The organism is Acinetobacter guillouiae CIP 63.46, from assembly GCF_000368145.1.
Lineage (GTDB): Bacteria > Pseudomonadota > Gammaproteobacteria > Pseudomonadales > Moraxellaceae > Acinetobacter > Acinetobacter guillouiae.
Genome location: NZ_KB849285.1, coordinates 1 through 81,786, shown reverse-complemented (window position 1 = coordinate 81,786; position 81,786 = coordinate 1). Strand labels below are relative to the sequence as shown.

The window sequence follows — 81,786 nt, the reverse complement described above, 5'->3', positions numbered from 1 at the left end:
CATTCAAAAATGAATGCCAACGAAATGCAAGGCATGGATCATTCAAAAATGAATGCTGACGATATGCAAGGTATGGATCATTCAAAAATGAATGCTGACGATATGCAGGGTATGGATCATTCAAAAATGAATGCTGATGCTATGCAAGGTATGGACCATTCAAAAATGAATGCGAATGATACGCAAGCTATGGATCATTCACAGCATAACAATTCATTGGCAGTTCAAAAAAATGACCAAGCGGTTTATGGGTGGGCAAATGCTTCGACCCCGCAAGGAGATAAAGCACTGCAATACAGTGATTTAAAATCACTAACCCCACAACCTGATACTCGTGATGCCACCAGTGAATTGGTGATTCGCTTAGGCGGAACCATGGAGCGTTATGTTTGGACGATTAATGGTAAAAAATTCAGTGATGCTGAACCACTCAAAGTGAAATACGGCGAACGTATTCGAATTAAATTTATCAATGACAGCATGATGGCGCATCCAATGCATTTACACGGCATGTTTATGCAACTTGAAAATGGTCAGCCTGCTGTGGATATGCCCAATAAACACACCATTGTTGTACCACCTGCAAAAACAGTTACAGCATTATTAACCGCTGATGAATTGGGTGAATGGGCAATCCATTGTCATTTGCTCTACCACATGAGTGCAGGGATGATGAATAAATTGATTGTTGCCAATGTGAGTGATGGCAAAGTATCCACTCAGCCAGTTCAAACAACAAACACCACTCAAAAGACTGAAGTGAAAGGAGACGAACATGCAAATCATTAATCTTTTTTCTAAATCAGTTTTGGCAAGTTCATTACTTATACTCAGTGGTTTGGCTTTGGCCCATGAAGGGCATCAGATGCAAAATGATGCAAGTATTGCAACTGAATCAACTGTCGTGACTGATCATTCAACCATGGATCATTCAAAAATGAATCAGTTGGATGAGCAAAGCAATGCTGTAGATCATACACAGCATCAAGCGCTTACAACCACTACGGGGGAGGAGAGCATAGCTTCGCATAGTACCCATGATCATCGTAAAGAACATGGTGCACAGGTTTATCAAAGAGTGACTATTGATAATGCTTGGATGCTGGATGAAGATGGAAAAGGTACATTAGATTCCTCTTTTGAACTAAGAGTAGGTACCGATGAAAATAAACTATTCATTAAAGGAAGCTCCAGTAAGGCCGAATCAGACAAAGTAGAATATGATTTAAGTGCCCTCTATAGCCGTAACATTGCTGATTTTTGGGATGTACAGGCGGGAGTGCGTTACAGTGATAATCCTGAACGAAGCACTGATCAGGAACGCATTGATGCTGCTTTGGGTTTACATGGTTTGGCGCAGTACTTTTTTGAAACAGATGCTTATCTGTATTTCGGACTGGACAGTCGGGTTGCATTTAGCCTAGAAACTGAACGTGATTTACTACTGACACAAAAGCTGATTTTAAAGCCTTATTTAGATTTAAATGTGGTCTTTAGCGATGATTCACGCTATGCCCAAAAAACAGGCCTAAACAGTATTAAAACAGGTTTAGAAACCCGTTATGAAATCACAAAAAAGGTGATGCCTTATGTGAGTGTGGCCTATGCATATTCTAAGGGTAATAAAGAGACAGCATGGCAAACTGCAACCGACTCCGAATCAGGTTGGTTATATGGTGCAGGTCTGCGTTTTAGATTCTAAGCTTTGGTTTTTCGTATAAAGCAAAAGGTCACTTCTTTGGGAGTGACCTTTTACGTTTCTGCAATGCCAGCAACACGTTCAAGCTGGTTATTTACAAATTTAAATTCCATTCCATGCTCTGTATCTAAATCATAGTGAATAGAGAGGGTTAAGGTATCGGGTGTACTCACACGCAAATTTAACATGGTCTGTATATAAGGATTATGAGATTCCACATCCTGAATATTCAATGCAGCCTCACCTGATTTTTCTGGATTTTCATAATAATGTGCATAAAGCTTTTGATAGCGTTCAAAAGCATGTTGCTGAATGGTCTGAATATGTTGTTCAATACTATTGATAAATAATTGGTAGGTTTTTGCAAAAGCGTTGAGTTGATCAAGATTGGGCGCTTCTTCGATTTCATCGCCATCTTCATCAAACTCTTCCCCTAAGAAAATCTCCCGATCAGCATTTTGATTAAAAAAACAATGTGAAAAAAATGTTTCTGAACTAAACCCAGCCCAGCTCGGGTGGATATCACCCCAATAATCATGTTTCATGGTTTTGATTCCTGATTTTTATATTTAGCATGCTTGATCATAAAGTAAGCCTCAGGAAAAAAATTATTCGAAATGTAAAAAAGGTCAAATTTTGTAAATTTTAATAAATTCCTCAACATGAGTTGATATAATTAGGCTTCTTCAGGAGGAACGACCTCCCTCAATTTGAGAAAAAATCGTCAGGACGGCCTGATTCTAATTTAAATTTGGAGCTGGTCATGGCTTGGGTTTTTCTTATTTTCGCAGGTATCTTTGAAATCGTTTGGGCATATAGTATGAAATTGTCCGAAGGTTTTACAAAGCTTACACCAAGTATTGTCACCTTATTTTTTATGATTTTAAGCTTTGGTCTATTGGCATATGCGATGCGTACTTTGCCATTGGGAACTGCTTATACCATTTGGACCGGGATTGGAGCGATAGGCTCATTCTTGGTTGGTATTTTTATTTTGGGTGAACCTGCAACAGCAATGCGGATGTTTGCTGCTGTACTGATTGTTTCTGGCTTAGTTTTAATGAAACTTTCTTCGTCTTAATTTATTGAAATATTTAAGTGCTATTTCTGCAGGAGATAGCACTTTTTTTATGTGTAGTTCATGGTGTAATCAATAGTCGAAACACCCAATAGAAAATGGTGAATGTGTAATGGCATGGGTTTTATTGGCAGTTGCGGGTGTGTTTGAGGTGGTTTGGGCATATTTTATGAAGGTGTCTGATGGGTTTACCAAGCTGACACCGAGTATCTTGACCATCATCTTTATGATTGCAAGTTTTGCATTACTTTCTTATGCAATGAAAACATTACCACTTGGTACCGCTTATACCGTGTGGACAGGGATTGGTGCGATTGGTTCTTTTGCCGTCGGAATTTTCTTTTTAGGTGAAGCGGCTTCAGCGATGCGGATGTTGGCTGCTGTATTGATTATTTCAGGTCTTATTTTGATGAAATTATCTTCAAGCTAAGTTAAGCTGTTGCTGAGTTGGAAAGGGAATAAGGACATGCAACTTTCATTTATGGAAATGAGCTCCCCAGTCGGGATATTAAAATTAGTCGCCCATGATCATGCCTTGGTTGCAGTACTTTGGGAAAATGAAAATCCTAAACGGGTTCGTTTGGCTGAATTAATTAAAAACAATACACATCCAGTTTTGTTGGAGACGGCGAAACAATTGAATGAGTATTTTCAAGGAAAAAGAACCCAGTTCGATTTACCGCTAGATTTTGCGGGGACTGAGTTTCAGCAGAAAGTTTGGCAAGCTTTATTGACGATTCCCTTTGGTGAAACGCGTAGCTATAAAGAGATCGCAGAACAGATTGGAAATGTCAAAGCGGTTCGGGCAGTGGGCGCAGCGAATGGTAAAAATCCCATCTCTATTATTGCGCCATGTCATCGTGTGGTCGGGGCTGATGGTAAATTAGTGGGTTTTGCGGGTGGGTTGGATAATAAGGATATTCTTTTAAAAATTGAACAAGTGCCATAGACTCAACGCTATTCATTATTACATTACAATTTAAAATGATTGCACAAATTTTTGCACCATTGTTATCAAATCTAGGTTGGATCGTTTTACTTTTGGTTGCGATTACGCTGGTTAAATTATTTAAGCCCTTTTTAAAAGGGAAAATAGGTGAATTTGCTGTCAGCACCCATGTAAAACTCTATTTAGACAAAGAAAATTATATTTTATTGAATGATTGTACGCTACCTGATGAGCAAAATCAGACCACCCAAATAGATCATATTTTATTAAGTCCTTATGGTATTTTTGTCATTGAAACAAAGAATTATAAAGGTTGGATATTTGGTGGCGAGCGTCAAAAGATTTGGACACAAAAGATTTATAAAAAGAGCTATAAGTTCCAAAATCCATTACATCAAAATTATAAGCACCAAAAAGTTTTAGAAAGTGTGCTCACAGATATTGTTGATTCCACTCAGATTCATTCAATCGTGGTTTTTATGCCTGATTGCGAATTTAAAACCCAAATGCCAAACAATGTCTTTCGTGGTGCAGGTTGGACAGATTATGTCAAACAATTTAAGCAAATCAACATTTCTCCAATGAAATTAAAACGTATTCAGTATCGTCTAGAGAAAGAAATTTTAGAAAAGTCGTGGAAAACCAATCGCCAACATATACAAAGCCTTAAAGATAAATATACTGAGAAATGAACATATTACTCATAATTAACATCGTACTGATTAAATTATATTTTGTATGATTGGATCCGTATGCTGTAACTGTGGCATTAAGATCAGCAGAGGATGAGGGGAAAAATCACTCATCCGCAGCTTTAGACTTTAACCATTTCCATTGCCCATTTTTAAATTGGTAAGTGTCGATCCACCATCTTGCGCCACCTCGACATGAGCTGGTCATTTGTTTCTTCTGGGGAATCAGTTTGAGATCCGTCAATCCAGAACATTGTGCATGGCTAAAATCAAATTTTTCTTGGTCCAACACTTGATAATCTTTACTTTTAGGTCGGTAGAGAAAAATATCAAAAATAGAATAAACCCCCATTCCCATATCAGGTGTAGACACAGCAATATCGGTATATCCATCAAAATTATAGTCTTGAAAATGAATCTGTCGTTTTCGTTCAAATGGTAATTCTGCAAGATCAAATGCTTGCTGTTTAGCCGGTGTTTGAATGATGAGTTGACCTGATTCATCATCGCCATCTTTAAAAATAAAATGGGTTTTTTGCCCATTCACTACATCGTTAATATTGTGATTTACAGTTTGTTGTTGTGGTTGAGCAAATGCGGCGAATGAGGTTAAAAGTAAACTTGATAGCATTATTGTCGTGAGTGTTTTATGCATTGTTATTCTCGTTGTCATTCCCATTGTTTGAGGGGATTTCCAAGTTTCAACTGTTTAGTGAAACTTGGATGCTATTTTCAAAAGTGCAGAGCAATGTTCAGCATTTAAAAGCGCTTTGGAATTTTTTGCCCACCTTCAATCGGTGTTTCGGCATTTTTTAATACACCAAATAACCATGTTTCAGCATGTTGTACCGCGATTTTAAGCGGATCTCCTAGTGCTAAACGTCCTGCAATAAAGCTTGCCAATGAACAACCTGAACCATGGTATTCACCTTCTAAACGGGGACATTTAGATTCAGCGATCATTTCACCATTCACATACAAGGCGTTGCGAATATAGTCTGGGGTATCTTCATGCCCACCTTTTACCAGAACAGCTTGTGCGCCCATTTCAAACAGCTTGGCTGTGGCTTTTTCTATGTCTTGTTCTGCTGTTAAGGCACGTAATTCCACAGTATTTGGGGTAATGATTGTTGCCAGAGGAATTAGTTCGATAAAGGCTTTAACCAAGGTCTCTTGATTACCCAGTGAACCACCACTATTTGCCACTAAAACAGGATCAAGTACATATAGATAATCTGGATGTTCACGTAAAAACTCAGCCAGCGCAGCAATATTATCTGTCGTCCCTAACATTCCCGATTTGATGGCTTTAATAGGTAAATCACCGACAACAGCATTGGCCTGAGCAAGCAGTAGTTCTTTGGAGCTGGCTTCAAAACCAAAAACTTGTTGAGAGTTTTGAATGGTTAATGCTGTACAAGCAATTGCCGCATGTGCGCCACTTTGACCAATCGCTTCAATATCAGCCTGTATACCAGCACCACCAGAAGGGTCTAGACCTGAAAAACAAAGTACAGTAGGGCGCACGATGATGTCCTTAATTCACAAATTTACGTTAGTATAGGCAAGTTTACGAGAACACTCGATAGTAATTTGATAATTGTTTCAAACACAGATTTAAAGGATTGGATGGTGATAAAGAATATTTTAATTGATCTCGATGGCACATTAACCGACCCAAAAGTAGGCATTACGACATCTGCACGTTATGGACTTGCAAAGGTTGGGCATCCGATTCCTGACAGTGAAAATATCGACTGGATTATTGGTCCACCGTTAAAGGCATCATTGGCAAAGCTACTTAATGTTGAAGCAAATAATATTTTAGCTGAACAAGCTTTATTGGGTTATCGTGAACGTTTTGCTGTAACAGGCTTATTTGAAAACCATGTTTTTGATGATGTTGCACAAACCTTGGAAGCCTTAAAAAGTAAGGGTTATCGACTGTTTTTAGCCACTGCAAAACCTGAAGTTTATGCACGTCAAATTTTAGATCATTTTGATTTATTAAAATATTTTGATTATCCCTATGGCAGTGAGTTAAATGGCGAGCGCACCAATAAAGGCGAGTTAATCACTTATATCCTTGAAAAAGAAAAGTTAAATCCAGAAGAGTGTTTGATGGTGGGAGACCGGGAACATGATATTTTTGGTGCACGTAAAAATGCGATTGAAACCATTGCGGTAGAGTATGGATATGGCTCAAAACAAGAATTGGACGAAGCAGAGCCGAAAACAAGAATTGCAAAGTTCTCTGAATTGTTAAACCTGCTCTAAATCTGCTTTTAGTTCAGACTTTTGAGATAATTCCAATTCACCTTAATCATCCCCAACATAGAGAAACCATACTCTGAGTTGGGGAGTACATGCAATCACATAGTTAGTAGTAATCACATATTTAAACAGGGGCTAAATCCCCAGTAATCTTTTAATGTCATTCACTCAATTGGGTAGAGATACCGCATGATGTGGAAGCATTAAACGCTTAAACCCATCACCGCTCAATTTACGATCCACTTGTAGTAAAACTTGGCTTTAATGTGGCGATATATTTAAATCTGCAATGCATCCCAAGTCAGCCCATCTAAAGGTAAAATGATGGAATTAGCGCACATCCAAATACAATGATTCCTTAATTTCCTCCATCACAATATAGCTATGTGAAGAGGCTGAAGACGGAAGTTTTTTAAGTAAATCACCAAGTAAGCGTCGATAAGCGCTCATTTCTTTTAGTCGGGCTTTGACTAAATAATCAAAATCTCCCGAAATAAGATGGCACTCTTGTACTTCTGGTATTTCCATTAAGTCCTTAGCCACTTGTTCAAACACATCGCCAGATTTTGCAGATAAACTAATTTCTAGAAAAACCAATAGGTTGCGATCAAGATGTTTCGGGTTTAGACGTGCATGATAACCCATAATGATACCATCTCGCTCCAAACGTTTGACGCGTTCAGAACAGGGTGTGGTCGATAAACTGACCCGTGAGGCCAACTCGCTGATGGCAATTCGACCCTCATTTTGAAGAATATCTAAAATCATTCGATCTATACGGTCTAATTTACGCATCAATTATTCCCTTTTTTTTAATCATTTTTCACGACAATAAATTAAAACACCTAAATTTTAGCATTAAAAATAGTGAAATAAACTATTGAACCAAAAATATACTAGTGAAGTAAACTAGTAAATGCATAAAGGATAAGAAATGCGTGTAATAGTATTAGGTAGTGGTGTGATTGGCGTAGCAAGTGCATATTACCTCGCGCAGCAAGGAGCACAAGTTACAGTTTTAGACCGTCAAGCAGGTCCAGCTGAAGAAACCAGCTTTGGTAATGCAGGTCAAATTTCTCCAGGATATTCGACACCGTGGGCTGCACCCGGTATTCCATTTAAAGCAGTTAAGTGGATGTTTCAACATCATGCACCACTTGCGATTAATATCGATGGCAGTATGTGGCAGTTACAGTGGATGGCGCAAATGCTTAAAAACTGTAACTCAGAAAGTTATGCGATCAACAAAGAACGTATGACCCGTGTTGCAGAATATAGTCGTGACTGTTTAAGAGAATTACGTAAAGATACTGGGATTGAATACGAAAACCGTTCAAAAGGCACATTGCAAGTTTTCCGTAATGAAGCTCAATTAGAAATGGTTCAGCGTGATATTGCTGTACTTAAAGAATGTGGTGTTCCACATGAGTTATTGCTTAAAGATGATCTTGCTAAAGTAGAACCAGCACTTGAACATGCCAAAGATAAATTGGTAGGTGGTTTACATCTTCCAAATGATGAAACAGGTGACTGCTATTTATTTACCAATGCTTTAGCCAATTTAGCCAAAGGTTTAGGTGTCGAGTTTAAATTCAACCAAAATGTTGAAAGATTGGTGGTTGAAGGTGATGAAATCAAAGGTGTTGTGGTCAATGGTGAAGTGTTAACTGCTGATCGCTATGTATTGGCTTTTGGTAGCTATTCACGTGATTTCTTAAAGCCGCTGGAATTGAATTTACCAGTTTACCCAGTGAAGGGTTATTCTTTAACCATTCCAATTGTTGATCCAACATTTGCACCACAATCTACAGTTTTGGATGAAACCTATAAAATCGCAATTACTCGTTTTGATCAACGTATTCGTGTTGGTGGAATGGCAGAATTAAGCGGTTTTAATCATGGTTTAAATGCGGATCGCCGTGGCACATTGGAAATGGTGACCCAAGATTTATTCCCGGGTGGTGATTTGGCACAAGCATCATTTTGGACCGGTCTTCGCCCAATGACCCCAGACAGCACACCAATTATTGGCGCAACACGTTTTAAAAACTTATTCCTCAATACTGGACATGGCACTTTAGGCTGGACGATGGCATGTGGTTCAGGAAAATTGATTAGTGATTTGGTACTTAATCATCAAACCGATATTAGTACCGAAGGTTTATCTATTCAGCGTTATCCACACGCTGCTTAAGTGCCACTTTATTAAAACAGTGATAAATAAATTGTTTAGCGATAAATAATTTACAACGCCAATCCATATTCAGGGATGAATAAAATGCCTAGACCAATTACTGCCGTCATTCATCAGGATGCTTTGCTGCATAACCTGAATGTCGCCCGTCAATTTATGCCACAAAGTAAAGTTTTTACCGTGGTCAAGGCCAATGCTTATGGACACGGTATTGAACGTGTCTATGATGCATTCAAATCCGCAGATGGTTTTGCTTTGTTGGATATCGATGAAGCAAAACGCCTAAGAACATCGGGATGGACCGGTCCAATTCTGCTCTTAGAAGGCATTTTTTCAACAGATGATTTATTGGATTGTGAAAAGTATCAATTAAGTTTTAGCTTGCATAATGAAGATCAAGTGAATTGGCTAGAACAATTTCAAAGCCAATCTCTCAAAGACAATCCAGCACAGGCGCAATTCGATGTATTTTTAAAAATGAATACAGGAATGAATCGCCTTGGGTTTAAACCTGATGTGTATCGGGCAATGTGGCAAAGATTAAAGCAATTCGATGTGGTAAAATCTATCACGCATATGATGCATTTTTCAGATGCTGATGGTGAGCGTTTGGGGCAATCTGGGATTGCCTACCAGCAAGCTATTTTTGAACAAACCATTCAAGATTTAGACGGTGAGCGCTCAGTTTCAAATAGTGCGGCCATTCTCCGACATTCACAAGATTTACGTTCAGATTATATTCGTAGCGGGATTATGCTGTACGGCAGTTCTCCAGACTATCCAACACATTCAATTCAAGATTGGAATCTTAAACCAAGCATGAGTTTACGCAGTGAAATCATTGCAATTCAAGATTTACAGCCAAGTGAAACAGTAGGGTATGGATCTAGATTTACTGCAACCCAAGCCATGAAAATCGGAATCGTGGCATGTGGTTATGCAGATGGTTACCAACGTATTTCGACGGATGCACCCGTATTGGTCAATTCTGTACGAACCCAAACTATTGGTCGTGTCAGCATGGACATGTTAGCGGTTGATTTAACCCATATCCCAGATGCGCGAGTTGGAAGCGAAGTGGTACTTTGGGGACAGTCGTCAAATGGAACTGTACTGCCGATTGATGAAGTTGCAGCAAGTTCTGGAACCGTAGGTTATGAGCTCATGTGTGGTGTAACTGCACGGGTCAATTTTAAAATTTCAAAATAAGGACATCAACATGTCAAACAACGTTCAACACGCAGACATTCAAAAGCTCAACAGCAATCAAGTGATGAGTGCAGTTACCATTTTCAATAAAGTGGTTTATTTGTCTGGTCAAGTTCCTAAAAATACCCAACAGGATATTATTGGTCAAACTCAAGAAATCTTGGCAACAATTGACCAGTTATTGCTTGAGGCAAATACTGATAAATCACGTTTATTGTCTGCTCATGTCTACATCAAAAATTTAGATGATTTTGCAACTTTTAACACCATTTGGATTGATTGGTTAGAAGGCTGTGTTGCACCATCTCGTGCAACAATTCAAGCGGATTTGGTTAATCCAGATTGGTTGATTGAGATCGCAGTTATTGCGGCGCAGGCATAAATTAATCTCTTGTCATAAAGTAGAATTGATTATTGTCAATAATTAAAGCAGTATTTGCCCCGAATTAAAGCTGGTCACATGTAAACCATGTGGCCCAGTTCGCGTTAGGTAGAACAATAGAACGGGAATGTTCTTATGCCACAAGCGGGTTTTACCTCCAAAAAATTGTCAAAAAGGATATTTTTATGACAACTTCAAGCCATTCAGATGACGTACCATCGTCGCCAAATGAGCTACAACGGAAATTATCCAATCGTCACCTACAATTGATTGCGATTGGTGGTGCAATTGGTACAGGCTTATTTATGGGTTCAGGGAAAACCATTTCCCTTGCAGGCCCTTCAATTCTGATCATTTATATGATCATTGGTGCAATGTTCTTTTTCCTGATGCGCGCATTGGGTGAAATTTTACTTTCAAATCTGCACTACAAATCCTTTATTGATATGGCACATGACTTAATTGGTCCGGGTGCTGGCTATTATATTGGCTGGTCATACTGGCTCGGTTGGATCTTAGTGGGTATTGCGGATTTGGCTGCAATTATCAATTATCTCAATTTTTGGCTTCCTGACGGAACCGCCTTTACCCCCATGGGACAAGCCTTAATTAGTGCTGGATGCGTACTCTTGGTATTGGGGATTAATCTCCTCACGGTAAAGTTGTTTGGTGAAATTGAGTTTTGGTTTGCTTTGATCAAAATTTTAGCCATTGTCGGATTGATTCTTATTGGTGGCTATATGGTGTTGAGCCATTTCCAAGCACCAACAGGTTCAGTTGCAAGCTTCAGCAATGTCTGGTCGCATGGTGGCATGTTCCCGAAAGGCGCAAGTGGCTTTTTAGCAGGTTTCCAAATTGCCTTGTTTGCTTTTGTCGGTGTCGAGCTGATCGGTACTATGGCGGCAGAAACCAAAGATCCTGAAAAGAACTTACCTAAAGCGGTCAATGCGATTCCGACCCGTATTATTTTGTTCTATGTATTGGCACTCTTTATCGTGATGTCGGTAACCCCTTGGAATGAAATTCCTGCGGATCAAAGTCCATTTGTCACATTGTTCCTACATGCTGGTATTGGTGCAGCTGCTGTGATTATGAACTTGGTGGTTTTATCCTCGGTAATGTCATCGATGAACAGTGGTGTATTTTCAACCAGTCGTATGTTGTTTGGATTGGCTAAAGAAGGGCAAGCACCGACTAAGTTGGCTGAGCTGTCTAAACGCGCCGTTCCTGCAAAAGGTTTATTGTTCTCTTGTGGCTTTATTATGGCAGGTGCAGCACTACAATATTTTGTTCCAAATACCGTTGAAGCATTTACCTTAGCCAGTTCTTTATGTGTGATTTTATTCATTAGTATCTGGAGTATTATTATGGTGTGTTATATACGCTACCGTAAATTACGCCCAGAATTGCATGAGAAATCAAACTTTAAAATGCCGGGTGGTGTATGGATGTCTTATCTTGTTTTGATCTTCCTTGCCTTTACTTTGGTGATTTTAAGTCTTGAGCCTGATACTTTAAAAGCTTTAATCATCAGCCCATTGTGGGTGATTATTTTAGCGGTGACCTATCAAATGATGTATAAACCGCGTATGAAAAAGCGTAATCAACAGCTTTAATGTTGAATATTCAATTGATCAGGAGATGATGTTAGATCATCTCCTGAATAACTATGATATGAAAGATTTTGATATAAATTAACTCTAAAAATTAAACGCTTAGATTAAAAATAACATAATCAACTTTTTGGTTTTATCCGTGATTGATTGCATAGATTCAATGTGAAATTTAACAAATTATTCAAAATAAATTACTGAAATAAAAATAAAAAACACGTTTAATAGCATCATTTACGCTAAACAACAGCATATATGCGCAATAACAAGATCGATCTCTTACGTGGAATTTCAATTTTATTGGTACTTCTCCACCATTTTAATATTCCTTATAAACTGCATGACACATTTCTCGGTATACAAATCTTTGGCGAAAGCTTAAGTACTTTAATTGCCCGCAATGGTAATTATGGTGTGACCCTATTTTTTGTGATTTCAGGTTTTTTAATCACCCAACATACTTTACAAAGAAGTGGCACACTCGCGCAGATTAAGCTCAAAGATTTCTATATCCGCCGTATTGCCCGAATTATGCCTTGTTTGGTGCTACTGGTGGTGCTGGTGACGGCACTGGGTGCAATGGGGTTAAAACCCTTTATCAATCAAGCGCCAAACGGTATTGAAGTCTCTTATGGCTTAACTGTATTTTCTGCTTTTACCTTTTGGATGAATATCCTGATCATTGAAAATGGCTGGGTGAATTATGCACTTGGTGTGCTTTGGTCCTTATCTGTTGAGGAAGTCTTTTATTTAGTATTTCCGATTTTGTGTGTTGTATTAGGCCGTGGTAAAGGCTTTATTATATTTTTATTGGCAATCATCGTTTATGCACCTTATTTCCGTTCATTACATTTTGCTGAGGAAAGTGGGGCTTATCTTTATCATTATTTCTCAAGTTTTGATGGAATTGCGATTGGTTGCTTAACTGCTTTAATGACTCAGCGTATGAGTCAAAAAATTCAGGTTTCAAGAATCGTGGTTCCAATCATTGTGGTATTGATGGTTACTGTTTATTTATATGCACCAATCAAAGAGGTCAGTACTTGGGGAATCAGCCTTTTTGCTCTATTGTCAGCAATGTTGATCTTCTGTTTTGCTCAGAACCCACATACTGAATCTCGCTCTATATTGTCAAAAGGTGTAGCGTGGATTGGACAACGTAGTTATGAAATGTACTTGTTTCATTTGATTATCTTGGGTTTATTTAAAGTTTTTTATTTTCCTAAAGAAACCTTAGCTGTTGAAAAATTAATGCTATTGCCAATTTATTTTATTGCTGTTTTTGTATTGAGTTGGGCCATTGAAAAGTATTATTCAACACCGATGAATGCAAAAATTAGAAATTGGCTAATTAAGCGCCATTGAAAAAAATCCTATATTTATTGAGTTTGCACAAGTAAATGGTTATTCGGGAACGGATCTAATCGGACTTGATGTTGAGCACAATAGCGTGATTGTGCATTGTTTAAGGTATTAACAACTACTTTTTACATTATTGAATCGTGTATGGGGTAACTATCGCATGACGACATGGACATGGATTAGTTTTATAATTTCATGTTGCTGAATTTATTAAAAAATTATTTAAGTGGACCTGTAAATTACATACAATCAATAAAAAACCTCCATTTAGGAGGTTTCTATCTACAAGTTAAAATGTTGGTTTAACGACCACTAAAATCACCACTGCAAATAAAATCAGGGTTGGCATCTCATTGAAAAACCGCCAAAACTTATGCGATTTATAATGTGCATTGCCAATCAGTTTTTTACGGTAATAGCCACAAACAAAGTGGTAAATCACCAAAAGACCAACTAAACCGACTTTTAGATAAAACCATAAAGCTTCATGGTAATGACGTGTTGCATCACCCCAGTCTACGAGAAAATGTGCAGTGATTAATGTTGCGATCATCGAAGGCCACATAATGCCCCGATATAACTTACGCTCCATGATTTCGAAACGCTGATGACTTAAATTGTCATCGCTCATGGCATGGTAGACAAACAAACGCGGGAGATAAAATAGTGCTGCAAACCAACACACGACTGCAATGATATGTAAAGCTTTTACCCAAAGGAAAGCTTCTGAAGGAGCATCCATCAATTTACCCTTTTAAGGGCAGTGTGCGAGAAGTTGATCATCCAAACTTATTTTAAATTTGAATGATCAACAATTCTTTGTTTAGCCTTCCCATTTTTTAAAAATGAGACAAGCATTGACACCGCCAAAACCGAAACTGTTACTCATCACAGTATTCAATTTTGTATCGCGTTTTTCAAGTACGATGTCATAACCTTTTGTGCCTTCATCAAGTTCAGTGACATTGATGTTTGGTGCGATAAAGTCATTTTGCATCATCAATACAGAATAAATGGCTTCTTGAACACCAGCAGCACCCAGACTATGACCTGTCATAGACTTGGTTGAACTTAATGGTGGAACATTACCTTCACCAAATGCACGACCCATCGCAAGAAGTTCAGTCACATCACCAGCAGGTGTTGAAGTACCATGAGTATTGACATAGTCAACCTTATCTACGCCATGTTGTTTAGCTTCTTCTAAAGCCATCAAAATACAACGGGTCGCACCTTCACCCGATGGTGCAACCATATCCGCACCATCTGAATTTGCAGCATAAGCAACCACTTCTGCAAGAATATTTGCGCCACGTGCTTGAGCATGTTCAAGTGATTCGAGTACAACGAAACCACCACCACCCGCAATCACAAAACCGTCACGGTCAGCTGAGTATGGGCGTGACGCTGTTTCTGGAGCATCATTATATTTAGAACATAGTGCGCCCATCGCATCAAACAATAAGCTTTGTGACCAGTGATCTTCTTCACCGCCACCGGCCAACATTAAATCTTGTTTACCCAATTGAATCAGGTTGTAAGCATAGCCAATTGCATCAGCTGAAGTTGCACAAGCACTGGTGATTGAATGAGCAACACCTTGTAATTTAAATGCAACACCGACATTGGCAGTAATGGTGTTTGACATATTACGTGGTACGAAGAACGGGCCAATTTTACGCGCACCTTTTTCTTCTAAAAGTTTAACCATCTCTGTAACAGACGCAGTTGAGTTACCACCTGAACCCCCTGCAATACCGTAACGAGGATTACCGCCCAATTGTTCTGGCGTTAAGCCTGCATGTTCAACGGCTGCAAGCGCAGAATTGTAGGCATACATTGCACATACGCCCATGAAGCGCTTGAGTTTACGGTCAATACCATCAAAATCTTGTTCTGCTGCGGCACTGACATGACTTTTAAAATTAAGTTCTTCGTAAGTTGAATTATGACGTGTCCCTGAAATACCATTTTCCAAAGAGTGCTTAACAGCTTCCAATGTATTACCGATACATGAGTTAATGCCCATACCAGTGATGACAACACGACGGTTCATGCAAAGTCCTTTATTTTAGAATACAGAATGAATGTTTACATTTAAACGCGTTTACTTTTTTAGTTCAATGGCGAAAGATATTGATTCTTGTGCATCATTTAAAACAATATATTGTATGCTTAAAAGTTAATTAAATAGCTGAAAATAAATATATTTATTATTTTTATAATAATATGAATTCATGATGGATATTTACATCAATTAGGCAAAACCATCCATAAGTAGGGCTTACCAGAGATGGTTTGAAGCACTAATTTTTGAAATAAATTTTAAATTGCTGGAATAAGCATGGTGTTTTATCCCTATTGTAGAACAAGGCTTCTCTTTACCTGCTGAGTTGAATTACCCATATAACCGATATGATGACCATCAAGACCAATCATATCGGTTGCAATACAACTGTTATAGCCTGTAGCAAGCCTAAACAAAATTTCTTTGTCTTTATGAATTACCAAGGCGTTTTCTTTTCCCATTCAGGATCAAAACCTGATGTCGATGCAGCAACTTTTAAATAATCTGCATAGCTCTCAGCCAATAAAATTGGTGGAATCTGTTTAAGTGGAAGTTCATTGTTGTTCCAAGAGCGGCTGGCTTTTTTACTAAAAGTCAGTTCATAAAGGACAGCAGGAATATTTTCTTCAGGTACATAACTTCCGCTAAATGTAATTTCTACATCAATACCCAACTGTTTATAGGGCTTAGTATAGCGGTCAAATGAACCACCATCTTCAATGCTGGCGCGTTGATAGCCTAATTTGGTTACAACACCACGTAGGGTAAAGGTGTCTGTAAGCCAGCCATTATGATCCTTAATTTCAGTGACATTATCATCTTCAAGCTTTGGTAGGTGATGAGTCATCTGTTCAAATAAGAATTTCACTTTATAGTCTTTAAAGTGTGCAATCCAATCTTTTGCTTCCTTTTCACCAACCAAAACCGCATGAGAAATTTGAATTTTACTGTCTGTGCTCAGCTCGACTTCATCATCATCTAAATTCAGTAATGCACCATCATCACTTGGTCTAAAACTGATTTTTTCACCATTGGTTTTGATCTCAAGCCAAATCAGCTTTTGGATTAAGCGTCTCATAATCGGGTGGGCAAAGATATACTCTTGCCACTCAGCAACATTCCACTGACGTTCGCTACACATTGCCTCATACAAACGACCTGTTTGCATATCAACCACTTGTTTAAACTCTTTTTTACTGGTGCTAAATAGTGCTTTGGCTTCTTTGATCAGGCTTTCATCATCATTTTGGCGGGCAGCAGGTAGTGCTTTAACTTCTTTACCTTCTTCATTTTTAAGAATGAATTTGTCTTTATCATCGACAATGGCGCTAAAGTTACGTGAGCCATATTGTAGCTGTAACACAGCATTTTCATCTAAACCTGCCGTTGGAATAGTGCGGTCAGCCAGCTCATCACTTGTCCATTGATTGCGTTCAGCAATCTCAGCAACCAATGTGTTTGCAAGTGTTTGTACCGAAGCAGTCCGATAACGACGTGAAAGTGAAAGCAACAGTTGGATGATTAATGGATCATTACTGATCGATAATGCACTAATCATGGCTTCAATTTGTGAGCGACGAGGGTAGTGTTGCTTCATATAGTTCTGCAATTGTTTTACTGCAAAACTTCCTTGTGCATTGGCTGTCAGTGAAAGCATACCTTTACTTTTGATCGCGGAACCCAGATAAAGTCCTAAACGTTCGCGTTTAATCTCTTCAATCACTTCTTCTAAGGTGATGGTGCCATATTTGGCATAATATTCAGGGTATTTTTCACCATAACGTTTGTATGAATCCCGATAAGAACTCAGACGGCCAGGCGCTTCTGTGGTTGCATATTGCGTTGCTTCATCCAATGGTGTTTGTAAGGTATCTTGATGAATAAAACTGTGTAATAAATGATTGGCAAGTTGTACCTGATCTTTTTGATCGAGTAAGCCACTGTAGCGTTGTAATAAGGCATTGGCTCTAGGCTCTTTCAGTTTTTCAGCCAATATCACCCACCATTTAATAATTCTAGGGTCAGCCTCTTTACCATTCTGCCATTTCACTTTTGGTAATGTGTCAAAATCAAACCATGTAAAACTGCTTGAAAGTTTGCCTTTTAAACCGTCTTCTGCTTCTTTTAGCAACACTTCTGGTTTGAGATAAGCACTAATATCCTGTCCAAGCTTTTCCAATGCCGTTAGAAGAGCAGCTCGAACGATTTCTTTCTTCTCTTTTTTAAGTAAAGCATTCAGCGGTTTTACTGCATCCTGATTTTGTAGACGTGCTAGCCATTCAATTGCAGTGATTCGAATGTCTTGTTTACCCGAATCTAGAGCTTCAATGGCACGTTGATGAATGTCTGGAAGGTGTTGTAAGGTTTCTTGCGCTTCATAACGCAAACGCTTATTTTCACCCAATGCAAATTCGAGTAAGCGCGGAATAAATTGTACTGGTAAGGATGGGAAACATTTAAGTACAAAGATGGCATCGGATGGGTTAAAGCTTTGATATTCATTTTTTTCTAAAGATGGAGAAAGCCCCAATGCTTCAGTTAAATATTCTTGATTTTCCGCAAAAAATGGCCAAATTTTATCTTTTTCATAAATATGATCTTGTAAACTTTGATAATAGGATGATCCCGCTAGAATCCCTTGAGCGACTCTACGTTTGGGATTGTTAAATTTAGCCGCATCTAGGGCCTGAACGATATGGCGAAGTTCATAATTGGCATATTCTTCAGGTTTAAGCATTTCAAATAAATTAGGCCAATAAATCCAATTCCGATTGCGTATCGCAATGATTCTCATGGCATGATTAATGGAAAACTCAGGATATTTTTTATATTTATTTTTATGGGTAATAATATTTTCAACTTGGTGTACATTTTTAAAAGATGCATCACCGTTCAGCTGGTCAACAATCGACGTTAAGGTTTGATGGTTGATTTTTTTAAGCTGCTTTAAATGATCTTGAGCCCAAGTTCTTTTATAACTTGCTGTTTTATTCTCTTCAATTTCATCGGCAGCATTCTGTTCAGCTTTAGCCAAAATTTCTTGATAATTTTCTAAAATAACCTCGGTAAAACTTGCTGGAATTTTTTGTTCAACAAACGGTTGAAAGGTTGGTGCTTCAAAATCTTGCTGTAATTGAGCAGTATCAACAGATCTTAAGCGCTGAATTGCCATTTGTAAGATTTGTTGTACAGATTTTTGTTTTTCTTGTGCAAAAGCTTGTTCTAGTACAGTTAGATTGTCAGCACCTAAACGTGCCAATAGATCTGCAGAAAAGCCACGTTCCTGACTTGAACCTTCCAATAGATTTTGATTTAAATATTTTTGGCTATCTTCTGGATTTAAATTCGTCAATAAACTGGTGGCTTTAGTACGAATGGTTTTAGATTTCCCTACAGAAAGTTTTACAATCAAGTCAGGGATTTGTTTGATCAATGTCGTTTGTTTGGCGATATAGTCTAAAAAGTTTTCTTGTCCAATGATGCTCAATGTTGGAATAAGTTTTCTGAGTTGATCTAATCGGGCTGAAATGAAATCTTGGGTGTCCTTGAGTAATAATATTTTATCTAATTTACTAGAATGATAACTGTCGATATTTTGGCGTTCAAATAAATAAGGCAGTAGTTCATCGCCTAAACCCTGTTGATCACTTTCAAGCAAATCAAATAGTTTCTGTTGAGTCCAATTTTGCTTTAACAATTTATTCGGATCTGCTTCGCTAAAATGATGACTATCAAAAGCAGTAATAAATGTATCTACCGTGAGATAAATAAACCAAGCGGGCACTTTTTCATAAATATTGGTAAAATTTTTCTGTTGTGTTGCCGCTTCAAGCACTTTGGCAAAACGAATAATTTGTTCAAATTCTAATTCTTCAAAAATCTCACCATAATAACGACGGCGTAGTTTTAGTGCCGCTTCAGCAAGCTTATTTTCTTTTTTATCCAGTGATTGATTGTTTTGAGGCCAATACCAGCTATAGGTACCTGGCTTTTCCAGTAAAAGCAGTGCTTTTTCATTCGGGTATTGCTGTAATTTAAGTAATATTTCTGGATTTTCTCCATCCAAAATAAACAAAACCACATTTTGATCAAGTTGGTCTTCAATGACGGCCAAAGGCCGGAAAATATGGTAGAGCTTTTCAACTTTATTTTTTAGATCTTCATTATGTTTTTGAATGTGGTCATGATCAGCGGTTGAGTCTGCTTGTTGCGTTTTCACTGCCTTATCCTCAGGCTTTAAAAACATCGACTCAATTTTTGAAAAAAGTTTATTTAACATCTGTATTCCTTTTGAGCAACTCGCTGTTGCTTTTCTATAGGCGCTAATACTTTAGGCTTTAATACTGTGCTTGGTAGTTCACTAAAATTATAGAAAAATATCATCAATTTAAATAGCAAGCTTAATTTATCACGACGTAACTTGTCCTTCTAAAGCGATTCTATGATTTAGGCGTTGTAGTTGTAATAAAACATGTCGCCATTTTAAAAGCTGACTGGCTAAATTGTGCTGTGTGGAATCTGATTTGAGTGAGTTTTGAATAAAGCTTAAACCCAAATCTGCAAACTTCTCAGCAAAATCATCCAGTTTAACCAGATCATCCATATCCAGTTTTGAACGACCTGTATTTGCATAGAATTCAAACAAGGCTTGTGATTCCAAGATCAAAAGGTCTAATGCAGATAAATGTTGCTGATGTTTCCATTGCTTTTTTTGTTCGAGCAATTTTTCAATTCGACCAGTAATCAGCTCAACCAAGCTACTTTTCTTCTGTACAGGATGGTCATAATCCAGACTGAATATTTTTAAACCTTTTGGCGTTGTTAAAAACACACTACATGGAATGAATTGAATCTGTTGCTGTGTTGCTTCGATACGCACCAACGTTGCGATAATTTTTTCATTATGAATCAGTTGGGTGAGATGTTTAATTCGTGCACGGTATTCTGGTTCTATCGGAATGACCAGCTTGAGTGCTCTATTTTCATCGTCAATAATACGGTATTCAAAATATTGCTCTAGTTCGTTGAGTTCAGGCGCTGTGATACTTTTATGGCGAAGCAGTACATAACGAGATTTAAGCTGTTCTAGGCTTGAATGCGGAACAAGCATTTTCTGTAAAGATTGCCATGTTGAAATGCCAATATTCATCTGTTCTAAGTCAGATTGGCTGAGTGCATTGAACAAGCCTTTTGGTAAAAAACGAGTATCTGTGCTGGCACTGAGTTGTGTATCTGAACTGGATTTTGCATGGGTTAGTTCAAGTTGATGTTGGAGTAAAAAGCTGAGAGAACTTCCCCAAATTCCAGTATTGGCTGCACTGTGCATATCAAAGGTACGATCTAAATGATTGGCACGTGCCTGAGTCACTTCTTTGAGTTGTTGCTCTTTTGCATCCCAGAAGCACACTGTTAGACCATGTGCACCACTCTCTGTATTCCACCATTCACAACCAAGCGGGATCAGATGCGCTATGCTTTCTTGTTGATATTCACGTTGTACAGCACCACGAAGTTGTCGTAATGCTTCGGCTTGAACATCTGGATTTAAATGCTCAATTTCTGACAGTGCAGCCAAATAGGCATATAAATGTGCCAATTGATTAAAAATCTGCTGCTCATCAACCTGTACATCTGCTTCCAAAAACTGCTTCATTGAGCCATGTAAGGCACGCAATAAGCTCCCTAAACGTGGTAAGTTTTGTGCGCGTGCTTGCATATTTAAAATATGCAGTGACATGACCATTTCTTTGGCCAGATGTGACAAACCTTGCTGAATAAAGTTTTGACAAATGATTTTAAGTTCTTGGATCAATACCTGATCTTCAGGTGAAACTTGCTGAGTAGGATGGTGTTGTTGCGCTGTTGTATCAATTGACCATTGCCATTTTTCAGGGGCATTTTTCAGAACTAAATAAGCAATACATGCCAAATGCCCAGCAACTTTTTGTTTGTCTGCAATTTCTGACAACATGCCTTCAAACCCTGTTGCGGGGTATAGAACAACTGGATTGGGACTTAAATCGGTTTGAAAAGTGATTTTATGTTCTTGAATATCAATTTGACAGGATTCAGGTTGAAGCAACCAATTTTGTACAAATTCATAGGCCAAACGAATATTGGCTTTGCCTGCTTGTTTTTGGATTTTGCTTGGATCAAATTCTAAAACAGTTTCAAGGGCTGACGTTGTTGCTTGCTCAGATATTTTACCGTGTTGAGATGTTTCCTGTTGAGTTAGTGGTACTGCATTTTCTAGATTATTGTTAGGGCTATTTTCACTTGGGCTATTTGCGGTAGCCAGTAGTGTTTCATGTTCCTGAACCCATAAAATACTGCTGAGAATGTGTTTACAACAGCCTTGTGCTGAACAATTACACAGTGCTTTGGTGATGCCTTCAAAGGGCAGTTTAACCTCACATTCTTCGACTTTAAATACCAGTTGATCGTGCTCTTGTTGTAGTAGTTCAACAGCATCTAAGGCTTTATGGGCACGACGTAGAAGACCAGCATTGCTATGCATGGTTAGGCTGTCTTCATCGTATTGGGTATAAATATGCCAACTCATTGCATCACCTCTGCAAACCATGTCGCCAAATGTTCAGGGGTCATTGCTGCGATTTGCATACCACGTTCTTGGAGTTTTTGTGCCATATTGATGTCATAAACAGGATTAGCTGCTTGATCCAGCGCCGCAAGCCCAAGCAGTTTGCAGCCTTGTTGGTTGAGTTGACTGGTGGTGTTGAGCATTTGTTGAACGGATGCACCTTCTTCAAAGTCACTGATCAAGACTAAAATACTGCGATTGGGTTGTTTAATCTTTTTTTGACAGTATTGCAAAGCTTGACCAATGTTGGTTCCGCCACCGAGTTGAATGGTCAGTAAGACTTCAACTGGGTCATGTGCCAAATGGCTTAAATCAACAATTTGGGTGTCAAACAGGACCAGACTCATATTGACCGCAGGGAGAGCTGCCAAAATACTGGCACATACTGCTGCATACATGATCGAAACCATCATCGAGCCACTTTGGTCGACACACAGTACAATTTCCCACGGCAAATGTTTTTGTACACGGGCATTAAAATAAGGGGTTTGGATAATCAGTTTTTGTAAATCAGGCTGGTAATTCTTGAGATTGGCTTGAATGGTCCGTTTCCAATCAAAGTTTTGTGCCTGTTTAAGATGTGAACGCTTAAAACGATTACGACGACCTTGTAGCGCTTTTAAAAATTGTGTGCGGATTTTTTGTAAGAGTTCTTCCACGACTTTTTGAATTAATTCTCGAATCGCATCTTTCATTTCATTGCTTAAACGACCACGCATACTCAGCAAAGCTTTAGCCACTGCAGGGTTGGGTTCAAGTTGTCTTACATGCTCTGGGTTTTTAAATAACTCAGTTAACTCATAGCGTTCTATGGCTTGTTTTTGCATACGTTCAAAGGTCGATTTTGGGAACAGTTTTCGACTTTGGTTGAGCCAGTTAATCGCGTTAAGCTGCGAGGCTTCCAAACCGCCATGGCGATTTTTCCCTTGTTGGATGCCACGACGCTTATATTCATTTTGGTAGAGATAATCAAGATTGCGCTCAAGTTTCAGTTGATCGCCTGACAATGCCGCTGCTGATAAATTCTGGTCGGCATAGCGACCGAGCATCAAGCGCCAACGGCGTGCTTGATCCATTGCATCAAGAGAAGCGGGGGTATCTGAGTTTTCATCAAGATTTGGTTCAGGAGGTAATTGACTCATTCATTCACTCCTTGTTGTTCTGGATTGAGTTGTTTTGAGCGATTGCTTGCCCAGCGATCTAAGTGATCATATTCAAATATTTTTTGCAGTTGCTGGTTAAGTTGTATGCCTTGGAATACATCCTGTTCCCCAATATGACTGAGTACCTGATCGAGAATGACATCCTCGCCAAGTCCTGTGGTTTTTGCGATAATTTTAGATACTTTAGTGCTTTGCTTTGGGGTAAGCTGACTAAAGATATAGCGTAAATCAGGTAAAATCCGAATAAAGGTATCTTCAGTCCAATGACTGACCAATTGGTGAAGTGCATCAATTGCAACCTTGGATTGCACAAAGATTTCAGGCGCAATAAAAAACATGCCATGTAGGTATTGCACAGCATCTTCAGGATCACTTCCCACTGCAAAAGCCAGTTGTAATTGTTGTTGAAGCTGATTTTGCTCAATTTCATGATCTAAAAACTGTAAAGTATGTAGCGCACCTTTGAGTGAACTAAGATGAAACTCATCAATTTTTGCCAGATCAATTTGGCTATACATCAGTTCCAGTAAATCTACATCTTGTGCATTTACGACTGCATGCTGTAGTGAAAGATTTCGTTGCTTGATATTTAAAATCAGTTCATGCAAGGTTTTTAAGTTGCTAAGATTTTGTTCAACTTTTTCTTCGTGGGTATCGTAAATTTGATCAAGTAAAAAACAGGCCTGATAGACGGCAAAACTTAAACTTTGTATCACGATATTTTCGGGTAAACTTAACAGCTTGTGACCATGCCACAAATAATACAATTGCTGTGCTGCACCAATCACCGAGGCAAGGTTTTGATCGCTTTCTAAAAAAGTATCGAGTTGTTGACGGAGCAATTCTAAATGTTGCTTTAATCCCAAGCGACACGCCAAAGCCAGCAATTTGGCAGTTTCAAAGGCAGATTGTCCCACACCTTTTGCTTCATTTTCTTGCTGTAGTTTAATAATTTTAAGCAGTGCAATTTGTTCGAGTTGATTGCCCATTTCTGCCAGTTCAATCAAACGTGCTTCAACACTGGGTGTCCATGCATAACGCCATTCCTCAAACAGCAAATCCAGACTGGCACCTTGAACAAAATCTGGACCCGAAATACGTTGAGCAAAATTACAGCCGACAAATTCCAATAAATGCAAATATTGACTAATGTTCTGATGTAAAGGTTTACGATAAATATCGAGTTTTCGATTGCGTAAAATGGTGTCATTTAAATTAAAACGATAGGTTTTAATCTGTTGATAGGTATTTTGTAATAAGGCAGGGCTGTGCTGATTTTGAGCAACCTTACCAAGCTGTTGCCCACTTAAAAACTGAAAAATCAGGGTAAATAAATGCTGTTGTCCATCATCCATTTCCCCTTTGATTAAGGCTGATTGTAAGGCATCGAGTAAATCATAACGGCTCGGTTGATAATGCCCTCGAAGGCAAGCCAATTGCCAAGCAAGTTCAGCGGTATTTTTTAGCGCGATATAAGGCGTTACATCCAGTGCATTTTCTTGGTTTAAAAAATGGCATAACTCATTTAAATATTGAAAAAATTGCAGTTGCGTTTGTTCAACCGTTGGATTGTTTGCAGATTTTAAATTTTGCCAATGTTGTTGATAATATGCAGGTGAGGGCATACCTGAAGCATAGCCATTTAAAGCATCTAAACGATCGAAACTATAGCGAATCAGCCAAGCTTGCTCTTGCCAGTTTTGCTTTTGATCTTGGACAATAAAACGTTCTGCTTGCTGTGGGGCTGCTAGATTTTCAATTAAGGCAAGACTATGAAAGCCACCCGTGATCACCAAAATTTTATGCTTGGGATCAATACTGTCTTGGATGCAATTCCACATCACATCTTCACGATGTAATGAAGCATCTTGTAAGAGTACCTCACGCTCATAATCCAGACGTGCCAATGAACACCAAGCAAAAACATCATCAAAAAAAGTTTGAGCATGTTGCAGTTGTTCAACATTTTGCAGCTCGAATAAATGATCCCAAAGTTCATCGTGATTTCGGCAATGCATGGTTTCAGCAAGTTTTTGGATATATTGGCTATGCGCAAAATAACGTTCAGACAGCAAACTTTTTTGTTGCCAGTCCAAATCGGACTGTTGTGTTTTTAAGGCACTTTGTTTTGCCCAATCCAAGTCAATAAATTTAACGTCTGCTTGAATGAGTTTTGCCTGTTGGATGGCGACCCATTCAGGTGAGTATTCACAAAAAGGGAAGTAGGCAGAAAAGATTTCTGGTTGAACCTCGTCATCACTTTCATGTTCTTCGCCAGCACTCTCTTTATTTGCAGCGCCTTTTTTGGGTGAGGTTTTATTTGAAGAGCGTTGTGCTTGTGCAAATATAGCCACAGGAGGTTGAGTGGCTTGGTTCTGTAAGCTTTCAATTAAGAATTCAAAACCTGTTGGTGCTTCGATTAAAATGTGTGTGGGCTTCAGTTCATCGATATATTGTTTTAACACGTATGCACAAGCAGGGCTATGATGGCGGATTGGCGCAAAAAAAACGTTTTGCTCTGCCATTTGCTGTTTCAGTTGAAATGCCTGTTTTAAGCGTTCAGGCATTTCACCTCTCTCTATATTTCGATCCAACAGCTGCATGATTAAAACTCTCGGCTGGCGTCATAGAAACTTTTCCAGTCGGCATCTTTACGTGCACGCTCTTTCACCACAGTATCCAGATAGTAACGTAGGCGTTTAGCGTCATCTGGATTATCTTTAAACACAACTCCAATCAATTGTTGTGCGAGGTGTTCTGCTTTTAATTTTCCATCACTGAGATAAATGGCTTGTAGACCTGCCGCATGGGCAATATTGACCGCTTCAGCAGTAGACATAACAGCATCAGGCGTTTTAAGTGTTGCGCCTTGCAGACTTTGTCCTGTTCTGAGCTCATTGAAAATGGTCACCAAGAGTTCGATAACTTCTGGGCGAACTTGGATTTCACTGTATAAATCAGCAAGCTGGTTCTTAAGTTGTAATCCCACCAGTTCGATTTCAAATTTTTGATCACGAATTGGTTTTACTGTTTCAAAGTTAAAGCGGCGCTTTAATGCTGCTGACATTTCATGTACGCCACGATCACGCAAGTTTGCTGTTGCGATGATGTTAAATCCTTGTGTAGCTTGCAAACTAAAATCTTGTCCCATTTCAGGGATCATCATTTGCTTCTCAGACAGTAAAGACACCAACACATCCTGAATTTCAGGTGGACAACGGGTGATTTCTTCAAAGCGGGCAATTTGTCCGTTTTTCATGGCATAGAAGAGCGGGGAGGGAATCAGTGATTTATCTGTTGGTCCTTCCGATAAAAGGAGTGCGTAGTTCCAAGAATATTTAATATGGTCTTCGGTTGTCCCTGCTGTCCCTTGAATTGTGAGCTGAGAATTGGCTGAAATGGCAGCACTAAATAGCTCTGAAAGCATCGATTTTGCTGTACCTGGTTCACCCACCAGCATCAAACCCTGATTGCCCAGCAACGTAACCAAGGCGCGGTCAACTAAAGCATCATCACCATAAAACTTTTTTTGAATATCCAGCTTGGCATCACCCAAGATAAATGAGCGAACAGCGTAGGCAGAAAGTTGCCAACCTGCTGGCTTTCTATGTTGATCTTGTTCTTTTAAGCGTTCTAGTTCCGCTTGATATTTTTGTTCTGAACTGTGCTTAATTTGATTTTGAAAATTTTGCTTCATAATGATTCTATATATATTTTATCCAATGAATCTATCATAACTGGCAAAGGCTGAGATGACCACTGGTACATAAGTTGTCTGCGACAAATTGTGACATCTATTTGTTATAAAAAGTATTTTTAAGTAAATTGAGTGCTGTAATTGCAAGTGAACTAGGGGTAGATTGTTTATAATTGTATAGTATGATGATCTGTATTGAAATTTTGTGAAATAGTGATTGTATTGATTCGTGAATCAGTACATTAATGTAAGCGTTGAGAAACTATTTAATACAAGCTTTAGTGTTTGAAAAACCACAGTTACGAGGGTGCACATGGCAAATTCTAATAAAAAACAATCAGGCGGATTTATTTCAAATGCTTTTGGCGTGGCCAAAAAGCTAAGCGAAACAGGCTTAAGTGTGATCAATCATGTTGCTCCTGGTACGGTGAGTAAATTGAGCCACAGTCCTAAAGATGAATCCGTTGTACAAGGTACTGCTCAAGAAAAAAGTGCTTTTGAAGGTAAACAATATGAAAATCCTCAACAAATGCTACGGGAACATTTACCCAATGTAACCGGGCAGCTTTTGGGGAAACATTATAAAAAAATCAATAATGTCGCTTCGTTTATTTCACCAGATTTAAACGATAAATTGTCTGATTTTATTTTTGATAAACTCAATGAATTTGTTTCAGAGCTGACTTCTGTAGATGCTGTTCTAAAAGAAGTGGGTGCAAAAAGCTTGGCAGAATTGGCCAAGGATCCTGAACGTTCACAACGGATCAGTACTGCGCTGGCGAATCAGAATAAAATTATTGCTGCAATTCAAGGTACGGTTACAGGCGCGTTCGGCGGCTTAGGCGCAATTCTTGATGTACCTAGTTCACTGGCTTTGGCACTTCGAAGTGTTTATCACACTGGGCGAGCGCATGGTTTTGAGTTGAATGCGAAAGATCACGCTGTTGTTGAATACATTTTTAAACAAATTGATCTAGGCACTGTTGCTGAAAAACACGCATTAATGGCGGCAATACGAACTTTTGCAGGGGTGTTGCAAACCCACAATGTGAGCCAATTGCAACAGCTTTTAGGTTCGAGCAATGATATAGAGCTGTTAAAAAAATGGGTGGCAAATGAGGATGGTACATTTAAGCTGCCATGGATGAATAATCTTCCACATTTTAGTCTGTTGACACGACTCACCCCCTTAGCCACGATGGGTATCAGTGCTGCATATAACTGGAAACTGGTCGATGATGCAACCGATAAAGCTCAAATCGTATTTTCTGGCGCAAGGCAATATCTGCTACAGCATTCTGATGAAAAAATTGATGTATTAGATGCTTATGAAAAATTTAGTCAATTGATCTCAAACGCGCATCCCTTGCTTTTAGAAGACAGCAAAGCAGAAAAGCTTGCAGAGAAAGTCGAGCCTCAGGTTGAAAATGAAGCAATTACTCATGTTGAAGTGAAGGAAAAAACCAGTGAAGCTGTTGAAGAATCCACTGCTGAGCAAAAAGTTGAGCAGGGGATTCAAAAACTGGCTGAAACTCACATTGAAGATAAACATGCGACTCAACAGCAAGACAAAGCGACACCCGTAAAACCACGACGTACCGCGCAAAAGAAAGTCGCAGCAGTGGAGACCACTACAGCGAAAGCAACTGATGTGGCGAAAACATCGACAACTGCAAAAACTGTAACAAAAAAGCGTACCCCGGTAAAAGCCAAAGCGGCTACAGAAAATACGGTAAAAGCGTCTGAAAAAACGCAAGAAGCTACTGAAACAAAATCAGAAAGTAAGCCTGAGTAAGTTGAATCATTCATTTAGCCAAAGCTTGAAATGGTCAATATTTGACACCATGTTGAATGTTGACCATTTTTACTTCTTGGCTTACAATTGCATGCCCTCAAAAAGTGGTAATTTTTTGAGGCTTTTTATTAACGGGAGAATTGCCATATGGCAACAACAAATCAGTTGATCCGTAAGGGTCGCACAACTTTGATTGAAAAATCAAAAGTTCCTGCGTTGAAGGCTTGTCCACAACGTCGTGGTGTTTGTACACGTGTTTATACAACTACACCTAAAAAACCTAACTCAGCAATGCGTAAAGTTTGCCGTGTTCGCTTAACTTCAGGTTTTGAAGTTTCTAGCTATATCGGTGGTGAAGGCCATAACCTACAAGAGCACAGTGTTGTTCTTATCCGTGGTGGTCGTGTTAAAGACTTACCAGGTGTACGTTACCATACCGTTCGTGGTTCTTTGGACTGTGCTGGTGTTAAAGATCGTAACCAGTCTCGTTCAAAATACGGTACTAAACGTCCTAAGAAATAATCTTTTAAAGATTAGCTTCTTAAGAATATAGAGCCGCAATCCTTTATCGTCTCGCTTGTCTGATTTCTGCATTAATTTTGTGAAATTCAAGCGACGTGTAGTAAGGCCAGCGAATAGCACACGACACTTTGTGCTGATGCTGGATAAACCTGAAGTGTCATATTTATAGGTAGATTAAAATGCCAAGACGTCGCGTAGTCGCTGCTCGTGAAATCCTTCCGGATCCTAAGTTCAGTAGCCAAACAATCGCTAAATTCATGAACCACGTAATGCAAGATGGTAAAAAGTCTATTGCTGAAAGTATCGTTTACGGTGCTTTAGACCGCGTTCAAGAAAAAAATAAAGTAGACCCAGTTGAATTTTTCGAGACTACTCTTGAAAAAGTTCGTCCTATGGTCGAAGTAAAAGCACGCCGTGTTGGTGGTGCTACTTATCAGGTACCTATGGAAGTACGCCCATCCCGTCGTACTGCCCTAGCTATGCGTTGGTTGGTAGATGCTGCTGCTAAGCGTTCTGAAAAAACTATGGCGTTACGTCTTGCTGGTGAGTTGCTTGATGCAGCTGAAGGTAAAGGCGCAGCGATCAAAAAACGTGAAGATGTGCACCGTATGGCTGAAGCTAACAAAGCCTTCTCTCACTACCGCTTCTAAGCGGCTAAAACAGTCCCTAATCAGGAGAATACTCATGCGTACTGCAGCACGATTTAACATCGCCCTCTACCAAAGTGGGGGATTTGCGGGTATTTAAGTTGCCCATTACGTATCGAGTATCCGTACGCATCAATGCTTCATTGATGGGTCCTGTTTTAAACAACAAAATTTAGGAATGCAAGAAATCATGGCTCGTCAAACCCCAATTTCTCGTTATCGTAACATTGGTATTTCTGCGCACATTGATGCCGGTAAAACTACAACTACTGAACGTATTTTGTTCTACACAGGTGTATCTCACAAAATTGGTGAAGTACATGACGGTGCAGCAACAATGGACTGGATGGAACAAGAGCAAGAACGTGGTATTACAATCACTTCAGCTGCTACGACTTGTTTCTGGTCTGGTATGGGCAAGCAGTTCCCTGAACACCGTATCAACGTAATTGATACACCGGGACACGTAGACTTCACAATCGAAGTTGAACGTTCTATGCGTGTTCTTGACGGTGCGTGCATGGTTTACTGTGCTGTAGGTGGTGTTCAACCTCAGTCAGAAACTGTATGGCGTCAAGCAAATAAATATAAAGTGCCTCGTTTAGCATTCGTGAACAAGATGGACCGTACTGGTGCAAACTTCTTCCGTGTTGTTGAACAAATGCGTACTCGTTTAGGTGCTCATCCTGTACCTGTAGTGATTCCAATTGGTGCTGAAGAAAATTTCCAAGGTGTTGTTGACCTGATCGAAATGAAAGCAATCATTTGGGATGAAGCTTCTCAAGGTATGCAGTTCGAATATGGTGATATTCCTGCTGATCTTCAAGCATCTGCTGAAGAATGGCGCACCAATATGGTTGAAGCTGCTGCAGAAGCATCTGAAGAGTTGATGGACAAATACCTAGAAGAAGGTGATCTTTCTAAAGAAGACATCGTTGCAGGTATTCGTACGCAAACTTTGGCTGGCGAAATCCAACCAATGCTTTGTGGTACAGCATTCAAAAACAAAGGTGTTCAACGTATGTTGGATGCTGTAATTGAATTCTTACCATCGCCTACAGAAGTTAAGCCTATCGAAGGTATTCTTGACGACAAAGCTGAAACTAAAGCGATTCGTGAAGCATCTGATGAAGCGCCGTTCTCTGCATTAGCGTTCAAAATCATGAACGATAAGTTCGTAGGTAACTTGACTTTCGTACGTGTTTATTCTGGTGTTCTTAAACAAGGCGACCCAGTATATAACCCAGTTAAGTCTAAACGTGAACGTATTGGCCGTATCGTACAAATGCACGCAAATGATCGTCAAGACGTTGAAGAAATTCGCGCTGGTGACATCGCTGCATGTGTAGGTCTTAAAGACGTAACAACTGGTGATACGCTTTGTGATGAGAAAAACATCATTACACTAGAGCGTATGGAATTCCCAGAGCCAGTAATTTCTCTTGCTGTTGAGCCTAAAACTAAGGCTGACCAAGAAAAAATGTCTATCGCTCTTGGTCGTTTGGCTAAAGAAGATCCATCGTTCCGTGTACGCACAGACGAAGAATCTGGTCAAACGATTATTGCGGGTATGGGTGAGCTTCACCTTGACATCCTTGTTGACCGTATGAAGCGTGAATTTAACGTTGAAGCGAACATTGGTAAACCAATGGTTGCTTACCGCGAAACAATCAAAAAGAGTGTTGAGCAAGAAGGTAAATTCGTACGTCAAACAGGTGGTAAAGGTAAATTCGGTCATGTATATGTTCGTTTAGAGCCTATGGATGTTGAAGAAGCTGGTAAAGAATACCAATTCGCTGAAGAAGTTGTAGGTGGTGTAGTACCTAAAGAATTCTTCGGTGCGGTTGACAAAGGTATTCAAGAACGTATGAAGAATGGTGTATTGGCTGGTTACCCTGTTGTGGGTATCAAAGCGACATTATTTGATGGTTCTTACCATGATGTCGATTCTGACGAATTATCGTTCAAAATGGCAGGTTCTTACGCATTCCGTGATGGTTTCATGAAAGCAGATCCTATCTTGCTTGAACCAATCATGAAAGTTGAAGTAGAAACTCCAGAAGACTACATGGGCGATATCATGGGTGACTTAAACCGTCGTCGTGGTATGGTTCAGGGTATGGACGACTTACCTGGCGGTACTAAAGCAATTCGTGCTGAAGTTCCACTTGCTGAGATGTTTGGTTACGCGACTCAAATGCGTTCTATGTCTCAAGGTCGTGCGACATATTCTATGGAATTTGCTAAATATGCTGAAACTCCACGTAACGTGGCTGAAGGCATCATTTCTAAATTCCAGTCTGGCGGTAAAAAAGGTGACGACGAGTAATCTTTCGATTACTATAAGCCCAAACTAATTCATAGTTAAAAACCAAGTGCTCATGCAGTGACCCTGCATGAGTAGTTTAAAAAGGAAGCTCTCATGGCTAAGGCTAAGTTTGAACGTAATAAGCCACACGTAAACGTGGGTACAATTGGTCACGTCGACCATGGTAAAACAACTTTAACTGCTGCAATTGCAACAATTTGTGCAAAAACTTACGGCGGTGAAGCTAAAGACTACGCAGCAATCGATTCTGCACCAGAAGAAAAAGCACGTGGTATTACAATTAATACTTCACACGTAGAATACGATTCTCCAATTCGTCACTACGCTCACGTAGACTGCCCAGGTCACGCCGATTATGTTAAAAACATGATCACTGGTGCTGCTCAGATGGACGGTGCGATCCTTGTATGTGCTGCGACTGATGGTCCAATGCCACAAACTCGTGAACACATCCTTCTTTCTCGCCAAGTAGGTGTACCTTATATTCTTGTATTCCTTAACAAGTGTGACCTTGTTGATGATGAAGAATTACTTGAATTAGTAGAAATGGAAGTTCGTGAACTTCTTTCTACTTATGACTTCCCAGGTGATGACACGCCTATCATCCGTGGTTCAGCACTTGCTGCACTTAATGGTGATGCTGGTCAATATGGCGAATCAGCTGTACTTTCACTTGTTGAAGCGCTTGACTCTTATATTCCAGAACCAGAACGTGCTATCGATAAAGCATTCTTGATGCCAATCGAAGATGTATTCTCTATTTCTGGTCGTGGTACAGTGGTAACAGGTCGTGTAGAGTCTGGTATCGTTAAAGTCGGCGAAGAAGTTGAAATCGTTGGTATCAAAGATACAGTTAAAACAACTGTAACTGGCGTAGAAATGTTCCGTAAACTTCTTGACGAAGGTCGTGCGGGCGAGAACTGTGGTGTTCTTTTACGTGGTACTAAGCGTGAAGACGTACAACGTGGTCAAGTACTTGCTAAACCAGGTACAATCAAGCCGCACACTAAATTCGACGCAGAAGTATATGTACTTTCTAAAGAAGAAGGTGGTCGTCATACTCCGTTCCTTAACGGTTACCGTCCACAGTTCTACTTCCGTACAACTGACGTAACTGGTGCAATCCAATTACAAGACGGCGTTGAAATGGTTATGCCAGGTGACAACGTTGAAATGTCAGTAGAACTAATTCACCCAATCGCAATGGACCCAGGTCTACGTTTTGCGATCCGTGAAGGTGGTCGTACAGTTGGTGCTGGTGTAGTTGCTAAAGTAACTGCATAATCGCTGATTGTGTAAAAAGAGCGCTCCTTTGGGGCGCTTTTTTTTATGGATAAAATAAAGCGTCTATAAATTGTTAGACAATACCCATCAAAAGCTGTCCTTAACTGATATTTGTGTGACCTAATCTGCAATTATTAAACTTTCATATAAACGTAATATAAAGAAAGAGAAAAACAAACATAAAGAATTTAAGTGAAACTCACTTAATAGGAGGAATCGCAATGAATGCAAAAGTGAATATTTCAAACCGTGCTGGTGCATCTTTCCCTGTACGTCGTATGGATTTTAATTTTGACGATGTACCTGAATATTGGGCAAGTGGTTCAGCGGGTATTACACATTTCATGACTGCATTGTCAGCATTGTTCCCAGATGGCGAAAAACTTTTTATCGATTCTGTGCGTGCGGTACGTTATCACCCTGCGATCAAGGACAATGAAGCATTACAAAAAGAGATTAGTGCTTTCATCGGTCAAGAAGCTATGCACACCAAAGAGCATGAAAACTTTAATGCTTCAGCAAAAAAGTTTGGTCATGATGTTGAGAAATACGAGCGTGAAACAGGTGTGTTAATTCAAGGCGCACGTAAATGGTTTGCACGTGTAGTCAAGCCTTTTGGTATGACTCAAGAAATGGTGGATTTAACCGCGACTACTGCATTAGAGCATTTTACTGCAACAATTGCTTCGCAACTGCTGGTCAATGGGCATATCCAAAAGTTAATGACTGATCCAACCATGTCGTATATGTGGTATTGGCATGCTGTGGAAGAAAATGAACATAAAGCAGTGGCTTATGATGTTTATGAAGCGGTGTTTGGTAAAGGTATCAAGGCTTATGGCTTACGTACCACGGCTTTAGTTTTTGCAATGGTACTCATCTTTATGGCGCAATCATCTTTTGTGGTGCGTTTATTAAAAGAGGATGGCAAGCTCAACCTAAAAGAGCTCGGTATTATTTATAAATATGCTTATAGTCCATCTAAAGGCATTATCGCAGGAATGACCAAAGAAATGTTGGCATACTTTAAGCCAGGTTTCCATCCAAATGATCTCGATACAGTGAGTTTGCTCGAGACATGGAAAGCGAAACTGGGTCTGTGACGCTTAAAGTCAGCATTTTGCTTAAGGAGCAACAATTGTTGCTCTTTTTTATTAGACTTCTTGGTTTAATTTCTTATAATTCATTTTTTATATTGAGTTGATGAACGCAGATGATTCGTTTAATGCAATCTTCAGATCTGCACGCTGTTTCTCAAATTGAAGACTTGGTACAAAGTCATCCTTGGAAAAAAAGTCAATTTGAAGAGTCCATAACAAGTTATCTAAGTACAGTGATTGAGCAAGACCATCAAGTGGTGGGCTTTTGTATTCTGCAACCTGTTTTAGATGAAGCGAATTTATTGCTTATGGCGATTCATCCGAGCCAGCAGGGTAAAGGGCTCGGCTATCAACTGTTAGATGAATCGATTGCATTATTAAAAAATAATCCAGTACAAATCTTTCTTGAAGTGCGTGAGTCAAATAAAGCTGCGATTGCGCTCTATGAAAAGGCCAACTTTCATCAAATTGATTTAAGAAAAAATTATTATCCAAATCAACAGGGTGGCCGTGAACATGCAATTATTATGGTCAAAGCCTGTAGTGATGATTTTTCAAAATTATTTAAATAAGTCTAAGTAATATCGAAAATGCGAACAGCGAAAGCCGATTATTTGATAATCGGCTCATTCCATTCTGAAGGCAGGGTGGTCATCAACATATCGCCCAATTCTTGAATTTCTTTGGCTTCCAAGTGACGATTGATCCGTCGCCATTGTCCATCTAATAATAATTCAAATGGTGCATATTGAGATTTGTAATTCATTTTCTCGGCATGTGGAACCCAATACCCGAGGTAGACAAAATCTAAATTCAACGATTTTACATATTCAATTTGTTTGAGAATCGCAAAAACCCCGAGTGAGCGTTTACTCTCATTGGGATCAAAGAAGGTATATACCGCAGAGACACCATCATCCAATTGATCACAAGTAGAGACACTAATTAAACGATCATCCTTCCACAGTTCAAGGAAAAAACTGTTGGTACAGCTATGGATCAGGAATTTTTCAAATTGGTCATAACTGGGTGGGAACATATCACCATCAGCATGTCTTTCAATAATATAACGCTCGTACAGATGATAATGCGTTTGTGTTGCCTCTTGGGTCGAAATAATTTTAACGGTTAAATCTTGATTACGTTTCCAGGCTTTTTTCTGAGCACTGCTCATTTTAAATTCAGTCACTGGCACCCGACAAGATAAACATTGGCGGCAAAGATGACATTCAGGGCGATAAACAAAGTCGCCACTGCGTCTAAAACCTACACGCGATAATTCTGAAAGTGTGACGACATCAATACGATGTACAGGATCGAGAAACACCATCCGTGCAGATTTATTTTCTAGATAACTGCAATCATGCGGTGGCGTAATATAATACTGTAAGTCGTTTAATAGGGACTTAGGATGATAAGAATTCATAAATCATGTCCCTCCTTTTATTTTCATTCCATTAAGCGCGATAAAATCGCTATTGTTTTACTTGAAAATACACGCTCTTGATAACTTTTCCAATCTATAGAGGGTTGTTTTATTACATCTTGTAACGATTTAAGGTATTCATGGCGAGAAAGTGTACAAGCACCGAGGCTGAGTAAGTGATCATTGACCAACTGACAGTCAATCCACGGTAAATTATTTTCTCGGCCTAATAACATCAGTGTGTAAAAAGCCATTTTGGAAACATCGGTTTGAGTGCTAAACATCGACTCACCAAAGCAACCATGGCCAATTGTCACACCATACAGCCCACCTACAATTTTGTCTTGATCCCAGACTTCAACACTATAGGCATAGCCAGCTTCAAATAGTTGACAATAACCGTGAATAATCTCCTCAGAAATCCACGTTTCATCCGCATAGCTACGTGGGAGCGAACAAGAACGAATGACCTGTTCAAAAGCATGATTGATGGTAATTTTATAATCAAACTTTTTCATATTTCGCAGTAGTGATTTACTTGGATGATAATCCTGAGGGCGAATGATGCACCGGGGCTCTGGACACCACCAACAAATTGGCTCACCTTCGGAAAACCATGGAAATAAGCCATGCGTATAAGCTTCATATAATGTAGAAGGTGCTAAGTCTGCACCTATACAAATCAAGCCTTGTTCATCTGGATCAGCTTCTATTGGATCTGGAAAAATAAATTGTGAAAGGGGGAGTTGATTCACGAGAATTCATCAATAAAAAAGATCAGCTTTATCTTAGCTGATCATGTAATTAAATGTCTAAACAGACCCTATGCAAAAAGTTTCAAATGTTTTGCAATTTTGAGTTTGTCACTATCTATAAAGAATTGGGCTTTCTCTTGAATGACTTCAAGGCTGGTTTTTGGATCTGAAACGGTGTTGCCTTGTTGGTCCAATACCAGCCAGCCTAATTGAGTCAGCACATCCCAAACATATTGTGCAAATTCTGCGGCAGAGTCTAAACCATCGATAAAGTGAGCGCGGTAGAAGAGTTGGGTAAACTGATCGGCTGGAATACCAATCCCTGTGAGTGGACAGGCCAATACTTGATAATTGGTATGATAGCTGGCTTGCTCAAGGAAATAACGATTTAATTTCTGAGCATGTTCAACCATATCTGGATTTGAAGCCGCCTGACAAGGTTGTGCCAAACCTAAGTGGCATAAAATCACCAAGGCATTGAGTAGCTTTGAATAGGTAATATCAGGAATGGCCTGTTCAAGCTCTGCAATCGTCTGTGGCTTATAGTCACATTGCTTAAAATAAGCACCGAGTGGTTGATAAATCTCTTGGATTAAATCGAATTCCCCTAAGTATCCTGAAATTGTTTTTGGCAATTTTTCTGGTGCTGTTAATAAGACAAAGGCTGTATTTCTCAAACGATGCTGAATTTCTAATGCAGTTAAGGTATTTTTCCCGCGGATATATAAATCTTTTCTAAATTGTGTATTGGCAAAATAATCACGGCATTGCTCTTTAAAAACAGGATGTTCAATGGTGTTTAAAAATTGCTGATGTTGTTCACTAAAATTAATGTTATCTAGATGTGAATTTAAATCTGTTGAACCCGCATAGGTCAGTTTAATTTCTTCTAAAATTCGCACCACTTGTTGAAAAGAAAAACACTGCCAATCTTGATTTAAGTATTCGTGGATCAAATAGTTTGGATTTTGTTTTTTTAAATCTTGCACTTTGTTGAGTGCATTTGGATTTCTCTGAGCAAAGAGGGGATTTTGCGCTAATAGCTCTTCACTAAAGTTAAGTGAATCATTTACTTTTTGTAGCGGGTTGGTACTGGTGCTATTAAATTTAAAATGACTGTGAAATAACTCGCGGACTGGCATATTGGCAGCCCAACCGGTCAGGCAGTTATAGCTGATATAGACAATCCCATTGGGACTTAAAAATTTTCGGATAAATTGCAAAATAATATGTTGGTTTTCGTGGCTAATCCAACTCCAGATTCCGTGTAAACTAATCGAGTCAAACATCGGTAAGTCTTTGTTGAGCAACTCTTCAAAACTTGCATCATAGAAATGATGCGGGACTTGATTTTGTTCAGCCAAGACATTGGCATGGGCAGCATGAGCAGGGTTAAAGTCTGTACCAAAAAATAAACCAAAACTGGATGCAGCATGAATATTTAGACTGACACCTTGACCAAAGCCGAGTTCACAATGTTTGTGACGTTCATTGGTGGGTGGGCAATCAACCCCATTGAGTAATAAGCAAAACTTTTGGTAGTTCGGGCTTAAGTCTCTGTAGTAACCATAGGTGTAATTTACTTCTGTCTGGTAGCCATCGGTCCACGCTGTTGTCATGTTTTTTCCTATAGTTTGTATTCGTTTAAAGTCATTTCTCTTGTTTATTTATAAATCAAAAATAAACAAACCGCCATGTAGGCGGTTTGTTTTTACACAAAATAAATCAATTATTCTAAGCCATCTAAATAGCGGTCAGCGTCAAGTGCTGCCATACAGCCTGAACCTGCAGATGTAATTGCTTGACGATAAACATCATCAGCAACATCACCTGCAGCAAATACACCCGCTACAGATGTCGCTGTGGCATTGCCCGCAGTACCACTGCGTACTTGAATATAGCCATTACGCAGTTCAAGTTGATTTTCAAACATTGCGGTATTTGGTTTGTGACCAATTGCCACAAACATACCTGATACGTCAACGTCTTGAGTTGAATCATCTTGGGTAGACTTAATACGTACAGAGGTCACACCAGAATTACTATCACCTAAAACTTCATCAACTTGATGGTTCCAGATGATCGAAATTTTACCTTCTTTAACTTTTTCGTTGAGATGGTCTTGAAGGATTTTTTCAGAACGTAATTTGTCACGACGGTGAACAAGGGTAACGTGTGAAGCGATATTGGAAAGATATAGTGCTTCTTCAACAGCAGTGTTACCACCACCCACAACCATCACTTTTTGGTTTTTATAGAAGAAACCATCACAAGTTGCGCAAGCACTTACACCTTGGCCCATATAAGCCTGTTCAGACTCAAGGCCTAAATATTGTGCTGTTGCACCTGTTGCAATAATTAACGCATCACAGGTGTACTCGTCCATATCGCCTTTAAGCACAAAAGGGCGCACCTGAAGATCAACTTCATTGATATGATCGTATAAAATCTCAGTACCAAAACGTTCAGCATGCGCTTGCATACGATCCATTAACGCTGGACCTGTTAAACCTTCAGCATCGCCAGGCCAGTTCTCAACATCAGTCGTCGTGGTTAATTGACCACCGAGTTGCATACCTGCAATTAAGGTTGGTTTTAAATTTGCACGCGCGGCATAAACAGCAGCACTATAACCAGCAGGGCCAGAACCTAAAATAATTAACCGAGAGTGACGAGCGCTCATGAGTCATCCTTTTTTATGAAAAATATAGAAATTGTTTGAATTATACGTGAAACTTTATCAAAGTTGTGTGGCTTCAATGTCGATAATATTGATCATCTAAATCGAATTGAGCTATATAGAATAATCAAATAATATTGTTTGGCATTTTTATCGAAATAAAAGCTTAAATTTCTAACAATGCTTTACAACACAAGTAAATAATAGTGCATCTTTTTTTTAAGAACAGGTGCATAATATAAAAATTTCTTCTCTCAAGAAAGCTGATCAAGCTTCAGAAAAGAGTAATTTGAACAATTGGTTACAGGATAGTATATGACTGCGGTGTCAAATGTTTATGCACAGCGCTTTTTAACAACAATATTCTTGATTTCATTTGGGATATATCTGTTCCTTGCAACAGTGACATATACCCCATTTGATCCAGGCTGGATGCATATTTCGAGTGATACACAACAGGTTTCAAATGCCAGTGGTGTAGCGGGTGCTTGGATTGCTGATTTGTTGTTTGGTTTTTTAGGTTGGGCAAGTTTACTCATTCCTGTATTTATTTTTATAGAAGCAGTCCAAGTATGGTGGCCACGAAGTTTTGTGAGTCGTCCGTTTCGTTACGCTGCTCAATTTTTTATTTTGCTTGCGACCTCAAGTCTATTGTATTTGCTTTGGAATGTACCAGCAGACACATTAGCCAATGCTTCTGGTGGAATCATTGGTTATGAACTTGGTGAAAGCCTATCTCAACTGATGAGTATTTATGGGGCAGTTGTATTTATTTTGCTCTTGCTCGTTGTTCTATTTACCTTAGCGTTTGGTATTCAATGGAATAGAACGTGGGCAACACTAAAAGCCACGCCTGCTTATTTACAAGATTTGTTTTATAAAAATGTTCCTGAAAGTGAATCTGCTTTTGATTTGACATCACCGCAGAAAAATAAAAATCATGCGCATACGCATAAAGCTGAACCAATAACAGCTCAAGCTGAATTTGTCGAAGCTGAAGATCAGGCACCAGCAAAAGAGCATTTGACTGTTAAAAATACTAAACACAATCAAACAGCAGAACGCTTATTTGATGACATGATTGAGCAAGAAAATAAAACTCAACATCATGTTCAATTTGATCAAGACGATATTGATGATTTGGAATTAGAGCGGACTTTAGAAAAAGCACATCGTCTAGAACAAGACAGTCAACGTACTGTTTCATCTGGTGAAGTATGGAAGGCCTTACATCAAGATCAAGACCATAATCGAGATATTGATGCCTTGATCAAAGCGTCAGAAGATCAAACTGAAGATAAATATGCAGATCATTTGCCACGCGCGCATCAACATGATGTTGATCCTGTGCAGATCAATAAAAAATCTTCACTTGATTGGGATGATGACCAAGTGTTTGATGAATTGTTATCAGTTGTACCAAATGGACAAACTGCCACAGATATCCATAGCCCATTTAATACCGCTACAGCGCAGACTCATATTGAAGCTGGTTATGTAGATACTGCTGTTCAGGGTGGGCAAAGCGTTGCGAGTGGTGTCGCAGTAGCGGCAACTTCAGGCGTAGCAATACAAAATTTAGCCAATGAATTAGATGAGCTGGCATCGCTTGCAGATGAAGAACTTACTGAAAGCCCAACTGCGTACCAACCAAATCAGCAATCTGTAGATGTTCGTACAACCAGTAATTATGCTCAATCTACGCCATTTACCCGTGCCAATATTCAAACCAATTTAAATGCATCAACCTTGGTCAGTGAAGAAGAAAAGTCTTTAATTGCTGCAGATAAAGATGCATTTAGAGATGCTTGGCAAGAAACTGCGGGTAAACCTCAAGACGAATTGCAAAGTGAGTTTGCAGAACTTGAAGATGATTTCGACTTAGATGCACCATTAACAGATGCATTTGGTCGTCCGATGTCACGTGCAATGCAAGTTGCAAATAAGCGTCGAGACTTACCAACATTGCCAGGCTATGAACTGTTAGATAAAGTCGATCCAAATAAAAAAGTCAACTTTACCGCAGAACAATTGTCACGTTTATCTGAACTGTTAGAAATTAAACTTCAAGAGTTTAACGTCAAAGCCAAAGTGATCGAAGCCCAACCTGGGCCAGTGGTTACACGTTTTGAGTTAGATTTGGCACCCGGTGTAAAAGCCTCGAAAGTGACCAATATTTCCCGAGATTTGGCACGTTCTATGTCAATGGCATCTGTACGTGTGGTTGAAGTGATTCCCGGAAAGCCTTATATCGGGATTGAAGTACCGAATAGCAGTCGTGAAATGGTACGTCTGATAGAATTGTTAGAAACTCCCGTTTTTAAAGATCCAAATGGTTTGCTTTCAATGGCAATGGGTAAGGACATTTCGGGTAATCCTGTGATCACTGACTTAGGTAAAGCACCACATATGTTGGTTGCGGGGACAACAGGTTCAGGTAAATCGGTTGCTGTAAACTCAATGATCCTGTCGATGTTGTTGAAATATACACCTGATCAATTGCGTTTGATTCTGATCGATCCAAAACAATTGGAATTAGCGAACTACAATGATATTCCTCATTTATTGACACCTGTTGTGACTGACATGAAAGATGCTGTTAGTGCATTGAATTGGTGTGTCAATGAAATGGAACGTCGTTATAAGCTGATGTCTTTTTTAAAGATCCGTAAATTAGCCGACTATAACCGTAAAGTGGAAGAAGCCATTGCAAATGGTGAGGATCTGATTGATCCAACTTGGAAACCAAGTGATTCTGCGACACAAGACAGAGCACCACGTTTGCAACCATTGCCTTCGATTGTGATTGTTGCCGATGAATTTGCAGATATGATCATGCAAGTGGGTAAAAAAGCAGAAGAAATGATTACCCGTCTGGCACAAAAATCTCGTGCAGCAGGAATTCATTTACTGTTAGCAACACAACGTCCATCGGTAGATGTCATTACGGGTTTGATTAAAGCCAATATTCCAACCCGTGTGGCATTACGTGTAAACAGTAAAATTGACTCGCGTACTATTTTGGATGGTGGTGGTGCAGAGGATCTCTTGGGCCATGGTGATATGTTATTCCTCGGTCCAGGTAAAATTGATCCTGAGCGTGTACATGGTGCATTTATTTCCGATGATGAAGTCAACCGTATTTGTGACGCATGGCGTGAACGCGGTGAACCGAATTATGTTGATGAAATTCTCACGCCGTTTGACGAAGAACCGACCACACGTGGTTTTGAAGATGGTGATGGCGATCCGAACCGTGATGCACTCTATGACCAATGTGTTTCATTTGTCTTAGAAACACGTAAGGTGTCTGTATCTTCACTGCAACGTAAGTTTAGCTTAGGTTATAACCGTGCTGCCCGTATTGTTGATCAAATGCAGGAGCAGGGTATTGTCAGTGAACAAGGACCGAATGGTAAGCGAGATATTTTGGTCTAATTTAAACAGCTTGCAATGAGCTTAGGCTCATTGCAAGCTGTTTAGGCTATAGAAATAGTCCGAGTAAATACAAGCACCAAAAAATAGAAAATAACACGATAAGTACCATTTGAGCTTTACTAAATTTCTTTTGTTCAATGACCACAAATTGATTGGATTGTTGTTTGGCAAAATTGAGAGCCTTAAATGCAGGTATTAGAAAAATGAAATTCAATACAGTAATCAGATCATAAGGTTCAGGCAGTTTAATCAGTACTGAAAAAACCATAAATCCTATAAACATCCAGCCTGATGAGAAATTTTCTGTATATCCTTGTTGCTTGGCATAGTTATTTATTTTTTTAAACAAAGGGTAAAGGAAAAAAATATAAAATACTGCCCGAAAAGCCGGCATGATGTCTAATTTGTCTTTTTGCATAAAAAAGCGCCACGCTTTAAACATCCACCAAATCTGATATAAACCCATTGTCAAAAAGCACAAGAGCATAAATTTATTGATGCTGATGATCTTCTGCACTTCCACAGGATGATGTGGGGGTTGCTCAATGGGTGAGGTTGAATTTTTTTCTAAATTAAGCATGATTTATTTTTTAAGCACGTTTTAATTTTTGATTATAAAGATAAAATATTATTTTCTCCAATAATTAAAATCCGTCTTTTTAAAAGATGGTTGATGTTTTATTTGTGGTATATGTTCATCGAAGTTCAGCCTAAAGAATTTTATTGATGTACCGATATCGATGGAAAAACATGAATTTTCACACTAATATAAATCTGTCTCGCTGAACGGAATCTAGTCCATGTTGATCGCATTATGTACGTTAATCTTTATTCATTTTTGTGCCCTGATTACACCAGGCCCTGATTTCTTTCTGGTCTCGCAAACTGCGATTAGCCGTTCAAGAAAGCAATCTATTTTTGTGGTTTTGGGGATTACCGCAGGGGTGATGTTTTGGGCTTTTTTAGCTTTGGCGGGTTTGAATATCATTTTTGAAAAAATGGCATGGTTAAAGCAAGTGATGTTGGTTGTTGGTGGGATTTATCTGTGCTGGTTAGGCTACCAAATGCTTAGATCTGCTTTGAGTAAGAAAGAGAATATATCACAGCATCATTTTGAGTTACCGCAAAGCAATCTGCGTTTCTTTCTCAAAGGTTTCTTAACCAATTTATCAAACCCGAAAGCGGTAATTTATTTCGGTAGTGTATTTTCAGTGTTTTTAGCCAATCCACATTTAGATGGTGTGCATTCATTATTATTTATAATTGTTTCCGTGGAAACGCTGATCTGGTTTAGCTTTGTTGCCTTTGTATTTTCATTACCTAGCTTTAAAGCCGCTTACCAAAATGCCTCAAGATGGATTGATGGTATTTCAGGTGGGATCTTTACACTCTTTGGGGCATATTTGATTGGTCATCGCTAAAAAGCATGCTCCAAAATTTAAAAAAACCTGCTTCAAGCAGGTTTTTATTATGCTGTTATTCGGAAATAATTTTTAAATTATTCCACGTCTTTGGTTAATTGATAAAGTTCAGCATTTGGACCTTCAATCTTTTCACCCGTTGCAAAACTACGTGCTTCTAAGATATTTTCGCCAACAAAGTATTTGCGCTTATCTGCATTTTTATCTAGACCGATAATCGATCCAGATTCATCAAAACTAAAATGACCTTGAGTTTTAAATTCTTTGCCTTCACCTTTAACCCCTTCATATTCTTCAGTCAGTTCATAAGTGTGATCTGATTTGAGGATGAGTTTGGTTTTGATTCCTGAGCAATCAGCACACGGAAGTAAGCCTTTGTATTCCCCAGCCCAATCCAAGCTATTTTGAGCATTGTGTTCTGAATCTATGGTTGGGGTTGCTGCTTCATGCGATGCAGCAGCCTGTGTTTGAGCTGTCGCTTTGATATCTTCTGATGCATTATGAGTCTGCTTAGAACAAGCGCTTAATGACAGCGCTAAAATAGACATGACGAAGAGTGTTTTTTTCATAACATAACCCAAATGAATAAATAATTATATGTGAATGATTTTATCCAGAATATAAATTATCTCCCTGATATGAAATGTGAATTATGTAAGAAATTGCTGAGTAATGTAGTTCGATGTTAAAAAGTTAGGCTATTATAGAAACTCTGTTATTGTCATATTTTAAGTATTCGAATCTATGTCTCATTTGGCTGAATATGTTGCTCGTATTTACAATGAAAAAAACCACAATCAAAAAAGCAATGATCAAATCAAAATTGAAAATGTTATTTTGCAATGCGAAAAAAATTATGAGCAAGATATAGAGATCACTCAGACCACCAAAATTTATACATTTTCAGATGGCACACAATTGAAACAAAGCATAGAACAAGACAATCAGTTGTTTGAAGTGGAGTCTTGTCTAGAAAGCTGGATTGAATATCAGGTCCTTCACCAGTCAAATGTGAATATTCAGCCACAAAAAATTCATTTTGATAATCATTGTCGTGAATTACATTGGATTAACTATTTTAACCAAACGAAAAATTGATATATGCAAATTCATTGCAGAATATAATCAAAATTGAATATTTACTTACAAGTTTTACATCGAATTAATTTTATACATTTATATATTAATTGCTGTTTTTCTATACGAAGTGGATTTTTATCTGATCTATTGGTTGCTACAATCCAGCGCAAATTCTTTATATTTTGGTGTGCTGGGTGTTTGAAAAATTAGCTGAACAAAGTTTAGGTTGGATGGGATGGCAAATTGATAACCATTGGGATTTAAACATCGACCAATGTGTCATGATTGCAGCACCGCATACCAGTAATTGGGATGCACTATATGCACGTTTAGCACTGAAAGCTTTGGGTGTTCATGTGCGTATTACCATTAAAGACAGCTATATGAAATTGCCTTTTGGACCTTTTGTGCGTGCTATGGGCGGAATCGGGATTGATCGCCGTCCCAAGCAGGATGGTGAGGAACGTCCAAGTATGGTTCAGCTGATGAGTGATCTGTTTAAGACCCATCCTAAATTGGTGATGCTGGTGACGCCAGAGGGTACGCGTGCAAAGCAAGAACAGTGGAAAACAGGTTTTTATCATGTTGCCACCAGTGCTGGCGTACCTATTGCACTGGCGTATATGGATTATAAAAACAAAAAAACAGGGATTGGTAAAATTGTTTATCCGACTGGGGACTATGAACAGGACATGGCTGAAATCATGGAATTTTATGCTCAGATCAATCCGAAACATCCAGATTTATTTAGTATAGATACTAGATTTATTCCATAAGCTAAGTTTGTTTTGCAAGTATCTTTGCAAACTCAAATACAATGAATTTAATTTTTATATGGGAAGGGTGATTTTGCTCATTCCCATATTTTGTCGGTCTTAAATATTTGCTGTTGTCCCGTTGATACACCATCTGCGCATTTAGATATTATTTTATAAATAACCTATTTTTTAGCTCAATTAAAACACTACTTTAATAATTCAAAAGATCTACATCGTTATTTAAAAATTACTTAATTTTTTAAAATGACGTATATAAATAAATTGTTGAAATTCACTTTAAGTTGTAAACAGCTTAAAGCAATCGCGTAAATAATTCTAAAAGTTAAATTCAACATTTATTGGGCATAGACAGGGATAACAAGATGAATAATAGCGTCTATTACAATGCAAAATTTCATACCGTGAATCAATCCCAACCTTGGGCAGAAGCCATGTGGGTAAAGGACGGTAAAATTTTAGCGATTGGTGATCAGGATGAAATTCTGAGTTTGGCGGAGGATGCTGAGAAATATGATTTAAAAGGGAAATTGGTGATGCCTGGCATTCATGATGCACATACTCACCTTTTAAAAGCGGCACTTCTGAGACTGGAATATTCTTGCCAATTAAATGATCCACAAACCTTGCAAGAATTGGCACAGCAACTCAAAACATATTGGGAAAAATATGCCTCCAAACGAACATGGATTTTTGCAGGGCTCTATAACCCATTGATTTTTACCGCTGAGCTACTGACACGAGAATGGTTGGATCAAGTCATTCCAAATGTGCCTATTGTGATTCATGATTTTTCATTTCATAACGTCATGGCGAACAGCCAAGCACTACATCTTGCAGGTATCACCCGTGATACACCGAGTACGACCCGCGCAAAAATTGAAAAAGATCCCCTAACAGGTGAACCCACTGGAATTTTGCGTGAAGGTGGATGGGTGAAATTATATATGGTCGCACCTACAGAGACCGATGAGGAAAATAAGTTCGCGCTTAAAATGGCGGCAAGTATATGTAATCAATATGGTATTACTTCGGCACAGGAAGCTTCAGCAACAAGGTCATTTCTGACAGCAGCTAAATCTTTGGATGATGACGATGAGCTTACACTGGATTTGATTTGTCATATTCCTTGGAAAGCAGAAATTATGTCATTGAGTGATCGTGAAGAAGATGAAATGGTAATCGCAGAACGAACGCAATATGCGTCAAAACGTGTCATGGTGAATGGAGTCAAAGTGATGCTAGATGGCACATCTATGGCACCCACCTTTAGCCATGTCCCCTTAGATCCGATTTCAGATGAACCTATTACTTACAATTTACTTCTCGATTCTAATGAACTCACTGAAAAAATTCGTGAATGGACCAAAGAAGGTTTGATCGTTAAATCACATTGTACGGGTTATGGTTCTGTGCGTATTGGTTTAGACAATTATGAAAATGCCAACGATGTTGAACGTCAAACAGGGCAATTTCATGACATTGCACATGCCCATTATGTTTCTGCAAAAGATCGTAGCCGTTTTGCAGAATTAGACATTATTGCTGAAATGTCCCCCGCGATTTGGCATATCCCAGAATATCAACAAGCGCTTGGCAAAGCCTATGATTTTCGAACTTTGTATGATGCTGGTGCAACCATGACGATTGGTACAGATTGGCTTTTGCCACCTACGCCAAACCTCTTTCCTGCACTGGCAGGTATTTTGCAGCACGGAGATGAAAGTGTGCCTTTGGATGTGGCAGTCAGGATCATGACGTTGAACGGCGCAATTGCTGTTGGGCATAGTCATCGTACTGGGAGTTTAGAAGTGGGTAAGGAAGCAACCTTTATTGTTTTGGATCGCAATATTTTTGAATCAAGCCCTGAAGAAATTGCTAAGACTCAAGTTATCACCACAGTATTACAAGGTCAGCATGTGTTTCAGCGTGCTAACTAATCTACTGGGTTAAATTATTGTTTATGTGCGTAAGGGAAGACATATATGAGCGGAATAAAACGTATTCCTGTGACCTTACTGACAGGTTTTCTGGGGAGTGGTAAAACAACATTGCTGCATCGTCTGTTGGCCGATGATCGTATGGCACACACGGCAGTGATTATTAATGAAATAGGTGAGGTTGGCTTAGATCATTTATTGATAGGTCGACTTGACGATGACATTGTCTTGCTAAAAAGTGGTTGTGTCTGTTGTAGCATGAAAACAGAACTTTCAGAAACACTTAAACTTCTTTACTGTCGTGCTGAGGCAGGGGAAATTCCTGTTTTTAACCGTGTTATTGTCGAAACAACAGGTATGGCTGACCCGATTCCCTTGCTTAAACTTTTGCTAGCAGATGAAAGTGTCGCGACTTTATTTAGTGTGCAAACTGTAATTGCTACGGTTGATACCCTATTGCCCTTACATACCCCGCAACAGCGGACGGAAAGGCTACGTCAAATCGCTGTTGCAGATAAAATCATTTTAACTAAAACAGATTTGTCGCATGCCTTTACAACATTTACCAAGCGTATCCGTACTCTGAATGCGAGTGCTGAAATTATTGATGGTGCGGATGTGGCAGCTGTTGCTTTGGTTATTTTTGATCGTGAAAAGTATCCAGTTACACGTAATTTACCTGATTCGCAATGGTTTATGCATCAGACAAATCCTCAAAACGCTTTCAATAACGCACCGCATCATAATATTTTTACCTTGTGTTTATATGCCAACCAAGCTTTGTCTTGGGCGCGTGTGACCTATTTTCTTCAGAAGCTGGCACGACTTTATGGCGTGAACTTGCTCCGAATCAAAGGATTGATTCAGGTAAAAGAGTCGTTACGACCTGTGATATTACACGGTGTTCAACATTATCTATTTCCCGAATCTTATCTAAATGCGTGGCCTGATGATGACCACAGATCGAGAATAGTGGTCATTTTTGAAGGGGAAATTCATCAACAGATCCAAGCATTATTTGATGCCATTGTGCTTGAGCCAATGACCACATAGCAGAACGCCTGCACCCATAATCCTCAGCATTTTCAATTGCGCAATTTAAGCGTAGGGGGATTTGCATCTTAAAAAAACAATTTGGTTGATCGTAATTTTTTAACGATTTCTCTATTAGGAGACACTCATGGAAGACAAATATGTTCACTCGATTGAACAACATACCATTCAGCAAATCCCATTAAATGCGCGGTACGGTAAGGCTCGGGATCTATTCACACTTTGGTTTGGTGGAAATTTGATGCTACTGACATTTGTGACAGGATCAGTTTCAGTTACCATTTTTCATCAATCTTTTGTCTCTGCTATTTTAAGTATTATTCTAGGGACGCTTATTGGTGGCATCTTTGCCGCACTCCATGCCGCTCAAGGACCGCATCTCGGTGTCCCTCAGATGATTCAAACCAAAGGGCAGTTTGGTGCATATGGCGCGCTTCCAATCCTTGGAATCGTGGTCATCATGTATGTCGGCTTCCTAGCTTCAAATGCGACGCTGGCTGGACAAGCCATGAATTTGCTTATTCCCTCATTCAGTCAGTCATCTGGCATATTATTCACTTGTGTCGTTGCTGTGATCGGTACAATTGTTGGTTATCGATTAATTCATCTATTTACAAAAATAACCTTTGTGATCTCTGGTTTCGCTTTTTTGGCAGCATATGTGTGGGTGTTTTTTATTCAAGGTTTACCTTCAGACTTTTTCGAGCGTAATTCTTTTTCAGCTACAGGTTTTCTCGCTACACTTTCGATTGCTGCACTGTGGCAGATTGCATATGCACCCTATGTCTCTGATGCTACTCGTCATTTGCCAAAAGAAACAGGGGCTAAGGCAGCATTCTGGGCGACATATTGGGGATGTGGATTGGGGACCATCATCCCGATGTGTTTGGGAGTAACAATAGGATTGGTGACACCGAGTGGAGATGTTATTGCTGGGATGATCGATTACGTGCCTAAGATGGGAAGCGTGTTTATTTTGATTTTAGTCATTTCCATATCAGCGATCAATTCAATGAATTTATATTGTGGTGTACTGACTTTAATTTCTTTTATCCAGACATTTATTCCATCATTTATGCCCTTGGCTAAGGGGCGAATTGTGATTTCATTTTTGTTGATTGCTATTGCGTTGTGGATTGGAATCAAAGCATCCAGTAATTTTCTGCCCATATTTATTAATTTTATTTTCTTGCTCATCTACGTACTTATCCCTTGGACCGCTGTGAATTTGGTTGATTATTACTGGGTTCGTCATGGGGAATATGATGTCGATTCGTTTTTCCATCAAGATGGGGGAATCTATGGAAAATTTAACCTCATGGCTATTTCTGCATATATTTTTGGTGTCATTGTTCAAGTGCCTTTTATTGCGACAGACTTGTATACAGGTCCTATTGCCAAGGCGCTTGATGGTGCAGATGTTTCGTGGGTTGTCGGTCTAATTTTAACCTCTATTTTTTATCTGATGGGGATCAAAATTTTTGGTATCAAAGACCATTCATACAAGGCAAAAAAATAAATTACGGCACGGCTATTGTGATGATGCAGAAATCATATCACTTTGCCTATATTAGGTTTGCTACAGCCACTATTTTTACTGCTTCGAAGATTGTTTTGATCATCAGATAAAATCTGGAGATGAGATCGCTATATTTCACTAGGGGGGGTATTTAAAAACTCAGTAGTATAGAGGATAGTCTAGGCAATTTTAAAAATGAACGCTGCTTATCATGATTTACGTTTATGATTTTAAAACACATTCATTTAAAACACGATATATTTAAGATCATAAACGTTTTGCAGTATTCAAAAATAATCGGCTTATTTTTTAGCGTTGCTTGTTGTTGAGCGTTGCACACCGCCAAGGGATTCACAGGCTGTTTTATAAATATCGTATTGTTGTTGAACCACTTCATCGAGAGGAATTTTAAATAATTCATCTCCAGATTTATAGCGATCGACGTACTCAGTGGCTTTTTCTTTACTCACCGCAAGTGAGCGTTCATGATAAGTATTAATTGAACTGTGGGCCAATTCTGCTGTTTCAATATTATTACATTGAAATTGGCTGAGCAGTTTTTCCGCAGTTTTAATTTCACTAGATGTGCCAAGTACACATCCTGTTAAGAGAATACTGGCACTTAACAAAAATGAGTTTTTCATCACAGATATTTAAGAAAAATGAGTGGCGGAATTGTAGGATGAATCGGTTATTAAAAATAGAGCCGCTCGGATATTGTTTTCATTTTAGTAACCAAATGCTGAATAAATAGCCAGCGAAATTTATTCAACTTTCTCTCTATTTTGCTAAAGCAATGATGTCAGCAATAAAAAACAACCTGAGGCAAATAATAAACTCAGCACCAATTGTTTAAATTGTTTTTCTGATATTTTATAAAACATTTGCGCACCAATCAGCGCAGGAATACTCACTGTAAGAATGATCAGTGCAAAATAGGGGAGATGGACCTTGTGGATGGTTCCTTGGCAGAGATAAATAATAATCGTAAACAACTGAATCGCAAAATTAAAATGTCTTAAAATATAACGCTGTTGTTGTTTAGGCAGATTTTTAAGCATCACCCAAGCTGATGGTGCTGCGCCACAAAAACCACCAAGACCACCTAAAATACCGCCAATAAAACCAATGCTTCCATCTGCAAGTTTTCCCAATGCTTGAATACGAGGAAACACAGGGGCAAAGAACATGGTCGGACACCAAATCACTAAAAATAATCCAAGGATGGTCTTAAAGGTATTTCCATCAATGAGATGTAACAGATAGGTACCGAGAGGTACACCGATCAATCCTGCAATGATATAAGGAAGTACTAGAGAAAACGGGAGTTGATGTTTTTGTTCTTTCCCTAATGCAATGATATGGCTCCATAGAGAAGCAAACACCACCAATGGTGCTGCCAGCTGTGGCGGTAATACCCAAATCCAAAAAGACATCGCAATCAAGGCAAAGGCAAAACCTGTTAAACCTTGGACAAAGCCTGCAATCATGGCACCGAGAAGAAAAATAAACCAAGTCATTTTTAAATTAAACAAAACTGAATAGGGTTAGAGCATAGCATTGAGATAGTCGATCTTGGTTGAATCAGCTGATTTTAAAAGAAATCGTGAGTTTCCATCATGACTTATTGAGATAAGCATATCTGTATCGTTAACATCTATACCATTAAAAACGATCAGGTGTATTAGATCATGAATAAAAATCCATGTAATAAAAAGCCTCTGATGACAGAGGCTGGTAATTAAGCGAATAGGAGATGATTTGTATTAATCATTGCTTGGTTTTAAGGATTGCGTTAAACCATTAATATCTCCGCCTTTAATGCCTAACTCATTCATTAAGCTATCAATCAGTGGGGCTTGAGAACGATAGCGCAGCGCACTATTGACCACTTGATCAGACAAAGCGATTTGATTTTGTTCACCAGATTCACCTGTTGCATTTGAAGCTGCCATAGCGCCTAAACCATTGACTTGAAGAATCTTGATATCATCAATATTTTCCATTGGTTTAACACTTTCACGAATGATTTCAGGTAAGTATTTCAATAAAGCTAAACGAATTTGCATCTCAACTTGTTCTGTTGAAAGCACGTTATTGGCTTCATTGACTGCACGCGTACCTTCAGCATCAACTTGATATTGCTTTTCTTGTGCCGCAGCAAGCAACATTTTTGCATCTGCTTCACCTTTGGCTTTTAAACGTATTTTTTCAGCATCCGCTTGTGCTGCAATACGCACTGCTTCAGCATCATCTGCAGCTGCTTGTTTAGCGGCTTCTGCTGCTACGGTAATCGCAATTGCATCTGTTTCAGCGACTTGCTTTGCAGCCACCAATTCAACGGCTTTTAAACGCTCTGCACGCTGAGTTTCACGAACAGTTGTCACTTCTTCTTCCGCTTTTACCGCTTGTGCACGTGCTTGGTCAGCTAACGCTTTGGCTTCAGATTCAGCACGTGATTTTTCAGCAATCGCAATTGCACGGTCTTGTTCGGCCAATTCAATGGTTTTCTTCTGTTCGACTTGAGCTTTTTGGATCAACTGTGCTTTTTGAATATTTTCATTTTCAACATCACGTGCAGATGCAATACGCTTTAATTCGACTTCACGTTCAGCAGCAATTTGGGCTTCTTCTGCTTCGCGTTTTTTTGCGGCTTCTTGTGTTGCAATTTCTGCCGATTGCTCAGCTTTACGAATGGCGATTTCACGTTCTTGTTGAAGTTTTGCATATTCTTCTTCACGTAGAATTTGCAGGCGTGCTTGTTCAGTTTCTAAGTTTTTTGCTTTAATGGCTAAGTCATTGTCTTGTTCAATGTCATTGCGTTTTTTACGGCGGTCTTCAATGGTTTCGGTCAGTTTGGTTAAACCTTCTGCATCGAAAGCGTTTTGAGGGTTAAAATATTCAAAACTGGTTTGGTCTAAACCTGTCAGTGAAACCGTTTCTAATTCTAAGCCATTTTTAAATAGATCTTCAGAAACAACTTGTTGAACTTTCTGAACAAAATCAACCCGTTTTTCATGTAACTCTTCCATTGCCATTTCAGCGGCAACAGCACGCAGTGAGTCTACAAATTTACCTTCCACCAAGTCTTTGAGTTCTTGTGGAGACATGGTTTTTTTACCCAAGGTTTGGGCAGCTGTCGCAATAGATTCAGCGGTTGGTTTAACCCGTACATAAAATTCAGCCATCACATCTACACGCATACGATCACGAGTAATCAACGCTTGATCTGTGGCACGTTTGACTTCAAGACGAAGGGTATTCATATTGACGGGAATCACTTCATGTAAAACCGGCAATACAATTGCACCGCCATTTAAAATGACTTTTTCACCGCCAAAACCAGTACGGACAAAAGAAACTTCTTTACTTGAGCGTTTATACAGGCGGGCGATAATCACCCCGATGACAATCAGTGCCACCAATATAATGCCTGCTAAAACAAGGATTTGATATAAGTTTGAATTCAACATTTTATTATACCCAGGATTGTTATTGAAAAATTAAAGTGGCGTTGCTTGAAAGCCTAGTTTTGTTCTTTGTGTCAAAATCACACTTTGACCTTGTTGGAAGATTTCATCTAATTCTGGTTCAACCAAAATATAATGTGTCTGTCCAAATTGATCGATGACTTTAGCTTGTGCAGGGTAGTTTTGTTTTGCTTCACCTAAAATAATCTGAGCTGTACGACCAATCAGTTCATCACTGTGAATCGCAGTGGTTTCATCTTTTGGTAGAATTTTTGCAACGAGTGCTGCACACACTCGAACAATCGGCATAGATAAAAAAAGACTGGCTGGCGCAATCAGCCAAATTGAAAAATAATGTCCAGTGAAATTGAAAAATATACTTTGCACAATAAAACCAAATAGCGCATAAACAGTCAGAAAAATGATCAACCAAACCAAGACGGGGACACGGCCAAGATAGAGCCAATCTAACAGCTGAACTAAAAGATTGTGATCTGTATGGATGTCTAGATCCGCATGATGGGTTTCTAACAGTTGATCTGGAATAAACTGGTCTAAGAAACCTTGAGAGGTTGAACCAATAATAAGGAGTAAACACTCCACAATACCCAATAAAAACATCAGGCACAGACTGACACTAAACAGTAAGTTGGATGAGTGTGTAAATAATTCCCACATATTGTTTTACTCAAAATTATTGTTGCGCATTTTTATAAATAAAATTTTTAATTTGAACTGAATAATTAAATGATCATCAGTTAATTCAATTAATAAATTAAGTTTATCGGTTTTGTCGTAGTATTGCAACAAAATATTTTACGATATTAATTAAAATCAATATCTTATAATTTAATATATTCTTTTATATTTTGAAAATTGCTTGAAAAGTAATGCTTGCATTTTAGCCAACTATTCCTTATAACTGATTGAGTTTACAGAGGGAACTGAAGACAAAAAAATACGCAATGATTGGGGTGATCACTGCGTAGAACAACGAATCTGCTTTCACAGTTCGGTTAAGGAGAAATGTTATGAACTTTGGGGATTGTTCATAACTTAAGGTTGATAGTAGAGGTTCCCCTCTGTAAATTCATTGGTATTCACGTAAACAAGTGTTAAATCTCGTAAACATGATTAAAATGTGAACAACATCAACTAAAAACATATGCTAATCAATGTTTTTAAACATATTATTTAAAATAAATAAATTTTGCGCTGCGTTTCCCCGATCAATCTTTTCTTTGCTTTTTAATGTAAACGAGACAGTTTTTATCAGCTATTTGAGTTAATTTTGCTATAGTTCAAAGCTTAAATTGCAGCTTTCAAAAGTGCTGATTAGTCTATTGTATTGAACTCAACTTCCTATATTGCATCATGTTTGAGTATGCTGATTGAGACGCAGAATTAAGATTTTAAACATCGATACGCCATAAACTGTGATTTAAAGCTAATTATTCACTTTTTAAGGAATTTATATTGTTATCGTAACTACTATTCGAAAAAGCAGGACAACAGTATTTTTTGTGAATTTTAATTCAAAAAATTATATTAAAGATTCCGTTCTCAATTTTAGTTCTGGTTTTGCTTGCAATCATGCCGTATTTTTTCATAATAGCCTTTCCTGTCTTGATTAGTTTTTTACCATGTCACCATTAGAAATATTCGCGGTTATTATCAGTATTATTGGTGTCACATTGACGATTAAGCGAAATATGTGGTGTTGGGTATTTAACTTCTTTGCCTTTGTTTTATATGCCTATTTATTCTTTGAATTCAAATTGTATGGTGAAACAATCTTACAAGTGTTCTTTATGGTGGTGAATTTTTATGGCTTTTATCACTGGCTAAAAGGCAAGCAGCAAGATCAAGAGATTCGAATAGAGCCCATTGCTGTACAAACAGTGATCCTGCAAATGATCATCGCTGCTGTTGGAGGGGGAGTATTTGGGTTATCGCTGCACTATTTTACCGATGCTGCTTTGCCTATGTTAGATTCTCAATTGGCTGCATTTAGTTTACTGGCAACCTATTGGACCAGCCGTAAACATATTGCGACTTGGGTACTTTGGGTTTTTGTTGATATCGTCTATGTAGGGATGTTTATGTATAAAGAATTATTCCTAACAGCTGCTTTATATGCGGCGTTTGTTGGACTGGCTGGATTTGGATGGTGGCAATGGGAACAGGTCAAAAAGAAACAATCAGCGAGCATGTATAAAGGAATTTAACATCATTTAAGGGACTGCCATGATTATTGATTTTGTTCAAATACAAAAACAAAAGTTTGAAGAACTTGTTGAAAAAATCATGGCCCAACCTGAGCAATATCTCGACTTTGATTCAGTCTCTGATTTTTACAAAGCCCAATGGTTAGATCAATTCCCACAGGGCACAATTTGGAGCACTTCTGGTTTGGATGATGGTGCAGAAGAATTTTGTATTCAGATCAAATATAGAGAGTTGATTTTTAATATAGAAATTCAATCAACTTCTATCGGTTTAAAATTTAACAGTAAAAATATCAGAGTTTATAAAAAAATATAAAGCCAAGTTTTTTTTGTTAAGCATTTGAAAAGATTATTTTATTTTAATCAAGCTTAAAACTGAATCCAAATGATTTTGGGATGGTGATAACAAAGTGATTTGGGCATTGAATTTAAATGACAATATTGATGGTATGCAGTTTAAAACAGTATGACAATCAATACAGTGATTCAGGCCAGTCTAATTGGATATTTCAAGTTTGGATTCGGCCTAAATTGATTTTCTAGAATGTTAAAATTTAAATTAAAAATACATTAGAGTAAATTAACAATAAAACCGATTAAGGCGACATATCTTATTTTAAAAGTGCTTGTATCCAGCTATGCGTATATGTCCAAATAGGCTAAAGGTTAACGGATATCACCAGTAAAATAAAAATAATTCCATTCGGCCAAAGCATGTAAGTGGAATCCCTTTGTTTATTGAAATATTAGGAAAAATTTAAAGTTAAAATTGATGAAATAAGCGTGATAAAATGATTGTTATTTGGAAAATATTTACAAATAACATAAAGGATTAATATCCTAACCTTAAGGTTTATTTAGAATAAAAATCTATATTTTTGAAATACACTTACATAAAATTACTAGAGTGTTATATTTAAGTGATCAATACAGATAAATAAAACAACGGATAGAAATTCACAATTTTATGGAATAGTTATTATATGGAACAAAAACATAGAGCGGCGATACAGTCCTCAACGGAACACTTCACCCATGACGTCATGATCATGAATTGGAGTAATCTTAAGAAGTGTAGCCTTGTGCTCCTCTTGGGAGGTATTGCTGTTTTATCGTGGATTGTCTGGTGGTTTTTTAGCAACAGTCAAGTTGAATTACAAGCTTGGATTAATCAAGATTTTTATCCAACCTATATGAAGTTATTATCTTTAGCCGCACTGGGTTTTTTTGCACTTATTTTTATTATTCGTGCTTTAAGTAAAATTGCTATTTTTGAAATAATAATACCGTATATATCCGTCGCATATTTTGGTCTTATCTTTGTTTTTGGCGCACATTGCATCGGGATTTTTAGCCCAGCATCAAGTGCAGGTTATGTCAGCTTAGTCACAGTGGCACTGGTATTATTTGAACGAAAAGTAGTGTATCTAATCGTCATTCCAATCACTTGTTTTATGTTGATCAGTCTTGGATTAAGCCTGACGAATAAAATGACGTATGCACCAATTTTTAGTGAATATTTACAATCCATGTCGCTATATAAAAATACATTTTGGGTATTTTGCATGTTGTATTTTTATATTCCAATTTTTTTTGCAAGTCTGGTTTTATTCGAGGTTCTTTTAATTCAATGGCGCAAAAGAGAGCAAATGATCCAGCAAATTAGCGTTCTAGATCCACTTACAGGCATTTATAACCGAAGGAGGATTGGTGAGAATATTGATTTATTAAAACAGCAGCAAAGTTCTTTTGCGATCGTGTTATTAGATTTAGATTACTTTAAGAGTGTTAATGACCAGTATGGACACGATATTGGGGATGCAGTTTTAAAACAGGTTGCAAAAATTTTGACTGAAAATATTCGTGAACAGGATGTTGTTGGACGATTTGGGGGTGAAGAGTTTATTATTCTCATGAGCAATGGTGCATTAGAAAATGCGCTGAGACTTGCTGAGAGATGCCGTCAAGCAATTGAAAAAGAAGAAATACGATTAGATCATCAACAGACGCTCAAAGTGACGGCAAGTTTTGGTGTCGCAGTATCAACGAATCCTTTTTTATCAACAAAAGAAGAATTGATTCGTCAGGCTGATCAGGCCTTATATCTGGCAAAAAACAATGGGCGTAATCAGGTTTGTCATTTCTTTGAAGTAGAGCTTACCCATTCATTCGGATACAAACAACGCGGTTAAACCGTTTCAAATTTTTTGCGATAAACTACACTTGTCATAAGGGTGATTAGACAAAGCACAACAATATAGTACACAGCACCAATATCGCGATATAAACTTAGCCATTGGACCAATGGCAGGGTTAAGCCGCCTGCAATTGCGTATGCAACATTGTATGAGAATGAAATTCCTGAAAAGCGAATTGGAGCGGGAAACATCTTGACCAAGCTATAGGAAACCACACCGACTGTGCCAGAAAATAGTCCAAGCAACATGTACAATCCGAAGATTGTTGAATGAGCGGCATGACCTAAACTGTAATAAAAAAGCACTGCAGTGATTGCCACACTGAGCGATCCCAAACAAATCACACGCCCAGCACCAAAACGATCAGCGAGCAAACCTGCCAATATGCAACCCAACATTTGCATCAGAATTGCCATACTTTGCATCTGAAATGCATCCGCACGTTGAAAGTTAAATGTGGTGGTCAGTAAATTGGGGGTAGATAGGATAATTACTACAACACAACCAGTTAAAAACCAAGTGAACAGCATCCCAATGACAACAGTAGATTTATGGGATACCAAAACTTGCTTGATGGGTAAATCTTTTGAGAGTTCTTTACGCGCCTGCATCGCTTTAAATACTGGGGTTTCTTTAAGATAACTTCTTAGATATAAGGCAATTAATCCAAAAACTCCGCCGACTATAAACGGGAGACGCCAAGCCCAAGCATGGATTTCTGCTTCGCTAAACTTAAGCGAAATAAACAGCGACATCAAAGCGCCCAGTAAGATCCCCAGTGACAAACCTGCGGTAAGCAAACCATTGGCAAAACCAATTTTCTTTGTTGGTACATGCTCTGAAACAAATGTCTATGCTGCGGGAATTTCTCCACCAATCGCAATGCCTTGAACCACGCGCATCAACAACAGTAGCAGTGGAGCAGCTAAACCAATGTCTGTATAAGTTGGCATTAGACCGATAAACAAAGTAGGGAGTGCCATCAATAATATGGATAAACTAAACAGGCGTTTACGTCCTACGAGATCACCAAAATGCGCCATGATCACGCCACCTAAGGGACGGAAGAAATATCCTGCGGCAAAAATTCCGTAAGTATTCAGCATTGCCCAAAAAGGACTTAAAGAACTAGGGAAAAATAGTTCAGCAATGATTTTTGCGTAAAATACATAAATGACGAAATCATAAAATTCGAGCGCACCGCCCAGAGAAGACAATGCAAGCGTTCTTTTTGCTTCCTTATTGAGGCCCAATTTTTCGTCCATGATGATGCAATGCCTTAAAAGAGATATTGAATGTGAATGTAATCATTTTAATTGACTATTTTTTACTTAAAAAAATCAATATTTATTTTTATGCATCCTACTTATTTTTATAGGTGATCGAGGCGGCTTAAAAATCATTTTTGCTTTAAAAGCATTGCGCTAAGCTAGATTCTAATAGATTTAAATATTGATCACTTACATGCGAATTAACCACGGGATAACACTCAGAATAATACCGCATACAGACATAATCATTGTATTTTCAATAAAATAAGGAAAAATCATCAAAGTGATGCCACAGATAAAAGGCATGTTCATTCGCTGTCTTTTTCCATAGATAAAATAGCCTAAGCCAATTGAGCTAAAGATCAAGCCTAAGAATAGGGGTGCTGTATTCATTATTTTCCACGATAGACTGGACGTTTGTTATTTACACGATCATGATTAAAAATGGCTTAAAAGACAAGCTGTCATTTGGCTTAGGTAAATAGAAATTCATTTGTACATAACCTACATACTTTTGCACAATAATTGAATTGGAAAGCGCATTTCAAATGCTACACTCATCTTTATTCAATTTACATTTGATCAAGGTACAAGATAATGAGTGCCGTGTTACCTGTCGCCCAACGTGGTGAAGACGTTTTAAAATTAATCGCAGCGCCTGTGGCTGAAGCTGAGTTTTCAAGTACTTGGCTAAACGAATTATCCAAGGCCTTACAGGCCACCATGTTAGAGCGTAATGGTGTGGGGATCGCCGCACCACAAGTCTATGTTTCTAAACAGGTGATTATTGTTGCTTCAAGAGCGAATCCTCGCTATCCAGACGCACCTGAAATGGATGCAATCACAATGATTAATCCTGAAATTTTAGAGAAATCTGAACAGACCATCTTGGGTGAGGAAGGGTGTTTAAGTGTGCCCAATGAAAGAGGGCAAGTGGCTCGTGCTGAAGCAGTTACTGTACAATTTTTCACGCTGACTGGCGAAAAGATTATCCAGCAATTTCATGGTTTTCCTGCACGCATTGTGCAACATGAAATCGACCATTTAAATGGGATACTGTTTGTTGAAAGACTTTAATCTGAGCAAGCTTGGCTAAAAATATATCTTTAATTTTATCTTTAATTTTAGCCAAGCTTTTCTACGTAGAATTGCTAATTGGATATTGTTAATTGGACTTCGCGCGCTGCAAAGCACCATTCCATAAGCTTAGGTGATATTGTCTTTGGTCTGCGCTCATCTTCGGCTCAAAAGCGCGATCTAATTGCCAAGATTCGGAAATTTCACTGAGATTATTAAAAACACCTGCCTTTAATCCTGCCAATGCAGCAGCACCCCAAGCGGTAGATTCTAAAAGTTTAGGGCGTAGCACAGGTACATTTAAAATATCTGCCTGAAATTGCATTAGCATATCATTTTGGCTTGCGCCACCATCCACACGCAATTGTTTTAAGGGCTGTGCGATATCCGATTGCATTGCAGTTAATACATCTGAAACTTGGAATGCAATGGATTCTAAGGCAGCTCTGGCAATATGTGATTTATTGGTTCCACGTGACATTCCACAGAGTAAAGCGCGTGCTTCACTGTCCCAATGTGGCGCTCCTAAACCTGTAAAGGCTGGAACCAAAACGACACCATCTGTAGTGTCAACTTGGCAAGCTAACTTTTCAACTTCAGCACTATTTTTGATAATTCCTAAACCATCTCTTAACCATTGCACAATCGCACCAGCCATAAATACACTGCCTTCTAAGGCATAATGAGATTGGTCTTGGCACTTCCATGCTAAGGTGGTGAGTAATTTATTTTTGCTATATTGAATATCTGTTCCTGTATTGAACAGCATAAAACAGCCTGTCCCATAGGTGTTTTTGGCTGTTCCAGCTTCAAAACATGATTGCCCAAAGAGTGCAGACTGTTGATCACCTAATACGCCACAAATTGGAATTTCCGCGCCAAGAAGCCCTGTGGCGGTATTGGCAATATAACAATCGGATTGGATAATTTTAGGCAGAACACTCGCTGGGATATTAAATAATTCAATTAATTCAGTATCCCATTGCTGTGTTTTTAAATCCATCAGCATGGTGCGTGAAGCATTACTTGCTTCGATGACATGCTCTGAACCTTGGGTTAAATTCCAAATCAACCAACTATCGACTGTACCGAATGCCACATGATTTTGTTCAGCCAGTGCTCTTAAGCCTTGCACATTTTCCAATAACCAAACCAGTTTTCCAGCACTAAAATAAGGATCGATTCTTAATCCTGTTTTATTGTGAATTTTTCCAGATAAATTGTTTTGAACTAACTGATTGCACCAGTCTGTAGCGCGGCGGTCTTGCCAAACGATGGCAGGGGCAAGTGGTTTACCTGTTCGCTTATCCCAAACTACAGTGGTTTCACGTTGGTTGGTTAAACCAAGTGCTTTAATGTCTTTGGCCAATAGTCTTGCCGATGCGATTGCTTGCTGTACGACGGTGATTTGTGTGGTCCAAATCTCCATGGCATCTTGCTCAACCCAGCCCGAATGTGGGGTTTTAATTTGGGTTTCCCGTTGAGCAGAGGCATATACCTTTCCGTGCTCATCGAAGATAATTGCTCTGCTAGAGGTCGTTCCTTGATCAAGTGAGAGTAAATAGCTCATCTTTTTTATATTTGTCCCTTGAAAAATAGTGATAGTAGCGCAATTATAGAACTAGGCGCATCATTTGATATAAATGTAGTGAATTATCTGCTTAATTTGCAACAATTATGTTATGATGGCCGTGTTATCTGGGGATGTTATTGGCTTCGACGCCGATGATGAAGCTCATAGATGCATGCCGAGAGCGCATTTTCTCTCGTAAATCAAATTTGCATATTTTAGTCGCAAACGACGAATCTTACGCTCTAGCTGCCTAAGGGCAGCTTGTCCGCTTCACTGAATACTTGTGGTCAGTGGACCCGACTGTAGCGCACGCACACAAGTCCGTATAAAGTCAAGCCTCGGGGCTTTATACTAAACTTAGAGGATCGCGTTTTGTACCCTGTTCGTCGGGTCACTTAATGTTAAAATAATTGACGATATCTAAGCATGTAGTATTCTCGAGTGTAGTGTTGGCGGACGCGGGTTCAACTCCCGCCATCTCCACCAAATTTGTAAATCATGATCTGTCACTTAGTTATACGATGTATCATGAAACTTAATAAAGCCTTGAAATTTAACAGTTTCAGGGCTTTTTTAATGCCTAAAATACTATCACACTCTATCACTAACATCATTTGAGAATAATGCACTATCAAGATATGATGTTACACAGGAGTGACACACGTGTAACAGGTGCTACATGCTTTCAGATTCACAAGTAAAAAGTCTAAAACCAAAAGAACAACGATATTCTCTTGCAGATGGTGAGGGCTTATCTATTGATGTATCACCAACAGGTAAGAAAAAATGGATTGTTTCTTATCGAGTAAATGGTAAACAAACAAGGAAAAGTCTTGGTGAATATCCTGATCTAGGTTGTAAAGATGCTCGCCAACTGGCAAGACAATTTAAATCAGAAGCTCAAGGTAAAACCTTAGACTCGCCTCCTGTCAAAGCTGTCATTGATGAATGGCTTAAATTAATGACGCCAAGATGGTCAAGTAAAAAATATGTAGATACAGTGGTTTATCGCTTAAATTACATTACAGAAGATTTCTCGACCCAACCAATTGATGAAGTTGATAGAAAAACTATTGTTAAGAAAGTAAAAGAAATCGTGAATAAGGGAACACTTGAAACAGCAAAACGCTCTCTTAGATTACTCAATGAGATTTTTAACTTTGCAATCGCATCGGACTATACACAGAAAAACCCATGTACTTTGATTTCTGATGTTATACCACAGCAAACTGTTCGCAATATGCCAAGCCTTGATGCAGAGCAAATGCCTGAATTTTGGAAGCGTGTAACACAAAGCAATGTTACACCAGAACTGTTACACGCTCTTAAGCTTGCATGTTACACAGCCGTTCGTATTTCAGAGTTGCTTCAATCTCGCTGGGATAGTGGCGAAATAGATTTAGAGAATAGGCAATGGGTGATTCCTGCATCTCGTATGAAAATGCGTAGAGATCATGTTGTTCCTTTGACTGATCAAACTTACGCTCTATTTAAAGAGCTATATGACCATAAGACTGATAATGGATATATTTTTAAGCACACTCGCAATCCAGGTGAGCATGTCCGATCTGAAAGCATTTTAGCAATCATTAAGCGAAATGGTTATGCAGGGCAGATGGTTACACATGGTTTTCGATCTTTATTCTCTACCCACACCAATAACTCAAAACTATTCAGGCCTGATGTAATTGAATATCAAATTGCGCACGTTCCTAAAGATCGTATTCGCGGCATCTACAACAGAGCTGAATATTGGGATGAAAGGGTAGAGTTGATGAAGTGGTATTCTGAACAAGTAGATAGCTGGATGAAAGGCGCTAATTAAGCGCCTTCCTTTAATATTTCTTTTTTCATTCGCACCACGGTTGATGCAGTATATTTTTTCTGAACACCAAACTCTTGATCGGGTGGATATTTCTCTAAATAGTATTTTTTAAAAGTATTTAGACATACACCTAATTCACTGGCAACCTGTGTCATAGAGTACCATTTCATTATCTCACCTCCATTTCATAAATTGCAAAAGTCTCTTTGGTGGTACGTGTCATTGGTGGTAAAAGTGGCTTACCTTTACCAGAACGCATACCGCCTTGATATTTTGGTTTAAGTGCATCAATAAATGCACCCTCAACATTATTTAAATCGTGTTCTGGCACTGGTAACAAATACACTCGATCAAATATTTTTTTAGCTTCAGACACATGGCTTGCAATGCGTGCTGATGGATTTGTGCTTTGTCCAACATATACAACCTCGGTACCCCAACATAAGAAGTAGACACCAGAGTTAAAACCGTATTTGGGAACCTGCTGTAACCCTTTCAAATTACATATACTAAATGGCGCTTGTTCTGTAATTTGTTCTGCTGGCACTGTGATTTTTAAATTAAATGGTAAATCAGCACCATTGCAACGAACCATAAGGTTTTTAGAAATCCAACTTTTAACTTCCGAAACCTTAAATAGATAATCCCCACCATCAATTCTATAATGTGGTAAATACCCTGATTCAGCATAAGCAATAAGTTTTTTCCAAAGGCAATGTATCAGGTCCAGCAATTTCATTAGCTGATTTTAAGCCAGTAGGGTATTCCGTAGTCTTGTGAATAATCACGTGTGGCAGTTCTTCCATCAACCTTCCTCCTTTTCTTCTTTTATAAATTCAAACCCAACACGGCTTGTATAGATTTTTGCGATATGTCGTAATGCTTCATCCTCTGTGTTGAACATCATGGAGAATGTTTTAAATTGAATCTTTTTACCGTTAGATAAGACCTCATGTTTGAATTTATATTCTGAAAATTCACAACCTGACATTTTTGTGAAAGCCATTAGGAAATAGCTCAGCTTCTCTCCAACATGCCAAATTAAGTTCTCAGGTATGAATCTCAACTGATCCCGAATTAATTCACGACAGAATGGATGTCGTACACGCTGATGATCAGAATTAATAATCCATTCGATGTCATCTAGTCGCTGTAGGTATTCGATCAGGTTTTTAATTTGATTGACTTCAAGTAGATCGGAAAAATCACCAAGTGGAGTTGCGTACAATGTTGGTGTATCGACCCACTCAAACTCAGGAACATCAATTTCTAGTTTGATTTTCACGCCACACCCCCATCTTTCATAAAACAAATCCAATGAGTGTTGGCTCGTTTTCCACTTGGATGACCAACCCATGGTTTACGATCTGTTAATGCTAAAATTTCGCTAACTTTGATTTGAGTTTCATTCCACTTAAAAATTAAAATTCCATTTGGTTTAAGAACCCTAAAACATTCCGAAAAACCTTTGTCCAAATCATTCTTCCAATCTTGGCCAAGTTTCCCATACTTCAAAGCAAGCCAACTTTTATCACCGGCATGTAATAGGTGAGGTGGGTCAAATACAACACCATGGAAGCTTTCATCTTCAAATGGCATATTGCGAAAATCCATTTGAATATCAGGATTGATAATTAATTGGCGATCGTCACAAAGGATGTGATTTTCTTTTCTAACATCGCCAAAAGTCACATTCGGATTTTGACGATCAAAATGAAACATGCGAGAACCACAACAAGGATCAAGTAATTTTTGATTCACGCCACTTCTCCCAAACTCTTGACCACTTCACTTGGCAACCCAAACACATCACGAAAAGCCTTATCAAATTCACCGCTTGCAATGAATGTATCAATGCAGTTTTTCGGCTTCTCATATACTGCAATATAATTTGACAGTACGTGATAGATAACGTCAGCGTTTTTATCTGTAATAGGGAACTTTAAACCATTATCGTTGATTACATGAACTCGCACCTCAACGGCTAACGCATTAATACAATTGCTATGCAAATGGCGAGATTCCGACAAGATTTCACTCAATGCAACAGTCTGATTGAAATCAAGAGACATGGTGAAAGGCTTATCCTTGTGCAGCTCATCAATGATGTAGTTGGCCACAGCAATGTTTGTTTGTTGAATTTCAGTCATTGGTTGGCTCCTGTGCTGCTGCAATCATGGCGTTATAGATAAATTCATTACGTGAGTTATGGCTCATGTCTTGAATTTCCTCATCAAAATTCCATGTCGCATCAATCATTTTTGGAGTTGGTTGTTTCGGCACTAAAACAAACCCTTGAGGGGTGGCTTTGGCTAACTTTGCTCTAAGCCGATCTATCTCATTCGCTGCATAGTGACAAATTAGACGTACATCATCTTCATTGTAATCATCAATGTGAGAAGTAATTAAATGAATAATTTCAGCACCTTGTTGACTATCACCATTAAATACCCATACCGCATCATCTTCTTGTTCAAAACGTAAATCTGATCCTTCATGGGTGGCTTGTTGTTTTATCTTTTCCAAACCCTCATAAGCCAAATCAATCAACTTTTCCAATTCAAATTCTGGACTTTCATATCCATCGCCTTCAGATCCAACTTTGAATTTCACAGAAGAAATATCAACATCTTCATTTTCAAGAAGCTTTACTAAGGACTGAATAACCATTGTTGCAGTAATTGCTGTATTTTTAATATCCATCTCATCACCTATGTGCATTTATTTGCGCAAAATCCTATTTTTTGATGATAATGCGCAGATTTTTGCTTGAATTTGTTGTTAAGCTATTTCAGTTTCACGAATCGGACGAGCAAATACAGCTATTGCATCATCTTCTGTAAAGTGAATATCCATTAAGAAAAATCCATTTGGAGCGATTGGCTTCCAATCTGTTAAATCTGCGTTTTCCATCATTTTTTCCCAATCATCCATTGAGGTGCAGCTTTCAAGATAAAATGAGACAGTTTCGATATTGAAGTGACGCTTGATAGCATCCCATTCACTTTGCGAAAGCCATTCTTGGTTTTCGTGATGCTCATCCAAGTATTTACGGTATTCTGGATGAATCCATGAACCATACTCATCACGCACAACATCTACAGGTTTTAATTGATTTATTTCCATCACAACCACCACGCCATTTGCCAAAGTTGAAAGTAAAGTTTTAGGAGGGTCATGCTGCTAATCTCCCTCGTTTGCGTTCTGCATAAAGCTTTTCGTAATAAGCTTGGCAGAGGGGAATCTTGTCTTTGATCTTCTGAATGATTGATTCATCACGTTCGATAACTACAGTTGTTTTGCGCTCTCGAATATCAATCTTTTCTACCAGGTGAACCAATTGATCTATGTCATCCCAACCGTTCAACAATTCAGGCGGGCAAGGGAATAGCCAAAAATCAATATTCGCTACATCGCAGTCATACAGCCACATATACGCTTGCATCTGTACGTCATAGCCAGCCTTTTTGACCTTCCCCATTGCTTCATCTGCAAAGAATGGGTGAGTACCAATATCCCAAGTGCATTTGGTATCAATAATCAGCTTATTCTTGAGATCAAGAACGTCACACTCGCCAGTGATTAACTCATTTTGAACACGACCAACATGTTTTTGATAATTGCGTAGACGCATCTTTCCAGACATTTGAATCGCTAAATCTTCAAGCAAATTGCCTTTTTGCGTGTACTGGTTGCCAGTGAATGAGCGAAAACCGTATAAGTCTTCTTTCACGATGTCACGGATTGCAGACTTTGCGGTATCACTGATGACAGCCGCTTTAGAGCGACCATCACCAATAAGTTTATGTAGGGATGAGCAGCGGAATAGTTTCATTCTGACGCCTCATTTACCTCTAAGCGGTATTTTTTACCCTGAGATTGAAACTCAAGAACAACACCCTTATGCAGCAGATATTGAGCCACCGCTGAAACTGCCGTGTCTGTAACATCCTCTTTTTCACCAACAAACATTTGATTTTTCGGGTTTACACGACCTGCATAAATTGTATTTGTTAGTATTGATGACATGATCTTGATTGGATTTTTAGCCATTATTGAGCCTCCACCGCAACACGCTGCGCATCTGTCAATGTGTAACCATTCAAGATATAAGCCTTATCAATCGCACCAGCATTCAACTGTTCAAGCGCTGCATCAAACTCATCATCATTCAGCGTTGGTTTTGGTGCTTCAAGATTTGCCACCGATTCATTGTGATCAATGTAATCACCTGAAACGCTATCAACATCACGAACAATCATTTGATCAGCAATTTGTGCTCGTTGCATTTCAACTGAAAGCGGTGCTTGCTTAGACAATAGAAGCTTAGTTACTGTTTTAAGTGCCATTGATTCGAAGTTATCTTTCCAAACCCCAAAACCCGATTTAAAAGATTGGCTGTAACGTCCTGCATGTTTTTCAATATCTGCTCTAGTCATGTAAAGTTCAGCAGTAAAGCCATTAAGCAATTTAAAGAAAGCCACATAACCAATAGCTTCACCTTTGTTTTCAATGGTCCAATCAAATTCATAACCAAGCAGGGGATTTGCTGAAATCAATTGACCTTGATAAACAGGTGTTGCAGCAATACGACTGAATTGTCCAGAGCGTTGAGCAAGCTGAATAAATCCTTTGTATCCCATTTGAAATTGAGCTTCTACAACTTTTAGATATTGCGGATATTCCCTACCTTTGTATTGTTTTTTGACCTGATTACCATTTTTGTCTAGCAATGGAATCTTTCTACCGTTGCTATCCTTAGCATCAGTTGAATATGGAACAATATAAGCAAATCCAAGGTTGTTATTGATTGGCAAGTCAAGCGTTGCTGCCATCATTGCAGCATTAATCACGGTAGCTGGAACAGCATCTAAAAGGTGTGGCTGGTTAGCAACTTGCATAACAGATGCTAAGAATCCTTGAGATTTCTTACCTAAAATTTCTTCAAATTTTTGACGAATTTTAATATCTGATACATAAGCTTTTACCGTTTTTGGCTTACTTTCAGCGATTTGATTTTCTGTTTTTACTGGTGCATTCATCTTCTAATCCTCAAAACTTAATTGATACATGTGGCACTTCACCTTTGTGAATCGCCTGTAAAATTTGTTTGCCCAATTCTTCTGAAACACCAAGCTTCACAAGACCTTGAAGCGCTTCATTACAGATTTTCTTTTTATGAGCTTTGTTTGCTTCACGTGCTTGCTGTTCTTTAAGTTCAGCATCCGCTTTTGCTTGAGCCTCTTTCTCAATACGCAAACGCTCAGCTTCAACCGCTTTTTGGCGATCAATTTCAGCTTGCTTTTCATGCTCTATAGCTTGTTGCTTTAATTGTTGTTCACGCAATTCAGCCTGTTCTTTTTCAAGCTTTAATCGTGCTTCACGTTGTTCTGCTTCAAGCTTTTCTTGCTCGGCTCTTTTGCGATCCGCAAGAGCTTTTGCTTCAGCTTCAACACGTGCCTTGTCCGCTGCTTCACGTGCAATTTTTTCGTCACGTTCTTTCTGCTGGCGCTCGATTTCAGCTTGGCGTAAGCGCTCTAATTCAGCACGTTCAGCCTCAAGAGCTTGAGTTTCAGAGAGTGCTTTGCGCAATTTTTCAAGTGTTTCAAATTTTGCAAGTTTGGCTTGCTCTTCGTACTCTTCATAAGGAGAATCAATTACCTTGTCATTAAGTGCTGCAATTGTTCCTTCAATCAGCGAAGAATATGCTGTGATTAAGAATTCGTTATTTGCAAAATGCTTAATTTCTTGAATAGCCGCTTCATGCTTAGCCACACGGTCTTTTTCCGCATTTTCCCAGTCTGTTAAAGGCTGACGAATGCGGTCACGCTCAGCATCCAATTCATCACGAGCAAATTTTCGATCAGCATCAATTTTGTTGGTAACAACCGTGTATTGCTCTTTGAGTTTTTTGCCCTCAGCATCGATTGCTGATTTTGATTGAGCAACTTTATAAGCTAGTGAGGTAATTTCCTTACGTCCTTTTGCAGTTGTCACATCAGGAACAATACTGCTCACTTGGACTTTAATTTGATCAACAATTGCTTGAATGCCATTCGCATTGTTGAATGCAGAAACAATCACATTTTGTTCTAATACTTGTAGTTCCATTATACTGCAACCCCTTTTAATTCATTAACTTTTTCTTCTTCAAAATGCGCTTTAAGCATTTCATTGAGTGCGTGAACTTGGCTATTTGTCAGTGCAAATTGAAGTCCATGAGCTGCAAAAATATCGTCATAATCTTCAACAACAGGACGGTGCCAAGTCGCTACTTCAAGCAAGTCATAATCCACATCAACATCATTTTGCGGATCACTTGTATTGTTCCAAGCAAGTGAACTTGTTGTTTGGTTTGCTTCAACTACAGCAGACACGTAACAAGCGCTGTAATTCGGTACAATCAGCGAGAAGTGGACTGTTGATCCTTTAATATCAGGCTCATCAGCAACTACAAGATTTTGAAAAGTAGGTGCTTCAGGAGCGTAATTAGAAAGCATATTCATTGTTGTGGCTCCTTAAACACTTTGCGTAACGCATCAACTACCTGTTTGATTTCTTCTAAGGAGCGCCATGCACCGTATTTAATAAAATCCCTATGTCTCTCCGCATCAGTGAAAGTGTTGCTGGTATATCCATGCTTGAATGCTGGATGAATAATGAAATACACATCACCCACCTTCGGCTCAAATGGCGCTGGCACTTCAATACCGTTTAAAGTGATGGTGCGAGGTTTGAGGCGGAATTTTCTATCTGTTTTAGTGAATGCACCAATTTGCCAATTACTCTCTACAGCCCACCAGACATTGCCATTCCAGTTTTCAACTTCCTCACCATTCGCCAAAGCAATCAGAGCTTCTTTTCCTGAAATAAGTTCCATACTCACCCCCTTACCAAAGCGATATAGAACATCGCACCGATCAAAAAGATGATGATTGAGCCAAGGAATACATCCTGGATAAATGCTCGCTTAACAATTTGTTCGATCGTCAGTAGACGTTGTGGTTTTTTGTGTGACATAATATTCTCACTCTTTGAGTAAAAGCCCTTTGATGTCGAGTCGTGAGGGCTTTTTTATTTAAAATTAAAAAGCTTTTTGAAATTGATTGATTAAGCAGATAAAGCATCCGCACTTTTCATCCACTGGATCTTCACCAACTTCCGCAGTTTTTACCGCTTCGCCCATTTGCTGATTTAAGCCAGTACCTTCCAAAACGTATTTCTCCATTGCTTGAGCGTGTTCAACTTGACCGTCTGAAAGCTTAAGGAGTTGTAAGCGTAAATTTTGAATTTCCATTTTTATCTCACTGAGAAGGTTTGTTTGTGTATGAGGTTTAGTTTACCAAAGGAAACTTTGTTGTCAACAAAAAGTTTATTTAAAGAAACTTTATTTTTATTATTGGAAACTTTATTTTTCTATAGGCAAAAGAAAACCCGCGTATAGCGGGTAGATTATTCTAGATTGCTAGTCATTAAAGTTTATCTTATTTGCTGCATCTTTGACGTGTTCAAGAGCTAAAGCATATGTAATTGCCCAATTAAATGCATCATCATCTTCATACATAAAATCAGCATCAGATTTCTTTTTCATTCTTATCTTAGTGATTTCAAGTGCTATTGATTCCATAACCTCTGGTGACATTAAATTCTCCTTAGCCTGCGCGCCAAAACTGACGACCAATTACTTTGAAATTCAGACCATTTAGCTCACTCACTTCACGATCACGATATTTTGGATTTAAACTGTGAAGGCTTAATTTTCCACCTTCTTCTTTAAATATCTGCTTTATCATGCCTTCACCTTCAAAATAAACAGCATAAATTTCGCCATCTATAATATCGGTTTGAGATATATCGATTCCCACCAGGTCACCATCATGAATAAAGTCAGACATGCTATCGCCTTTAGCTTTAATGATTCTCATGCTTTTTGGGTCAACATATTTCTTTTGAAAGAATGACGGGGGAAAAGGATATTTCCCATTAATAACATCAAAGTGAAACTCTATAGATTCACCAGTACCGCATGAAAAGTTTGCTTCCACTACATCAATCCAAATAAATCCATTTTCAATTTCATAGTCCACAACTGTTGGCTCATGGATATCATTAACATCGAATGAAGATTCTTCTTTTCGTGTTAATCCATGTTTATCCATAAATTCTTGCATATTAAAGTTATTTTTCTTTGGTTCATTCTCGCCAGTTAATAACCAGTCTTGTGATGTCTTAAGTACTTTAGCCAAGGGTGGTAAGAATTCAGCTTTAGGAATATTTGTTCCTGCAACCCATTTAGACACAGCACCTTTTGTGGCGCCAGTAGCTTCTACTAAATCAACTTGTCGAATTTTTAGCTCTGTCATTCTTTGAATTATTCGGTCGCTGATAGTGCTCATAAAAACATCCTCTTTAATGTTTCCTATAGTAAACAAACATATTGATTTAAAAATAAACTTATGGTTTACTAATGGAAACTAAAAGTTTATAAAGGTAAACCATGACAGTTGATGACTTAAAAACCCACTTTAGAGTTGAAAACGATATTCAACTTACTAAAACGATTCTTGGGGTCACTAGAGGAACCATTAGCAAATGGCGTCATAGAGGTATTCCTGTAGATACACAAGCAAGAATCCAAGTTCTAACCAAAGGCAAATTAAAAGCCAACCTACAAGCGCTTTCTGCTTAGGAACCACCATGAGCAAAGTATCAATTGAATTAAGCGCAAGAGCTAGAAATACACACTCGCTCGTTTTGCAATCTCTTGGAAGTGTAGTAAATGCCACTCTAGGAGAAGAAATAGGATTTGATGGTCCTTGGGTATCAAAGTTTAAGAACGACAAGAAAAACAATGGCTTGACTGATCTTGAAACGATTTGCCTTTTGTTGGATAAGCTTGGGTTGAAGATTATTCCTGAACAATATCAATGCTATGACAAGCAGCTGATTGATTCAATTTTCTTTTTAGCACGCCTCTCAATGAATAGAGCGTCTGAAATTAATGATTTTCAACACACGGCAATTGCACCGCGTTTAGAAGAATTTGGGTATTAAAAAACCACTGCCAGCGCGAACTGGAGTGGTTAGTAATTCATAACGAGATGGAAATGAATATGCATAAAATTTTAACAGACATTGAGCTACAGCGAAAGATTTATTTATTTCAAAAGGCAGTCGAAGAACACGCTGAAAAGCGCTCACTTCCGACTGCTCAGTCTGTGGCAGTTGCAAAGGCTGAACTATGGGCATTTATACAAGGAGCAAACGCATGAGTGTTGATGCGCTAAATTGGGCGTGGACTGCACCAGTTGAAAGTTCAGCACAGCGCCTTGTCTTGCTTTCATTGGCTGATCGTGCAGGTGAGCACCATACTTGCTACCCAAGCAATAGCAGATTGGCAAAAGACACAGTTTTGAATATCAAGACTGTTCAAAAAGTCGTAAATCAACTTATCGATTTAGGATTGGTTGCTGATACTGGTAAAAAAATGGGAACCACAAACAAGGTTCGAGTTTTAAAATTAGTTGGTGTGCAATCAAGAGAACAAAACCAAAATCGGGATAGTTATAACGAACCCAAAAAAGGGTTTATTGATAAAGATAACGAACCCAAAAACGGTGCTATTAAACACACCCAAAAAGGGGTTAATTCAGCAGAACAAACGAACCCAATTTTGGAGGGTAACGAACCCAAAAACGGTATCGTGAACGATCCCAATTTTGGGGTACAGAACCTACCAATTAACCTATCAATGAATCTCTCTTGTCAACACGAGTGGATTCCAAATCAAAATCAATTGATCGGAGTTCTTCAGCAAAAGGGCCATGGTCAAAATTTAAAATTCATTTTTGGATTACCAAGTTTTGAATTTGAGCTTGGAGCATTCAACGCTCATTTCGATGGTCAAGTTTTGTCTGATGCAAAAAAACTCTACAAGTTTGCAAATTGGATTTCTGACAAGTTTGAACGTCACGTGAAATTACATCCTGAGTACATCGAAGTTTCTCAACCTGAACAACCACAGCAAGCACCAAGCACTGAATTCAAAGGCGTACGTAAAACATTCAAGGGGATGGACCAATGATTGAATTATTTTCTATCCCTGTTGAACAAGCGATTTTGTCTACTGTGATCGGTACTGAGCAAGGCATGGATGAGTACATTGAGCAGATTGATTCAAGTGATTTCTATGCAGCTCAACATCAAATTATTTGGTCACATGTGAAATCGCAGTTTGTGAAAGGCGAAGCGTATGACCAAGTGATGATTTGGGAGCTGATTCGTGCTAATGCGATTGAAGTCAAAGCGGTTGATGAGAAATTTATTCTCAATCTGATGGGTTGTTACTGCCCACATTCGCTTTTACCAACACACCTTAAAAAACTTAAAGATTTTGCTGTACGCAGAAAGATTCAAGATGTGAGTAAGCAGATTGGAACTGCCGCAGTTGATATGGTTTCGTACACATCAGAAACCGCCTTAAATCGTGCACAGGCTCTCGTCAGTGGCTTAGAAACAGGTTCGGTAGACAATCGCCTTAAACATGCTCATGAGTTCTCTAAGGACGCAATCAAGGAGTTTTTAGAGCGACATACAGCTTTGCATAACAATACGCCTTTTGATGGCGGTATTCGTACTGGCTTCTGTGAGTTGGATAACAAGCTGGGTGAAGTTGGCAAAGGTGATTTAGTCATCATCGGTGCACGCCCAAGCATGGGTAAAACCACACTCGCTCAGAACTTTGCAGCAGACATGATGGTTAATCAAGGTCTACCAGTTTTGTTCGTTTCAATCGAGATGTCAGGCAAACAGATTGCGCAGCGGATGATTAGTGGAATTGGTCAGATTGAATTGCGAAAAGTTTTAAGTGGTAAGGCTCAAATTGAGGACTGCGGAAAGATTAATACTGCTGCAATGATCTTAGAAAAAGCACCTTTGATGATTGATGACAATGCTCGTTCAACGACTTCAACGATCCGTAGATCAGCACGAAAAGTACAAGCTGAATATGGGAAAGTTGGTGCGATATTTGTTGATTATATCCAGCGTGTAACTCCACTCACTAAAAACAATTATGGTCGCTCTGACAAAGATATTGGCGAGATTTCAGGGGAATTGAAAAAGATTGCTCGTGATTTTGAATGCCCAGTATTTGCTTTGGCTCAACTCAACCGAAACCTTGAAAACAGACCAAATAAACGCCCTGTAAATGCTGATTTAAAAGAGTCTGGCGATTTAGAACAAGACGCAGACATCATCATGTTTATCTACCGTGATGAGGTTTACAACAAGGAATCTAAAGAGGCTGGAACGGCTGAAATCATTATTGGTAAAGCACGTAATGGTTCAACCGGAACAGTGAAATTAGCAACTGACTTAGCTCGCTCAACTTTTGCAGATTTAAGTCCTGAATATTACGCAATGATGCAAGGGGAGTCAGTATGAATGCAGTGAAACGAATTGTTTGCTGGTTCAGTTGTGGTGCTGCATCTGCTGTGGCAACCAAAATTATGCTTGAACAGGCGCCTAAGATTTTCCCTAATGTGCCAGTAGTAATTGCGAATAGTCCAATTATAGAAGAACACTCTGATAACGAACGTTTTTTTAATGAATGTGAACAATGGTTTGGTCAAGAAATTATTCGAATCATTAATCCAAGATACCCGGAAGGCTTGAATTCAATATATGAAGTTTTTAAGAAAGGGTTTTTGAAGGGTGTAAATGGTGCGCCATGTACAACTCAGCTAAAAAGAATTCCCCGTGGAATGTTTCAAAAAGAGGGCGATTTGCACGTATTTGGGTATGACATTGCTGAAATAGATCGTGCTCAAGATTTTGAAGAAAGAAATCCAAGTCTTAATTCATATTTTCCACTTATTGAATCAGATCTAACCAAGGCGGATTGTCTTGCAATGCTTCAAGACGCAGGCATACGCATACCGAAAATGTATGAGCTTGGTTATTTGAACAATAACTGCATTGGCTGTGTGAAAGGTGGAGCGGGTTACTGGAACAAGATTCGCAAAGATTTCCCTGACACATTTGATCGCATGGCGAAAGTTGAACGTCAAATCGGGCATTCAATTTTAAAAAATGAAGATGGTCCAATCTTTTTAGATGAATTAAATCCCAAAATGGGTAGATACAAAGATGAGCCTGATATTGATTGTTCATTTAGCTGCTTAATCGCCAAAGAAGATAACAATTGGAAAGTAGTTAAGTTTTTGGAGTTAGAAAGCGTAGGAGGTGGGGTGTGAATGCATTAAATAAAATTTTTACTGAACACAAACTAATCTTAGAAACAGACTTTGTAATTTGTAGTTTCGGTGGTGGCACAAACTCTACTGCACTTCTGATTGAATGTGTAAATCGTGGTATCAAAATAGATTTAATTCTATTTGCAGATACAGGTGGAGAGAGGCCATTTACATATCACCATGTCTACTGGATGTCGCAATGGCTTACCACAAAGGGCTACCCATCGATTATTACTGTGAAAGCACCAAACGTTACACTCGAACAAGATTGCTTAAATCGAAATGCATTACCTAGTGTTGCTTATGGTTTTAAAACATGTAGTCAGCGGTTCAAGATTCAGCCTCAAGATAAGGCTATTAATCAAAATCCTTATGCTAGACAAGCGTTAAAAGATGGCTATCGCTTAGTTAAGTTGATTGGTTTTGATGCTGATGAGCCATATCGAGCAAATAAAGAATACAACGATAAATTCACCCGTATTTATCCGCTAATTGAGTGGAATATGGGTAGGGCTGAATGCATTCAAGCGATCCAGAATGAAGGCTTAGTACTACCTGGGAAATCATCATGCTTCTTTTGCCCAAATTCAAAACCAAGCGAGATTAAATGGCTGGAGCAAACCCATCCGGACCTGATGTATAGGGCTTTAACAATGGAACAACAGGCGGATCTAAAAGAAATTAAGGGTTTGGGGCGCAATTTTTCATGGAAATCAATTTATCAGCAGCAAGATGCATTTATGGATCACTTTGTACCTGACATGCCTTGCGATTGTTATGAGGGTACAGAATGAAAGCTCACAGCACAGTAGAACAATTCGAAAAAATGGTTTTGGTTTTAAAGAACTCAATTGAAAAGCGAGGCAAAACTTCAATTGCTGATATTCAACAATGGATTGATGGGAACTATTCGAAATCAAAACGTTTCGCATATCAACTAAGAGAAGCAGGGTATTTGAAATCTGATAATGCCAAGCCTCTTGGGTTTACTGCAACAGACAAAGCAAAAGAATTATTTAAGGTGGCACTATGACAACTATAAACAACTCTGAAAACTTGATTGAGAAGGTGTGAGGAAACAATGCAAATTCCTAAACCCCTCATCATCGGCATTGATCCAGACTTAGAAAAATCAGGGGTGGCTGTCTTAGGACAGTCATTCGAGCTGAAGAATTTAACCTTTGCTGAAACTGTTGAGCTATTCCGCAGTCACCAGGATCAGATCAAGAAAGTGGTGATCGAGGCAGGGTGGATGAATAAAAAATCAAATCTACATAGTCGTATTGGTCAATCTAAGCGCGCAGGAGAGCGAATTGCCAAGAATGTAGGTGAGAACCATGCAACAGGCAAATTACTTGTAGAAATGGCGAAATCTTTCGGTTTAGCAGTGGTTGAAGTAAGACCAACCAAAACCAAAAAGAATTCAGAAGAATTTAATCGCATTACAGGCTGGCAAGGTCGAACGAATCAGGAACAGCGTGATGCAGGTATGTTGATTTGGGGGATGGTTTGATGGATAGAGATGCAATCAATCTTGCCTATCGCTGGCAGAAGCAGTTTTTAAAAGGTTGGTTCAAGGATCAATGGTATGACGCACTGGATTATTTAGAAGCATCAATAAAGTTCTTTTTAATTTTGTTGAGAATCATATTTTCACCAATTCTTATTATTTATGTGGCATGGCAGTTCAAGGGTATTTACAAGCAGATTGCAAGTGGTGAAGCGAATCGAGAAAAGGTTCGTAACAAGATTGAGCAGGCAGAAGTTTAAGGGGCAATTATGAACGCAGCGGTGAGAATTATGGACTGGTCTAAATACACAATTGATGGATGGCTTGAGCAATTTGGCGCTTGGTGTGAAACCGCTCGTTTGAAAGGCGGTGAATTGCCTGATGGGTTGCATGTTAATCAGATCTATTGGTTGATTCGTGAAGCGGATAAAACGCCACGTAACTCGAGGTGTTATATCCGTTGTGAAATTAGTGACTTTGAGGCAGAGCAGGTACAGGCATTGCTGAGAAGTATTTTTAAAAGTGATTCAGTAGATTATCAAGTTAAGTATGCGGTGATGTGTTTGGTTAAGCACAAGGTGGAGAATCGAAGTCTAAGTGCTGTGGCTGAGATTACTAATCAATCTAAACAAATGACTCACACAATGATCAGCTGTGCGAAGTTTGCCATTCATTCTCGTGATAACCGCATGAAGATTGGATAGATATTGACTGGTCGACCGCAATATGGCATATTTCTGTTATAGTGGGCGAAGTTATGGTAATCCACTAGATATGAAGCTCACAGAAATGTGGGCTTTTTTGTTGTCTGCAAAAAGGCAACCAATATATCCAATGTGATTTCGTCACACATTGAGTTAGCCTCAGAGCCTTAAATTGTGGGTGACTCCCCGACCAATGGAATTGAAAGACACAGAACAGATCAATAGCTAACTTTGAGATGTTTGTCGTGTTGAGTAGCGGTAGATCAGTTGCCGAGCTGATCAATATCGTAATCTAAGGCAAGGATGTGGCAGATCACCACGTCCTTTTTAATTCCAAGGAGAACAACATGCTCCGAATCAAACAAATCTTTTGTCGCCACATTTGGGAATATTCAGATTTCTTTACAGTGAGAGAGTGTCGGAAGTGTGGGAAGGTGGTGCAGGTTTAGATGTGTTACACTTATAAAAGCCAAAAAACAACTAATAGATGACGCTGCGCGACAGCATTTAACGCACTTGTTTGATTACAAGTCTTGACATTTAGAAATGATTTCATATTGACAGTGTTGTCACCATCAAATAAGATTGCTTACATAAACCCTGTTATCCAATGATAAGAGGGTATTTTTGTCATTAAAAGTTCTTTTTGAATTTTAACGACAATCAATTAAAGAAGGGCAAGCAAATGAACAAGGGTATGAAGTACTTTACTGAAGGCATGATAGCAGCTTTCGTATTGGCACCTAGAGTTCCAGTACAAGCCGTAAAGCCTGCTGAAATTGAAGAACAAAGACCTGCTGGAAATTCAGCTAAGCACTGGGAAACAGTTGGTAAAAGGATGACAACGGGTACTCGGAAAATCAAGTGTGATTTACTTAATAAACAACCAGAATTAAACTAACCCAAATCAATCGTATTATATGTCTCAACATAATAAAACCAAGCGTGGAGTTGCTACTAAGACGGGAAATGATGTTTCTGTTGCTGTAGAAGAAGCTGAAAGCTACTCTCCATATCCCCCACCAGAATTAGTTAAAGCATTTGAAGAGATTCAACCCGGCTTAGCTAGCAGACTTATGGAAATTGTTGAGAATGAACAAACCATGAGTCATGAAGTTACTCGCCATCAAATGTTTGAAAATAATAGGATTAACACCGCAAATATTGAAAACCAAAAGAACAACTCAACGCTGTTCTTACTTGGGTTGATATCTGGGGTTGTTATGGGTTTGGGAATCTTAGGTATTGCAATATATGCGCTATATATGGGCTATCCTTGGGTTGCAACAGTTGCATTTTCAACCTTAGCTGCAATACTTGTAATATTGGTTTTAAGAAAAGTTCCTGCAACTCCAGATCCAGGAAAGCCAACGGTATAAATTAGTAAAAACCAAAACCCCTTCCGAGGGGTTTTTTAATGCCTAGAGGAAAGTGAAGATGCCAAACGAAAAGCAAATTGAACAAGAAATTCAAGACAAAGGTCTGAATGCACCACGATTAACGCCTGATCTTATTGATTCAAAAGTCAGAGCAATTCGTTACTTAACTGGTGATGTTGAGCCTGCTTATGCTATTGGTGATTGGGAAAGTGATAAAAGCACCCCGTGTTTAACCATTTGCATTTTAACTTTGGAAAATGGTTTTACAGTCACAGGTGAGTCAGCTTGTGCAAGCCCTGAAAATTTCGACAAGATTATCGGTCAAAAGATTGCGTATGAAAATGCACGTAACAAGATTTGGCAACTGGAAGGTTATCTTCTAAAAGAAAAGCTTTATCAGGCTGAATTAAATAAATAATTCATAACCTTTCGCTACGTTTCCTTTGCCCCGAAAGGGGTTTTATTTTGTCTTGGAGAAAGCCATGCGCTTAGGTCGAATTGTATTAGTAGCATTGGGTATGAGCGCAGCGTTTGCCGAGCCTGTTAAAAGACATGCCAGTGATTGGGATTCAATCAAATGGCGAGAACCAGTAAAAGGCAAATCAAAACCCAATAAGATCAGTCAAGCCAAAAGACGTAAGTATAAACGTCAAGGTCGGTTGTGATGGACAGAACCGAAGCACAAAAGAACCTCAAGCTACTCGAAGAAGATAAAGCACGCTTACTCTCACTTAATCATCTCAATTCAACGTGGGCGTTTAAGAATCAGTGTGAGTTGAGAGTGAAGCAGATTAATGACTTCATTCGTAATTTAGAGTTGGGGTTAAGTAAGTGAATAATAACTATGTTCCAGAATGGTATATTTCACCCTTTGAGCATTCGAAATACACACTTGTTCGCAATCAAGACCAGTTCGATATACTTTTTGATGATGTAAATGATACACAAGAATTCATGCATTTGGGTGCTGGTGCTCAGGTTGATTATTACGAAAAAGGTAAGCATTGCATTGTTCAATTGGGCGATTGCAGCGAAAGAACACTGATTGAAGTTCATGGGCTTTTATTACATGAAGCGGTTCATATTTGGCAGCGAATAAAAATGCTTATGGGTGAAAAAAAGCCGAGTGTGGAGTTTGAAGCATATTCGATACAGCGTATTGCCCAAGATTTATTTGCTATGTATGAGGAAAGTGAACAGGAGGCAAGATGACAGATGAAATCGAACTTCCAGCAGGGAGTGAGCCACTAGAAGATGATCGTCGCGAACGGTTAGCACAAGAATACTTAAAATGCTTGAACATTGCCAAAGCTGGTGAATTGGCAGGGTATGCGGATAAGAGCACTTCTTGGAGGGCGTGGAGCAATCCTGATATGCAGGATCGCATCAACTTCCTCAAAGGTGAACGTGCAAAAGAATTACATATTGAGCAGGTCGATGTTTTATCTCGTCTTTGGGCAGTTGCTACAGCTGATCCGCGTGAACTGGTAAAACACAAATTAGTAAATTGCCGTTTTTGTTGGGGTGAAGACCATCAATACCAGTGGC

Annotated in this window: 90 protein-coding genes, 1 other RNA gene and 1 pseudogene; 50 read left to right on the top strand and 42 right to left on the bottom strand. The window is 38.8% G+C overall.

Translation table 11 applies throughout. The annotated features are described in order from the left end of the window. Both F981_RS23405 and F981_RS17180 read left to right on the top strand, forming a co-directional pair. Nucleotides 1-789 (top strand): multicopper oxidase domain-containing protein (locus F981_RS23405; protein WP_004723682.1); only part of this gene is annotated, 789 nt, incomplete at its 5' end. Then, nucleotides 776-1,702: a copper resistance protein B gene (locus tag F981_RS17180; protein WP_004723681.1), complete on the top strand. Its 927-nt coding sequence runs from the start codon at nt 776-778 to the stop codon at nt 1,700-1,702. The genes F981_RS23405 and F981_RS17180, both read left to right, overlap by 14 nt. A gap of 50 nt (nt 1,703-1,752) precedes the next feature. On the opposite strand, the gene F981_RS17175 is transcribed toward F981_RS17180, so the two are convergent. Beyond that, nucleotides 1,753-2,244 carry a DUF6985 domain-containing protein gene (locus tag F981_RS17175; protein ID WP_004723679.1) on the bottom strand — a complete coding sequence of 164 codons (492 nt, stop codon included), beginning with the start codon at nt 2,242-2,244 and terminating at the stop codon, nt 1,753-1,755. Nucleotides 2,245-2,462: 218 nt separating this feature from the next. Between F981_RS17175 and F981_RS17170 the strand changes: the two genes are divergently transcribed. The 4 genes from F981_RS17170 (at nt 2,463) to F981_RS17155 (ending at nt 4,418) form a co-directional block, all read left to right on the top strand. Continuing rightward, nucleotides 2,463-2,780: a DMT family transporter gene (locus tag F981_RS17170; protein WP_004723678.1), complete on the top strand. Its 318-nt coding sequence runs from the start codon at nt 2,463-2,465 to the stop codon at nt 2,778-2,780. A gap of 109 nt (nt 2,781-2,889) precedes the next feature. Then, entirely contained in the window at nt 2,890-3,207 is a 318-nt protein-coding gene (locus F981_RS17165) for a DMT family transporter (protein ID WP_004723676.1), read from the top strand. A gap of 36 nt (nt 3,208-3,243) precedes the next feature. Then, nucleotides 3,244-3,726: a methylated-DNA--[protein]-cysteine S-methyltransferase gene (locus tag F981_RS17160; RefSeq protein WP_004723675.1), complete on the top strand. Its 483-nt coding sequence runs from the start codon at nt 3,244-3,246 to the stop codon at nt 3,724-3,726. Between the two features lie 35 nt (nt 3,727-3,761). After that, nucleotides 3,762-4,418: a nuclease-related domain-containing protein gene (locus tag F981_RS17155; protein WP_004723674.1), complete on the top strand. Its 657-nt coding sequence runs from the start codon at nt 3,762-3,764 to the stop codon at nt 4,416-4,418. 106 nt (nt 4,419-4,524) lie between these two features. On the opposite strand, the gene F981_RS17150 is transcribed toward F981_RS17155, so the two are convergent. Continuing rightward, on the bottom strand, nt 4,525-5,073 hold the full coding sequence (locus F981_RS17150) for an XAC2610-related protein (RefSeq protein ID WP_004723673.1): 549 nt from the start codon (nt 5,071-5,073) through the stop codon (nt 4,525-4,527). A 104-nt stretch (nt 5,074-5,177) separates the two neighbouring features. After that, nucleotides 5,178-5,945, bottom strand: coding sequence for a hydroxymethylpyrimidine/phosphomethylpyrimidine kinase (locus tag F981_RS17145; RefSeq protein WP_004723672.1), 768 nt, complete (start codon nt 5,943-5,945; stop codon nt 5,178-5,180). Nucleotides 5,946-6,047: 102 nt separating this feature from the next. Here F981_RS17145 and F981_RS17140 point away from each other — a divergent pair, with 102 nt between their 5' ends. Then, nucleotides 6,048-6,695, top strand: coding sequence for an HAD-IA family hydrolase (locus tag F981_RS17140; RefSeq protein ID WP_004723671.1), 648 nt, complete (start codon nt 6,048-6,050; stop codon nt 6,693-6,695). Nucleotides 6,696-7,022: 327 nt separating this feature from the next. On the opposite strand, the gene F981_RS17135 is transcribed toward F981_RS17140, so the two are convergent. Then, nucleotides 7,023-7,487 (bottom strand): Lrp/AsnC ligand binding domain-containing protein, encoded by a 465-nt coding sequence (locus F981_RS17135; protein ID WP_004723670.1) that lies wholly within the window; start codon nt 7,485-7,487, stop codon nt 7,023-7,025. A gap of 139 nt (nt 7,488-7,626) precedes the next feature. Here F981_RS17135 and F981_RS17130 point away from each other — a divergent pair, with 139 nt between their 5' ends. From F981_RS17130 to F981_RS17110, 5 genes are all read left to right on the top strand, one after another. Next, complete coding sequence (locus F981_RS17130) at nt 7,627-8,886, top strand: D-amino acid dehydrogenase (protein ID WP_004723669.1); 1,260 nt, start codon at nt 7,627-7,629, stop codon at nt 8,884-8,886. Nucleotides 8,887-8,970: 84 nt separating this feature from the next. Beyond that, nucleotides 8,971-10,095, top strand: a complete 1,125-nt coding sequence (alr, locus tag F981_RS17125; protein WP_004723668.1) for an alanine racemase — start codon at nt 8,971-8,973, stop codon at nt 10,093-10,095. 10 nt (nt 10,096-10,105) lie between these two features. After that, complete coding sequence (locus F981_RS17120; protein WP_004723667.1) at nt 10,106-10,477, top strand: RidA family protein; 372 nt, start codon at nt 10,106-10,108, stop codon at nt 10,475-10,477. 185 nt (nt 10,478-10,662) lie between these two features. Beyond that, complete coding sequence (locus F981_RS17115; protein ID WP_004723666.1) at nt 10,663-12,093, top strand: amino acid permease; 1,431 nt, start codon at nt 10,663-10,665, stop codon at nt 12,091-12,093. Nucleotides 12,094-12,345: 252 nt separating this feature from the next. Further along, nucleotides 12,346-13,455 (top strand): acyltransferase family protein, encoded by a 1,110-nt coding sequence (locus F981_RS17110; RefSeq protein WP_004723665.1) that lies wholly within the window; start codon nt 12,346-12,348, stop codon nt 13,453-13,455. A 286-nt stretch (nt 13,456-13,741) separates the two neighbouring features. Here the strand turns inward: F981_RS17110 and hemJ are convergent, their stop codons facing one another. The 8 genes from hemJ to F981_RS17075 form a co-directional block, all read right to left on the bottom strand. Next, the gene (gene hemJ, locus F981_RS17105; RefSeq protein WP_004723664.1) at nt 13,742-14,194 is read right to left on the bottom strand and encodes a protoporphyrinogen oxidase HemJ; all 453 of its coding nucleotides are present in this window, start codon (nt 14,192-14,194) and stop codon (nt 13,742-13,744) included. A gap of 81 nt (nt 14,195-14,275) precedes the next feature. Further along, nucleotides 14,276-15,508 carry a beta-ketoacyl synthase N-terminal-like domain-containing protein gene (locus F981_RS17100; RefSeq protein WP_004723663.1) on the bottom strand — a complete coding sequence of 411 codons (1,233 nt, stop codon included), beginning with the start codon at nt 15,506-15,508 and terminating at the stop codon, nt 14,276-14,278. Between the two features lie 302 nt (nt 15,509-15,810). Further along, entirely contained in the window at nt 15,811-15,981 is a 171-nt protein-coding gene (locus F981_RS23995) for a hypothetical protein (RefSeq protein ID WP_004723662.1), read from the bottom strand. Further along, complete coding sequence (locus tag F981_RS17095; protein ID WP_004723661.1) at nt 15,957-19,799, bottom strand: DUF4132 domain-containing protein; 3,843 nt, start codon at nt 19,797-19,799, stop codon at nt 15,957-15,959. Before F981_RS17095 ends, F981_RS23995 begins: the two co-directional genes overlap by 25 nt. Before the next feature lie 129 nt (nt 19,800-19,928). Continuing rightward, nucleotides 19,929-22,082 (bottom strand): hypothetical protein, encoded by a 2,154-nt coding sequence (locus F981_RS17090; protein WP_004723659.1) that lies wholly within the window; start codon nt 22,080-22,082, stop codon nt 19,929-19,931. After that, the gene (locus tag F981_RS17085) at nt 22,079-23,263 is read right to left on the bottom strand and encodes a VWA domain-containing protein (protein WP_004723658.1); all 1,185 of its coding nucleotides are present in this window, start codon (nt 23,261-23,263) and stop codon (nt 22,079-22,081) included. Before F981_RS17085 ends, F981_RS17090 begins: the two co-directional genes overlap by 4 nt. After that, nucleotides 23,260-25,887: a DUF5682 family protein gene (locus F981_RS17080; protein WP_004723657.1), complete on the bottom strand. Its 2,628-nt coding sequence runs from the start codon at nt 25,885-25,887 to the stop codon at nt 23,260-23,262. Before F981_RS17080 ends, F981_RS17085 begins: the two co-directional genes overlap by 4 nt. 2 nt (nt 25,888-25,889) lie before the next feature. Next, the gene (locus F981_RS17075; protein ID WP_004723656.1) at nt 25,890-26,981 is read right to left on the bottom strand and encodes an ATP-binding protein; all 1,092 of its coding nucleotides are present in this window, start codon (nt 26,979-26,981) and stop codon (nt 25,890-25,892) included. Between the two features lie 313 nt (nt 26,982-27,294). Between F981_RS17075 and F981_RS17070 the strand changes: the two genes are divergently transcribed. The 7 genes from F981_RS17070 (at nt 27,295) to rimI (ending at nt 35,230) form a co-directional block, all read left to right on the top strand. After that, on the top strand, nt 27,295-28,776 hold the full coding sequence (locus F981_RS17070; protein WP_004723655.1) for an EcsC family protein: 1,482 nt from the start codon (nt 27,295-27,297) through the stop codon (nt 28,774-28,776). Between the two features lie 147 nt (nt 28,777-28,923). Then, nucleotides 28,924-29,298, top strand: coding sequence for a 30S ribosomal protein S12 (gene rpsL / locus F981_RS17065; RefSeq protein ID WP_004648013.1), 375 nt, complete (start codon nt 28,924-28,926; stop codon nt 29,296-29,298). 179 nt (nt 29,299-29,477) lie between these two features. Next, nucleotides 29,478-29,948: a 30S ribosomal protein S7 gene (rpsG, locus tag F981_RS17060; protein ID WP_004655203.1), complete on the top strand. Its 471-nt coding sequence runs from the start codon at nt 29,478-29,480 to the stop codon at nt 29,946-29,948. A 187-nt stretch (nt 29,949-30,135) separates the two neighbouring features. Beyond that, nucleotides 30,136-32,274, top strand: a complete 2,139-nt coding sequence (gene fusA, locus F981_RS17055) for an elongation factor G (RefSeq protein WP_004723654.1) — start codon at nt 30,136-30,138, stop codon at nt 32,272-32,274. Nucleotides 32,275-32,367: 93 nt separating this feature from the next. Beyond that, entirely contained in the window at nt 32,368-33,558 is a 1,191-nt protein-coding gene (tuf, locus tag F981_RS17050) for an elongation factor Tu (RefSeq protein WP_004723653.1), read from the top strand. Nucleotides 33,559-33,779: 221 nt separating this feature from the next. Then, nucleotides 33,780-34,661 (top strand): metal-dependent hydrolase, encoded by an 882-nt coding sequence (locus F981_RS17045; RefSeq protein ID WP_004723652.1) that lies wholly within the window; start codon nt 33,780-33,782, stop codon nt 34,659-34,661. Nucleotides 34,662-34,771: 110 nt separating this feature from the next. Next, the gene (gene rimI, locus F981_RS17040) at nt 34,772-35,230 is read left to right on the top strand and encodes a ribosomal protein S18-alanine N-acetyltransferase (RefSeq protein WP_004723651.1); all 459 of its coding nucleotides are present in this window, start codon (nt 34,772-34,774) and stop codon (nt 35,228-35,230) included. A gap of 38 nt (nt 35,231-35,268) precedes the next feature. On the opposite strand, the gene F981_RS17035 is transcribed toward rimI, so the two are convergent. The 4 genes from F981_RS17035 to trxB all read right to left on the bottom strand — a co-directional run bounded on the left by F981_RS17035 (nt 35,269) and on the right by trxB (nt 39,522). Continuing rightward, a complete protein-coding gene (locus F981_RS17035; protein ID WP_004723650.1) occupies nt 35,269-36,084 on the bottom strand; it encodes an arginyltransferase in 816 nt (271 codons plus the stop codon). Between the two features lie 23 nt (nt 36,085-36,107). Beyond that, nucleotides 36,108-36,839: a leucyl/phenylalanyl-tRNA--protein transferase gene (aat, locus tag F981_RS17030; protein ID WP_004723649.1), complete on the bottom strand. Its 732-nt coding sequence runs from the start codon at nt 36,837-36,839 to the stop codon at nt 36,108-36,110. 68 nt (nt 36,840-36,907) lie between these two features. After that, complete coding sequence (locus tag F981_RS17025; protein ID WP_004723648.1) at nt 36,908-38,458, bottom strand: methyltransferase regulatory domain-containing protein; 1,551 nt, start codon at nt 38,456-38,458, stop codon at nt 36,908-36,910. 110 nt (nt 38,459-38,568) lie between these two features. After that, a complete protein-coding gene (trxB, locus tag F981_RS17020; RefSeq protein ID WP_004723647.1) occupies nt 38,569-39,522 on the bottom strand; it encodes a thioredoxin-disulfide reductase in 954 nt (317 codons plus the stop codon). 312 nt (nt 39,523-39,834) lie between these two features. Here trxB and F981_RS17015 point away from each other — a divergent pair, with 312 nt between their 5' ends. Then, on the top strand, nt 39,835-42,957 hold the full coding sequence (locus F981_RS17015) for a DNA translocase FtsK (protein WP_004723646.1): 3,123 nt from the start codon (nt 39,835-39,837) through the stop codon (nt 42,955-42,957). Nucleotides 42,958-43,003: 46 nt separating this feature from the next. Here the strand turns inward: F981_RS17015 and F981_RS17010 are convergent, their stop codons facing one another. Next, complete coding sequence (locus tag F981_RS17010) at nt 43,004-43,537, bottom strand: hypothetical protein (protein WP_004723645.1); 534 nt, start codon at nt 43,535-43,537, stop codon at nt 43,004-43,006. 220 nt (nt 43,538-43,757) lie between these two features. Between F981_RS17010 and rhtC the strand changes: the two genes are divergently transcribed. Further along, nucleotides 43,758-44,378 (top strand): threonine export protein RhtC, encoded by a 621-nt coding sequence (rhtC, locus tag F981_RS17005; protein WP_004723644.1) that lies wholly within the window; start codon nt 43,758-43,760, stop codon nt 44,376-44,378. 77 nt (nt 44,379-44,455) lie between these two features. Here rhtC and F981_RS17000 read toward each other — a convergent pair whose 3' ends face one another. Further along, nucleotides 44,456-44,947, bottom strand: coding sequence for a copper resistance protein NlpE (locus tag F981_RS17000; RefSeq protein WP_004723643.1), 492 nt, complete (start codon nt 44,945-44,947; stop codon nt 44,456-44,458). 175 nt (nt 44,948-45,122) lie between these two features. On the opposite strand from F981_RS17000, the gene F981_RS16995 reads away from it, so the two are divergent. The 5 genes from F981_RS16995 to F981_RS16975 all read left to right on the top strand — a co-directional run bounded on the left by F981_RS16995 (nt 45,123) and on the right by F981_RS16975 (nt 50,746). Continuing rightward, entirely contained in the window at nt 45,123-45,476 is a 354-nt protein-coding gene (locus tag F981_RS16995) for a hypothetical protein (RefSeq protein ID WP_004723642.1), read from the top strand. Between the two features lie 176 nt (nt 45,477-45,652). Further along, complete coding sequence (locus F981_RS16990) at nt 45,653-46,234, top strand: 1-acyl-sn-glycerol-3-phosphate acyltransferase (protein ID WP_004723641.1); 582 nt, start codon at nt 45,653-45,655, stop codon at nt 46,232-46,234. Between the two features lie 365 nt (nt 46,235-46,599). After that, complete coding sequence (locus F981_RS16985; RefSeq protein ID WP_004723640.1) at nt 46,600-48,174, top strand: amidohydrolase; 1,575 nt, start codon at nt 46,600-46,602, stop codon at nt 48,172-48,174. A gap of 45 nt (nt 48,175-48,219) precedes the next feature. Continuing rightward, nucleotides 48,220-49,227 (top strand): CobW family GTP-binding protein, encoded by a 1,008-nt coding sequence (locus F981_RS16980; RefSeq protein ID WP_004723639.1) that lies wholly within the window; start codon nt 48,220-48,222, stop codon nt 49,225-49,227. Nucleotides 49,228-49,354: 127 nt separating this feature from the next. After that, nucleotides 49,355-50,746, top strand: coding sequence for a purine-cytosine permease family protein (locus tag F981_RS16975; protein WP_004723638.1), 1,392 nt, complete (start codon nt 49,355-49,357; stop codon nt 50,744-50,746). 302 nt (nt 50,747-51,048) lie between these two features. Here the strand turns inward: F981_RS16975 and F981_RS16970 are convergent, their stop codons facing one another. The 4 genes from F981_RS16970 to F981_RS16955 form a co-directional block, all read right to left on the bottom strand. Then, complete coding sequence (locus F981_RS16970) at nt 51,049-51,390, bottom strand: hypothetical protein (RefSeq protein WP_004723637.1); 342 nt, start codon at nt 51,388-51,390, stop codon at nt 51,049-51,051. Between the two features lie 144 nt (nt 51,391-51,534). After that, entirely contained in the window at nt 51,535-52,266 is a 732-nt protein-coding gene (locus F981_RS16965; protein ID WP_004723635.1) for a sulfite exporter TauE/SafE family protein, read from the bottom strand. 246 nt (nt 52,267-52,512) lie between these two features. Beyond that, a complete protein-coding gene (locus tag F981_RS16960) occupies nt 52,513-54,219 on the bottom strand; it encodes a flotillin family protein (protein WP_004723634.1) in 1,707 nt (568 codons plus the stop codon). Nucleotides 54,220-54,249: 30 nt separating this feature from the next. Next, nucleotides 54,250-54,894, bottom strand: coding sequence for a YqiJ family protein (locus F981_RS16955; protein ID WP_004723633.1), 645 nt, complete (start codon nt 54,892-54,894; stop codon nt 54,250-54,252). A 965-nt stretch (nt 54,895-55,859) separates the two neighbouring features. Here F981_RS16955 and pnuC point away from each other — a divergent pair. The 3 genes from pnuC (at nt 55,860) to F981_RS16940 (ending at nt 58,636) form a co-directional block, all read left to right on the top strand. Beyond that, on the top strand, nt 55,860-56,444 hold the full coding sequence (gene pnuC, locus F981_RS16950) for a nicotinamide riboside transporter PnuC (protein WP_004723632.1): 585 nt from the start codon (nt 55,860-55,862) through the stop codon (nt 56,442-56,444). 19 nt (nt 56,445-56,463) lie between these two features. Next, entirely contained in the window at nt 56,464-56,760 is a 297-nt protein-coding gene (locus F981_RS16945) for a hypothetical protein (RefSeq protein ID WP_004723631.1), read from the top strand. A 733-nt stretch (nt 56,761-57,493) separates the two neighbouring features. Then, the gene (locus F981_RS16940; protein WP_035372500.1) at nt 57,494-58,636 is read left to right on the top strand and encodes a GGDEF domain-containing protein; all 1,143 of its coding nucleotides are present in this window, start codon (nt 57,494-57,496) and stop codon (nt 58,634-58,636) included. Here F981_RS16940 and F981_RS16935 read toward each other — a convergent pair. Next, nucleotides 58,633-59,907, bottom strand: a pseudogene (locus tag F981_RS16935) (MFS transporter). The gene F981_RS16940 and the pseudogene F981_RS16935 sit on opposite strands and share 4 nt — an antisense overlap. Before the next feature lie 195 nt (nt 59,908-60,102). Continuing rightward, nucleotides 60,103-60,306 (bottom strand): hypothetical protein, encoded by a 204-nt coding sequence (locus F981_RS16930; protein ID WP_004723627.1) that lies wholly within the window; start codon nt 60,304-60,306, stop codon nt 60,103-60,105. A 204-nt stretch (nt 60,307-60,510) separates the two neighbouring features. On the opposite strand from F981_RS16930, the gene def reads away from it, so the two are divergent. Then, on the top strand, nt 60,511-60,990 hold the full coding sequence (gene def / locus F981_RS16925; protein WP_004723626.1) for a peptide deformylase: 480 nt from the start codon (nt 60,511-60,513) through the stop codon (nt 60,988-60,990). Between the two features lie 88 nt (nt 60,991-61,078). On the opposite strand, the gene glpK is transcribed toward def, so the two are convergent. After that, nucleotides 61,079-62,560 carry a glycerol kinase GlpK gene (gene glpK, locus F981_RS16920; RefSeq protein WP_004723625.1) on the bottom strand — a complete coding sequence of 494 codons (1,482 nt, stop codon included), beginning with the start codon at nt 62,558-62,560 and terminating at the stop codon, nt 61,079-61,081. Between the two features lie 130 nt (nt 62,561-62,690). On the opposite strand from glpK, the gene ssrA reads away from it, so the two are divergent. Both ssrA and F981_RS16915 read left to right on the top strand, forming a co-directional pair. Further along, nucleotides 62,691-63,049: a transfer-messenger RNA gene (gene ssrA, locus F981_RS23400) on the top strand. A gap of 193 nt (nt 63,050-63,242) precedes the next feature. Next, nucleotides 63,243-64,388 (top strand): tyrosine-type recombinase/integrase, encoded by a 1,146-nt coding sequence (locus F981_RS16915; RefSeq protein ID WP_004723624.1) that lies wholly within the window; start codon nt 63,243-63,245, stop codon nt 64,386-64,388. Here the strand turns inward: F981_RS16915 and F981_RS23990 are convergent. The 17 genes from F981_RS23990 to F981_RS16845 form a co-directional block, all read right to left on the bottom strand. Continuing rightward, on the bottom strand, nt 64,385-64,558 hold the full coding sequence (locus F981_RS23990) for a hypothetical protein (RefSeq protein WP_004723623.1): 174 nt from the start codon (nt 64,556-64,558) through the stop codon (nt 64,385-64,387). The two genes, F981_RS16915 and F981_RS23990, sit on opposite strands and share 4 nt — an antisense overlap. Further along, nucleotides 64,558-65,127 (bottom strand): GIY-YIG nuclease family protein, encoded by a 570-nt coding sequence (locus tag F981_RS16910; protein WP_004723622.1) that lies wholly within the window; start codon nt 65,125-65,127, stop codon nt 64,558-64,560. Before F981_RS16910 ends, F981_RS23990 begins: the two co-directional genes overlap by 1 nt. Nucleotides 65,128-65,193: 66 nt before the next feature. Then, the gene (locus F981_RS16905) at nt 65,194-65,673 is read right to left on the bottom strand and encodes a hypothetical protein (RefSeq protein ID WP_004723620.1); all 480 of its coding nucleotides are present in this window, start codon (nt 65,671-65,673) and stop codon (nt 65,194-65,196) included. Beyond that, complete coding sequence (locus F981_RS16900; RefSeq protein WP_004723619.1) at nt 65,670-66,149, bottom strand: class I SAM-dependent methyltransferase; 480 nt, start codon at nt 66,147-66,149, stop codon at nt 65,670-65,672. The genes F981_RS16905 and F981_RS16900 overlap by 4 nt, the downstream gene beginning before the upstream one ends. Further along, the gene (locus F981_RS16895; RefSeq protein WP_004723617.1) at nt 66,146-66,538 is read right to left on the bottom strand and encodes a hypothetical protein; all 393 of its coding nucleotides are present in this window, start codon (nt 66,536-66,538) and stop codon (nt 66,146-66,148) included. The genes F981_RS16900 and F981_RS16895 overlap by 4 nt, the downstream gene beginning before the upstream one ends. Next, a complete protein-coding gene (locus F981_RS16890) occupies nt 66,531-67,091 on the bottom strand; it encodes a hypothetical protein (protein ID WP_004723616.1) in 561 nt (186 codons plus the stop codon). Before F981_RS16890 ends, F981_RS16895 begins: the two co-directional genes overlap by 8 nt. A 78-nt stretch (nt 67,092-67,169) precedes the next feature. Next, nucleotides 67,170-67,514, bottom strand: a complete 345-nt coding sequence (locus F981_RS16885) for a hypothetical protein (RefSeq protein ID WP_004723615.1) — start codon at nt 67,512-67,514, stop codon at nt 67,170-67,172. A gap of 49 nt (nt 67,515-67,563) precedes the next feature. Beyond that, nucleotides 67,564-68,223 (bottom strand): hypothetical protein, encoded by a 660-nt coding sequence (locus tag F981_RS16880; protein WP_004723614.1) that lies wholly within the window; start codon nt 68,221-68,223, stop codon nt 67,564-67,566. Further along, complete coding sequence (locus tag F981_RS16875; protein ID WP_004723613.1) at nt 68,220-68,441, bottom strand: DUF7446 family protein; 222 nt, start codon at nt 68,439-68,441, stop codon at nt 68,220-68,222. The genes F981_RS16880 and F981_RS16875 overlap by 4 nt, the downstream gene beginning before the upstream one ends. After that, nucleotides 68,441-69,430: a recombinase RecT gene (locus tag F981_RS16870; RefSeq protein WP_004723612.1), complete on the bottom strand. Its 990-nt coding sequence runs from the start codon at nt 69,428-69,430 to the stop codon at nt 68,441-68,443. Before F981_RS16870 ends, F981_RS16875 begins: the two co-directional genes overlap by 1 nt. 10 nt (nt 69,431-69,440) lie before the next feature. Next, on the bottom strand, nt 69,441-70,499 hold the full coding sequence (locus F981_RS16865; RefSeq protein ID WP_004723611.1) for a coiled-coil domain-containing protein: 1,059 nt from the start codon (nt 70,497-70,499) through the stop codon (nt 69,441-69,443). Further along, nucleotides 70,499-70,894, bottom strand: a complete 396-nt coding sequence (locus F981_RS16860; protein WP_004723610.1) for a hypothetical protein — start codon at nt 70,892-70,894, stop codon at nt 70,499-70,501. Before F981_RS16860 ends, F981_RS16865 begins: the two co-directional genes overlap by 1 nt. Continuing rightward, nucleotides 70,891-71,268, bottom strand: a complete 378-nt coding sequence (locus F981_RS16855; RefSeq protein WP_004723609.1) for a hypothetical protein — start codon at nt 71,266-71,268, stop codon at nt 70,891-70,893. The genes F981_RS16860 and F981_RS16855 overlap by 4 nt, the downstream gene beginning before the upstream one ends. Nucleotides 71,269-71,270: 2 nt before the next feature. Continuing rightward, nucleotides 71,271-71,408, bottom strand: coding sequence for a hypothetical protein (locus tag F981_RS23985; protein WP_004723608.1), 138 nt, complete (start codon nt 71,406-71,408; stop codon nt 71,271-71,273). A 64-nt stretch (nt 71,409-71,472) separates the two neighbouring features. Beyond that, complete coding sequence (locus F981_RS16850) at nt 71,473-71,685, bottom strand: hypothetical protein (RefSeq protein WP_004723607.1); 213 nt, start codon at nt 71,683-71,685, stop codon at nt 71,473-71,475. 168 nt (nt 71,686-71,853) lie between these two features. Then, the gene (locus F981_RS23980; RefSeq protein ID WP_004723606.1) at nt 71,854-72,030 is read right to left on the bottom strand and encodes a hypothetical protein; all 177 of its coding nucleotides are present in this window, start codon (nt 72,028-72,030) and stop codon (nt 71,854-71,856) included. A 10-nt stretch (nt 72,031-72,040) separates the two neighbouring features. Next, nucleotides 72,041-72,784, bottom strand: a complete 744-nt coding sequence (locus tag F981_RS16845; protein ID WP_004723605.1) for a S24 family peptidase — start codon at nt 72,782-72,784, stop codon at nt 72,041-72,043. A gap of 101 nt (nt 72,785-72,885) precedes the next feature. Here F981_RS16845 and F981_RS16840 point away from each other — a divergent pair, with 101 nt between their 5' ends. The 18 genes from F981_RS16840 to F981_RS16765 all read left to right on the top strand — a co-directional run. Next, complete coding sequence (locus tag F981_RS16840; protein WP_004723603.1) at nt 72,886-73,077, top strand: Cro/CI family transcriptional regulator; 192 nt, start codon at nt 72,886-72,888, stop codon at nt 73,075-73,077. An 8-nt stretch (nt 73,078-73,085) separates the two neighbouring features. Beyond that, nucleotides 73,086-73,442: a hypothetical protein gene (locus tag F981_RS16835; RefSeq protein ID WP_004723602.1), complete on the top strand. Its 357-nt coding sequence runs from the start codon at nt 73,086-73,088 to the stop codon at nt 73,440-73,442. 59 nt (nt 73,443-73,501) lie between these two features. Then, nucleotides 73,502-73,660 carry a hypothetical protein gene (locus F981_RS23975; protein ID WP_171066954.1) on the top strand — a complete coding sequence of 53 codons (159 nt, stop codon included), beginning with the start codon at nt 73,502-73,504 and terminating at the stop codon, nt 73,658-73,660. Then, nucleotides 73,657-74,472 carry a helix-turn-helix domain-containing protein gene (locus tag F981_RS16830; protein ID WP_004723600.1) on the top strand — a complete coding sequence of 272 codons (816 nt, stop codon included), beginning with the start codon at nt 73,657-73,659 and terminating at the stop codon, nt 74,470-74,472. Before F981_RS23975 ends, F981_RS16830 begins: the two co-directional genes overlap by 4 nt. Beyond that, nucleotides 74,469-75,833, top strand: coding sequence for a replicative DNA helicase (locus tag F981_RS16825; RefSeq protein ID WP_004723599.1), 1,365 nt, complete (start codon nt 74,469-74,471; stop codon nt 75,831-75,833). The genes F981_RS16830 and F981_RS16825 overlap by 4 nt, the downstream gene beginning before the upstream one ends. Beyond that, nucleotides 75,830-76,645, top strand: coding sequence for a hypothetical protein (locus tag F981_RS16820; protein WP_004723597.1), 816 nt, complete (start codon nt 75,830-75,832; stop codon nt 76,643-76,645). The genes F981_RS16825 and F981_RS16820 overlap by 4 nt, the downstream gene beginning before the upstream one ends. Further along, nucleotides 76,642-77,439, top strand: a complete 798-nt coding sequence (locus F981_RS16815) for an adenine nucleotide alpha hydrolase family protein (protein WP_004723596.1) — start codon at nt 76,642-76,644, stop codon at nt 77,437-77,439. Before F981_RS16820 ends, F981_RS16815 begins: the two co-directional genes overlap by 4 nt. Further along, on the top strand, nt 77,436-77,678 hold the full coding sequence (locus F981_RS16810) for a hypothetical protein (protein ID WP_004723595.1): 243 nt from the start codon (nt 77,436-77,438) through the stop codon (nt 77,676-77,678). The genes F981_RS16815 and F981_RS16810 overlap by 4 nt, the downstream gene beginning before the upstream one ends. A gap of 48 nt (nt 77,679-77,726) precedes the next feature. Then, nucleotides 77,727-78,158, top strand: a complete 432-nt coding sequence (locus F981_RS16805) for a RuvC family protein (RefSeq protein ID WP_004723594.1) — start codon at nt 77,727-77,729, stop codon at nt 78,156-78,158. Next, a complete protein-coding gene (locus tag F981_RS16800; protein ID WP_004723593.1) occupies nt 78,158-78,415 on the top strand; it encodes a hypothetical protein in 258 nt (85 codons plus the stop codon). Before F981_RS16805 ends, F981_RS16800 begins: the two co-directional genes overlap by 1 nt. A gap of 9 nt (nt 78,416-78,424) precedes the next feature. After that, nucleotides 78,425-78,859, top strand: coding sequence for a hypothetical protein (locus F981_RS16795; protein ID WP_004723592.1), 435 nt, complete (start codon nt 78,425-78,427; stop codon nt 78,857-78,859). Between the two features lie 685 nt (nt 78,860-79,544). Then, a complete protein-coding gene (locus F981_RS16790) occupies nt 79,545-79,760 on the top strand; it encodes a hypothetical protein (protein ID WP_004723591.1) in 216 nt (71 codons plus the stop codon). A 19-nt stretch (nt 79,761-79,779) separates the two neighbouring features. Continuing rightward, nucleotides 79,780-80,238 carry a DUF2335 domain-containing protein gene (locus F981_RS16785; RefSeq protein WP_004723590.1) on the top strand — a complete coding sequence of 153 codons (459 nt, stop codon included), beginning with the start codon at nt 79,780-79,782 and terminating at the stop codon, nt 80,236-80,238. Nucleotides 80,239-80,296: 58 nt separating this feature from the next. Next, the gene (locus F981_RS16780) at nt 80,297-80,656 is read left to right on the top strand and encodes a Gp49 family protein (protein ID WP_004723589.1); all 360 of its coding nucleotides are present in this window, start codon (nt 80,297-80,299) and stop codon (nt 80,654-80,656) included. Nucleotides 80,657-80,720: 64 nt separating this feature from the next. Beyond that, nucleotides 80,721-80,903 (top strand): hypothetical protein, encoded by a 183-nt coding sequence (locus tag F981_RS16775; RefSeq protein WP_004723588.1) that lies wholly within the window; start codon nt 80,721-80,723, stop codon nt 80,901-80,903. Next, nucleotides 80,903-81,073 (top strand): hypothetical protein, encoded by a 171-nt coding sequence (locus tag F981_RS23970; RefSeq protein ID WP_004723587.1) that lies wholly within the window; start codon nt 80,903-80,905, stop codon nt 81,071-81,073. The genes F981_RS16775 and F981_RS23970 overlap by 1 nt, the downstream gene beginning before the upstream one ends. Beyond that, a complete protein-coding gene (locus F981_RS16770) occupies nt 81,070-81,450 on the top strand; it encodes a hypothetical protein (protein WP_004723586.1) in 381 nt (126 codons plus the stop codon). The genes F981_RS23970 and F981_RS16770 overlap by 4 nt, the downstream gene beginning before the upstream one ends. Then, a partial coding sequence (locus tag F981_RS16765) for a terminase small subunit (protein ID WP_004723585.1) occupies nt 81,447-81,786 on the top strand: 340 nt, incomplete at its 3' end. The genes F981_RS16770 and F981_RS16765, both read left to right, overlap by 4 nt.

Bases quoted from the DNA above. Each gene is read 5' to 3' on its own strand.
- F981_RS17180 (WP_004723681.1), top strand. From the start codon at position 776: ATGCAAATCATTAATCTTTTTTCTAAATCAGTTTTGGCAAGTTCATTA.
- F981_RS17175 (WP_004723679.1), bottom strand. From the start codon at position 2,244: ATGAAACATGATTATTGGGGTGATATCCACCCGAGCTGGGCTGGGTTT.
- F981_RS17170 (WP_004723678.1), top strand. From the start codon at position 2,463: ATGGCTTGGGTTTTTCTTATTTTCGCAGGTATCTTTGAAATCGTTTGG.
- F981_RS17165 (WP_004723676.1), top strand. From the start codon at position 2,890: ATGGCATGGGTTTTATTGGCAGTTGCGGGTGTGTTTGAGGTGGTTTGG.
- F981_RS17160 (WP_004723675.1), top strand. From the start codon at position 3,244: ATGCAACTTTCATTTATGGAAATGAGCTCCCCAGTCGGGATATTAAAA.
- F981_RS17155 (WP_004723674.1), top strand. From the start codon at position 3,762: ATGATTGCACAAATTTTTGCACCATTGTTATCAAATCTAGGTTGGATC.
- F981_RS17150 (WP_004723673.1), bottom strand. From the start codon at position 5,073: ATGCATAAAACACTCACGACAATAATGCTATCAAGTTTACTTTTAACC.
- F981_RS17140 (WP_004723671.1), top strand. From the start codon at position 6,048: ATGGTGATAAAGAATATTTTAATTGATCTCGATGGCACATTAACCGAC.
- F981_RS17135 (WP_004723670.1), bottom strand. From the start codon at position 7,487: ATGCGTAAATTAGACCGTATAGATCGAATGATTTTAGATATTCTTCAA.
- F981_RS17130 (WP_004723669.1), top strand. From the start codon at position 7,627: ATGCGTGTAATAGTATTAGGTAGTGGTGTGATTGGCGTAGCAAGTGCA.
- alr (WP_004723668.1), top strand. From the start codon at position 8,971: ATGCCTAGACCAATTACTGCCGTCATTCATCAGGATGCTTTGCTGCAT.
- F981_RS17120 (WP_004723667.1), top strand. From the start codon at position 10,106: ATGTCAAACAACGTTCAACACGCAGACATTCAAAAGCTCAACAGCAAT.
- F981_RS17115 (WP_004723666.1), top strand. From the start codon at position 10,663: ATGACAACTTCAAGCCATTCAGATGACGTACCATCGTCGCCAAATGAG.
- F981_RS17110 (WP_004723665.1), top strand. From the start codon at position 12,346: ATGCGCAATAACAAGATCGATCTCTTACGTGGAATTTCAATTTTATTG.
- hemJ (WP_004723664.1), bottom strand. From the start codon at position 14,194: ATGGATGCTCCTTCAGAAGCTTTCCTTTGGGTAAAAGCTTTACATATC.
- F981_RS17100 (WP_004723663.1), bottom strand. From the start codon at position 15,508: ATGAACCGTCGTGTTGTCATCACTGGTATGGGCATTAACTCATGTATC.
- F981_RS23995 (WP_004723662.1), bottom strand. From the start codon at position 15,981: ATGGGAAAAGAAAACGCCTTGGTAATTCATAAAGACAAAGAAATTTTG.
- F981_RS17095 (WP_004723661.1), bottom strand. From the start codon at position 19,799: ATGTTAAATAAACTTTTTTCAAAAATTGAGTCGATGTTTTTAAAGCCT.
- F981_RS17090 (WP_004723659.1), bottom strand. From the start codon at position 22,082: ATGAGTTGGCATATTTATACCCAATACGATGAAGACAGCCTAACCATG.
- F981_RS17085 (WP_004723658.1), bottom strand. From the start codon at position 23,263: ATGAGTCAATTACCTCCTGAACCAAATCTTGATGAAAACTCAGATACC.
- F981_RS17080 (WP_004723657.1), bottom strand. From the start codon at position 25,887: ATGCAGCTGTTGGATCGAAATATAGAGAGAGGTGAAATGCCTGAACGC.
- F981_RS17075 (WP_004723656.1), bottom strand. From the start codon at position 26,981: ATGAAGCAAAATTTTCAAAATCAAATTAAGCACAGTTCAGAACAAAAA.
- F981_RS17070 (WP_004723655.1), top strand. From the start codon at position 27,295: ATGGCAAATTCTAATAAAAAACAATCAGGCGGATTTATTTCAAATGCT.
- rpsL (WP_004648013.1), top strand. From the start codon at position 28,924: ATGGCAACAACAAATCAGTTGATCCGTAAGGGTCGCACAACTTTGATT.
- rpsG (WP_004655203.1), top strand. From the start codon at position 29,478: ATGCCAAGACGTCGCGTAGTCGCTGCTCGTGAAATCCTTCCGGATCCT.
- fusA (WP_004723654.1), top strand. From the start codon at position 30,136: ATGGCTCGTCAAACCCCAATTTCTCGTTATCGTAACATTGGTATTTCT.
- tuf (WP_004723653.1), top strand. From the start codon at position 32,368: ATGGCTAAGGCTAAGTTTGAACGTAATAAGCCACACGTAAACGTGGGT.
- F981_RS17045 (WP_004723652.1), top strand. From the start codon at position 33,780: ATGAATGCAAAAGTGAATATTTCAAACCGTGCTGGTGCATCTTTCCCT.
- rimI (WP_004723651.1), top strand. From the start codon at position 34,772: ATGATTCGTTTAATGCAATCTTCAGATCTGCACGCTGTTTCTCAAATT.
- F981_RS17035 (WP_004723650.1), bottom strand. From the start codon at position 36,084: ATGAATTCTTATCATCCTAAGTCCCTATTAAACGACTTACAGTATTAT.
- F981_RS17025 (WP_004723648.1), bottom strand. From the start codon at position 38,458: ATGACAACAGCGTGGACCGATGGCTACCAGACAGAAGTAAATTACACC.
- trxB (WP_004723647.1), bottom strand. From the start codon at position 39,522: ATGAGCGCTCGTCACTCTCGGTTAATTATTTTAGGTTCTGGCCCTGCT.
- F981_RS17015 (WP_004723646.1), top strand. From the start codon at position 39,835: ATGACTGCGGTGTCAAATGTTTATGCACAGCGCTTTTTAACAACAATA.
- F981_RS17010 (WP_004723645.1), bottom strand. From the start codon at position 43,537: ATGCTTAATTTAGAAAAAAATTCAACCTCACCCATTGAGCAACCCCCA.
- rhtC (WP_004723644.1), top strand. From the start codon at position 43,758: ATGTTGATCGCATTATGTACGTTAATCTTTATTCATTTTTGTGCCCTG.
- F981_RS17000 (WP_004723643.1), bottom strand. From the start codon at position 44,947: ATGAAAAAAACACTCTTCGTCATGTCTATTTTAGCGCTGTCATTAAGC.
- F981_RS16995 (WP_004723642.1), top strand. From the start codon at position 45,123: ATGTCTCATTTGGCTGAATATGTTGCTCGTATTTACAATGAAAAAAAC.
- F981_RS16985 (WP_004723640.1), top strand. From the start codon at position 46,600: ATGAATAATAGCGTCTATTACAATGCAAAATTTCATACCGTGAATCAA.
- F981_RS16980 (WP_004723639.1), top strand. From the start codon at position 48,220: ATGAGCGGAATAAAACGTATTCCTGTGACCTTACTGACAGGTTTTCTG.
- F981_RS16975 (WP_004723638.1), top strand. From the start codon at position 49,355: ATGGAAGACAAATATGTTCACTCGATTGAACAACATACCATTCAGCAA.
- F981_RS16970 (WP_004723637.1), bottom strand. From the start codon at position 51,390: ATGAAAAACTCATTTTTGTTAAGTGCCAGTATTCTCTTAACAGGATGT.
- F981_RS16965 (WP_004723635.1), bottom strand. From the start codon at position 52,266: ATGACTTGGTTTATTTTTCTTCTCGGTGCCATGATTGCAGGCTTTGTC.
- F981_RS16960 (WP_004723634.1), bottom strand. From the start codon at position 54,219: ATGTTGAATTCAAACTTATATCAAATCCTTGTTTTAGCAGGCATTATA.
- F981_RS16955 (WP_004723633.1), bottom strand. From the start codon at position 54,894: ATGTGGGAATTATTTACACACTCATCCAACTTACTGTTTAGTGTCAGT.
- pnuC (WP_004723632.1), top strand. From the start codon at position 55,860: ATGTCACCATTAGAAATATTCGCGGTTATTATCAGTATTATTGGTGTC.
- F981_RS16945 (WP_004723631.1), top strand. From the start codon at position 56,464: ATGATTATTGATTTTGTTCAAATACAAAAACAAAAGTTTGAAGAACTT.
- F981_RS16940 (WP_035372500.1), top strand. From the start codon at position 57,494: ATGAATTGGAGTAATCTTAAGAAGTGTAGCCTTGTGCTCCTCTTGGGA.
- F981_RS16930 (WP_004723627.1), bottom strand. From the start codon at position 60,306: ATGAATACAGCACCCCTATTCTTAGGCTTGATCTTTAGCTCAATTGGC.
- def (WP_004723626.1), top strand. From the start codon at position 60,511: ATGAGTGCCGTGTTACCTGTCGCCCAACGTGGTGAAGACGTTTTAAAA.
- glpK (WP_004723625.1), bottom strand. From the start codon at position 62,560: ATGAGCTATTTACTCTCACTTGATCAAGGAACGACCTCTAGCAGAGCA.
- F981_RS16915 (WP_004723624.1), top strand. From the start codon at position 63,243: ATGCTTTCAGATTCACAAGTAAAAAGTCTAAAACCAAAAGAACAACGA.
- F981_RS23990 (WP_004723623.1), bottom strand. From the start codon at position 64,558: ATGAAATGGTACTCTATGACACAGGTTGCCAGTGAATTAGGTGTATGT.
- F981_RS16910 (WP_004723622.1), bottom strand. From the start codon at position 65,127: ATGAAATTGCTGGACCTGATACATTGCCTTTGGAAAAAACTTATTGCT.
- F981_RS16895 (WP_004723617.1), bottom strand. From the start codon at position 66,538: ATGACTGAAATTCAACAAACAAACATTGCTGTGGCCAACTACATCATT.
- F981_RS16890 (WP_004723616.1), bottom strand. From the start codon at position 67,091: ATGGATATTAAAAATACAGCAATTACTGCAACAATGGTTATTCAGTCC.
- F981_RS16885 (WP_004723615.1), bottom strand. From the start codon at position 67,514: ATGGAAATAAATCAATTAAAACCTGTAGATGTTGTGCGTGATGAGTAT.
- F981_RS16880 (WP_004723614.1), bottom strand. From the start codon at position 68,223: ATGAAACTATTCCGCTGCTCATCCCTACATAAACTTATTGGTGATGGT.
- F981_RS16875 (WP_004723613.1), bottom strand. From the start codon at position 68,441: ATGGCTAAAAATCCAATCAAGATCATGTCATCAATACTAACAAATACA.
- F981_RS16870 (WP_004723612.1), bottom strand. From the start codon at position 69,430: ATGAATGCACCAGTAAAAACAGAAAATCAAATCGCTGAAAGTAAGCCA.
- F981_RS16865 (WP_004723611.1), bottom strand. From the start codon at position 70,499: ATGGAACTACAAGTATTAGAACAAAATGTGATTGTTTCTGCATTCAAC.
- F981_RS16860 (WP_004723610.1), bottom strand. From the start codon at position 70,894: ATGAATATGCTTTCTAATTACGCTCCTGAAGCACCTACTTTTCAAAAT.
- F981_RS16855 (WP_004723609.1), bottom strand. From the start codon at position 71,268: ATGGAACTTATTTCAGGAAAAGAAGCTCTGATTGCTTTGGCGAATGGT.
- F981_RS23985 (WP_004723608.1), bottom strand. From the start codon at position 71,408: ATGTCACACAAAAAACCACAACGTCTACTGACGATCGAACAAATTGTT.
- F981_RS16850 (WP_004723607.1), bottom strand. From the start codon at position 71,685: ATGGAAATTCAAAATTTACGCTTACAACTCCTTAAGCTTTCAGACGGT.
- F981_RS23980 (WP_004723606.1), bottom strand. From the start codon at position 72,030: ATGTCACCAGAGGTTATGGAATCAATAGCACTTGAAATCACTAAGATA.
- F981_RS16845 (WP_004723605.1), bottom strand. From the start codon at position 72,784: ATGAGCACTATCAGCGACCGAATAATTCAAAGAATGACAGAGCTAAAA.
- F981_RS16840 (WP_004723603.1), top strand. From the start codon at position 72,886: ATGACAGTTGATGACTTAAAAACCCACTTTAGAGTTGAAAACGATATT.
- F981_RS16835 (WP_004723602.1), top strand. From the start codon at position 73,086: ATGAGCAAAGTATCAATTGAATTAAGCGCAAGAGCTAGAAATACACAC.
- F981_RS23975 (WP_171066954.1), top strand. From the start codon at position 73,502: ATGCATAAAATTTTAACAGACATTGAGCTACAGCGAAAGATTTATTTA.
- F981_RS16830 (WP_004723600.1), top strand. From the start codon at position 73,657: ATGAGTGTTGATGCGCTAAATTGGGCGTGGACTGCACCAGTTGAAAGT.
- F981_RS16825 (WP_004723599.1), top strand. From the start codon at position 74,469: ATGATTGAATTATTTTCTATCCCTGTTGAACAAGCGATTTTGTCTACT.
- F981_RS16820 (WP_004723597.1), top strand. From the start codon at position 75,830: ATGAATGCAGTGAAACGAATTGTTTGCTGGTTCAGTTGTGGTGCTGCA.
- F981_RS16810 (WP_004723595.1), top strand. From the start codon at position 77,436: ATGAAAGCTCACAGCACAGTAGAACAATTCGAAAAAATGGTTTTGGTT.
- F981_RS16805 (WP_004723594.1), top strand. From the start codon at position 77,727: ATGCAAATTCCTAAACCCCTCATCATCGGCATTGATCCAGACTTAGAA.
- F981_RS16800 (WP_004723593.1), top strand. From the start codon at position 78,158: ATGGATAGAGATGCAATCAATCTTGCCTATCGCTGGCAGAAGCAGTTT.
- F981_RS16795 (WP_004723592.1), top strand. From the start codon at position 78,425: ATGAACGCAGCGGTGAGAATTATGGACTGGTCTAAATACACAATTGAT.
- F981_RS16790 (WP_004723591.1), top strand. From the start codon at position 79,545: ATGAACAAGGGTATGAAGTACTTTACTGAAGGCATGATAGCAGCTTTC.
- F981_RS16785 (WP_004723590.1), top strand. From the start codon at position 79,780: ATGTCTCAACATAATAAAACCAAGCGTGGAGTTGCTACTAAGACGGGA.
- F981_RS16780 (WP_004723589.1), top strand. From the start codon at position 80,297: ATGCCAAACGAAAAGCAAATTGAACAAGAAATTCAAGACAAAGGTCTG.
- F981_RS16775 (WP_004723588.1), top strand. From the start codon at position 80,721: ATGCGCTTAGGTCGAATTGTATTAGTAGCATTGGGTATGAGCGCAGCG.
- F981_RS23970 (WP_004723587.1), top strand. From the start codon at position 80,903: ATGGACAGAACCGAAGCACAAAAGAACCTCAAGCTACTCGAAGAAGAT.